We start from the raw sequence: 115,343 nt of genomic DNA on the forward strand, positions 1-115,343 counted from the left end.
AATCATTTATGAACCCATTTTTTTCCTTTAAATGTAAATATCGATCACTAATAATTATTTACGAACCCAATTTTCCCTTATAAATGTAATAGTAGATTCCTAAAAGTTTTCATAGCATTTTTTATTTGATTTTTTAATTATTTACCTGATTATATGTTAAAATACCTAGGTCGTATTATTATGGAAAGGATACGGAAATGATGAATAAACAAACAACTCAGACGAAGTTACTGAAAGAATACATTTTCATTATCGTTGGTTCGATTTTAGTTGGTTTATCTTATAATATCTTTCTACTGCCTGCGAGACTGGCAGCTGGTGGGGTTTCAGGAATTAGTACCATTCTTTTTGAACTATACCAGTTTAATCCCGCCTATGTTCAATGGCTGATTAACATTCCGCTATTTTTTGCCGGTCTTGTCCTCTTAGGGAGAGATTTTAGCTTAAAGACATTAGTAGGGACTTTTTTTGTTCCGTTTACGATTTGGCTAAGTGCCGACATTCCTTTTACCATTGATAATCCGCTGTTAGCAGCAATTTACGGCGGCATTCTTTTAGGAGTTGGGCTTGGAATTGTATATCGAGGAAAAGGATCTACAGGAGGGCTCGCAACAGTCGCGCAAATCGTTAAAAAATACACAGGGTTTTCCAGCGGCTATTCCCAGTTAATTGTTGATGGATTTGTCGTTGTCACCTCTGCATTGGTGTTTAATTTAGAACTGGCTTTATATGCGATGATGGCGATCTATGTTACAAGCAAAGTGATTGACTTTGTTCAGCTGCAAACATCTCCGTCAAAGCTTGTCCTCATTATTACTGAGCAGGAAGAACAAATTCAAACGATTATTAAAGATGAAATTGATCGCGGGCTGACAAAGATCCGCTCAATTGGCGGTTTCTCGAATAAGGAAAAAACACTGATCCTATGCGTAGTTGAGCAGGAGGAAGCGATTTATTTAAAAAAGGTGCTGCAGGAGCAAGAGCCTACCTCTTTTGTTGTCTTTCTTAACGCCTCTGAAATTCTTGGAAGAGGGTTTTCTTTATCTAAAAGTAATGGGTGAAAGTAAAAACCAGTTCAGTCTTTGAACTGGTTTTTATTTATTCAAAAGGATTCTATAATGATTACTCATTAGCAAATCGAATGGCTCTGCTCAGTACTGTCGGCACAACAGAGGCATGATTTTCTTCAGGAGCCACATATAAATCAGAGTCCACAAATAAGTGCTGAGTCTTCAGCTGTTCAAGCAATTTCTGCGCATCATCAACCATAAAGCCTTCCAGCTCACCAACTGCCATAAACAGCCGTCTTTTCTTGTCTTTTTTAGACTGATCGGAGAACCAGTCCTTAAATGTAAGCATTTCATGATTGTTCCACCAAATGGAGGGACTTATAGCAAGATACGTCTGAAAAGCTTTTGGCGCTGTGAACATTGTCCATAACGTAAATAGCCCGCTGAGCGAATGCCCGAATAAAGCTTGTTTTTCTTTATTAATTGAATACCGTCTTTCCAGTTCGGGCTTCAATTCCTCTTGTAAAAATTCTAAAAATCTCCCAGCACCACCATGGTCACCTAAATCTTTTCCCTTTAGCCGATCTGGATATATATAGGTTTCCGAGGGTGCAGTAAAATCAAGGAAGCGCCGTTTGGAGGCAGCTTTATCTTCTCCAGTATGTCCGATTCCAACGATAATAGCATCACTCACAAAGGTTTTCAGTGCATTCTTGGATTGCAAACGGATGACATCTCGAGCGAACTGAAAATAAGAATTGCCATCAAGAATATAGATAATCGGGTACCCATCCTCATGTAGAGAGGAGGGAGGCAAAGCAACTTTAATAGTATAGGAATAATCCGTCCTTTCGGAATGAAAGATCCATTCTTCTGTATTAGCTAAGATTACTTTATCCATATTTCCTCCTATTCACGCTCGGGAAGTGCATCATATCCATAACACACTGGGGATTGGTTTTCTGGATCGACCATAATGCGTGCATCAATGTTGAACACTTCCTTTAATACATCCTTTGCGATGATTTTTTCTGGCGTGCCGACAGTAATAATTTCACCGTTCTTCATAGCAATAAGCTCATCAGAAAAACGAGCGGCATGGTTAATATCATGAAGAACCATCACAATCGTACAGCTATGCTCCTTATTCAGCCGTTCTACAATTTGCAGAACCTCAAGCTGATGGGCTAAATCTAAATAAGTAGTTGGCTCATCTAATAGCAGAATACTTGTTTCCTGTGCGAGTGCCATCGCAAGCCATACCTTCTGGCGCTGCCCGCCTGAAAGCTGAGCAATTTCTCGGTTCCGAAAGGCACACGTTTTTGTAATGTCCATTGCCCATTCAATCACTTCCATATCCTTGCTGGACAGCGTTCCCACATTCTTGCGATGGGGGAAGCGGCCGTATGAGATAAGCTCTTCAACCCTTAATTGTAATGGCGCCTCAGGATTTTGCGATAGAAGGGCCAGCTGCTTAGCAATCGCTTTTGTTGAGATCCCTTTCATATCCTGTTCCTGTAAAAAAACGTCTCCGCTTTGCTGTTTCAATATCCGGCCAATCGTTTTCAATAAGGTCGATTTCCCGCAGCCATTCGGTCCAATAATCGTTGTAATTTTTCCTTTTTTAATTTCTGCGCTTAGGTTTGAAAAAACAGTAAACTTTTCATATTTAGTTGTTAGCTTTTCAGCACGAATAACCGTCGCACCCATCTTTTCATTCTCCTTCTATGCTTTTGTTTTGACTAATAAATAGAGGAAGTACGGGACGCCAAGGATGGCTACGATGATACCAACCGGAATTTCCGCAGGTGCAAAAATGGTTCTCGCAAGATAATCGGAAAAAATAACAAGAAACATTCCGATTGCTGCACTTGCCGGAAGTACATACCGATGATGAATCCCTGTAAGCTGCCGTGCAATATGGGGCGCAATGAGTCCAATAAATCCAATGCTCCCTGATACGGAAACACAAGCACTAATGACCCCTATGCTGCTTAATAGTAGAATCGCTTTTTCTTTTTCGACCTGAATTCCAAGACTCTTAATGGATGCTTCCTCCAGCTGGAAATAATCCAATAGATGGGCTTTCCGGTAAATGGCTGGGATAAGAATGATCAGCCAAGGGATCATGGCGATAATAAACATCCAGTTTGCATGATAAATACTGCCTGACATCCAAACCGTTGCCATTTCAAAATCACTTGAACGCATTTTCAATGAAACATATAAAGAAAGCGCACCAAACCCTGTGCTTATCGCAATCCCTGATAAAATTAATCGCTGTGTATCTAATTTTCCATTTGTCCAGGCAAAAATATAAATAAGGATAGCAGCGATTACTCCCCCGACAAAGCCAAAAATCGGCATGATTAAAATCGATAGCCAATTTGAGCTGCCAGATACAGCAAGCTCCATTTGAAAGAAAAACATGAAGATGACGATGGATGCACCCGCTCCAGCATTGATGCCTAATATGCCTGGATCAGCTAATCCGTTCCTTGTAATTCCCTGAACAACAGCGCCGGCGATTCCTAATCCTAGTCCAACAAGGGAAGCAATCACAATCCGCGGCAGACGGAATTGAAAGATAACTAAATCAAATTCATTCGTTGGGTTCATTCGCAGCAATGTCGTGATGATATCTTTTACCGACATATCAAAGGTACCGTTTGTAATATGGATATAGATAGCCAATAGAATAGCTCCAATTAGAAGCGTCATATTGATAAAAAAGCGGCTGCGATATTTATTATGCACGACGCTCGCCTCCTCTCGTCCGGATTAAATAGAGGAAGAAAGGAACACCGATTAGTGCAGTAACCACACCGACTGGCGTTTCAAATGGAAAATTAATAAAACGGCTCGCCACATCACAAAGAGCAAGAAAGATGCCGCCGATAATCGCAGAACATGGAATCACAAACCGGTAATCCATTCCAACAATGAAGCGAGTGATATGCGGGATAATTAATCCGACAAATGCAATTTTGCCAACAAGTGCCACAGCCGTTCCTGTTAAACAAACAACGATGAGAATACTGATAGCCTTTACCCATCTTGTCCGCTGACCAAGACTAACGGATATATCTTTCCCAAGCGACAAGATGGTGATGGATTTAGAATTGATCAGGGCAAGGATAAGTCCAATCAGGCCAATAGGGAGAGCCAGCATTAGTATATCCGGATCAACCTTGTGGATTTTCGCATTATACCAAAAGGCTAAGTCTTGAGAAACCTGGAAATGGGTAGCAAATACAGACGATAAGCTGCTTAAAAATGTGCCAATGACCGTTCCAATAATGGCTAATCTAACAGGTGAAAGGCCATTGCGCATAACCGAGCCAAAGCCAAAAACAATCCCGGCACCAAGTGCAGAACCAATCATGGAGAACATGATCATATTGATATTCGACATAGCTGGGAAAAAAATCATACAGATGGTAATCACAAAAGCCGAACCGTCCGTAACTCCCATAATAGAAGGGGAGGCTAGATAATTTCTTGTCATCCCCTGCATAATCGCTCCAGAAATGGCCAGGAAGGCACCAACAAGAAGTGCCGCTACTGCCCGTGGCAGCCTGGACTGCATGATAATGTTATGATCAACATTCGCAGAATCAAAATGTACAAGCGCTTGCCAAATGGTTGATGCATCAATTCCTTTGGTCCCATATAAAACGGATAAAGCAATCGTAAGGATGATAAGAAACGGTGATGCGCAAATAATTAGAAATGGCACAGAATGGGTTTTCCGCAATCGTTTCATCATAACATCCATTACTTAGATAAGTTTTCGACAGCAGCTCGTAAGAAGTTCACCTTGCTCCATGCAGTACCGCCTTGTGCCATAGGATCGACAGCATTTACAAATATTTGCTTATTTTTTGCTGCATCAATGCTTTGGAAGATCGGGTTCTTTAATAAATCATCTAAAGCTGCAGGGTTGTTACTGTTTTCGCTTTTCTCAAATTGAAGAAAAATAATATCCGGATTGACCTCTGCCAATGTTTCTAGACTAACCTCTTCTTGAGCAGCGGTTTTCTTAATTAATTCTGGGACTTGTAAACCTAAATCGCTATATATGACGGGATTTAAATAAACATCGGCTGGATAAACAAACATGCTTCCTTGACGGACTCTTATAACGAAAACCTCTTTATCTTGTAACCTAGCAGAAATAGCAGCTTTCGCTTTCTCAGCATCTGCCTTGTAATCAGCTATAATTTTGTCGGCTTCAGATGCCTTTCCTGATAGGGTCCCCATTAAGCGTAAATTATCTTCCCAATTAGTAGATATATGAGAAACAGGAATCATGGTGCCGATTTTATTTAACTGGTTGGCTACTTCTTCCTTGTACTTAGATGAACCTAAGATGACATCCGGCTTTAAGGAAAGAATTGTTTCATAGTTTGGTTCAGTTTTTTCCCCAATGGAAGTGGCGCCTTCTAAATCAGCAGCAAGATAGGCTGGCAACTCGCCAGCTGTTGTTACAGCTCCTAACGGCTTTACTCCAAGTATCGCAGCATCTTCCATCGATTCTAAACTGGCTGCAATGATATGATGTACTTCAGCTGGAAGTGTATAGGACTGACCTAAGTATGTAATCGTCTGTTCTGTTGGGGCAGCTTCTTTTTTCGCTACTTCTTCCGTTTTCTTTTCCTCTTTCGTTACCGTATCAGTAGACGCATCCTTACTGTTTCCGCAAGCGGCTAAAAAAGCCGCAGTTAACCCAATTAATACAAGACTTTTTCTCATTGTGATTTCTCCTTTTTATCCATCTTTTTTGGAAGTTAAGTAGGCCTAATTATATTTTTGTAATAAATGATAACGATTATCAATTTCAATTACAAACTCAATTTAATTCATCCAACAGGAAATGTCAACCACATTTTTAGAAAAATATGTATAATGAATTCATGAAAATTCATAAAGAATTTGGGCATTGATAAGAAAATATATGAAATGCTAGATAAAATCAGAAAGTTGCTAGATAAAAGAAAGAAGGCACTAGATAAATCAAAAAAGTTACTAGATAACTTCGCTGAAATGCCCGATAAGTTCCCAAAAGAATGAAGTCTAGATGTTCAAAGAGCCTCATGCAAGGTAAATAAACTCCTATTTGTTTTTCTTATGTTAACTTCTGGATATTTACTGTAAAATTAGGTATAAATCACATGAAAGTAGGGAGGCATAGTTGAATAAAATTGAATTGATAGAGGTAAATGAAGAGAAGCTAGGATGCTATTGTCTTCGCAGCAAGCCAAATTCAACCGGGTACATAAATAAAAATGAATGGCTAATGGACAGGCTCCATGAAGGGTTAAAGTATATAAAAATAATGGAGAATAATAAACCAGCAGGCTTTATTGAATATACCCCAACTGAATCTTCTTCAAGAGTCATTTACGGGGAAGGCTACCTGGTCATTCATTGCTTATGGGTACATATTACAGGAAAAGGGTATGCAACAAAGCTAATAGAAATATGTATGGAAGAAGCAAGAAAGCAAAATAAAGCTGGTGTAATAGTCATAACAAATCCAACTACTTCCTGGACTCCAAGTAGAGACATTTTCATAAAAAATAACTTCATAGAAGTAGACAAAGCACCCAATGGCTTTGAACTACTTGTATATAAGCTTAGAAATTCTCCTGATCCCTATTTTCCAAGTGATTGGGATGAACGACTTAAGCGTTTTGATCATTTAACGATCCTCCGTACGCAGCAATGCCCGTTTGTAGATATTGCAACCGAAAATATAGTTGAGGGAGCAAACAAATTGGGAATAGAAGCAGAAATTATTGATATGAAAAGCAGAGACGAATTATTGAGACTTTCACCAACCCCTTATGGCATCTATGGTGTCATCTATAAGAGTAAACTTGTTACATATCATAGACTTACTGTGCACTCGGCAATGAAACGATTAAAAGAGTTGATCTAATATCTTTCTAATAAAAAATATCCGCCCATTTTCTGGGCGGATACTCGCTTAGTTCATCATATCTTAAAAACTATAGAATTCTAATCCTTTTTTGTATGCTTCATGGGCTAATGGAATGACTGATATGGCTATATCTGCATACGTCACTTCCTGCTTAGGGCTGAATTTATTATTCGTTGCTGTTAATAATCCTAATGATTGGGCTAATGCCACATACCCGATATTTTCCGTTTTTACCTCTTTAGCATCCGCAAATTTCAGCTGATAAATCCCTTGATTTTTGGCTGCTTGTTCAAGACCTAATATACGAATATACCAAACCGCAAGCTCTTCTCTTGTCAGACGTTCATCAAGATTGAAGTTTGTTCCTTCTTTTTTAAGGATTCCAAGTGAAACCGCACGTTCAACGATTTGATATAATGGGTGGTCAGGTTTAATATTATCAAATGATTGACTTGTATTTGGTCTGTCTGGGTAATAGCCATCATAGAAATGAGTGAGAGATTTCATAATTACTTCAAGGGCAGCCCCTTTTGTCACTTTTGCATCAGCATTAAATGTTTTTATATCTTTAAAATTGATAATGCCTGATTGGATAAGATAGTTTAACTCTTTTTCTGCTCGTGGATGGGAGATAGTTGGCTTCTTGTTTTCAAATGTATTTTCCCACTCGCCTGTGCGCGCATTTAAATAGCTAAATGGATTTTTGTTAAATTCAGGCTGATATACAAGATGATAGTGATTATATTTTGGGCTATATCCTTCTCTTACATAGCTAAGATTTAGGCTTAAATTTTCAAAAAATTTCGTATGTGCCTTTTCCTTTGAAATGACTTTATCAATGGCTGGCCAATTTTGAATATCAGACTGAAAAACATTTAGACTAAGCAGTGAGCCATCAGCCGCAATTGAGACTGATATTTGATCCCCATTTACAAGAATTCCATTTACGACTCTTGGAAAGCTGAAAGAATAGGTTTCTCTATTTTCGTCATAAAAAGGGTCGTCAGTTGGCATTGCATAATTATGAAGATAAGATGGGGAATACTGTTTTAAGTATGTTACTGCTTGTTTAAGCGCCTCATCTTTAGATATCGCTTGACCATTTTTTTTGCTTAAGTTATTGTCATTTAGTATTTCATACCTGATGTCATGGTACTGAATAATTTCCCCTTGCTTATCTAGTTCCAGGTCAGTACCGGTTCCGCCATTTTTGTATTCATACATATATTGAACAGAAATCACTTCTTGACCATTATAATTCTTTCTTTCATCAAGCGATTGGATATTAAGTTTTACTCCTTCTGAATTAATTTTGAGTAGTTCTTCAGCAAAAGCTTTCGCATCTGCTAAGGAAAATTTTGTTTGCTTAGGTCCGAGCGGTTGAGTGACGATGTGTTCAATTTTCCTTTCCTTTGAAATTTCAGGAGAAAAACCATTTAGTTTTAGCCACTCACCGGAAAGTGCATGGATTCCGTTGATGTTAGTTGTCGGCAAATAAACAAGATTTACGTGTTTTTTACCTGTTTGGTAGTCTGCTTCGATACTGTACTGCAACTCGACTGGAAGATTGTCTTTCATTTTCTTCACTGCGTCATCTTTAGACATAACTTTTGTTACATCATCATATGTTAGTGAACCATTGCTGCTTGTGTTGCGGAAGAAGCTGCTAATCTCCCCGTTGCCAAGCACAGTAATTTGAATATTTTGATCGGAAATAGGTACTTTATTTTTTGTCTTTACGAAGGAGAATGTATAACGGATTGGTTCTGTAAGTAATTGATTTCTAGGAAAGTAGTCGATGAGGTCATTATCAAGCTGGTATTCACTGTCATTAGGGAACTTTTTTAGAAATGCTTGCGCCACTTCTTTTGCTTTTTCTTTCGTTATTTTTGCTGGATATAGGGCATCCTCTGCATCGGCGGGTTCATAATGAAAGCTTTCAATCTCAAATGTATCTCCTAAAAATTCTACGTTTCCATATAGACTTTTCCCGTTAACTTTTTTCTGAAAGCTTAGGCTGTGGCGAATCGTGTCGTCACCAGGGTATTGGAAGCCTGTCCCTAAATGAAAGTCACTATCCTTTAAATAAGTAAATTGCGGGAAAAACTCTTTGAATTTCTTGATTAGCTCACTTTTTGAAACAACCTTTTCAGTCTGTGCAATCTGAATTCGTGCAGTGTTAAGATTCTCATTTCCAAAGGATCCTGCACTTGCTCCTGGTGCTAGAATTCCAATCGACAATCCAGTAGAAAGTGTAATAATTCCGAGTTTTTTTAATTTTTTCAAAATAACCCTCCTAATATTTAGCATTCTAGTTAATTATATCCCATATTTTGGTGATTGTGGGAAAAATATAAATATTATTAAAAATGTTCAAACATTTATGTGATTTTATATTATTGATTTAGGAGATTGTATATATTTACAATAATTTAGTAAGAAAGTACAATATGATTGAAGCTTTATATGCATTTAAAATGCAGAGGAGATAAAAAATGCGAGTTTTGTTAATTGACGATGAAAAGCTTGCTTTAGATATGTTAGAAAGTTTATTGAACAAGATCGATGGAATCGAGGTAGCTGGCAGGTACCAAGATCCTGAAAGCGCGCTTCAGAATATGAAGGACTTGCATGTCGATATTATTTTTCTTGATATCAACATGGGAAGCACGCATGGCATAAAATTTGCCGAAAAAATCACAGCCGAGCTCGATGCAATTGAAATTATTTTTGTTACCGCTTATCCTCAGTTTGCACTGGATGCTTTTGAAGTAGATGCAATGGATTATTTATTGAAGCCTGTTAGCTTTAATCGATTAAACAAAGCGATTCTAAAAGCGAGAAAAAGAATAGAAAAGTATAAACTTAATCACGCTTCTACTGTTCAGCCGAGAGAATCTCTTCATGCCTATATGATGAGTAAATTTCGGCTAATCGATTTTCAGCACAATCTTGTTAAATGGCGGACGAAAAAAGTAAAAGAATTATTTGTCTATCTTTGGCATAACAAGGAGAATCCTGTCCATAAAGCAAAAATTATTGAGGAGCTCTGGCCAAATATGGATGCAAGCAAAGCGATGGTTTTGCTGCATACGACTATTTACCAATTAAGAAAAACACTTAAGGAAACCGGGATAGAAAATCCTGTTACACTTTTAAATGATCAATACGTTCTATCATTTCCTTTAACCAGTGATGTTCAAGAATTACAGGAAACCGTTCAATCAGGTGCAGTGAATTCGGAAAATGTTGAAAGGGTACTCAAGCTGTATACGGGTGATTATTTAGAGGAAGACGGGTACTCATGGGCCATTCAAAAACAATTGACTTTAAGGGAATCATTAATTTACTATCTAGATCACTTTATTTCAGAATCCATTCATCATCAGAAGAATAAACATTTAGTAGAGGCTAGTTTAGAAAAACTGCGTCAACTAGATACATATAATGAAACATATATATTCAAGTTAATAAACTATTATGGGGAACAGAATAATTTTCAAAAACTCCAAACCTTGTATGATGAAATGAAGAATAAATTTGAAGTTGATTTAGGAATAGAAGTGCCAAGTAAAATAGAGGATCTATTTAATAATTATTATGATAAGTTGAAACCACTTAACTCTTAGCTAAATGGAGATAAGTGGTTTTTTATTTTTTTGTAATGATTAGGTATTTACGGCAGAAGGTTCAGAATTTGTTCAGAATTGGCAATTTATAATCAAGTGGGCATTTCCCTCTTACTAGATTTGTAATTAGAGGGTGAAGATGCTAAAAAAAGAGATTATAGGTAAATATCAATAGAGAGAGAAAAAGAAAGGAGAAGATAAGTAAAGTAATAAAAAACAATGGGAAGGGGATTCACATTGCGATTGGTATGGAGCTTTGTATTCATATCTGCAGGTTTACTTTTACTCTTTTACCCTAAACTTGAAAAGGAAGCAGCAGATACGAAACAGGAGAAACTGATACAAACCTTCAAGCAGCTGGGTGATGCAAGTGAGTATGAAGAGCAGGAGCCTTCAATAGAAGTTCAAGAAGATCAAAAGCAATTAGAACTTTTAGAAGGGGCAAGAGGGATTATCCATATTCCAAAAATTGATCTGGAAATGCTGATATTTGAAGGCGCTGGGAAAGTCCCGCTGAAAAAAGGCACAGGGATGATTGAACCAGAAAAGGAATTTGGAATAAATAATGTTGGAATTGCCGGGCATCGTTCAACGACCTTTGGCAAGCAATTTAACCGGCTTGATGAGCTGTCACCTAACGATGAAATCATAATAGAAACGAAGACTGGTACATTTGAATATGTCATAGTCCAGAAATTTGTCGTCGATCGTTCAGAAGTTGAGGTTCTAAATGATCAGCAAGAGCCCATCCTTACTCTCGTTACTTGTACACCCATAGGCAAAAAAAATCCCACGGATCGCCTCATTGTACAGGCAAAGTTAAAAAATAAAAGCTGAAAGTAAGGAGGTTTCCATGAAGAAGTTTAGTCTCATTTCACTAATGATTCTATTGATTGTCAGCAGTTTCATCTCTCCGTTGGCAGCAAGTGCAAATACAGAAACGGAGCAGTCGTTTACGCTTTCTAACGCTGTGATTGAAGCTGATTCAGCGGATAAATCCAAGTTGAAAGTAAGGTTTGATTGGAATTTTGAAGCAAGCGAAGAAGGAAAGGGAGGAATCTATACTTTCCAAGTACCGTCTGATGTAACAATCGAATCGGAACAAACGGGTAGTTTACTTATTAATGGAGAAACCATCGGTTCGTACAAAGTATCAACAGATGGAACTATTACTGTAACCATTATTGAAGGGCAAAAGAGTAGTGGGTCTGGAAGTCTAGAGTTTGCAGCAAAAGGTGCTGTAAAAGAAGACAAGCAGGCTGACCAGAACCCGGCTCAGGACGTTGCTACTGAGAATGGGGAGCAGGCCGCAGAAGCGGGCACTTCGGATACAGATAAAGAAACAGATCTAGATAAAGATGCTGCTGAAGCAAAAGATGATAAGAAAGAAGGAAATAATCACGCAGTTTCACAAAGGGCAAGTTCGGTGATCACGGAGAATATTTTAACGAGTGCTAAACTAACTTATTATAAAAGTGAAACTAGTTCAGAGGAAGTTGGCAGCGTTGACCGTAATTCAGTTATCAAAGTCGATTATACGTGGAAGCTTGATGATGGGCATAGTTATAAGGATGGGGCAACATTTACATTCAATCTCCCATCTGAGCTGAAGGTATATGAAGCAATCAATAATGAACCGCTGAAATTTGGTACAGATACAATTGGGACATTCAATGTGAATATGAATGGGGAAGTGACAGTTGTTTTTAATAGCTTCATAGAAAGTCACTCAAATATTAATGGAACGATTGAAGTATTATCAAAAATAAGTGAAACAGTTACTGTCACAGAAGACAAAAAGGTAACTGTCACACCGATTGCTGGGAAGGAATCCGTTGATATTCCAATAACTTTCCATCCAACCGGTTCAACCATTAATAAAAAAGGAATTCCAAACAAGGCGTATAATACAGAAACAGTTGAATGGACAGTAGACTTTAATAAAAACCTAGATACTATTTCCAATGCAGTTCTCAGTGATCCGATTCAAGACGGACAGGAATTAGTAAAGGATTCGATTAAAGTTTATAAATTAATCACTCTCTTAAATGGTACGGTTACACAAGGGGAAGAGGTTACATCTGGACTTACAATTGGTAAAGTAGGAGAAAAAGACTTTTCTATCAGCCTTGGAAATATTTCAACCGCTTATCGAGTAGTCTATACATCAAAGATTATTGACCAAAATGCGGTGAAATTTGATAATGAGGCAACTCTCTCAGGAGATGGATTCAATCCTCAAAAAGCAACAGCATCCATTGGGGTGAAAAGAGGAGTTGCATTAGCAAAGAGTTCTACTGGTTACGATGGAGCAACTCAGACAATCACCTGGGAAATAAAATATAACTACAACGAGAAGCCGATTAAACAAGCAGATGCTCTATTAAAAGATTACTTTACTAACTCACAAGAATTAGTGGATGGATCTTTTACAGTGAAGAAAATAACGATTGATAGCATTGGAAATGAGTCAGGTGCGGAGGATTTTACTGGTTATACAGTCACTCCTAAATCTAAAGACGGCAAGAACGGCTTTGAGCTGCAATTCAATCAGGATATTCAGCATGCTTATAAAATAACCTACAAGACGAAAGCAACTGACCGTGTGTTCGATGGAACCGAGATTACAAACGAAGTTGAGGCTGGTATAGAAAAGGCCACTGGAAAGAGATCCATTTATCAGCAAATTATATACAAGAAGCATTATAAGAATCACCCTGAAACAGACTACGGTAAGAAAACCACAACGTGGAGCATCGATATCAATGTTGATAGTTACCTAATGAAAAATGTGAAAATAACGGATAGTTTTACGAATGGAGGGTTGAAATTACTTCCAGACACGCTCAAAATAACAAATGTTTCATCAAAAAGTGTGTTGAAAATCGGTGAGGATTATCGATTAGTAAAAGATGACCTTGAAGGGTTTGTAATTGAATTTTTAAAGGATATAGATAAACATCATCGAATTGATTTTCAGACTTCATTCGATTATGAAGCACGAAAGGACAATAGTAAAAATTCGTTAGACAATAAGGCAGTTGTTTCATGGATCGATACAGATGATAAGGAACAAACAAAAAGTTCGACTGCTACATTCGAGCCGGATTCTTATACTAAATCGAACGGCTTCAAAAATGGTTCATACAATGCTGTTACTAAAGAAATTACATGGAATGTTGGGATTAACTATAATCTTAAAACACTTGCAAATGCATCTGTTGAAGATGAAATTCTTGGGAACCAAGTAATTGATCAAGGGTCCTTAAAAGTATACAAAATGACCTTAACAGGTGGAGAAAATGGAACAAAAAGAGAAACAGCCATTGAAAATACTGATTATGAGGTTAAATGGAATCCAAATGGAAAACCTGGTTTCAAGGTTGAATTTCTGCATGAAATTGACTCTGCCTATTTAATCGAGTATAAAACAAGCTTGCAAAATCAGTTAATCGAAGGTAAGTACGATAATAAAGCAACTCTTTATAATGGTGCGGAAAAAGTAACTGATTTAATCGCAAGTGTTTCTGTGCCGAATGGCGGAGAGTATACAAAAAAATCAGGAACACAAAATGGGAAAATTATTGATTGGAAGGTTCATATTAATTTCGGTCAATCCAAAGTATCGAATGTAAAATTGATAGATTTACCGACCGAAAACCAAACACTTCTCGAGCAATCCTTCCATCTCTATGCAACTACTGTAGCTGAAAACGGTGCAGTAACAAAAGGGGCAGAGTTAGTTAAGGATGTGGATTATACACTTGAATTTATTAATGGCGGCTTTGAACTAGCTTTCAAAGAAGATATCGACAAACCTTATATATTAGAATATCAATCGCTTATTCTTGCAAAGGTTGGAGATAAGGTAAATAACGATATCGAGTTTACAGGTGCACAAATTACTACAGAAACGACAAAATCTAGTTCCTCAGTTGAAGTTAAAAGAACAACAGGCTTAGGTACTGGTACAGGGGAAGTAGGCAGTCTTGAAGTAGTCAAGGTAGATGCAAGCGATGAAACAAACGTTCTTCCAGGGGCAACTTTCTCCTTAATTGATGAAGTGAGCGGTGCAGTGATTAAAACACTGACAACGGATAAAACCGGAAAAGTTAAGTTTGATAAACTTCTTTACGGCGAATATCTCCTAAAAGAAGTTCATGCCCCTGAAGGGTATGTTGTTGGAATTAATGGCACACAGGTTGTTAAAATCGAAAAACCAGAATCAGTCCTGCCAATAAAAAACGCCAAAATCCATCAAGCCGTAGAACTGACAAAAGTAGATAAAGCGGACAAAACAACTACACTTCAAGGAGCAGAATTCGAACTCCAACGTAAGGACGGCTCAGACTTTGTTAAAGTTAGCACACATATTACCGATGAAAACGGCAAAATCATTGTCAACAATTTAGAGCCAGGCGAGTATCAATTCGTTGAAACAAAGGCGCCAGAGCATTACTTACTTGACAATACACCAGTAACCTTCACAATCGAGGAAAACCAAACTACAATTGTTGAGGTAACAAAAGAGAATGAAAGAGGCAAAGGCAGTCTCACCGTTCTTAAAGTGGATGGCTCAACAAATAAACCGCTAGAGGGTGCAGAGTTTGAGCTTTACAACAGTAAGAATGAATTAGTTGAAAAGAAATCAACGGATGCAGATGGTAAAGCAACGTTTGAAAACTTAGCCTTTGACAAGTATGTATTAAAAGAGGTGAAGGCACCTGCTGGGTATATAATTCAGAAATCATCTGAAAACATAGCAGTAAAGCTTGATGCTGAAAAGAAAGAAGTAACTGTTAAGAATTATAAGCCTAGTACAGGTGGACCAGGGGACCCAGGCGATCCAGGAGAGCCAGGTAAGCCGGGAGAACCAGGCAAGCCAGGAGAACCAGGCAAGCCAGGAGAACCAGGCGATCCAGGAGAACCAGGTAAGCCGGGAGAACCAGGCAAGCCAGGAGAACCAGGCGATCCAGGAGAGCCAGGCAAGCCAGGAGAACCAGGTAACCCAGGAGATCCGGGCAGCCCAGGAGATCCAGATAACCCAGGAGATCCAAATAACCCGGGTGATTCAGGCAACCCAGGCCATCCAAATAATCCAGGCGGCTCTGATAACCCAGGGGACCCGGACCATTCAAACAATCCAAATCAAGGAAACCAAATTGGCGGACCGAATCAGTCTCATCAAGGGAATGGAAAAGTACTCCCTCAAACAGGTGAAGAGGCCAATATAAGCCTGCCGTTGGCTGGTATAGTTTTAATTCTTATTGGATTAGGTATGGCATTTACTAGAAGAAAAATAGAATCATAAAAAAAGAGGACAATGACTAGGATGGCCATCCAATCATTGTCCTCTTTTCTTTGCTCATACTGCTATTTAATTTTTACAGAACCTTTAGTACCTGTTGCTTTATTCGTAAAAATTAATTGATCTTTTTCAAGATATAAATCAATTGAATGGATATTGTTGATTTTCTTCAATTGTGTTCCATCAAGCTTAGCCTGATAAAGATAGCCGCCATTTGAGTAATTGCTCAAATAAATATTGTTTTTTGTTAACACAAAGTAAGGCGTACTGACATTAAGCAATTTCTTCTTTTCGCTGCCATCCTTTTTCATTCTGTAAAGCTTTTGATTGTCTTTGTTATTAGAGAAATACATATAGGTACCTAATTCTTTGGCGGAAAAAATGTCCTGAAAATAGGCATACTTTGTACTTGTTGCAGCAGGGAATTGCTTTTCATCCCAGGAATGATCTTTCTTTAATGCTGCGGCTGGGGTAAGAAAATACTTATAGCTGATTTCACCAGCGCGGTTTGGCACAGGATCATCCCATGTGGCGTCAACATAGTAATATTCTCCGTCTACTTTCACTAAATTCCATGCATGTACCCCGCCGTTTGCCTTGCCTGTAACTAGGTGAGATTCAATTCCTGCTTCTTTTAATAACAGCTGCATGGTGTGGGCATAGCCTTCACAAACAGCCTGTCCATTCATCAATAACCCATAAGCGGTATAGGATGCATCAGGGACTTGTCCCTTTTGATAGTTTTCCCAATCATAGGCAGTATTTAAGACAATATAATCATGGATGGATTTTACCTTGTCAAATTCTGAGTCTGTTGATTTTATTGTTTGTTTTATTATGGTTTTGATCTTTGTATCCTGTTTGAGGACCATTTCTTTGATTTTTTTTACAGGATATTTATATTTAAGTTCGATTTTTCCGTTTGCATAGGCTGTTGTTCCTTTATGCTGAAAATAAAAGATTTCTGGATGATCGTTTAATACATCATTAATGATTGTGCCAACCTGTTTGTATGAGATGGATTGAGAAGGGAAGCTAGCCGTGTCTTTAAAGCTAGTAATGGCAGCTAATAGATTAGTATACGTTTCTTTATATGCTTTGGAATCAGCTGCAGACACGGTGATCGTATTTTTGCCGGCAATGCTGCCAGCATTCTGCTCTTGTGCAAAAGCAGGAGATGCTTGAATTAAGAGGATGGAAAAAATGAAAGCTAAAACGTAGTTAAACTTTTTCAACATATGAAACTCTCCTTTACGATTTAATTCTTTGCAGAATCAATACGGTAACCCAGCCGTCATAGCGATTGCCTTAGACCTGTGGCTTTGCGTCTCAATCTTTCAATTGATTTGCCGTTACTAGAATTATATACCAAAAATATTATTTATTGTTAAAAAAATTACTAGTTTATTTTTTTAGAAAAAATATGAAAACAAGCATGAGACGATAAGGAGCTGTATATAAATAAGTAATGCTAAAGTTTCATATTGGGTCACATGTTACTGATTCGATCAGGCATGGTGGTAAAAATAAAGGGAATCTCTCTCTTAATTACCCCATGCCTTTTTATGTTCCTAATAGTTGAAATATGGAGTTAATCCATATGCTACGAAAATATATCAATAAACATGAAGCCGCAAGGAGGTGATCTACGTCAGACGATTCGCTAATGACGATTTATTGATCAAAAAGTATGTAAGAATTGCCGTGGAAGAGGGTGAACTTTCCGAAAAATGAGGCTTTATTGCCCTGCATATTGAACGATTAAGGAATGGGAAAAAGACGATTTTTAAAAATAATGAATAGGGGTTGAGTCTGATATGAAAAAGTTTTTACAAAGGCTCGGACGCTCGCTTATGCTGCCGGTTGCGGTATTGCCAGCAGCCGCGATCCTGATGGGGATTGGGTATTGGATTGATCATGATGGCTGGGGCTCTGGAAATGCATTGGCTGCCTTTTTAATTAAAGCAGGGGGTTCAATCCTTGATCATATTCCGATTCTTTTTGCAGTTGGGGTTGCTCTTGGTATGTCTAAGGAAAAGGATGGATCTGCCGCATTAAGTGGGTTAATCGCATTCTTAGTTGTAACGACCATGCTTTCGACGGATACAGTTGCTTTATTGCAAGGGGTTGAACCTGAAAGTGTCAATGCAGCATTTGCAAAAATTGATAATGCATTTTTAGGGATTCTTTCCGGTCTTATTGCAGCATGGATGTACAATCGATTTAGCCATGTAAAACTGCCAGACTTTTTGGCGTTCTTTAGCGGAAAACGGCTTGTGCCGATCATGTCGGCCGTGTCGATGCTTGTTGTTTCTGCAGCCTTATTCTTTATTTGGCCAGTCGTCTACAGTGGATTAGTATCCTTTGGTGAGGCAATTAGCAGTTTAGGGGCTGCCGGCGCAGGAATTTATGGTTTCTTCAATCGCCTCTTAATACCAACTGGTTTGCATCATGCATTAAATGCAGTCTTTTGGTTTGATACGGTAGGCATCAATGATATTGGGAACTTCTGGTCTAGTACCGGGGAAAAGGGTGTTACAGGAATGTATCAAGCAGGTTTCTTCCCGATCATGATGTTCGGCTTGCCAGCTGCAGCTTTAGCGATGTATCATACCGCTAAAACGGAAAAAAAGAAAATGATTGCAGCCTTAATGCTAGCTGCAGGCTTTGCTTCATTTTTCACAGGTGTGACGGAGCCAATTGAATTTGTTTTCATGTTCTTAGCACCAGTTCTTTATGTTGTTCATGCAGCTTTAACAGGTCTTTCCTTATTTATTGCAGCTGTCTTCCAATGGACAGCAGGCTTCGGATTTAGTGCTGGATTTATTGATTTTGTTTTAAGCTTGCGCATCCCGATAGCCAACATGCCCTTAATGCTAGTTGTTCAGGGAATAGGCTTTGCTCTCGTTTATTATTTCTTATTCCGCTATTTAATAGTGAAATTCGATTTGAAAACGCCTGGCAGAGGTGATGATTTGGAAGAAGAATATGAAGGCAGCGTTGGAACTGCCTCAGCTAATAAATTTGCAGAAATGGCAGCAACGATTTATGAAGGTCTAGGCGGGCGTGATAACGTTGTCGCCGTTGAGTATTGCGCCACTCGTTTACGAGTAGAGGTAAAGACCGTCAACCAAGTCGATCAAAGGAAAATTAAATCGACGGGTGTCCCCGGAATCAATATTATCGGGCCGCAAAGCATTCAAGTAATCATTGGAACAAATGTCCAATTTGTTGCGGATGAAGTGGAAAGGATTCGTGAAAATTTATCGTAGTTAGTTGTAGATTTTTAGAAACTCGGTAGGGCAACAAGATCTACCGAGTTTCTATTGTTTTTTGAAGATGAGCAGGCAATCCAGCCCATTGGCAGCAGGCTGGATTTTGCATCATACGATACTAATTTTATGTTTGAATGCACTTAACCCTTGATGTCAAATCACTATATTCGACAAATTTCACAAAAGGTCTTGACCATCCTATAGAACAGGAGTATTATATAGTAGTTGATTGACGAAGGTTTTTTAATCATGATGCGGGTGTAGTTTAGTGGTAAAACCACAGCCTTCCAAGCTGTTGTCGAGGGTTCGATTCCCTTCACCCGCTCCATACATATCACAACGCAGTGTTTCGTTTCGAAAAGAACGAGGCGCTGCGTTTTTCCATTTTAATGGAAGGAAGGATGCTTGATTAGCATCCAATTAGTTCAAATTCCCCATCTCCGCCATGAACTTGAATAAACATATTCATTAATGAATCCACCATTTTTTCTGCTTCATCCTTGCTCATTGCTGGGCGAAGATATACAATTTGGACAGCATTCTTCGTTTTTTCCGTTACACATGTTCTTTCCGAATCAACAAAAGGACTGCCAAAAGGTCCTTTTTCATCTGCGCTCAAAAGCAAATTTTGCAGAGAGTTCACTCGTCCATTCAACCCTACGTATTCTTCGCCTTCAGCACCCTTTCTCATGTCAATTGTCCCGTGTATTTGATCTGCATCATAGATGCCTATTGGGATTTGGTATTGTAAGGAGAAGAAATTATTAATATCAGTTGAACTATTAACTGGCTTCAAATAATCCTGTTTCTTTACTCTTCGGTAAAGGGCTTCAGCAGAATGACGATAACGGTTTGGGTCCTTCCCGCAAGCTTTAAAAATCTGCCGCCATTCTTTAATTCCTTCTAAATCCGTTACATTCTTCTCTTCTAAATCGAAGAAAATCGATTCCTGAAATAATTGCAGACGCCCTTTGACCATTTGCGGGGAATCGCCTACTTGTATATTCTGATAACGAATCACACCAACTTTAAATGCTGGAAAAAGTGTGCAAAGCTCTGGTGAAATACGAATTTCCAACCTTTCCACCTCCAAAAATAGTTAAAAATAGTTTATCATAATAATCGATGCCTTTTAAAATACTTTCATTAATATATATGTAGAAAAGAGAGAAGCTTATGGACTTTTCGCAGCTAAAACAAGAGATCATTGAATATAGCAAGACAATAGGAATAGATAAAATCGGATTTACAACGGCAAGCACCTTTGATGAATTAAGAAATCGACTGATTCGCCAGCAGGAGCTTCAGTACCAATCAGGTTTTGAGGAAAAGGATATTGAAAAGCGGGTGAATCCTGCATTGCTGATGGACAGCCCGCGGTCAATTATTGCGATCGCCCTTGCCTACCCATCGAAAATGAATGAAAGAGTAACGAGTAAAAAAGGGGAGCGGAGAGGCATTTTCAGCCGTGCTTCTTGGGGCGAGGATTATCATCTCATTTTACGTGACCGCCTGAAAAAGCTAGAAGCCTATATTATGGAAAGAGTCCCTGAAGCCAAGTGCAAATCCATGGTGGATACAGGCGAACTAGTGGATCGAGCTGTTGCCGAGCGTGCCGGCATTGGCTGGAGCGGAAAAAATTGTTCCATTATCACCCCAGAGTTTGGTTCCTATGTTTATTTAGGAGAAATGATTACGACCATTCCCTTTGAGCCAGATCAGCCAATTGAGGACCAATGCGGAACATGCAATAAATGTCTAGAAGCATGTCCGACAGGTGCGCTTGTTCAAGGCGGCCAAATTAATGCGCAGAAATGTATTGCTTTTCTAACACAAACGAAGGGCTTTATTGAGGAGCAATATCGAGAAAAAATCGGCAATCGGGTATATGGCTGTGACTCCTGCCAAACAGCTTGCCCAGAAAATAAGGGGAAGAACTTTCATTTTCATGAAGAAATGGAACCGGATCCCGAAATCGTTAAGCCACTGTTAAAACCAATGCTGCAATTAAGCAATCGGGAATTTAAAGAGAAATTTGGATTGCTTGCAGGTTCATGGCGAGGGAAGAAGCCAATTCAGCGCAATGCGATCATAGCTCTAGCACACTTTAAAGACGAATCTGCAGTGGATGAATTAATTGAAGTCATGAAGAAGGACTCCCGTGAAGTGATTCGTGGAACAGCCGCATGGGCGCTAGGAAAAATCGGCGGGGAACTAGCCAAGTCGGCATTAGAGAAAGCGCGGGAAACGGAAAACGATGAAGACGTGCTAGTTGAAATAGAGAGAGGTTTAGCTTTTTTAAGGGAAATAATGGAATGCCCGCAATTAAAGAAAATCGAGAATAATGGGAATTAAACGAGGTTAAAGATGCCCGCTATTAACGAAAAATAAGAACTGCGGTAATCATAGTAATTTTCAAATCTAATACGATAACTTTAATAATATAAGGAATGTCCCATGGACTTCCTTATTTTTTATGAGGTGAAATCAACACTTCTTTCATATCTATAGTAATGAAAGGAGTGTTGGGCAGTGAGAGAACAGCTTCAAGCACATTTGGAGAAAAGGGTTCAACAATGTGTTTCGAATACAGGAAGCACGATCCATTCATGTCAAAAAATTGAGCAGAAAAAGGCAGGATTGGGGATTCGTTCAGGTGAAATTATTAAAGCTCATGCAATTGGAACGATAATGGCTATGGATGAAGAAAAAGAAGAAATTCGGTCAGTTAAATACAATGTTCATTTTAAATATTTGATTAAACAAAAAGGTCTTTTTCATATAGAAGAGGAAATAGAAACTCGGACAGCTGAGTTTTATAAAGGAGTATTAGTGGAAGACAAAGAAATCAATCCCTTTGAAAAATTAACCGTTGAGGATAACCCGTTAAATGAGGAGGAAGAGCCATTAGAAAGGATCTCCTACCAATACGATCGGTTAAAAGCCGTTCAATATGCAGAAAGATGGTGGAATAGCTATAATCCAGCTTATAAATCATTTGAAGTAGATTGTACAAATTATATTTCACAATGCCTTCATGCAGGAGAAGCACCAATGAGAGGATACCCGAACCGTTCGCAGGGCTGGTGGATGAGAAATAATAATTGGAGCTATAGCTGGACGGTCGCTAACTCTTTACGCTGGCATTTGCCAGGTTCTAGAGTGGGATTAAGGGCAAAGGAGGTCTATTCACCTGAAGAATTACTGTTAGGGGATGTGATTTGCTATGATTTTCAAGGGGATGGACGCTTCGATCACACAACAATCGTAACGGCAAAGGATGCGTTTGGCATGCCTCTTGTGAATGCCCATACGACGAATAGCCGAATGCGGTACTGGGCATATGAGGATTCTACAGCATATACACCGAATATAAAATATAAGTTTTTTTCGATAGTGGACGATGAATGATTCGGGAACAAAACAGTGTTATAATAGCATAGATAGCATGAATTTAGAGGTGAAAATCGTGGCATTGCATGTAGTTTTATATCAACCAGAAATTCCAGCGAATACTGGAAATATTGCTCGTACTTGTGCAGCAACAGATACAGTTTTACATTTAATTCGTCCGCTCGGCTTTTCAACTGATGACAAAATGTTAAAGCGGGCAGGCTTGGATTACTGGGAATTTGTAAATATTGTCTATTATGATTCACTTGATGAATTTTATGAGAAAAACGAGGGCGGAGAATTTTTCTATTTAACGAAATTTGGCCAACAGCCACATTCTACTTTTGATTACAGTAACAAGGAAAAAGATTATTATTTTATTTTTGGCAGAGAAACAACTGGATTGCCAAAAGATGTAATTGAAGCGAATAAAAATCGCGCCTTAAGAATACCAATGAATGGCAATGTTCGCTCATTAAATCTATCCAACACGGCAGCTATTCTTATATACGAAGCATTGCGCCAGCAGGATTATTTACATTTAAAATAAAATAAAAAGAAAGCTGCTGTCAGCCCAGCAGCTTTCTTTTTATTTTTCTACACCAGAACCTGGCTTGTCTTCGTACCCAGATGTAAAAATAGCTGTTAAGAATGCAACCATAACACCAAGAATGAGAATAAGCTTCATAACTATGTATCCCCCTTTATAATTGCCAAGCATAAATAACAAATTCATTATAGCCCATTTACACGAAACTGTGAATGAAATGTGTGGAGATTTTTTTACACTTCTTCATATACTTATCATTTCATGCATGTCTATTATTGACATATTCCTCTTTGATCATCCTTTTCATTTTTTAAATAAATAGAAGACCAGATTTTACCTATAAAAAGGACAACCGAAACAGGGCCCAGATTAGCATGTTCATTTGTCGAGCCGCATACAGTATATTAACGTCTTGCGATCATGCGACAGGGGGAGGTCCTTATGGATATTCTAAAAAAAATTGAGATGTTTCGCCATGAAGAGGAAAAGCTGAAATGGGAAGGGACTTTTGGAGAATATTTAGAAATTGTTAAAGAGAAGCCATGGGTTGCCCAGTCCGCACATTCCCGGGTTTATAATATGATTAAAGATGCCGGTGTAGAAGACGTAAAAGGGCAGAAACGATATAAATTCTTCAGCAATCAGCTTTTTGGTCTAGAGGAAGCTCTGGAAAGACTTGTAGAAGAATATTTTCATCCGGCTGCGAAAAGACTGGATGTCCGAAAACGAATTCTTTTATTAATGGGACCCGTCAGTGGCGGGAAATCGACTTTAGTCACTATGTTAAAAAGAGGTTTAGAAGCCTACTCACATCATGAAAAAGGCGCGGTTTATGCGATCAAAGGCTGCCCCATGCATGAAGATCCCCTTCATTTAATTCCGCATCATCTCCGCAAAGATTTCTATGATGAATATGGAATTCGCATTGAAGGGAATTTGTCGCCGCTAAATAGCATGCGGCTTGAACAGGAATATGGCGGCCGGATAGAAGACGTTCTAATTGAACGGATTATTTTCTCAGAGGATCGCAGGGTGGGCATTGGCACGTTCAGCCCGTCAGATCCGAAGTCACAGGATATTGCTGATCTAACTGGGAGCATCGATTTTTCAACGATTGCAGAATATGGATCAGAGTCCGATCCGCGCGCTTATCGCTTTGATGGGGAATTAAATAAGGCAAACCGCGGAATGATGGAGTTCCAGGAAATGCTGAAATGTGATGAGAAATTCCTCTGGCATTTATTATCCTTGACACAAGAAGGGAATTTCAAAGCAGGAAGATTTGCACTTATTTCTGCAGATGAATTAATTGTCGCGCACACGAATGAAACGGAATATCGTTCCTTTATATCGAACAAGAAAAATGAGGCATTGCATTCCCGGATTATTGTCATGCCTATTCCGTATAATTTAAAGGTCACACAGGAAGAAAAAATCTATGACAAAATGATTCGTGAAAGCGATGTAGCCGATGTCCATATTGCTCCTCATACGTTAAGAGTTGCCGCGATGTTTACGATATTAACTCGTTTGAAAGAGCCGAAAAAGGGTGATATCGATCTAGTTAAGAAAATGCGCCTATATGATGGGGAAAATGTGGAGGGGTATAATCGTGCAGATGTGGAGGAATTGAAGAAGGAATACGCAGATGAAGGAATGAGCGGAATTGACCCTCGTTATGTTATCAACCGGATTTCTTCGACGATCATCCGAAAGGAGATTTCATCGATTAATGCACTTGATGTTTTGCGGTCCTTGAAGGAAGGGCTGGATCAGCATCCTTCGATTACGCCAGAGCTGAAGGAACGTTATTTAAACTTTATATCATTGGCCCGTAAGGAATACGATGACATCGCGAAAAAAGAAGTTCAAAAGGCGTTTGTTTATTCCTATGAAGAATCAGCGAAGACGTTAATGGACAATTATCTTGATAATGTGGAAGCATATTGCAATAAGTCAAAGCTTCGCGACCCATTAACAGGTGAAGAAATAAATCCAGATGAAAAGCTGATGCGTTCAATAGAAGAGCAAATTGGCATCTCAGAAAATGCGAAAAAGGCATTCCGTGAAGAAATATTAATTCGCATCTCTGCTTATGCCCGCAAAGGAAAACGATTTGATTACAATTCCCATGATCGTCTTCGTGAGGCCATTCAAAAGAAACTATTTGCTGACTTGAAGGACGTTGTAAAAATCACGACATCAACGAAGACACCAGATGAACAGCAGCTGAAGAAAGTGAATGAAGTAGTTGCACGGCTAATTGATGAGCATGGCTATAATTCCACCTCAGCAAACGAATTGCTGCGCTATGTTGGAAGTTTGCTTAATCGATGAGTTGGTACGGTTTTTAAAAAATAGGAAAGGACAGTCTCATTCGACTGTCTTTTTTACTTTTTAAATCGAATGTTCTAAACGAATTAGAACCTTAATAAAAAAGCAGCTGTCTGGTAGTTAATAATACCACCTAAAAGTTATAGATAATGTGCTGAATCTTCAAATTCATATCAATTTGTTACTAATCTAGATAGTATAAACATAGAACACGAAACCTCAATGGAGTCAAAAGAAATAATAAAGGGTTTTAGAAAAAACTAATAATCTACAGGGCGGAGGGTGTAATGATAACTCTGACTTCTTTAAGAGTGTAGACGCTTTTGCCAGGGAGATTGCACCTGTGGAGAAGTAGTAAAATCAGTTTATATGGAACTTTAGTAAAGTGAAACAAAATAAATTACTTTTTGAAAAGGGGGGCTGTATTTTGAAAGATAATGAAAAAGAGTCTATTTCTTTGCTGAAGGCTGGTAATAAAGAGGAAATGTATGATATTAGCTAAGTATTCAATAATTAATAATAGAAATCTATCTCTATCAATAAAGTCAGGAATAGAGGATGCTGTAAATAAGGTTCGATCTTAAGGAGATTTAAAAGGAGAAAAGTCAAGTTATTTCTTGAATATCAATGTTATCCGCTGTGGATATACAATGAAAAAGGGGATCTAGTTGAGGCATAAGAAGTGGTGGGCTTTACATTTGTGCAAAATTTGATCCCAAAAATAGATGAAGTATCCTCTTTGGAATTGAATTTCTTATATCTTGATCCACTCGCCCAATAATTTACTGGGATCTATCCGTTTGAAAGAAGCATGTTAATGAATATATTCTTCTTTTTCTTACCGAAGCGAGCGAAGGCAAAGTTTGATACAAATGATGGCATAATCGATGCCTTTGTTGCATTAGCTTTCTATATCGCATTCAGTTTTAGGGTATGATCAACGTGCCATTTTTAGAGATTATTATACTTTGGCATTTAGATCGGTTTAAGGGACAGGGTTCCTGTCCCACTGTCCCAACTTGTCCACTTAATAAATATCAACGCCCCTTTATCGAAATAATGTGTAAATTATTTCTGGCTCTTGCATAGGATAGAGTAATAAACACTAAATGGACTAGAGTTGTCCAGGGTTTGTTAAAATCATTGAAAAGATTGAAGTCGGCAAACGGGGTTTTAGAGTTATGGATGATTGCAGATTGACACTCTCGATATTGTATGTTGATTAGTTCAATGTGTGCGTGAAAATTAAATAGAAGGAGGGCAATAAAATGACCGATGCTAATAATCATCAATTTGTAATTTCTCAAGAAGATTGGTCCCTCCATCGCAAAGGCCATGATGACCAGCAGCGCCATCAGGAAAAAGTACAGGAAGCAATTCGAAATAATTTACCCGATCTTATTACTGAAGAAAGTATAGTGATGTCGAATGGTCGAGAAGTAGTAAAAATCCCGATTCGTTCATTGGACGAATACAAAATTCGCTATAATTATGATAAAAACAAACATGTTGGCCAAGGAGATGGAGACAGTCAAATTGGTGATGTCGTGGCGCGTGATGGATCAGCAAGCCAAAAGGGACCTGGAAAAGGGCAAGGTGCAGGCGACCAGCCTGGAGAAGATTACTTTGAAGCAGAAGTTTCCTTAATGGAAATTGAAGAAGCGCTATTTAAGCAGTTAGAGCTGCCTAATCTTAAGCGAAAAGAGCAAGCTGAGAACCTTGTTGAAAACATTGAGTTTAATGATATTCGTAAAACAGGTCTAATGGGAAATATTGATAAAAAGCGAACGATGATGACAGCATTTAAGCGAAACGCAATGACGGGAAAGCCTAGTTTCCATCCGATATATCAGGAAGATTTAAAATTTAAAACGTGGAATGAAGTAATAAAGCCAGATTCAAAAGCAGTCGTGTTAGCGATGATGGATACGAGCGGCTCGATGGGAATCTGGGAAAAATATATGGCTCGAAGCTTCTTCTTCTGGATGACCCGATTTTTAAGAACAAAATATGAAACGGTTGAAATCGAATTTATCGCCCATCATACGGAAGCAAAAGTCGTATCAGAGGACGATTTCTTTTCAAAGGGAGAAAGCGGAGGAACGATCTGTTCATCTGCCTACCGTAAATCCCTCGAACTTATTGATGCAAAATACAACCCTCTGAAATATAATATCTACCCTTTCCATTTCTCAGACGGTGACAACTTAACCTCAGACAATGCACGCTGTGTAAAGCTTGTTGAAGATTTGATGAAGGTATCGAATATGTTTGGGTATGGGGAGGTAAATCAATACAACAGAGCATCATCTCTCCAGAATGCATTTAGAAATATTACTGATGAAAAATTTCGAAAGTATATTATTAAACAAAAGAGTGATATTTTCAATGCATTAAGAAGGTTTTTTAATAGTAACGAGAGAAAGAAGTAATTTAAATTTTACTTCTTTTTTTTTGTTACATTATCAAATTAAAAAATAGGTTAAAATATGAATTATAATAGTGTTTTTTAATTAATTAATAAACATTAGTTGGGAGGTATTATAAAAATGGTAAAAGTTATAAGAGGGGCTTCTGAGAAGTATGCTTCAGTAAAGAGCCTAATAGAATACTTCGAAGAAAGAGCAGAGATTGATGGCATACTCTACTTAGGATATCCTATAATTGGAAGTGTCGAAGGTGCAATTAATATTGATGCTATGTTAGTTTCAAAACAACATGGGGTTGTAATTTTTGATCTTTGTGAAGGAATTAAAGTTGAGAATCGATCTGATATTAGGGATGAGCTGTATAACAAAGTAAAATCAAAATTAACAGATTATAAGACATTACATAAAAGAAGAGATTTAATGGTTGAAATAGGTGTTGTAACATTTGCTTCTGGATGGAAAAATATGTCGGAAAAAGATAGGGAATTTGATGAGGCAACTAAATATGAACATTTAGATAAATTTTTAGATGACCAACAATGGAGTAATAAGGAATATTATGAGTATTTACTTCAAGCTATACAGGCTATTACTAAAATAAGAACATCACCTAAAAGAAAAAATGTAAAGAAGGAAAATTCTAGAGGGGCAAAGTTACAAAGATTGGAAGATTCGATTGCTAATCTTGATCATAATCAAAGTGCTGCAGTGATTGAAACAGTAGATGGTCCACAAAGAATTAGAGGACTTGCGGGTTCGGGAAAAACTATTGTGTTGGCACTAAAAGTTGCATATTTACATGCTAAAAATCCTGACTGGAATATTGCTGTTACATTTAATACAAGAGCATTAAAAAAGCAATTTGAAGATTTAATCACCAGGTTTACATATGAACATAAAAGAGACGAACCAAATTGGGAAAAAATAAAAATTATTCAAGCATGGGGGAGCCCTAATTCTGAAGGGATTTATTATAATCTTTGTAAAGTTCATGGGATTGAATATTATGACCTTGGTTCTGCAAAGAGTCTAACATTTAATAATGATTATTTTAAGGCCGTTTGTAAAAAGGCTCTAAAAGATATCGAAGAATTCATTCCAATGTATGATGTAATTCTGGTTGATGAAGCTCAAGATTTTTCAAAGGAATTTTTATTACTTTGCTATGAAATTTTGGAAAACCCTAAACGTTTAATTTTTGCTTATGATGAACTTCAGTCATTAAATAAAAATACAATGCCCTCACCTGAAGAAATATTTGGAGTAGGGAAAAATAATAAGCCAAGAGTGCAATTGAAAAATGAAAAAGAGAAACCAAAAGAAGATATTATTTTAGATGTTTGTTATAGAAATTCAAGACCTTTACTAGCTTCAGCTCATGCTCTAGGATTTGGAATTTATCGTGATAAAGGTATTGTCCAAATGTTTGGAAATGAAACATTGTGGAAGGAAGTTGGATATGATGTTATCGATGGTGAACTTAAGGAAGGTAAAAATGTTACTTTAGCTAGAAATCTTAATTCTAGTCCACCTTTCTTAGAAAATCATTCTCCTATTGATGATCTAATTATTTTTAAAAGTTTTAAAAGTGATGAAGAGCAGGCAGAGTGGATTGCTGATGAAATAAGAAAAAATATCACAGAAGATGAACTAAGATATCAAGATATTATGGTAATACATACTGATCCAATTACTACACAAGAAGCTGTAAAAAGTATTCGAGGAAAGTTATATAAAATGGGGATAGGGTCACATATAGCAGGTGCAGCTAATCCCGATATATTTGTTGAAAGTAATTCTATCACCTTTACGGGAATTTATAGAGCAAAGGGCAATGAAGCTGGAATGATATATGTGATAAACGGACAGAATTGTTTCGGTGGATTAGAACTTGCTAGAAAAAGAAATATTTTATTTACCGGGATAACTCGTAGCAAAGCTTGGGTAAGGGTTTCTGGTTACGGAGAAGCAATGAATAAACTTGTCGATGAATTTGAGACCATTAAAGAAAATGATTTTGAATTATCATTTAAATATCCTACAGAGGAGGAGAGGAAAAAGCTAAACATTGTTAATAGAGATATGACAAAGGATGTTCAGAAAAAGCTAGAAAATACAATTGGTAGCCTAACCGATGTAATTATTTCAATACAAAAAGGCGAAATTTATTTGGAGGACTTACCAGAAGATCTTAGAGAAGCGTTGAAAGGATTGTTAACTAATGAATCCTAAAGTAACAATCAAGGAGATAAGTGAAATAACAAATAAAGTTATAGCCCTTGGATTAAGTGTAAAAGAAAATTTTCCTCAGTTAAAGCAAAATAGAGATGGTTCAATAACAATTGATTGGGGAAATACTGATAATATCTCTATAGCATTAAAAAATATAAGCTATAGAGATATATATGATGAATTAGAAAAGAATGAATTATTTAATTTTAAGATGATTGATGGAGCATTAATCCAAATAATGTATACTTTTGATAAAGAAGGGCTGTATTCTCATAGATTAGCATTTTTCCCTTCTCATAATCTTGAGACTTATCAAAATGATCCTGAAATATATACAAAGGAGGATTTGTATGCTGATATACTTTCCAAAAGTATAGTTCCTGTTCCAATAAGGTTTGACTATTGTCGTGATGATAATATCCATATTGAAGTTGAGCATGCAAAATCACATGTAACTTTTGGTCAGTATAAAAATTGTAGAATTCCAGTTCTAAGTCCGTTATCTCCGCTAACTTTTGTTGATTTTATTGTTCGCAATTTTTATTCTACTATATATAAACGTTTTTCACTAAATCTAAACAGTACCACAAAATATGATAAAACAATTACGTTAAAAGAAGAAAAAGTATTACATTTTAATATAGTATAAAAAAATGCCACCTAAGTGGCATTTTTTTAATGATGTATTTAGCCTTAGCAGCCCTCTGGTTTTTATATTTAAGGTATTAATGGTAAATATATTAAAAACTTACAGATTTATCATTTTATTCCGAATTAACCTATCTAATTATATAATACTATTGTACTATTTTAGATGGGAGCACCTTGATTAATGAAACAAGGGAGGAAGTAACCTATTGAATTTTAAATATGTTCCAGTATTTCGATATAGAGCACAGGAAAGAAAGGCATTAAATTCTACCTTAATAAGTGAGAAGATACTTCCTTTAATAGAGGTTGTTACTGAAAAGCCCACTAGCAACAGTAAGTCAGATAGTATTCAACAACTAATAAATGATATTAATGAATCAAACACTAGGGTTATGTTGGATTTTCCAATGTATTTAAAATTAAGAAATGCAACTATTAAAACTGTACGTGACTTCTTAACTCCAATTTTGGCAGATCCACTTAAGAGGGTAAAGTTTCTATCAGATGCAAGATTAGTGAACAATAAAGATAAAATTATCCCTGTTATAACTTATAATCCAAACTCGCCTTTTGTAAATGGTTATATGAATTCTCAGGAGCAATATTTAAGACAATACTATGATCAAGTTTCCTTTAGGTTGTATCCTTTACATTTTAGACAGGCAATTACTGAAATAAAAAGTATCATCAAGAAAAATGATATTATTTTACTTGATATTGATGAGTCATCACATGAACTTCCAGATAATAGGAAGTTATATAATCAAGTTCAGGATCTTGCTAATTCGAAATTATGTAAGAGTGTATTAATTAGATCTGCTATACCAAGAACATTGACAAATGTAAATTTAAATCAAGGGAAAATTGTACAAGAGGCGGATAATAGTCTTTTGAAAGACTTTAATGATTTAGGATTTTCGGCTTTTGGGGATTACTGTGGCGTAAAAAAGGATGAATTGAAAAAAGGAGGGATGGTTAGCCCAGGGTATGTTATGTATTCGTGGAATGACAATTCATATTTTGGATTTAAAGGTGTAAGAGATCAAGCTGAAACTTTTGAAAAAATTGTTGTACCAAATGTTACTTCTTCAAATGTTTGGAATGAATTTAATAGAAATCACCGTACAAACTGTTTAGGTTGTAAGAACATAATAAATATTAGAAAAAAAATAAAAAAAGGTAATAGCCAACCGGAATGGAAAGGTTTTGCATGTGGTCATTACCTTCATACAATGGAAGAGTTTTTATAATACACCCAATAAGGGTCTGCTTGTGTTGAGAAAAATGACTGAACATCGATAGGCATTATTTGGACAAAATTTTCACAAAGGTGCTCCCATTTTTCATTGTACCTTTTCTTTAAAATCTTTTTAAAGAGGGTATTGATTTTATTTTGTGAGTATTTTGTTAATATATATTCTTCTAATAACATTCTATCTTCTGGAAAGGTAATTTCTCCTAATTGTTTTAATGCCCAATTAAGTTCTTTTTTTGTTAAGGTAATAATTTGTTCTTTAGGATCAATATAATTATTTTTTAAAGCTTTCTTTTTGAAATGAAATCTACAACTGTTTTTAGAAAGGTTATATGTAATTATTCCGCAGTAATTTGGTATCATTTCTATAGTTTTTTTATAATGGCATGGATGAATTATTATATAAATATACTCAAAAACTTTACTATAATCGTTTATTTGTTTTTCTAACTTATCTAGTGTATCTAATTCCGTTTTAATTTCGTATGCAATAGACTTACCATTAATACGTCCTATATCAAGTCTACTGGATCCAACATTTAATTCAAAGGTGGAAATTTCATTGATTCGATTTAGATATTTTTTAATAAAATTATATTTTATTGTTATTTCTCCTGGGAAATATTTTATTACTAATTCATTAATAATTGAATGTCCAACTAAAGTATTTCTAAAATGTTTTATTTTATTAAAAATTTCTTTAGGCAAGTTCTCTTCAATTATAGACCAAATTTTTATATCTAATAGAAAAGGGTCATACATTCCATAAAGGGTTCGGGAAATTTTACTGATTTCATCTTCCTTAAGACAATTTTCAATAATTTCTATACAATCCTTTAACAAGAGTTTTTTTCCCTCCTTTACAAAACCTTTCTTATTATAAAGCTTTTCCCACATTATTTCTATATTTTAATCAAATATCCTTCATCTAGGTATTTTTTCTTACAATGATATGCTTTTAGGTAATTCATCTAATATAACGGAAAGGACAGTGATTTTAATGTTTAAGCTAATTGGATCAGGAGTTAGATATTATATATTTGCTACTAAATGTGAAGTTTTTAACTTATGTCAGTACTAATAGTATTTCATTAAATACCACAGGAAGGGAAAACTAAGAAACAATTGCTAATGCTAGAAGGAAGGTACGTAATCCAGCACTACATAAATGAGATATACTTTTAAATTCTTGTATAAAGTTCTATTTCAAACTGATCACGCTTTGTCCATTCTTTCTTTCTTGTAAAAATCACCTTTTCAATAACTGTTTTTAATAATTTATTTTTCTTTTCAACATCACTTGTAGTGTGATATACATCCAGGACATTTTTTATTCTTGGGAGTAAGGTTACATTGGCTTCTTTTTGCTTGTATTCCCAGTCAATTTCCGATCTTAAATCAGTAATTTTAGCTTCAACCTGTTCAAGTTTTTCTTTAATTACCCTTTGCCTTTGTAAAAATGTTTCAATATTATATATTCCTTTTTCTAAGAGTTCATGGATATTCTCATTTTGTACTACAATTTCTTTTTTTTCTTTCTCTAGTCCAAAAAGTGCTTTTTCCTTTAGTTTAATTAAGGATTTCCCCTTTTTCTTTTCTTCCTTTGGTAATTCAAACTCTTCAATAAAATTCTCAAGAGTATGAATTATTTTTTCTTCAAGTAATGCAAAAGATACTCCTTTTTGAATTCCCTTACACTTGTGATTGCTACATCTAATCATATCATTTGGACGGTCTGGTCTTGGGAAGCGTATCATTGTTTTTCCGCAATTAGAACATATTACTATACCAGCTAATGGATTTGATAGTACGCAATTCCTTGCTAATGGAACTGGCCAGCGCTTCTTCAAATCATGGTTAATTTTAAAGAATAAGTCTTTATCAATAATAGCAAGGTGTGCATTTTCAGTGATCTGCCAGTTTTCTCTAGGTAACTTTTTCTTTTGATATTTACCGTCAATTTTAATATGGTTAACCCTTCCCCATATAATATTTCCAATATAGACCTCATTTCTAAGGATTCTTCCAACGGTGGTATGTTCCCACTGATCAGATTCAGGAGGTTTGATATTTAACTGATCTAATTCTTCTGCTATTGTTCTTTGGCCTACCCCATTGGCAGCCTTATTAAAAATTAACTCAACTACCCAACTAGTGACAGGATCCGGATATAGACGAAGATTTTCATCCCTTAAATAGCCGTATGGCGGCTTTCTTGTAATAGATTTTCCTTCCTTTGTAGATTGCCTACGTCCGCGCTGCATCCGTTTAACAATGGTTTTTAATTCTTCACGGGCAATAAGAGACTTTATGCTAAAGGTCAATTCCTGATTTTCGTCTTGCGGGTCAATGATTTCGGTAGGGGTTATTATGACAGTTTCTGAGTTTTTTAGTATGCGATAAATTGTTCCTTGATCTACCATGTCCCCACGACCTAATCTATCCAAATCCATGCAGAGAATGGCATCAACTGAACCCATTTCCACTTCTCGCAGCATTTTTTGCATTTCTGGACGTTCTGAAATAAACTCACCAGATACGACTTCTTCAAATATCTCTACAATACGAATATTTTTGAGTTTTGCGAGTTCTAATAGCTGGCTGCGGTGACGATCTAGTGTATTGTAATGTTGGCCAGCTTCCGCATGTTTTTTCTCTTCTTCAATATCTTTTCGGCTTTTTCTTAAATAAGCAAAAGCATCGAGGTTATTCATGTATAGATCCCCCCTCAACTTATTATATTAATGGCTTTTTAACTTCATGTTTCGCTGGATATGTTCTACTCGATATTCGCAAACCTCTTCTGATACTTTAAAAATTGAGGCCATTTCACTAATGATATTATGGCTTTTCCAATCAACTGCACCCAGCATATGAAAGGGGATAGCTGCATACCTTGTAAAGTGTTCAGCGTCCCATTCCTGTAATTCTCGCCATGTTAAAGGCATTTGCAACTGACTTCCAGCATGACGCAGTATATGACAAAGCTCGTGATAAAAGACTTCACGCTGTAGATCTTTATCTAAATTTTTATTTATGTTAATTAATTTAAAATTTCCATTCTCTATTGAATAACTTCGTCTATCCGAATATTTCAAGTGAATACTTAGCATTCTAGCAATTTTTCTTTCATCAATATCCTCTGGTGTGTTAATCCCCAATCTTTTTAAGAATTTTGATACCCAGCTGTCCAGGGGGAAGGGTATGTAGACATAGGACAAAAGAATCACCTCGTCTTTATTATAGGAACAAACGTTCCTGTATGCAAGAACCAAAAAAGACAAGTTTTTAACTTGTCTAGTTCATAAACTACGTATGGTTTCTGTATATTGTTTTGTCTTTAATATGATCTTCTATCCCAGAATACCATTTGACTTGATAATTCTTAATAGCTGCATAAGTTTATTGTGGCTAAAGTTTTTTGCTGTGATGCCAATAATTAGAGAGACAAAATAGATAATTAAACCTAAAAGTACAAATCCGACTAATAGACCTAGTAACCTAATTGCAGAATTTATAATGTCCCAACATGAAAGGGTAAACTTATTCCAGAAAAATCAACCACTGAAATCACCGTCCATACTTTTACCATGATGTTAATTTATATAGGAAAATAAAAACATCCCAAAATTAATTTTGGGATGTTATGAAATACTTTTTAATTTTTGTTTTTTCCAGTTAGACAGTTTGTCCTGCACGTGTAAACCATTCCACAATTCAACTTTACATTCCTTAGCATATTCTTTTGCTTTTTCTGTATAGTTGCTTGTTGTAATACATAACGAACCTTGGCAACCGTAAAATTTTTTACCACCATTTAATTTAATGATAGGTTCATTGCCAATATTCTTCTTGTGACGTTTGCATTGAACAGCAATTTTAAACCCATCTTTAGGGTCAATTATGACAAGGTCCACGCCGTGATCTCCCGTCCTAGGAGTACGCTCTGGTTTAAAGCCTTTGTCCTTGAAATATAAAAACATCAAGTTTTCGAAGTCTTCCCCAGAAAGAGAATCAACATTTGTCATTAATAGTTCTTTGTCGCTTAATGCATTATCTAAAACCATCTTTGATGTTTTTGATAAATCCTTTTTCTGTTTAGGTCGGTTTTGATGTTTTTCTTTTGAAGGCAAGATTTTAAATACAAATAAATTTATGAGTACTCCACTAATTAAAATGCTTCCAATCATTATGTAAATATTTTCTGTAGGAGGAATCATCGCTTTAATATTATCCTGAATTGTGATTAGCCAAAACATCCATATCAAGCTAACCGAACTAGCAAAACTTATTTTTTGATTCTTTGTCATTTGCTTCCTCGCTCCTGCTGTGCCTTCCATTTCACATATTCAATGTGACGTTTTATATCCTCAATTTCTTCGTCTGTTAGACCTTCCATATCGAAAAAGAATAAGTTTTCATTATTATTTTTCTCTTTTTCTTTTCCAGTGAGTAAGTGATCTAATGATACATCGTAGTATTGAGCAAGTTTGATCAAGGAGTCATAGTCAGGTTGCCTATTTCCAGATTCATAAGCAGTGTAAGCTGGTCGGGTAATACCTAAAATTTTAGCAATGTCTTCTTGTGTTTTTTTATGTTTTTTTCTTAATTTAACAAGTTGTTCTTTTAACAAAAGGCTTCACCTCTTTATTTATATACTTAATATTACAGTAACGATTAGTTACTTTTAATATATGTAACAAAAAGATACTTTATTCAATAAAAATCCTTGACTTAGTAACGAAGTGATACTATTATAAAGTTATAGAATGTTTCAAATCGTTACAATGGAAGGAGGATCCTTGTTTGAGAACGTGGCTTAAAGAAAAAAGAGAATTATTAGACCTCACTCATGAAGAGGTTGCAACACAATCTGGTATACAAAGGGCCTACTATACAATGATTGAAAATGGAACCCGTAACCCCAGTGTAGATGTAGCTAAGAAAATTGCCGGTGTAATTGGTTTTAAATGGACAATTTTTTTTGAGAATTAATGTAACGAATTGAAACATAAACGACTCTGAAAGGAGTAATTCAAATGTCAAATACCATTCCTGATGCATTAACCCAAGATCGCTACTGGGGAGCATTAATTTTTTTGTTTAAAAATCACCCAAAGCTTAATAGCTGCTTTAATACTCGTTTTTTCGATATGTCAGATGAAACGATAAAAATTCAGTCATTGAGAAGGTATGCTGCACCATGGTCATCTTCTGAAAAGGTGATGCTAAATTTAGCACTGCATCTATTCAATGAAAGAAATAAATTTAATCTTGCTGACCTTGATTCTCTTGATAGCAATAATATAAAACTGGCTTTTGAGGCCATGAAGATTCGGTTTAGAAACTAGGGCAGTCCAGTTAAAAGTACTACATATATTTAAATAAGGGAGGGATCTTCATTGGCTAAAGAATTCATCTTTGGAAATGCAAAAGTGATTGTTAATTCTCCATTGGCGGATATGACTAAGGAGGAACGAAAAGAATTTTTCCGTACTGAATGGGATAAAGGAAATCCGGTTTTACGTGAGATCGCCCAGGCAGCACATGATTGTCTGAGATCGCAAGTGACAGCAAAATTAGAAAAATATTCCTAACTATAAACATATCATTTTTAAGGGGTTGAATTGTTCAAATGGAAGCAAAAAATCTAGAAAATGATGGAGTTTTGAAGAAAAACGCTTTGAAGGCAGCAATTTACTTATATGATGCCATCCAAAGTGATGATTATGAATCTGCCAAACTTGAAATGGAAGAATTGAATTTTTTAATCAAGCGTTTGAAGAATAGGAAGACAAGAAGTGAGAGACTTCAAATGCTTACAGACGTAGTAATTGAAATGAAAGCACGAGGTATAAAGATAGATTTTGCTAAAAGTGCTTCTTTTTTGAAAAACGAAGAGAAAAATGCGGTTGAAAAATATCATAATACAGCATTATATCGCGAACTAGATAAAAAAAGGCAGCAAGCCTAAGAGCCTACTGCAAATATACAAATAAAAATTCAGTTAATGCTAGTTTAGCAGAAAAAAACTAGCGAATCAAATGGGAAAGGAATATGCCGATGCTTGCAGCACAAACTATAGAGGAATCAGTCGATTTAAATCGGCTGTTTCCATCCAGCCCAATTAAAGTTATTAAATTATTTGGTTATTCTGCTTTTAATAAAGAGAAGGATCATAGCAAAAGGTATAAAACTGCTAAACGCCCATTCCATAAAGGATGGCAGGAAATGGATCAGCCAGGACTTTCAAATAATGATTCCTTTTCCTGGCTTAAAGATGGTGGGTGGACAGGTCTTGTCATTCCTAAGGGTTATATCGTTGTTGATATAGATGATCCAGAGGAAGGGGAAATACTTTATAAAGCTTTGATAAAAGATCAGCTAGCTTTCCACGCAATTAGGACGGTAAGAGGGTATCAGTTCTTTTTCAAAGATAATGACAAGGTAAGTAAGCAGGGTTCAATGGTATTAATGGCATGTGGTTGTGTTGGTGATTACCGCCTTGCAGAGCGTGGACAGATCGTGCTTCCCTCGTTAAATACAAAGGGTCGTGAGTGGGTTCGACTGCATGATGGTGAGCTCTCTGAAATGCCTATTTACTTTGAGCGGTTGAAAATACTGAATAAAAATAGCCGTCCCTTTCCTGTACCAATGATTGAGGGCGGCCGCAACAATGCTATGTATGGACATGCTTGCCGCCTTGTCGAGTTCGGCTATGACCAGAACGAGATTCACGAGATTACTAGCTTCATGAATCGCTATTTCTTTCTTCCGCCACTTGATCATTCAGAATACGTAGCAACGTTGAAAAGTGCCTTACAGCGTCAACCAAGTGGAAAAGAGTATGGTTCAGCACCACCACCTACCACATCGCCACCTGTACAGCATGCTACAGAGAAAAAACAGCCCAAATTCAATCTAACTGAAATGGGTAATGCTGAAAGGCTTGTACATAGGAACGGACAGAATTTAAAGTATTGCATCGAGTTTGAAGAATGGCTGCTGTGGAATGGTAGCACATGGATAGAGGACAAAAAAAGGCAGATTGAACGAATCGCGATTAAGACCTTTCGTGAAATGTATGGGGAAGCGACCAGAGAAGAAGATATGGATCGCAGGAGTCAAATCGTGAAGTGGGCGCAGTCCAGTGAAAAGAGTTCAGTTTTCCTTAATAGTATTTCAAGGGCGCAGGCGATGCTGCCATTAAGCCAGGATGAATTAAATCAAAATGGGTATTTGCTTAACTGTAAAAATGGTGTTGTTGATTTAAAATCCGGGGAACTTCTACCGCATGATCGTTCACTCCTTATGACAAAGAATACTCATATTAGCTATGATGCAGCTGCATCATGCCCGACATGGATCTCATTCTTGCAAAGCATCATGAAAAATGAAAATGGTGAGGTGAAACAGGATCTAATCGATTTCTTACAAAAAGCTATTGGCTACACGCTTACTGGAGACACAAGTGAACAAGTCGCATTCTTTCTGTGGGGAACTGGAAGAAACGGGAAATCTACTTTCATCAATATTGTAAAAGAAATACTAGGTGATTATGGTAAGCAAACGAATAGTGACACATTCACATCCAAGATGAACGACAACGGGATTAATAATGACGTTGCTCGCTTACATGGAGCGCGCTTTGTGTCAGCAGTCGAATCAGAAGATGGACAAAAGCTTTCTGAATCGCTCATTAAGCAGTTAACAGGTGGGGAGCCAATTACTGCACGATTTCTAAGAAAAGAATTTTTTGAGTTTATTCCAGAGTTCAAGATCTTCTTTACCACGAATCATAAGCCGATTGTAAAGGGCGATGATGAAGGGATCTGGAGACGGATCCGTCTTATCCCATTTACTTACACTGTTCCAAAGGAAGAAGTGGACAAGCAGCTGCCAGAGAAATTGAGAGCAGAGCTTCCAGGCATTTTACGATGGGCAGTAGAAGGCTGCATGAAATGGCAGCAAGAGGGATTAGGCGAACCAGAAGAAGTAAAAGCTGCTACTGACGAGTATAAAGAGGAAATGGATCTTTTATCCAACTTCTTAGATGAATGCTGTGTAGTAATGCCAGAAGCGAAAGTAGCTGTGAATGATATTCATAAGGAATACATGAAATGGGCAGAGGAAAATGGAGAATATCCAATGAAACAGCGTGCATTTAGCAACAGGCTGCAAATGAAAGGATTCTCAAAACGAAAGTCCACAGGTAACAGAACCTTCTTTTTCGGTATCGGTTTGGTGAACGATTATAAGGACAAGTTACCTAATAGTTACCTAGTTACCCAAAGTGACTCATTTTCTAGTATCCCCCCCATAGAGAGAAAAAATGAAATGAACCTAGAAACAGGGTCACTAAGGGTAACTTTTGATTCAAAAAGTAACTCTAGGGTAATCGAGGAGGAGATTTAATGATTACTCAACTCCTTAACACAATGTATCACTTAAATATAGAAATAAAAGAAATAGACAATAAAACAAAGCTTGTCTATGCCCCTGACATATTAAATGCAGAATTGAAAGAACTTATTAAGCAGCATAAACCTTCATTACTTCAAAGATTGGATGAGAACCAAGCAGCCAGACGAATAGGGTTCCTTATTTATCATCATGGAATGCTCTATGAATACCGATACGGAAGGGGAGCATTCCTGTACATTGAGCGCCTTCCTAACGATAAAGCAACCTCCTGGAGGGCTAACTTTCTCCCAGACCAAACAAAGCCATACAAGACGAAAACAATCGTTCTTAACGTGCCTTTCCAAAGGGCATTTGATGAAGCAGCAGGTTTTATAAACTGGCTCAACAAAAAGAGGAAGGTGGGGTGAGGAAGTGAGGAACACCAGAAGAGAAAAGAAGAGTTTTAAAGATGAATTGATAGAAAAGTTCATATCATTAGGTTACACAAAAATACTAGATAGACGGAAGCTGTATGAGCTATCTACTTCGGAATTGAAGAATATTTTAATAGTGGAGTAGCAGATCGAGGAGGTGATTCAATATAAGGAAATATAACAATAGTAGCAATGTGTGCAGTATTTAAATATATAAATATATATTAGATTATGCACGCGCGGCTATTGCGAAAGGGTGCGGTTTTAATTAAGTTATGAGGAATTTATTGAATAGGTTGTTTCGCAATTGAGAGATTATGCAGACGATAAACAAACAGATTTCAATTTGTTAGTGAATCATATGAATATAATAGAAAAGAAATTTCAAATTCAGCAGAATTTATACATGAATTTAAAATTTGATTAACAAAATATACATTGAGTTTCCCAAGCAAGTTTCATGGTGCCAAATGTTGTGGGAGTCCCTTGCTTGAGATTTTTAGAAAATCTATTGATAAAAAATTACTCAGAAATATTTAGTTGTTTGTTTTTAGTATTTGTTTTTTCTTGGTTTTCAATTAATTTATTTATTTCTAATTCTATTTTTTCTAATTCGCCTTTTGAAATTTCACCTTGTTGTTTAAGTTCCGTGTAAATAATTAATTGATGATTTTCCAATTCATTAACGATTTCTGTTTTCATTTTTTCCTCATGCTTAATCAATTGGTCAGTATTTGAAGTCAACGTAGATGCAATGAAAAAACTCAATGAAATTGTAATTGAGGTAAGTGTATTTACAATAAATTCAGGTGTAACAAATTTAAATTTCTTTGTTGCAGTAACAGATTTACCAACAGTTATTGAAGCATTTAAATCAGCATGCCCGTTTTTATATTCAAATAAAGTAAACAAATTGTCGTAAATAGAAAGATCTAAATTTCCTGAACTTAGTGGGTCGTGAAAAAAAATTTTAATAAATCTTTTAGAATCTATGTTAGGAAAACGTTCATTTAATAGATTAATTAAATTTTCCTCGGAATTTTTATAATTTTTAATTGCTTCCGAGATTTGCGATACATCTTCAACCTCATTTCCTTTGATTACCAATTCTCTAAATGATTTTATTGACTCTAATTGTTCACTAGTAGGTTGCAATTTGAGATTGGGTAATTTTGAATCTATTTCCTTAACAATTTCTTGTAATTGTTTACTAATTAGTGAATTGCTAATAGTGATAGTAACTTGGTGTGGGGACATATATAACATCCTTTCAATACATTCTGATTTAAATTGTATAGTTATTAAACAATCAAAACAAGCACTAAAAGGTATAAATACACCATATTATGAAATTTTTCACAAGAAACATAATGATAGGAGTGTTAAGCCAATGGCCTATTTAACCCAGATACGAGCAGGAGGAAAGCAGTACATTTATTTAACGGAATATTGCGGAAATCAGCAATACTCAACAAAGAGTGAAAGGAATATCTTTTCCTTTGGATCTACTTCTATAGCAATTCTTAGAATGAGGAAATGGCTTTGGGATTTTGAAAAGGAGTTTCCACAAGAATTAAAGAAATTAGGTTTCACAAGGCAGGATTTGGCTGCCTGGTTAAAACAACTTGAGACTGGCAAGACACCAAACGGCAAAAGCTTTAGGGTCGTGAGGGAACCTGTGGAGTTCTACAATATATATAATATATATTAAATTTTGCACGGGCTTATCGTCTAGGAGATTGCAATTTTATAGACAAGATTATACCTTTCATAACGCGCAGGGAGAATTTTTTCTCCCTGCTTTTTCTATGTAACCCAAAATTTTTTTTGGGATATTATCCGGAAAGATTTGTCATGTATAGTCGAAACAAGAGGTGAAGCAAATGAATGAGGAAATACCAAATCCGATAACTGAGGATACTGCAACTGAATCCGACAGTACAGATCAATCAACAACAGAAAACACTGCTGATTCTGGGGTAACAACGCCTGGTGATACAGAAGGTACTAGTGAATCTGTCGTTCAGCCGCCAACAGCATCGGAAGGGTTAAACACTCTTCCTACTGACGTTGTGGTGACTTCTCCTATAGATAACAGGGAGCAGACGATATTCAGGACTGGAGACGGAGAAATTCATGTCATTCATGAAATCACGCTCGGTGATATAGTCTTATCAACTCTGATTATGGCCTTGCTAGTATTTATGGTCTTAGAAAAAGTGATATGGAGGTAGGCTGGATGTATACAGTGATGGCTTATTCACCAAAGGATATATTTGTCGCTTATTTAGTGGTCATTGCCAGCTGCGCTCTTCTTTATCCCATTGCTAGGATCATCTATACAGCCATTGAAAGAGGTGTTTCCAGATGGAGATAACAAGCATCCAAATTGGTGGCTTCGTTGCTCAAGCTTTTAAGGTGATCTTTGGAAACCCAGATGTAATGGTCATGCTGTTAACCTGGTCAATTATTGTCACGTTAGGACTAGTCACATTGAAAATCTATGAGGATCTATCAAGTTAAGGGAGTGAAGCCATTTGAGTGGTCTTTCAAACGTTTTTGATTGGGATTTTTTCTGGGGAACATTCGGCTTCATACTTAAAATTGTAGCTCCTTTTGTCATGCTGATTGTCGCTATCATCGCTGTTGGGATTCTATTGAAGAATGTCATAGCAGCAGTTAGGCAGAAAAACTAATGCCAGCATTCCAGTCGTTTCTAAGCGGTAATAATTTGGTCGCATTTTGGGATAACGTCAAATGGATCCTCTTCTTCGTAGCACCAGTCATCATGATCTTTTTTGGTGTAGATGCCATTAAATTACTTATAAAAGTAATTAAGGGATCCGTTGCAGGCGAGGGCAATAAAGATGATGACGATGATTATGATGTCTATCGGTATTAACTAGTTTTACTAGATAAATATTTTATTAAGAAAGGAGTAAGGACTCAATGGGAAGTAATGCAGTCGATTTTTCAGGAGTAACTTTGCCTTTTTCTCCAGCAGATCTATTAAGTTCAACAACTGGTCTTCTTGGAGTAGTTGGGGGATTTGTATTGCTAGGACTAGCAATCATCTTTGTTCCTAAAATTATCAATGTTATTCGTTCAGCAGCCGCGACTCGCGGTAAAAACTAATTCAAAATTTTTTAAAAAATAGGAGGGCTTTAATATGCCACAAGTATTAGGTGCAGCAGTCGATTTCTCAGGAGTGACTTTACCATTCACACCAGCAGATTTATTAACTTCAACAACAGGATTATTAGGAGTAGTCGGTGGCTTCGTTTTACTAGGATTAGCAATCATCTTTGTTCCAAAAATCATCAACGTTATTCGTGCAGCAGCCGCGACTCGAAGTAAGTAAAAATGAAAAAGGGGGAGCAATCCCTCTTTTTTGTTAGGTGAAAGCGTGGTGTATTTCAATTGATGAAGAGATTGACAGTAACTATGATTCTAGCTGTTTTTATATCGATGGTACCGATACAGGCATTTGCTGCATCTAGTCAATCAGGACAGTATTATCCGCCATCCGATTCTGAATATTTCAAGAAAAAGTTTTCTTGGCAGTTTTATATTGATCATCAAACTTATCAAATTAGGTTCACTTCGAGACCTCTTGATCCTAATAACCCATTATTTTTACAACAAACTTTTGATGTAAGACCTAATTCTTTTATATGGTTTGATTTTTCTTGTCAAGGAAGGGACGATATTGAATTTTTAGATGCTCAAGGAAACGTTTTAAGCTTTATGACACGTGGACAAACAACAACATATTTAGATGGTACAGGAGATGTGATGTGTGTTAGATTATCTGATTTTGATGAAAACGCAAAGGATTATGTGGATACAGGTAAGCAACCAGATGGATTAGGTGGTAACGGGGGAAACGGAACAGAAGGTAATCCCCCCAATGGAGGTAATGGTGGAGGTAATCAGCCACCAGATGGCGGATCGGGACCAGGAGGAGATGGAGGTTCAGGTGGTGATGGTAGTGACCCTGGAGGAGATGGGGGCGGTGGAACTGATCCAGGAGGGGGAGGAACAGATCCCGAAGAAAACCCACCACCTAAAGCATGTGATCCAGAATGTAGAATTTTTAGATGTCCACAATGGGATGATTACATGGGGAAAATTGATAACATAGCAAATAAAATTCCTCCACCTCCAAATTGGCCAGAGGTTGCTGATACTTTTAGAGATTCAATTGTTCCTAAGTTAGTAGATGATATTGGGGATTTACTTGGAACAGCCCCTAATCCGCCAGCACCAGCACCAGAGCTACCAGGATTAGATGACCGTGGAATAAAAGGGAAAGAACCAGAAATGAAAGATGTACCAGGTTTGGAAGATTCAGGCTTCGATGCTAACAAAATAAAAAATGAAGCCCCTAAAATACCTGAAAGGGAAGATCCGACAGGAGGATTTGATCTTTCGACAAATCCAGTGGATGCCCTGCCAGATGCGCCAGAAAATCCGAAACCCGGTGAAACAGATGCAGGAGAATGGGGAAAAAACAAACCAAAAGAAGAAGACAATCCATTTCCTTATCCTAAAGACAAAGGAGATCCAGATGTAGGATCCCAGCCTAAGCCAGGTGACAACGGAGCAACCCCTCCTAGTCCTGGTGGAGACCCTGGCAGCGCACCAAAGCCAGGAGGCGATTTAGGGAATGGGCCAAGTCCTGGAGGAAGTGGAGGGGATCCAAATATGTTAGATTACAAACCTAGTCCAGGTGCGCCGGATGGATCAGGGGGGGATCTTAAATGAAAAAGATATTAGTTTTATTTCTAGTGTTGCCTGTATTATTTGCAACACATAATAAAGTATTTGCTCAGGATGAAAACATTTTATCTGGTAAGCCATTTGATATTTACAATGATAGAGGGGTTCTCAAAGGAAAGACCTATGCACTAACCGACAATAATACAAAAACGTATGTTGATATTATCAATTCGATGTATTATACAACCGTATTAGATAAAACATACGATATGACAGGCTACCAGATGGTTACAAACAACAGGACTGCTCTAGGATATTTCAGAGTACATTTTTATTCAGATGTAAATTTAGAAAATCTTATTGGCTCAATTTGGCCATCTTCAAATATAACACCTATAGATATGAAAAACGTAAGAGCGATAAAAATTCAACCAACGACTAACTCAGGCGGATACTCATTACAAGAGGTGATGATATTTGCATCTCCAAGAATAATTAATCATCAAGAATTAGAAAATCTATCATTAAACGCTGAATACAATCAAGTGAAATTAACTTGGACTATTCCTATTGATAACTTGGATTTTGTGGCAACAAAAATTTATCGAAATGGTGTTTTGATAAAAACTGTAGACAGCCCTATCAAAGAATATATAGATAGCAGCATAAAGCCTAATGAGAATTACACCTATAAAATTTCTGCTCTCTACACTGATAGATTCGAAACAACAGGAATATCCCAATCTATAAAAACAAAGGCAATAGAAGAAATTCGAAGTTTAAATGCTGTCGCAGGTAAAGGGCGAGTAAATTTGTCTTGGAAGCTTCCAGAGCAGGAAAATTTAAGTCATGTAAATATTTATCGAGAAACACTAACAAAAAAAACAAGTAAAATAGAAAATTTCATTTTTGGTTCTTCTGTTTATGCAGCAGGCACAAAAATATTTGAAACGAATGGAACATATTTCAATGATTTAACCGTTAAACCATCTACAGCATACGAATATACTCTAACGGTGCAAACAAGTGATGATAAGGAGTCTAATGGAATTTCTGCTCGCGTAACTACCCCAGAAGATTTATTTCCAGAAATAGACGGTGGTGGTTATGAAAAGGACGAAAATGGCGATTTTCTTTTCACCTGGACAAGCCCAACAACAGGAAAAGTAAAAGTTTTAATTAATGGAAAGGAATATAAAATTGTTGATGCTTCACTCAAACAAATTCTCATTCCAAAAGAGGATATGAAATATGACATCTTTAACAATCCAAAGGTTACACTAGTCCCGATTTCAGAGGATGGAACAGAAGGATCTCCAACGAGGCCAGGTGAGAATGGTGGAATAGGGGGGATTGGCGGTGGGAAAATACCTTTTGGCCCTACAGACCTATTAAAAAGCATCATGGGCCTAATAGGTGTCATTGCTCCTATACTGCTATTATCACTTGCAATCATCTTCTTCCAACCAATTAAAAATGTCATAGTTAAGGCAGTTCAATACAACAGAGAAAGGAAAATGTACAGATGAATGGAGGGTTAACTCAAGAGGTATTAAACATTATCTTTTCTAAATATATGGTCTATCTATCTCCAATGATTTTTGTACTTATGGTTGCTTTGTTTTCAGAAAGGATTATTGATCTAATCTACCAGGCAATTGATAAAAAGAGAAGGTGGAGGTAATGCAGTTTATTACTCCATTTCTCTTTTTATCAGCAGGGATCCTCGGAGATGCATTCGGAAAACTATTTAAAGTGATTTGGGATGGCATCAAGTGGGTCGGAAATCTACTAAAAAAACTATTACAGGGTGTAGTCGATATAATCATAGGTTTCTTTGAAATTATCTACGCCTTGATAGATGGACTTTTGTATTTCTTATATAAGGTCGGTGTCCTGGCAGTAAAATTGTTTATGCTTCTGTTTGAAACAGCAAAACTACTTTGGGCATTGGTTGTAGGGTTTGCTAAAACTTTAGTAAGCCTGGTATACAGCCCAAGAGGTTCGTCTGATGCAGCTGGCTATTCAGAAATGCTAGGAAAGCTTTTTAAAAGTTTGTCTGTTTTACAGATTGATGTAATCGCTTATATATTGCTCTTTGTTATATGGATGTTTACAGCAGTAGGAGCAATCAAATTAATATCCTCTATAAGAGTAGGGGGCGAATGATGAAAGAGAAAATCAGGGAGTTTCTAGATAATATTTTCGGCCCAGTTATTTCATTTCTTGATCTTGGAATTGAAAAATTAAGGGCTGTACGGTTAGTAACTGCCCAGGGGTTAAATGTAGGAAAATATCTATCTGTTTTTGGAGATATGCCAGCTGCATGGCAGCTAGTAATCTCCTCTCTATTAATATCAACCGTGCTGTTGGGTTCACTGTTGCTGTATAGATCAGTTATGAGATTGTATTATTCAGCAAAAGAAGGAATTAAGTGGTGGTAAAGGGAGAGATAATGTATGGCTGAAGCATTTTTTTACATGTATGTTGTCGGTGCAGGAACGGCTGCTGGTGTCGCAACAATCGGATTAATTACATGGAAAATCGTAAAGAGATCAAATAATAAAACACCTAAACAGAAAAGAGGGATTGCTTAATGTTCGGACGTTCTAAAAAGCAAAAAGATGAATTCTTTCCTGAAACAAATGATATAGTGATTGTCTTTGACGATGATAATAAATCATCAGATATACAACGAATCGATGAAATTCGTGAAGGAGTTATCTATGTAACTGGAAAATACGCAATTCCAATAGATGATTGTCAAATAACAACAGGAGCAGAGGGAAGAAACTTTTTCTATAAAGCTCCTGCAGATTCGGTTTTTGAAACACAAAGACTAGCAGCATTAGAGCAGTCATTGGTTTTAACTCAAATCACAGCATATCGTCCACCGATGCCGCCAGCTGCAATGGATTGGACTAAGGGTCTTCTGTTTGGATTAGTATTTATTGCTTTCATCGTAATGGGGTTAAGTAGCTGCGGAGGTGGAGCTTAATGTTTGAGAAACGCTCTACAGCGCAATTAACGTTGTTTTCATGGGGAGTTGTTCACTAAATGCAAAATACAAACGCTGAAAAACTGCAATCTGCCATATCAGATGATCTTTTCCCACAGGTTAATCACATATCAGATGTAAAACAAGTCCTGGAAGAGATGAAAGGCAATGCCCAGGATCTAAGAGAGGTGCAGCTGAAAGGAATCGTCCTTTTGCAGCAAATGGGAGAAAACACATACTTGCATGGAGATACAAATCCATACAAGAAATTAATAGAATTCATCATGAAAGGGAAAGAGTACGTGGCGGATCCTGATTTCTATATTAAAACCATTGAAGCACTTATCCCGAAACCTCCAAAACCAATTGTTATGGCAGAAAAGGCTGAAAGGGGTAGGAAGTAATGGCACATCATTTTTTTATTCAAGGCCCACTAGGAGCAGGGAAAACATTCCTTGCTTCTACATTAGCCCATTGGTGGAAAATGAAAGCTGAAAGGAACGGAGCGAATATAAAGCTCTTTTCTAACTATGATCTGTACGATAGCCAGCCAATGACACACTTTACAGACTGGTACGAGGTCGCAAAGGCTCAAGGTAGTATTTGCGTATGGGATGAAGCTTACTTGGCCTTTAGTAACCGCAAATGGTCTAAATACGGGCAAAGTGTGATCACTGATGTAATGATGATGACAAGAAAAATGAAGTCTGTACAGATCTATTGTTCTCCTTCAATAAACTTTGTTGATTCAAGGGTAAGGCAGATTGTTGAGGTGCTTATTACTGCTAGAAAGATAGGAGATAAAGGCTTCCAGTATCATTTTGTAGACTATCAAACTGGTGAATTTATGCATAAGCAATTTCTTCCTATGTTCAAAGCAAAAAATATAATGAAATGTGATCTGTATGACACTGAAAATATGGTTCAATACTTCCCAATTCCTCAAACGGAAAGAGAAGGGGAGAAGTTTTTCGAGGAGCTTGAATTGATTCATAATCTTTCCAGAGGAAAGCAAAGGTTAGTTGTTTAGGAGTGATATTTTGGAACACTATTCGCTTGTACCTCAAGAATATAAGGATAAAGAGAAGGATCCGCGGCGCTTGCCCTGGCTTTATCCTAAATCATTAAACTTAGTCTACTATGCAAAAAAAATGCAAGAATTCTCATTTTATCAAGCTTTAGAGGTTGCTGAGGATTTAGCATTTAAGCAAGGATTTATCTTGCTGCCACATAGCTGCATTCACTGGCAGCGCGCGAAGAATTATGGCCATGATCGGAAAATCAAAATAGGCAGAAAATCATTCTTTTTAATGAAGCCAAATGAATTGACAAAGAGTGAAGAAATGAAGCTAGAAAAGTATCTGGATGAATTACATGAAAGGTCGTGAGGTTGTGATTTTATTATTTAATAGAGTTGAACTAGCAACGTTAGTGCTGCATATGAACATCATGAGACACAACATAAAAAAGGGCTTTAAATCGAACTATGGACGTTCAGAAGGAAAAGAAAAGCTAAATGTCTATGATGGTATTAAAGAACGCTTAGGGAGCGATTTAGAGGGGGAAGAAAAGGGTTTCTATGAATTCGAAATTGACGAAGTTGAAATGAATATGCTGCATTCCTTTTTAAATTGGTATGTGGAGGAAATCAAGCTTTCAGCAGAAGATCAAGGGGCAGACATAGAGAAAGATGAACAGATTAAGATTCTGGATCGATTGAGTGTGAAAATTAGTAACATTATAGAAATGGCTATAGAAAAGGCTTAATTTATCAAAAACGTTCGTTATTAATATGAAATGAGAAGGAAGGGAAACAGGCGAATAATACCTGTTTTTCTTTTTCAAAACTATTCTCAAAATCAAATTGTTATTTAAACAATAAAAACCCCTTTTTGATAAGGGAAGGAGGAATGAAAATGATCGTAGGCTATGCCAGAGTATCTACCCAGGATCAAAACTTGCAGCTGCAGATCGATGCACTTCAAAATGCTGGATGCTTTGAAATATTTGAAGAAAAGATCACTGGAACAAAAAAGGATCGACCAGCACAAAATGAAATGCTGAAAATGCTTCGTGCCGGTGATCGAGTTGTTGTCTATAAACTAGACCGGATAAGCCGCAGCACAAAGCATTTAATTGAGCTTGTAGAATTATTTGAGGAAAAAGGAGTAGAGTTTGTTTCAGTTCAAGATAATATTGATACATCTACAGCCATAGGACGCTTTTTCTTCCGTATCATGGCTAGTATTGCGGAGTTAGAAAGGGATATAATTAGTGAAAGAACTAAAGCAGACTTGAGTGCAGCAAGGAAACGAGGAAGATGTGGAGGAAGGCCTGCAGCTGATCAAAAGAAAGTACAGCTTGCATTGAAGATGTATCGATCAGAGGATTACAGTATCAACCAAATTGTACAAGCTACTGGAATCAGTCAGGCCACAATTTATCGCAGATTAAAATGACTTTTTAAATAGTATTTTATTTTGATTTATTTTTATTTTTATTTTTATTTTGTTTAAGGAATACCTCTAATTCATATTTTTTTAATTCACCATTAACCCACATAAAATAGTTGTAGGTACTATCAGCTCTGCTAAAAAAAATCATTTCAATGAATGACTTTACTATGATAAATAATAAATGAAGGATTACTGCCAATATAAATAGATTGAACAAGTATATAAATTTAAAATCATCAAAAATGTCCTTAATAAAGTAACTTACGATTGATGTATATATAACGCTATAAAATATTAAAATAATTGCCCAATTGAACTTTTCTGGTTTAACTTGATTAGCCCAATGTTCAACAATTCCTTGTAATTTCTTTATTTCTTCTGACTCTGTTATATCCATAAGGTTTAACAATTTCATTAATTCTTCACGTCTTTGAATTGATGTACTTTTAGGAATTGTATTTATGTGTGGGTTTTTCAAAATTATAAATAATAATAATATGAATATCCCACTTACAATCCCTACAATGAAAGTATTATCATATTTAAAAAAACTGGAATATAATAAAAATGCTAAATATAGAATCGCTATTGAAAAATAGGATATAAAAAGGCTTCTAAATTTTTTATTACTTTTAAGAATTGGTTTAATCTTTGCCTTTGTTTTTTTTATAGAAAAAATGTCATTGTATAGTTTTGAATCCATGTTACTCCTCCTTTGAAATTTGACTTTATTTTAATTATTACGAACTGTGAAGATATAAGTTCCAAAATAATTATTAACGTGTATATGATGTACAGTTAAACCAATACAACCGCCACTCCACCCTCATGACAGCATACAAAAACATCAAGCATGAAGATTTCCGCTACTATATTTTGAAGCAAAAGTCTGATATCTTCAATGCTCTCAAGACCTTTTTTAAAAAAGAAAAGGAAACGGCTAAACTATAAATAAATGAATGCATATGTAGCGATGGGTTTGTTTATAAGTTGAAAATGGTAATGTATATCATTTGGGGTTCAATTAAAATAACAATTGTGCCCCTTTTTTGTGCTTATAAAACAAATAGGCGGAAGTTCAGTACGGCGGTAAGGAATTACGGAAAACAAGACACTTTCCCAGTGGAGAAAATGGGCTGATTGTAAGGGCTCAGCAATAGTTAAAAATATGAAAGTAGTTATTACTCATTGGGAGATGATTGAAAAATCAGCATAAAGAACCTATTTTCTGATCTTGTTAATAGGTTCCTTATTATATAGCTAGATAAATATAAGAATTTTATTTTATAAATATTGGGTTATGGGAACTTGTAACAATTCTGTGTTTATAAAAAGAATTGGTCGGAAGACAACACGAAATTAGAATGAATCATTTTTTTACACCATAAAGAGGTTGGTGTACTTTGAGGCCCAATATGTAAATTAGAGCAGCGCAGGTAAAGATACTGCTCTAATATCTTTTTGGATTATATAGTCTTACATTAGAAGGATTGTTTATATCATACCCAGAAAAGTTACTCATCTTTTGGTTCGTTAATTCTTCTAATTTTTTAACGGATGTTTGAAATTCCCTTTCATTCATCTGCCCAGTAGCAAGAAGTGTGCATAATATAGCAAAACCTACAGCTGTGTTATCAATGTGTACTTCCAAATTCATATCAATATCTGAATTTCCGCTATTCCCTATAGAATTTATATTTTCATTATCATTATCATTTTTATTATCACTTTTAAGTTGTTCTCTTTCTTTAGTAAATCCATATGCCTTTAACCTGTCTTTATTCGCAGAAATATGATTATTCTTTTTCGCCATTTTTTTCTCCCTTTTTTCTAGAAGGGGCGGGATAAAAATATCCCACCACTCCTTAAAAGTCTACATCCACATCAGTATTCTGATCTTGATCATTTTCCTGATCTTGATCAGCCCTAACGCGTGCATTACTCCTGCTATTTAAACGAATATCCACACAGGAATTCCCAGAATTACTTACAATAGAACGAGATATATTAGTATTCCTGTCGACATTGCGAACATCTGCTTCAGCATCTGCATCGGCTCTGTTATCAATATCGTTTCTGAAATCGATATCGCTTTCCACATTCACATCTGTTCTACCATTGTTTCTTCTATTTCTAGAAGACCCCCTAAAGTAACTTTGGTTTCCATTATTGTCATATCCTCTTCTGCTCATTTAGATTCCTCCCTTCGCTTTCTTAATTACAATCTATTCATATATAGACACAGTGTATGGACATATTACCAAGTGTTATAGCCCCTTTTTATAGACTTTTCTGGACTGCTGTCATTTTTAATGGAAGGATTGTTGGTTGTTTTAACAAAATTTTATGCCGGCATTTGTGGATGGGATTCGTAAAAAATATAGAAAAATAAATCTTTTTCTGGCGGGAGGAGGACAAAAAAAGCCTCCAAGAGATAGGTTTCGTGAGGGGAAAAGTTAGCGACAGCCTATAATTGGTTATGCTGGTTACATTATTAGATTAAATCAATGGAGATATTTTTTCAGCAAGGAGATCAAGCGGCCTACAGATAAATAGGAAGAGGGGGCTACAAAACTCGTGGTATTTCATTATATATGAAGAAACAGCTCCAATCGTCATTTGTTTAGCTGTCTTAAAAGCTGTTGGAATTGAATGTAACTCTTGAATGATTCAGCTTACTGTTGAAAAATAAGAAGTTGATTGGATTTCCCAATCAACTCCTTATTTTTCATATTTACTTATTTCAAATCCGGCATTGAAAATTGAAATGACCATAATGAAGAAAAATAGGATTTGAATAAACGAGTTAGCAGACCAATATCCGATGAAGTTCATAAAAACAAGAATCGAGAACAACAGGGCTATAGCAACAGTAATAATCGATCGAAGTTTACGATTCATAAGATCCTCCTTGTAAATATGTAAACGATTAACACTATAAGGTTAACATATTTGACCGGAGATTTACACCTAAAATTTAACAAATATAGTTCGTGGAGTAATAAATATATTAATAGTAGTAAATATTATTTAGCTGCCCATGCTTCTATTTCGATTTTTAAATCAGCGTTTGCTAATCCAGATACGTATGCATATGTCGTAGCTGGTGGATTACCTTTATGGAATTCGTTCTATTTTTCTAGGAATATGTTTCGATCAATATCTTCTGTTAACCAAAAGTTAATTTTAAAAACATTACTTATACTTACATGTTCACTCTCAAGAATTGCTTTGATGTTTTCAAGCGCATTTACAAATTGACTTTCAATATCTTTAGGAAGACTACCATTTTTGTCATTGCCAATTTGACCTGATAAAACTACTATTTCAGCATCCCGTGGAATGACGGCAACGTGATGATATTGAGCGATTGGAGGTGATACGTTAGTAGGATTTGTTTTTTTAATTTCCATAAATGATCCCCTTTACAGATTTTTAATCATGATACACTTTAAAATTTTAAATATCAAGATAATTGAATATTCTTATGTGTAACTTGGTATTCAATTATTTCCTTGTAAAGAGGACGGTTGGTTTTATCATTATTAAATGGAAATTTGAACTTTTGATGTAACAAAAGAGTCATTCAGTTTTATTAAAAAGAAAAACGTTCAAAGATGAACGTTTGTGTTTTACTCAAACAAGGAGTTTATTGCAAGAAACCATATTGCTAGTATAACAAATATAAACCAATAGCCCATTAATTTTAGGAAAATTTTAATAATGGGACGATCAAAAAAATTATTTGAAAATGCGTTGACATTTTTCGGTTTCTTCAACAACTTATATGAACCCATACCGAAAATTAAAGTAATGACAATAGCTTTTAAAAACATAGTAAAAAGACAACTCCTTGATTAGTAGTCTATGAGGTATATAATCATTTTACCATATGGTAGAAATATTGGAATAAAATGATAATCTAATTTCAGTGGAATGAAAACTTAAGTTTTAAAAAATATAGAGGGAATGAGGATGCCGATAGTGGATGTTTAAAAAGGTAAGTAATTATTTGAAAAGTTAAAATTGCCTTCGTTAACAAAAAGGAAAAATATATTTTGACGAAAAGGTTGATGAATTTATGTGGTGAAAGCATTTTTTAGTGTGGAAGATACTCCACGTATGTTCTGCATCATTCCTAATTACAGCATAAGGACAAATGAAGTAGCTCTATATAGGCTTAACATTACTTTTTATTTCTAAAATAAATGACAGTAGTTTCTAAAGAGGAGTAAGAACCTATAGCTGCATACCCATAAAACCACCCCATAAAAACGCCTGCAACGAAATCATGGCGGTGGCTTATATAAATGGATATGGCCAAGCCGATTGTTAGAGCGATGGTGGGGATATATGGCTTTGGGACTTTAAATAGAATTTTTATTAATTGTGTAAGAACAATTATACTAGGGACAGCTATTACGGCATCCCAGAAGTTCGTATGTATAGTTGGAAAATCTATGCAATATCCCACCTTTTAATGCATAAAAAATTGATTTCATCATTCAAAATTCAATAACACCTCCAAGATGAGGTGCTATCGGAAAATGGATACTTATTTTTAATGCTTATCATTCATTTTATGGATCTCTCATAGAAAAGTGTGTCATTTGAGCTGAACAAGTATCAGTGTATCCTTTCCGATTTAGGGCAACAAGTACAAAATGAATTCTATTTATGTTTGAAATTGTTGATTTTCTAACACAATAATTTTATCTTCTGTTGGCGTAAGAGCAATTTGCTTGGTGTTTTCAACTAATTCATAAATGTTTTGCACACATTGCTTAGCACCTTTAATTAATAAAGGAACGCCTATGGAATCTATATTCAATCCTCGGGAGAAGAAACCACCAACCGACATAATTTTAGGTACTGTAGGCGAGGTGTTCGAAAAAATTATTCGCTCTTCAATTTTACAATGTTCAATAAGCATGGATCCTAGACTTTCTAGTGAAGGTACTACAAGATTTTGAGATTTTCTACCTATCGTATAAACAAGGTTTCCGTTTTGATCCTTGCCATGGAAAATAAGCTTTCCAAAATCTTGCTTAGTTAACTTATTGAAATAGGGAACGGCTAAAATCTCTTCCTTTGATAAAGGGAAGGAGGAAGGTTTAATAATTTGTAAGTGTAGAGCGGCTGCTAATGAAGTAGTATGTGTGCCCCCATAATCATTATAAATAAATATCATCTCATTCAGCCTTTCTAAAGTCGCTAATAATAGTTTGTCCAATTTAAAATGAATGAAACATGATTTAGGTAACATTTATGTATTCCTAGCAGATTTTCTGTATTAGATTTGGCGAATTGTTCTTAGGTGAATTTACAAGTGACGATACCTCGTAGGCTTCCATTACATCTTCCGAAAGAGGCACTAAAAGGTCATTTAAGAGCGAAGTATCACTAATCGAAGGATCTAACCAGACTTTCTCATCTTCGGGTTTCAGGATTACAGGCATGCGATCATGAATGTCTTTCACAATTTCATTTGGTTTAGTGGTGATCACTGTGCAGGAAAATATAGTTTTTCCATCTGATGATTTCCAGGATTCCCAAAGGCCAGCCATTGAAAATAAGTCTGAGGATTTAAGTTTAATGCGCATAGGAGTTTTTGAATTATCGGCTTGTCTTTTCCACTCGTAAAAGGAGTCAGCGATAATTAAGCAGCGTTTCTTTTTATACGGAATTCGGTAGCTAGTTTTTTCAGTTAATGTTTCAGCTCTAGCATTAATCATCTTGTAGCCGATTTTCAAGTCCTTCGACCAGGGAGGGATTAACCCCCATCGAAGGTAGCCTAATCGATTTTTTCTTCCATCATTAATAACAGCTAATACTGACTGTGATGGAGCTGCATTGAAAGTAGGGTTGTAAAATTCTTCTTGAATAGCTGCTTCGATATCAAAGCGATTAATGATCTCGGTAAATGTTGCAGTAAGTGTAAAACGGCCGCACATAGGGACACCTCACTCAAGATATTTAAAAACACCATCAAAATAAAGATCAAGTCCAATGATTGTCCACCAAATAATCATACCGAGTATGAGAAATATGTATTTTTTCATGATATTAGGTTTTAGCAATTATTTTCATTATATACATCTAAGATTAAGCTGCATGCATAAATGGAGTAATTTTTTTGCAATCAGAAACTTTAAACCTCCCTTATATTATAAAACATGCATTAAAAAGACCGACCCTAAAATTCTATAAATGAATGTTGAGTCGGTTTTTCTAAAATCTCAAGCCTTCCATAATTATTTTGAAAGGTTTAATATCGATGTCCCGGTATAACTGGGACTACAGTTGTTGGAACATGTATATGTCCAACAGGAGTAGGTGCAACATTTATTGCCCCTCCATGTCCTACATTAAACGGTGTATAAATGGCATTGTGGTGCTGATGGTATGGCGAGGTCTGATGGGAATAATGCACCTGGCCAGTAAAAGGAAAATAAGATGGATGTATAGGGTACCAAGGTCCATACATAGGGGTCGGGATACCATAGTATCCGTTATAGTAAGGACTATAAAAATCTTCAGTAATGATCGGCATTTTCTCTCCTCCTTCTCATAGCGATTTATTCCCAATGCGATTGGAGGGAGCCTGTGTAAAAAAATATGATTCTTTGCCTAAAGAAATCTAAAAATATTTTTTAGAAGGAGTACCGCACCTTTTTGTTGAACTGTACAATAGATGAAGTTCATGGGAAATGAGAGGATTCTAGATGAAAAAGAATAATAAAATGAATCGGATGATTAGGATATTATCCTTGTTCTTTGGCATTTTTGTACAGATTTACTGGTATAAGATTACCAAAAAGAAGGAGGATGATTGGGAAAAACTATGGGGGGAAATTGGAAAAAGAGTGCGGCGAACGCTTTTTGAACTAGAAGGATTGCTTATAAAAATTGGACAAATAATTAGTACCCGAGCTGACCTTTTGCCGCAGGCATTTATAAGTGAAATAGAAGATCTTACGGATAAAGTACCCCCATCTGAATGGAGTGATATTCAAGAGATTCTTGAAACAGAATGGGGCAGCAAGATTTCGGATAAGCTGTATTCGATTCAAAACGAAGCAATCGCATCAGCCTCTATTGGAGAAGTATATAAAGGCAAGCTGCTTAATGGCACAGAGGTAGCTATTAAAGTACAGCGGCCGCATATTCAATCGATTGTCCAAACGGATTTTCGGACATTAAGAATGGTTATTTGGTTTGCCAATTATTTTGTTCCGCTCCCAAAAGGCTTTATTAATTTTAAGGTATTATTTTCCGAGTTGAAGCATGTTATCGAACGAGAGCTTGATTTCTCAAAGGAAAAGGAAACCCTTCTTTATTTTAAAGAAAAATTTACAGGGAATGAGATTGTTCAAATCCCTTCTGCATATTCGGAGCTTTGCACCTCAAAGGTACTGGTAATGGAGTGGGTAGAAGGTGTGAGATTAACCGATCACAAGGCCATTGAACAAATAACTGTATCACGCAAGGAATTGGCTCAGCGGCTCATCAAGGTATTTCTTCCGCAATGGCTTGAACCAGGGATCTTTCATGCAGACCCGCATCAAGGAAACGTACTTGTATCGAAGGATGGGAAAATCATATTACTGGATTTCGGGATGGCTGGAGAAATTTCAAAGAATGATGCGGCTGCTTTTCAAGGTTTAATAGAATGTTTCCTGGCAAAAAATTATTCGAAGGCGGTTGATTGTCTTTCTCGTTTAGGATTTTTGCTACCTGAGGCGGATACAAGAACGATGGAAAAATTACTGGCTGAATGGATGTCCTTTCAGCCATCTCAGATGAAAGAAATAGATCTTTTCGCTTTAAAGATGGAATTGAACGATATGATTCAGGCACTTCCCATTCAGGTTCCAACCCGTTTTGTTTTTCTTGGCCGTTCTTTTATCACAATTGAAGGGCTTATCATTCATCTTACACCAGAGGAAGAGCTATTAGATTTAGGTAAGCCAGTATTTATAGAGTGGTTGAAAGGACAAGGGAATAAATGGTCGTTTATTTGGCAAGTGATCCAGTCGCAGCCAGTATTCAAAATCTTTCATTCTGTTAATGAGTTCTTAAAGGCACCGCAAAAACTGGAACAGTTAAAGGAAACGGAACAAAGAAGACAATTTCAATTTACAATCTATGAAAATCGGAAAAAGCAATCTTTTCAATTGCTGTTGCTAGGATTAATCGGCAGCGGGATGGGAACCTCTTTCTCAAATATCGTGCTTATAAAGTTTTCAATAGGCTTGATTGCCCTTGCAATGATCGGTTATTTAATAACGAGCTTGAAGCTTAAGAAATGGATGAAATATATGCACGAAAAGAGAAGATCATAGATTAATTGATAGCCAATTGCAAAAATAAATGTTCATTTGCAAGAAAAACAGGATTTATTGAAAAATTACCTTGATATTTCACAAAAAATAGAAAAGAAGAAAGGTGGCTCTGCCATGGATTTAGGCAAAGGTATATCAATCATTGATGCTATGGATTTAGATAAAGAAAAAAGGACTGGATGTTACGTCCTGCATGCAGAGGAATTAACACTTGTTGAGACTTGTGCAAGCCCATCCATTCCATATTTATTAGAAGGATTTAAAACATTAGGCATCGATCCAAAAAATATTAAAAATATCATTGTCACCCATGTCCACCTTGACCATGCCGGCGGGGTTGGCTTATTACTTGATAGCTGTCCGAATGCCAAGGTCATTGTTCATCCACGGGGAAGGCGTCATTTAGCTGATCCTTCAAAATTAATAATGGGAGCAAGAGCAGTATATGGTGAGAAATTTGATGAACTATTTGACCCGATTTTGCCTGTACCGGATAATCGATTAATTATTAAAGAAGATGGAGACACGCTGCAAATTGGGGAATATCGCATACTGACCTTTCTCAATACACCAGGCCATGCGAAGCATCATTTCTCCATCCACGACTCATGGAGCAATGGAATTTTTACAGGAGACACAATCGGCGTATTCTACCCGCAGCTGTTTGAGAAGGGACTTGAGTTATATTTGCCATCTACTTCTCCTAATCAGTTTGATCCTGACGCCATGATCGATTCACTTGAAAAAATAAAGGCACTAGATGTAGAGCGAATTTATTTTGGCCATTACGGAATGACAACCAATCCTTCTCATGTGTATGAGCAAATATACAAATGGCTTCCTCTATTTATGGAATCTGGAGAAAAGGTGTGGAAAGATAAACAGGGGGCTTCGATTGAAACAAAAAGTGAAGCATTATTCCAGGAATTATATGCAAAAGTCGAATCATATTTAGCTGAAAAAGAAATCAGTTTAGATCAAGAAATGTCAGAGATCATAAAACTTGACCTACGTGTGGGATCGATGGGGATCATCGATTACCTGGCAAAAAAAACAAAATAAATAAAAATGGCCAGACAAACCGGTTGTCTGGTCCATTTATTTCGTTTTTTGCCCTACCCGTATTATAATAGGACAAAAGTATTGATGAAATGGGGTGAGAAGTTGAATGCTCAAGAAATCATTCAAAAGCTTGAGAATAGGAAACCGGGTATTTTAGGAAGTGAAAAGTTCTCCAAATACTCCGTATTATTGCCTCTTATTCAAAGTAAAGGTGAATGGCGTGTTTTATTTGAAGTACGTTCCAGTAAGTTAAGAAGGCAGCCAGGAGAGATCTGTTTTCCTGGCGGGCGAATGGAGCCTTCTGATGAAAATGAGCAGCACACGGCAGTTCGTGAAACATCAGAAGAGCTTGGAATCAGTGAGAACGGCATTGTCAACATCTTTCCGCTTGACTATATGATTTCCCCTTTTGGAACCATCATTTACCCATTTGTCGGCTTTATTGAACATTCAGAGGAGATTAAACCGAATGCAAGTGAAGTGGACTCGATATTTACGGTTCCGCTTTCCTTTCTAAAGGAAAACAAGCCAGAGATTTTTCAAGTAGAATTCAAAGTAATGCCGGAAAAGAACTTTCCGTTGAATCAAATCCCTGGCGGGGAAAATTATAATTGGCAGACAAGAAAAATGGACGAGTGTTTTTACTTCTATGAAGATAAAGTCATCTGGGGACTAACTGCTCGAATTCTAAAGCATTTTATTGAGATTATTTAAAAGGTCTAAGCACCGTAGAATGAGGAAGTGTTTATTTTGAAAAGAAAAATTGGTTTTATCGGATGCGGCAAAATGGCACAGGCGATGATTGGTGGGATCCTTCAGTCAAATTCCGATCTTTCTAAGCAAATCGTTGCCAGTGCTCGATCACAGGAAACGCTTGATCTAGTAGCAAGTAAGTTTCAGATTCAAGTAACTACCAATAATATGCTCGTTGCTGAGCAAGCAGATATTTTATTTTTGGCGATAAAACCGAATCTACATGCTCAAATAATCGAAGAAATAAAGCATTCGATTAAGACTGATTCAATCATTATTACGGTTGCCGCAGGGATAAGCCTGCAATTTCTAGAGGATTCCTTTAATCAGCCAATAAAGGCGATCCGCTCCATGCCAAATACCCCTTCCTTAGTTGGAGAAGGGATGAGTGCCATATGTGCAAATGAATATGTAACGATGGAAGAAGCAGAGGATGTTATTCGTGTTTTTTCAAGCTTTGGAAAGGTTGAACAGATTGAGGAAAAATTGATGAATGCTATCCCTGCAATTAGCGGTTCCTCTCCAGCATATGTCTACATGTTTATCGAGGCATTAGCTGATGGGGGCGTAAAGAATGGATTAACAAGAGAACAATCTTATCATTTAGCAGCCCAGGCAGTTCTTGGAGCGGCAAAAATGGTCCTAGAGTCAGGAAAGCATCCTGGAGAACTTAAGGATGAAGTTTGTACACCAGGCGGTGCAACAATTGAAGCTGTTGCGAAGCTTGAGAAAACGGGATTCAGAGCTGCAGTTTTGGCAGCAATGGAAAGCTGTACAGAAAAAACAAACTTCCTCACAAAAACGAAGGATTAAACAAACAGGAGGAGCAGTGTTTACTGCTCCTCCTGTACTATTAACAATCAATTTGTTGTGCTATTTTTTATTAAAGAATGGTTCAGTCCAGCATATAAATCCTTTATATTTACAGTAACAATTTTAGCGCCTATTTGGACGTGTACCATGTTGTCAAAAACAGCAGTTACAAGGCCGTTTAATGAAACATTTGCACCAATGTTTAAGTCCTTTTTTGCGTTCTTGTCTTTTTTATTTTCTGCCATCTCAACACCATCCCATCCATCATTAGTAAAGGAATCCTATAAAGAATATATCCTTTTAATTGTAAAATAAACATGCGATGAAAAAAAGTCTAATCAAAGGTTTTTTATCGACAATTTTCTCTCTCTCTTTTATCATACTCAGATGGTCAGTAATGGTCAATTAATAAGTATTATCATAATTGGAATAAATTCTTCCAAATCCGCATATATCCTATAAACCTTAAAAATGAGGGAGGGACTGCGGCGAATTAATTCCTACTAGATTGATGCGGATACACAATTTAAACAACCTATTAAAATGGATTAAGGGAGGGTTTACGGTGACTACATGGTTCGTCCTTTTGAATATTGCGATCTTGATCTTTCTTCTTATCGGTTTATTTTACATGCAGAAGAAGCATATTTCTTTTTCTAAGCGTGTTTTTACTGGGTTAGGATTGGGGATCGTATTTGGATTTGGGCTGCAGTTTGCTTATGGATCCGCATCTGAAATCATAGCAGAATCAGCAGGATGGATTCATTTAGTTGGCGGGGGCTATGTAAAGTTTCTGCAGATGATTGTGATGCCGCTCGTTTTTATCTCCATTTTAGCTGCTTTTACAAAAATGAAATTAAGCAATAATGTTGGGAAGATTAGTTCGCTAATTATTGGACTTCTCGTTGGAACGACCGCGATAGCAGCTGCTGTAGGAATTGCTGCTGCAGTTGGATTCGATCTTGAAGCTGTCGAAATTACACAAGGTGAGGCAGAGTCAGCAAGGGGAGAGCAGCTGGAACAGAGCTTTCAAAGTATAGAAGGGAGAACCTTTCCGCAGCAAATTCTTGATTTAATTCCGGCTAATCCTTTTCTCGATTTTACCGGCCAGCGTCCAACATCTACGATAGCAGTCGTTATATTTGCTGCTTTCTTAGGAATTGCTTATCTCGGAATTAGAAGAAAGTCACCAGAGCAAGCTGAGCTATTCACGAAAATTGTGGACGCCATCTATACAGTAGTGATGCGAGTGGTCGTCCTTATTTTACGCTTAACCCCATATGGCGTATTGGCGATTATGACAAGAACGGTTGCGATGAGTGATGTGGATTCGATACTGAAGCTGGGGAAATTTGTGGTTGCTTCTTATGTTGCTTTAGCTGTCATGTTCTTAATCCATTTATTGCTGCTTACATTTGCTGGACTTAACCCAGTCACATACATGAAAAAATCATTTCCTGTCCTAACCTTTGCGTTTACCTCTCGTACAAGTGCTGGTGCACTTCCACTAAATATTAAGACGCAGAAGTCACTAGGGGTGCCTGAGGGGATTGCAAACTTTTCTGGTTCGTTTGGGTTATCAATCGGACAGAATGGCTGTGCAGGCATTTATCCGGCGATGCTGGCAGTGATGATTGCTCCAACAGTAGGGATTAACCCATTAACGCCATCCTTTATCATATCTGTCATTGCCATTGTCGCTGTCAGTTCATTTGGTGTAGCTGGTGTTGGGGGAGGAGCAACCTTTGCAGCATTATTAGTGCTATCCGCATTAAACTTGCCAGTTGCATTAGCAGGTTTACTCATTTCGATTGAGCCGCTGATTGACATGGGGCGTACGGCAGTGAATGTCAGTGGATCCATGACATCAGGGATTCTAACAAGCCGGATAACTGGAGAGATAGATAGCAGTGTTTATCATGATATGAATGAAAAGATTGAAGCAGAAGCATAATGAAAAAAATCGGCAGGTCCTTTGAGTCTGCCGATTTTTTTTTAGCGCAAGCGTCCGATGCCTAACAAACTCCAGGTCCCCTGCGGAACGATTGCATCAACATCGGTTCGCTTCCGCTTTGTCATTAATCCATCATTTGTACGAGTTTTCTTGAGAATGAAAGGAGAATCAAGCCTAAGACAATCGCCATTAGACCGATTAGTCCGAAAATTTCAAAGTAACCAAGGGTTTGTGTGAATGCAGCAAGCTGTCCAGCTAGGATATTTGCTACACCTGAACTTGCAAGCCATACACCCATTAGTAAAGAAGCAAGCTTCACAGGAGCAATTCTGCTTACGAGCGAAAGTCCTACAGGTGAAAGCATAAGTTCACCCATTGTATGCATGAGATACGTTAAGACGATAAACATGATATTAGCTTTTGCTTGAATGTTCGTTTCATCGCTTCCAGTCTTCATTACTGCAATGAGGAGAATCATATATCCAAGTCCTAGAAGGATCATCCCAATCCCCATTTTAGAAGGAACTTTAATGTCTCCGCGTTTAGAAGAGGCAAGTTTTACCCATAGCATTGAGAAAAGCGGAGCTAAAAGAACAATAAATACAGGATTTACGGATTGGAACCAAGCGGTTGGAATTTCCCAGCCGAAAATCTGTCTGTCAACAAAACGTTCTGTATAAAGAGTTAATGAGCTTCCAGCTTGTTCGAATCCAGCCCAGAAGAAAACAACGAAACAAGCCAAGATAACGATAACAGCAGTTCTTTGTTTTTCTTTCTTTGTAAGTGGTTTATTTTTAGCGTGGGCATCGACTGTTCTATCAGGTGCACCAGTCGGCTGTTTTCCGATATCTCCAAGATAGCGGTTGCCTAGTAAATTAAAGATGATTTGACCAATAATCATCCCAATTGCCGCTGCTAAAAATCCATATTTAAATCCATATTGGATAATTCCGTCAATTGTTGTTGTTTTAAAGAGATCATTGTATAAGAAACCGATGACAAGTGGTGAGAAAAATGCCCCAACGTTAATTCCCATATAGAAAATGGTAAATGCAGCATCTCTGCGTGGATCATTATTTTCATACAATTCTCCAACAATAGTTGAAATATTTGGTTTAAAGAAACCGTTACCAATAATTAGCAGGATCAAGCCTAAGTATAATGCTCCTGCACTTTGGTGTGCGAATAAAACGATGTTTCCGATAGCCATCGTAACACCACCAAGTGTAATTGCACGGCGCTGCCCTAAAAAGCGGTCTGATAAATATCCGCCCACCATTGGAGTGAAGTATACGGCACCAGTGAAGAATCCGTATAACATCATTGCATAACTGTCACTAAACCCAAGTCCGCCACTTACAAAAGAGGTAGTTAAGTAAAGGACGAGGATAGCCCTCATTCCATTATAACTAAAACGCTCCCACATTTCCGTTAAGAATAATAAGTACAAACCAGGGGGATGCTTTTTTCTGGCTTTATTGTCTACTGCTGCATCCATATTCGAAGCCTCCAATTTAAAAAAAATATAATCAACTTTATTATTGTAAAGTAATGATAATTCTGTGGCAATAGAATCAAAAAAAGTATTAAAACTCAATAAATTAACAATTAATCAAATATTAGTATAAATAAATTATAGGAAAGTATACCGAATAAATTTTCGTGATATAATTTTATGAGGAATGAGAATAGATGAAGAGGTTAAACAAAATAAATTTTGTTTAACCTCTTATAAAAGATAATAAAGTGTAACTTTGGAATTAGTAGAGAATTGTCCAGCGCCTATCGCCTAACAAACTTCAGGTCCCCTCCCTGCGATAAGTTAACATTGACGCGCTTTCGCTCGCCTCGTTTCCTTTATCTTAGTCGCGGCTCTTCTGCGTTTGTACGGCGATGATCAAGGCGCTTTTACTTTTCTAGTTAATGCGGTAAAAATGCTAGTTGATAGAAGAATAAAACAGCAAAAATATATACAAGCGGATGAACGTCCCGCCATTTTCCTTTAAATACTTTCATGATCGGATAAGAAATAAACCCTAGTGCTATTCCTGTAGCGATGCTTGATGTTAACGGCATGCTTAAGATAATGAGAAATGCTGGAAATGCTTCGTCAAGCTCTCCCCACTTAATTTGCGCAATACTGCCCATCATCAGGCTTCCTACAATAATTAGGGCAGGTGCAGTAATGGCTGAAAGACCTGAAACAGCACTCACTAGTGGGCCGAAAAAGGCAGAAACCATAAATAATACAGCAACAGTCAGAGAGGTTAACCCGGTTCGTCCGCCAGCAGCAACACCTGCTGTAGATTCAACGAAAGCCGATGTTGGACTTGTTCCAAACATGGCCCCAACAGTAGTGGCAATGGAATCAGAAAGCAATGCTTCTCTAGCCCTTGGCATCGTCTTTCCTTTCATTAAACCAGCCTGCTGTGCCACACCAACCATTGTTCCAGTTGTATCAAAAATGGTCACGAGCAAGAATGAAAATACAACAGCATAAAGGCTGTGCTGAATAACGTCACCTAATGCATGAAACGGATTAAGAATCATCAGACCCTCAGGGAGTGAAGGCAACGATATAAAGCCCTGATCAAAAGCAAGCTGGCCTGTAAAGAAAGCGATGCATCCAGTAACAATCATTCCGAAGAATAAAGCGCCATTAACACGTAAAGTCATTAATATTAATGTTACAGTAAGTCCGATCAAAGCTAAGATCGCAGATGGCTGGTGCAAATCACCAAGTGCGACAAGATTGGACGGGTGACTAGTAATAATGCCTGTTTGACGTAAACCAATAAAAGCAATAAATAAACCAATCCCTGAAGTAATCCCGTATTTTAAATTATCAGGAATGGCTTCAATCAGCTTGGAACGAAAAGGTGTTAGAGACAAGATGATGAAAATAATTCCGGCGATAAAAACAGCCGCAAAGGCAGTTTGATAATCTATATTTCCATGCGTGCCAACGACTGAATAAGCAAAATAGGCATTCAAACCCATTCCAGGAGCAATGGCAATTGGATAATTTGCGAAAATGGCCATCCAAAGTGTCCCGACAATTGCAGCAACGATTGTAGCTGTAAATACTTGTTCAAAGGGTACTCCTGCATCAGATAAAATAACCGGATTGACAACGACAATATAAACCATTGTTAAAAAGGTTGTTATCCCAGCAAGAACCTCTGTTTTGGCATTTGTTTGATTCTCTTTTAGTTTAAACATGATAGTTCCTCCAAATACGAACATTAAAAAGCACATTTAATATATTATTCGTTATTAGAATGGATTACAAGTCCTTATTTATTATTATCTATAGATTTTACGAAAATCATTCTAATGGAATCATCTAAACAAAAGCATTATTGAGAATCTGCTTTTACAACATAAAAAAAGATGGCCAAGTGACCATCACAGCTTAAAATATTGCGTTTAATAGTAGGTAAACAAGTCCAGCAATTGTAGCGGAAATTGGTAATGTAATAACCCATGTAATAAGCATTCTTTGGGCAGTTCCCCATTTTACACCCTTTAGGCGGTGAGCGGATCCTACACCAAGAATGGAAGAAGAAATAACATGAGTTGTACTAACTGGTAAGTGGATTAAAGTAGAGCCGAAGATAATCATTGCGCCAGTTAAATCTGCTGCAACCCCGTTTACAGGTCTAATTTTCATTATTTTCCCGCCGACAGTTTTAATAATTTTCCAGCCGCCAACAGATGTCCCTAGTCCCATTGCCAAGGCACAAGAGAATTGTACCCAAAATGGAATATCCGTACTCGTTACATAATTATTGGCGATTAAAGCCATTGTTATGATTCCCATTGCTTTTTGCGCGTCATTTGTTCCATGAGTATATGATTGCAGGGCAGCAGTGAAAATTTGGAAAATACGAAAATTACGATTCGTTTTTGTTAAATTATTATTTTTAAATACAACTTTAAAAATACTATAGACGATAAATCCAACTGCAAAGGCAATTAATGGAGAAAAAATAAGTGCTTGAATAATCTTCAGAAATCCTTTGTAGTTAAGGGAGGCAAAGCCAGCAGCGGCAATTGCAGCACCGGCAATTGAACCAATGAGTGCATGAGAAGAACTGCTTGGGATGCCATAATACCAAGTAAGTAAATTCCAGAAAACTGCTGATATAAGGGCAGCTAAAATTACGAGTGATCCATTCTCTAATGTAAATGGATCGACGATATCTTTAGTAATTGTTTTTGCAACGCCTGTAAATGTCATTGCACCAACAAAGTTCATAACTGCTGCTAAAATAATTGCATGTCTGGGCTTTAGTGCTTTTGTTGAGACAGATGTTGCAATAGCATTTGCAGTATCGTGAAAACCGTTGATAAAATCAAAAGCTAAGGCCATGACTACAATTAAAATTGTCAGTATTAAAAATCCATCCATTTGCTAAGACTCCTTACGCATTTTTCATAATTATGGTTTCTAAAGTATTTGCTACACTTTGACAGCTGTCAGCAATTTCTTCAAGATTTTCGTAAATTTCTTTAAATTGAATTATACGTACAGGATCTTTCTCAATGGAAAAGAGATGTTTTATTGATTGTCTCAGCACGCCGTCACATTTTGATTCATAATCCTTTATTTTGATTGCATGTTCGCGGATTTGCTGGAGCTTTTTATTTGATAGAAGTTCGACTGATTTTTCAATTTCATCCGCACAATGTTTAATTGCATCCACAAATTTAAGCATAAAGTCATCTGCCTGTGTGATTGAATACATTTCAAATAGTGCCGCACAATGCTCTATTCCATCAATGACATCATCCAGGCTCATTGCTAGTGCAAGGATGTCCTCGCGTTCAATAGGTGTAATAAATGCATTATTTAATTCTTTAATCACCTCATGAACATATGAATCTCCTTTAGATTCGTAATCCTTCATTGTTTCTGAAAAGATTTTAAGATCACTGACATTTTTTAGTTTATAGTCTGCAAAATAATTTGCGCCTTCTTTCACATTTAGTGCGATACTGCTGAGTAATGTGTTAAATTTGTCTTTCTTCTTAAAAGCCATTTTTTTACCCCCATGAAAAAATATCATCCAAACGAAATAATTTTATACGAAAAAAGTCGAATTAGATAGTTATATGCCTAAAAAAAATGAAAAAAATGATCAGTACCTTTTATTATGCGATTATTTTTTTCAAATATGTTTCCAATATACGAACTAAGTTAAACTTAATTTGTGATTAATGTCACAAACTTTTCGAAAATGATACGTAAATAAGAATAAGTTTAATTATATAATCACTTTAAAGATGAATGGAAGAAATGGTTATAAATCCCACTTCTTCTATTGAGTCTAAAAAATAAATAGGGGGAGCTATTTATGAGAAGAATGGGTTTAGGGATCTTGTTAATTTTTGTACTATCAATTCTTGGCGCATGCGGAGCCAAAGAGGATGCAGCAGCTCCTGCAGACAAAAATACGAGTGAGCCTGAGAAAGCAGCGGTCATTGACCAAGAGCTTGAAGAGGCAAAAGCTAAATTTGAACCATTAGGGGAAATTCCTGTTCCAGAAGATAATCCAATGACAGAGGAAAAAATTGAATTAGGTAAAACGTTATATTTTGATCCTCGCCTATCAGGCAATAATGTTCAAAGCTGTATGTCTTGTCATGCACCTGGAGCAGGGTATGGGGATGGAATGGCGAAGTTTATTGGCTTTGAAGGATTTAAAGGCCCGCGAAACAGTCCAACAATCATCAATTCTGGTTACTATCCGACGAACTTCTGGGATGGACGGGCAGGAAGCTTAGAAGAACAAGCATTAGGACCTATTCAGTCAGAAGTGGAAATGAATCAAAATTTAGATGAACTAGTTATTGAACTAAATGGAGTTCCCACATATGTAGAACGATTTAATACAGTCTTTAATGACAAAATATCTGCTGACAATATAGCAAAAGCAATAGCTGCGTTTGAACGGACAATTGTTATAGCTGATACAGCATTTGATCGCTATCTTCAGGGAGAAGAAGAGGCAATTAGTGCAGATGCAAAAGAGGGAATGAAGTTATTTGCTGGGAAAGCAGGCTGTATTTCTTGTCATGCAGGTCCACTTTTATCTGATTATAACTATCATAATTTAGGAATGAGTGGGGATGAAGGACGCTTTGCAGTAACCGGTAATGAGGATGATAAAGGGAAATTCCGTACACCTGGATTACGCGGAGTGTCCTACACAGCACCATATATGCATGATGGAAGTCTTGAATCATTGAAAGATGTAATTATGTACTATAATGAAGGCGGCGGGGAGCATCCGAATAAGAGCGTTCTGATGAAACCGCTTAATTTAACAGAAATAGAAATCAATTCACTTATTGCCTTCCTTGAAAGCATGAGCGGGGAATTGCCAGAGATAGAAACGCCGGAAATTCCAAGCAACTAATATTTCATAAGCCTAAGGAATCCATTAGTAGAGATCTAGAAGGGTTCCTTAGGTTTTTTTTATTTTATTGATTGTCGTGTGTTTAGGACAATTACGAATCGGGTACCTATTCGATAACAACCCAATTACAATTCTGGCAAATGGCCATTTATATAGATAATTGCGGTTGCTTGTAAAGCAATCGCATTTTTATCTTTCCATCTATATCTCTATATTCATTTCCATAATATTCCTCAGGAATTTTGTAATAAAAAGAGAAAATAAACGAAAACTACGATAAAACAGCAAGGAGTGATAAGATGTTTACCTTTTTGTGGTCATTAATTATAGGTGGAATTATTGGATGGATTGCAGGTATGGTTGTAGGGAGAGATATTCCAGGCGGCGTGTTTGGCAATATTATTGCTGGATTTGTTGGAGCATGGCTAGGCTCATTAATTTTAGGGAATTGGGGTCCAGTTGTCGCCGAGTTTGCTATTATCCCTGCACTAATAGGTGCAGTTGTGCTTGTATTCCTTCTAAGCCTAGTTATGAGAGCATTTAGAAAGTCGACGGATTAATAAAAAGAGGCTGTGACAAAAGGTTTTCAGTAAATGAAAAAACCGAACTATTATTTGAAACTCTCTTTTAGAGCTTCAGAGTAGTTCGGTTTTTGTTATTTTTCACGTGTTTAGTAAAGTATAAATTGGGATTTAGAAGTGGATAATTAAGTTTTGTCCCAGTCTCTTATTTATTAAGTAAATGCAGGAAAGGAATGGTCTTGAAATCTTCTACCACTATGTTTTCATCCGTAAATGGATGAGGAATGACAAGCTTTCCTGCATGAAGGGCTTGTCTTCTAAACAAGGGTTTGCCCCCGTATAATTGATCGCCGACTATCGGATGTCCTATCGAACTTAAATGAACACGAATTTGATGGGTTCTTCCAGTTTCAAGCTGACATTGAATGAGGGAAAGATTCTGCTTTAGACTGTATTCAAGCAGCTCATAGTTGGTTATAGCGGGCTGTCCTGATGGAGATACGCGCCTTTTCGTAGGATGATGCCGGTCGCGGCCAATAGGTTCCTGGATGGTTCCTTTTTTTCTTTTTATTCGTCCATGGACAAGTGCAAAATACGTTCGCTTAATCAACCGTTCCTCCAGCATCTTATCTAAAATAGATCCCGCCAGCGCGTGCTTAGCAAATAGGATAGCTCCGGTTGTATCACGGTCTAGGCGGTGAACATGCTTTATTTTTCGCTGCTCGCCTTTTGCCTGTAAATAAAAAGCTGCAGCATTTGCCAATGTGTTTGTCTGCTCTTGTGAATTAGGGTGTGTATCCATGTTTGCCGGTTTATTAAACACAATCATATGCTCATCCTCATAAAGAACGTCAACCTCATGATAGGCAGGGATGACGCCAAACGCTTCTTCCATAAAAAGCTTAATCTGAAGAAGCTCTCCGGCTTTTAAAGGCTGATTCCAGTCTATCAGTTCTCCATTTACTTTTACATGCTTTTCCATTCTGATTGTATGGATTTGTTTTTTTGGTGCTTTCCATACATTCCTAAATAAATCATCTATAGAATTTCCTTCCCATTTTGAAGGAATTGTTATTTCGAACCATTCACCAAAACATTTTGTCCGTATCATTGTGCTCTCCCTTTTTAGTCAATCCAATTTTTCACAGAATGTATTATCCCATGTCCTCCCTGTATTTTAACCAATCTATGGATTTAATTACCACCCTAAAAATAGAATTGGATATGATATTCTAATTGTATATTACAAATTAGTTACAAGGGATTATAAAGGTGGGTTATCGGTGAAGATTGTATTTGCATCAACTCCTGAACAAGAAGAGGAAATCAGGAAGCTTGTACACAATATGTACACTACTATTTTTCCAAATTACTTTCCAGACGAAGATATTAAAGATTTTGAACAACTGAATGTGTTACATACTTCAACTAGACACTTTGAATATTTTGGCACATTAAAAGAAGCCTATCAAGTGATTGTCAGCTTACAAATTATCACGGCTATTCTGGAAACAGAAAATCTTGAGGAAAGGTACGAACAAATCTTCAATAAAAATGTTGGCATATTACATGATTTTGGCTTAACATTTCCTTTTACCTTTAACAATTTTTATAATGGAAAAACGATGAAGAACGATATGCTAAGCATGTACGGAAAGGCAGCAAATGAATTATTAATTTGATTAAAAAAGAACGCCAGCAAAATGATGCAGGCGTTCTTTTTCATGTGGATTATTTTGAATTGTCTTCAAACCATTTTTCAAATACTTCTTTTTCTTGATACCCAGTCATGCGATTGACTTCTTTGCCCGCTTTGTATTGAACGATGGTTGGAGTTTCAGTAATGCCGTATTGATCCCAGCCATTATCAAATTCTTGCAGGTTAAATTGCACGAGATTGATATTCATATCCTTTGCGAGTGGTGCAACAATAGGAGTTGTTCTTTTACAATGAGAGCAAGTAGAGCTATAAAAGTAAACAGTTACATCTTCTTTCTTATCAAGTAAGTTTTCTAACTTATCAGGAAGAATTAAATTTTGATAATTCGGATCATCTAACTGTGCAATCGTTTCAGGATGGAGATTGCTTTTTCCATATGGATTCTCTTCTGTAACCTTTTCTTCATTTTGCATCTTCGTTAATAATGCTACAGCTCCGAATAATAGGATGATTATTGCTAGAAAAATGATGACTTTTTTCATTTATGCTGCCTCCTTAGACTTTTTCCATAGTAAATAACTGCAAATGAAAATAATGATAAATGCAATAAGCGCTAAAAATGGGATCGTAATAAATCCGAGCCAATTGATATATTGTCCAGTGCAAGGCACTCTTCCGCATGATGCCGCATGGTCTGCAAATAAGGAAATCTTCTGGATTGAGTAATGATATAAAGAGATGCAGCCACCTATAGCTGAGAGCCCCATTGTATACAAGCTAATTCGATAATCCTTCTTAACGATAGCGATGCCTAAAATGATAACCATTGGATACATCAAGATTCGCTGATACCAGCATAGTGTACAAGGCTCATATTGACGGACTTCCGAAAAATAGAGGCTTCCAAACATTGCAAGAACGGATGCAGCCCATGAAACAAATAACAATGTTTCCTTTTGATCTTTTCTTGTTTTCTCCATCTTGTACTCCTCCATTAGATAATTACGATAAAATTATGACCTACTGCTCTGCCTTTGTAAATCAACAATATCATAAAATCCTTGTTTGTTCTGAGTTTCGTCATATTTTTGACATTCATTATTCCAAATACTATCTTAAGGAATGGGTGAATACAATTTAAAATAGAAGGAAAGCAACAGTGGATAAAGAATTAAGGTATAAGCAGTAGATTTTTTATTAACAAAATGTTTTAATGTAAGGAGTTTTGGAGGGATGTATATGGATTGGAAAATAAAAGCTGACCGCTGGATTCAGCATGAACCATTGGATAATGAATTACTTTCAGAGCTTCAAAAGCTGAAGATAGACGAAAAAAAGCTAGAGGATGCTTTTTATAAAGATTTAGAATTTGGGACCGGCGGGATGCGTGGCGAAATCGGTGCCGGTACGAATCGAATGAATATATACACAGTTAGAAAAGCTTCAGCGGGGCTAGCTGCGTACATAGAAGAGGCTGGAACAGAGGCAAAGAAACGAGGCGTGGTCATTGCCTACGATTCACGTCATATGTCTTTTGAATTCGCAATGGAGGCTGCAAAAACGTTAGCAACAAGAAGGATTCAGACGTATGTATTTAATGAGCTTAGACCGACACCTGAGTTATCTTTTGCAGTGAGGCATTTGCAAGCTTTTTCGGGGATTGTTGTGACAGCAAGCCATAACCCGCCTGAATATAATGGCTATAAGGTGTATGGATCAGATGGTGCACAGCTGCCGCCATCCATTGCCGACATCGTTATTTCAAAAGTAAATGAAATTGAAAATGAGCTGCTGATTGATGTTCATGATGAAGCCGTGCTGAAAGAACAAGGATTAATAAAAATGATCGGAGAAGAAGTAGACAGCAAGTACATAGAGAAGCTTGTAACCATATCAGAAAATCCAACTCTTAGCACGGAGGTAGACCTGTCAATTGTCTTTACTCCATTGCACGGGACGGCAAATAAGCCTGTAAGGGCAGCGTTCCAGGCCTTAAATTATACTAATGTTCAAGTAGTTAAAGAGCAGGAGCTCCCGGACCCAGAGTTTTCAACCGTACAAAGTCCAAATCCAGAGGAGAAATCGGCCTTCGAACTTGCTATAAAGGCAGGGAAGGAATTCCATGCAGATTTGTTAATTGCGACAGATCCTGATGCAGACAGATTGGGGATTGCCGTAAAAGATCAATCTGGTGAATACGTTCTGCTTACTGGAAACCAAACAGGGGCGTTGCTGCTGCACTATCTTTTATCACAGAAAAAAGAAAAACAGGCTCTTCCGAAAAATGGGGTGATTCTAAAAACCATTGTTACCTCGGAATTAGGAAGAAAAATTGCTTCCTCCTATGGTATTGAAACTGTTGATGTGCTAACCGGTTTTAAATTTATTGCTGAGAAAATGAAAGAGTATGATGAAACAGGCGAATACACCTTTTTGTTTGGGTATGAAGAAAGCTATGGGTATTTAATTGGGGACTTTGCTAGGGATAAGGATGCTGTACAGGCTGCAATACTAACAGCAGAGGCAGCCGCTTTTTACAAGAAAAAGGGAATGTCCTTATATGATGCCCTATTAGCGATTTATAAACAATATGGATGCTATCTTGAAGGGCTCCGTTCTTTAACGCTAAAAGGCAAAGAAGGTGCCGAGCTGATCCAGCAAACATTAGCTTCGTTCCGGGAAAATCCCCTTGAAAAGCTAAGCAATCTGAAGGTTACCGCAGTTGAAGATTATTTAGCGGGTGTACGAACAGCAAGCAATGGAGAGAAAGAGATTATTGATTTACCAAAATCAAATGTCATTAAATATATTTTTGAGGATGGAACATGGATTTGTATGCGCCCATCTGGGACAGAGCCAAAGGTCAAATTTTATTTCGGCATTAACAGTCCATCATTAGGTGACAGCAGGAAAAAGCTAACGGCAGTAGAAAATGAATTCATGAATATAATTGATGAAAAAATAAAATCATTATCAATTAAATAAATTGAAACAATGGCACCGAAGAGGCATCTCTTCGGTGTTTTTAAAAGGCGCTTCCGCTCATTGTGTTTCCTATATCCTATATCTCAGTCACGGCCCTTCCAGTTTGTACGGCGATGATCAAGGCGCTTCCGCTTTTCTTACATCTTTAGTCGTAGGTGACCTCATTCTAATTGCTAACGAATGTTTATTTGAAAAGTATTATAATAATGAGAGGAAGTAGTTTTTGGAGGAGAAACAGTGGAAAAACATCATTCTGAAATCCGGATATTAAAGGAAATTGCTGAATTATTAAATGAAGGCACAGAGGTTAAAGGAATATTATCAGAAGTGCTGGCAAAATTGCTTCATGTAACGGGGTTAACTAGCGGGTGGATTTTTTTAATCGAGCCTGATGGCAAATATGTGCTGGCTGCAAAAGAAAATCTTCCTCCTGCCCTCTCTCGTAATGAGTGTAATCCGATGTGTACAGGGGATTGCTGGTGTATCGACCGCTATAATAATGGCAGGCTTTATAAAGCCATCAATATTATTGAATGTAAAAGAATTGAGGCAGCCTTGCTAGAGAAACGAAATGACACTAACGGTTTGACCCATCACGCAACTGTACCGCTGCGGGCAGGCGAGGAAAAATTTGGCATTCTTAATGTGGGTGCCCCAAATAAATCCCATTTTGAGCCAGAAGAGCTCGCCTTGCTGGAGTCGATTGCTTTTCAAATTGGTACTGCACTTAAACGGATTAAGCTGACTGAGCTTGAACAGGAAACTGCTCTCACGGCAGAAAGAAATCGGTTAGCGAGGGATCTACATGATTCGGTCAATCAGCTGCTTTTTTCTCTAAGCCTAACTGCCAGGGGAGGAGCTGAAATGGCAAAGGAATCCGATATGAAGGAAACCTTTATGTATATTCAAGATTTAGCGCAGGAGGCTTTAAGTGAAATGAGAGCCTTAATTTGGCAGTTACGACCGCGTGGATTAGAAAATGGGCTTACTAGTGCTTTAATCGGCTATGGAGAGATGCTCGGTCTCAAGCTGCAAACAGAAGTAAACGGTGTGATCGCTCTTCCTGGAAAAGTGGAGGAAGCCCTTTGGAGAATTGGCCAAGAAGCATTGGCAAATTGTAAAAAGCATTCTGGGCAGACACATGTTTATGTAAGTCTTTCAATAGAAAAACATAAGGTAATCATGGAGATCTCGGATTGTGGTTCTGGATTTTATTATGATGGGAAGCAAGGGCGAATTCCATCGCTCGGTTTAAAAAGTATGAAGGACCGCACGGAAAGTTTAAATGGCGAGTTTATTCTGCAAAGCTCCCCGCAAAAAGGAACAAAGATTCTGATTACCATGCCAATATAAGGGGGCATATGAATGACTATTCGTATTCTTATTGCTGATGATCATCATGTTGTAAGACGGGGGTTAGTATTTTTTCTCAAAACCCAGCCGGAAATTGAAATTATAGGCGAGGCAAGGGACGGGAAAGAAGCAGTAGAAATGGCAGTAAAGCTCCTGCCCGATATCGTATTAATGGATTTAGAAATGCCAATCATGAACGGAATAGATGCAACACGTGCAATAAAGCAAGAATGTCCAGATGTAAAAATCATGATGCTAACAAGCTTTTCAGATCAGGACCATGTGATTCCAGCCATTGAAGCTGGTGCTTCGGGATTTCAATTAAAGGATATTGAACCAGACGAGCTTGTACGTGCCATCATTCACTTAAAAAATGGTGAAAACCAATTGCATCCAAAGGCGACCTCCCATCTTCTTTCTCACTTAACAGCAAAAAACAGTGATGAAAGAAAACCGTTAGATGGGTTAACAAAAAGAGAATTAGAAGTTCTAAAGGAAATCGCAAAAGGAAAAAGCAATAAAGAAATTGCAGCAGATTTATTCATTACTGAAAAAACTGTAAAAACACATGTATCCAATGTTCTTTCCAAACTAGAATTAGCAGATCGTACGCAGGCTGCATTGTATGCAGTGAGAAATGGGTTAACAAAATGATTATTCTCCGTCAAAAGTCGTAGAAAAACTGATTATTCTTAAGACTAAATATATAGGGGATATCATCCTATGCGACGAAGTGAATGGAACAATCTCTCCTTATACTTAGAGTATGTATAAAAGGAGAGAAACAAAATGAAATTGACTGTGATCAATGACCTTTGCAAACAAAAAGCCGAATCGGGGGGATTCAAGTGAATAAATTGTATCGTGATCGACGCTTTTATTTCATCCTATTCGCTAATATTCTTTCATCGATTGGCTCTGGTATTACGATGATAGCCATTCCGTGGCTTCTTGTTACTGAAGTCGATGGGGGAACAACCTTCGGATACATTACTATTTTTATGACAGTTTTTAATTTTATTATAACGCCTTCAATTGGCCACCTTGTTGACCGTTATTCCAGAAAACGAATTTTAATGTTTGGTGAGGCATTTGGCTTCTTACTTGTTATAGCTTTTGTTTTTGTCGGCGCACTAGGTCTTGATTATCAGGTTTGGCATTATATTATTTTGTATGGTACTGGCAGCTTTTACTATAACCTTTTCTATCCAGCTATCTTTGCATTTAATCAAGAAATCTTTGATCAATCCGTATATAAGCAATTAAATGGGGCTATGGAAATACAGGGGCAAATATCAAGTGTAATTGCTGGTGCTTTTGCTGCCATGCTTATTTCTACCGTCCAATTACATTATTTGCTACTATTAGATGCGGTTACTTATCTTGGTGCTTTTTTGTTATTCAAAATGGTTCCTTATTCTCCAAAGGAGCGATCATTAACGAAGGGATCCTATTTGATTAAAATGACAGAAGGATATAAATATATGACAAATCAGCCTCTCATTTTCTGGTTTTTACTGGCTTCCTTTATGCCATTTATTGGGGTGATGGTAACGAATTATGTCTTTCCTGTCTATTTAGCAGATATTTTAAAGGCAGATGCATCTGTTTATGGAATGCAAAGCATGGTTTATGGAATTGGGGCAGCAACCGCCGGTGTGTTCATCCCTTTTCTCGCTGCTAAATGGGGAAATCGGCGCTCAATAGTAATCACTGTCTTTATCTATACGATAGGGATTTCGAGCATTCTACTTACGAAGAACATTCCCTTCTTTTTAGTATTAACTGTCCTTTTGGCCTTTGGAAATGCCGGTACAAGGGTGGCAAGAAATTCCTATATGATGGATACAGTTCCAAACGAAATTATAGGAAGGGTTGACAGCTTATTCAGGGCAGTGGGACTAGCTCTTAGAGTTGTATTATTAATGATGTTTACTGGATTAACAGCTTCCAGCCATATTTCCCTTAGCTTCCTAATCCTGACAGGGATAATGACATCGGCACTTTTAGTCGTATATATACTTGAAAAAATAATGAAGCGCAGAAAAGAAGTTGTTTTGTCAAGGACACAGCATGGTTAAATCAAATAAAACACGACCTTTTATCGGGTCGTGTTTTATTATTGGTGGAATCCATATTTTAACTCATTAAGGGCTGGTAAATAGTTTCTCGCAATTCATTCTCGGCAAATTCAATTGCATGATCGATGTACCTGAGTAAAGAATATAAATGTTTTTCAAGAACAGAGTAATCCTTTTCAAAATGATAAGCATGCAGGAAATGCTCAATTTTTTTTGAAAGAAATTGGTCCTCCGTTCTAACCATTAAAATCAACAAATTATCCCATTCTGATCGGTGTGTGTAGAATAGGGCTCGATCATAATCCAACTTATTCATTTGTCCTTTCCTCCTCTTGCAGGAGTTGATTATAGTTTGCGGTTCTTCATCGGGAAATTGCACAGTAAATGTTGGACATGTTGATTTGAATGGGTTTTCAACTTTTACCTTGAATAATGTTTACATGAATAAAATTAGAAAAGTCGCGAAAAATAGGGGTAATCACAAATGCTATTGGAGGGATAGAATGAAAAAGCTCTTGTTTGCTTTTATAATTATTAGTTTATTTATGAGTACATGGACCCTTTCTTCCGCTGAGAGTGAAAAACCAGATTATGAAAAATACGGCAGGATTGCAACGTCCGTTGTTAAAGAGGATTTTCCAGATGAAGAGGTGGTTGAATATCAATATACTGGCAGGCAAAAAGTATCTCCAACAGATGTAACAGATTCATTTACATTCCAAGTAAACGAGAACGGAAAACCAGTCACCTTAACAGTAAAAGTCACTCATAGTTTAGACAATAAACGAACGCTTAGTTTAACTGTAGAGGAGAAAAGAGGGTAAGAGAGGATGAAACCTCTCTTGCTTTTTTTGTGTGTAATTGTATGGTACATAATGAATTTCTCTATGATTTCTGCTACTCTTGTTTTAATATGATTGGACGTAAGAGGAGAGATCAGGTTGGCAAATGAGTCTATTTTAGTCGTAGAAGATGAAGAGAAAATTGCAAGACTATTGGAAATTGAATTGGAATATGAGGGATATAGGGTGACAAAGGCAATGGATGGATTAGATGCATTGGCATTATATCGGTCACAAACGTGGGATTTAATTCTATTAGATGTCATGCTTCCTGGATTAAGCGGAATTGAGCTGTTGAGGCGCATTCGTACTCATGATTTGCATACGCCGGTTCTCTTATTAACTGCAAAAAGCTCGGTTGAGGATAAGGTATCTGGCCTCGATCTTGGAGCAAATGATTATATTACAAAGCCATTCCAAATTGAGGAGCTGCTTGCTAGAGTTCGTGCTGCTCTAAGGTTTAAGGGGATAGAACAAATAGAAGAAGACACTGGTTGGCTGACAATAGCTGATTTAAAATTGAATGAAAAAACAAGAGAGGTTGTTCGCGGGGAAGACAACGTTGAGCTAACTCCAAGGGAATTTGATCTTCTCGTATATTTAATGCATAACAAACAGCAAGTGTTAAATCGTGATCAAATCATCGAAGCGGTATGGGGATATGACTTTTTAGGCGATACAAATGTGGTTGATGTGTACATTCGCTACATTAGAAAAAAGATAGATACCGCAAATAAACCAACTCTTATTCATACCATTCGCGGGGTTGGATACGTGTTAAGGGAAGCAAAATGAAGCTGCGGAATAAGATTAACCTATATACGGCTGTTCTCTTTTCAATTTTGCTGCTAATAATGAATCTTTCTATTTATATTTTATTCAGCAATTTAATTCTTCAAAGCGAAACGAAGACTGTTAAAGAAGAAACGGAAAAAATCGCAGCCGTCTTTAATCAATTAACAAATATGACTGAAGAAAGAGATTTTTTGCGTGCCTATGTCCCAATTGATGGCATGATAAGAATTGTGAATCCTGCTCTCAAATCGATTTCGGTTACCTCTCCAACAGAAAAGGAATTAAGTGAGAAGAAGGACCGTTATTTCTCAGGAGAAGTAAGCGAGAGGATGATCATAAATAATCGCACATACGCCTTTGCCTCTATGCCAATTATCCTACCTGGCGGGGATGTTGCCAATTTGCAAATCACAAAAAGCATTGAAACGGCCATTGGAAATTTAAAAATTCTTCGAATAGTCCTTATTACAGTTACGTTGCTAGCACTTATTCCTGTATTTATTTCAAGCCGTATACTAAGTAATTTATTGATTAAGCCTGTAACGTCAATGATAAAAACAATGATTGAAATTAAACAGAGCGGTCAGTTTAAAAGACTCTCTCTAGATAAGAAGTCTAAGGATGAGCTCCATGAAATGGGTGAAACGTTTAATCATATGATTGACCTGCTGGAAACAAACTTTGAAAAGCAAAAACAATTTGTTTCCAATGCCTCACATGAGCTGAAAACACCGCTAACGGTGATTGAAAGTTATGCAAGTTTGTTAAAACGGAGAGGACTGCAGGAGCCTGAGCTTTTTGCGGAATCGATTGAGGCGATTCACTCAGAGGCCATTCGGATGAGAGAATTGACAGAGCAGCTGCTATTGCTGGCAAAACATAATGAGCAATGGAATCTGCATATATCCAAGGTGAATCTTAACGAATTCATTAAGCAAACCCTTCATGCCTTTCAAAGTGCTTATAACCGGAAAATTACTTATAACACTGAAATAAAAGGGGCATTTGAGCTTAAAACAGATGAACAGAAGCTGAAACAGCTCATATATATTTTCCTTGATAATGCGCGGAAATATAGTGATAAGGAAATCACAGTTCTAACTAGGATAAAGGATAATCAAGCTGTCATTCAAATCATTGACCAAGGCATCGGCATTCATAAAGATGAATTGCCAAAGGTGTTTGACCGTTTTTATCGAGTGGATAAGGCAAGAAACAGGAAGAGCGGTGGATCAGGCTTAGGGCTTTCACTAGCTAAAGAACTTGCTGAGGTGCTAGGTGTTAAGGTTGCTCTTGATAGCAAAGAGGGCATTGGAACGACAGTCAAACTTTATTTGAAATATTAGGCGATTTCTCAGCATTTTCTCATGATTATATTAGAAAATAGAGAAAAAGTGAGGTGAAATGATGAGGAAAAAACTAGGTATATGGGCGATCGGGGGAGCGGTCCTTCTCGCCGTTCTGTTTATAGGGTTTCAGCAATGGGGGAGAGTAACCACATCGGCTGAATCTTTGTCTCAAAAAGAAGCAAAGGAACTTGTTGAAAATAGGTACAAAGGTGAAATAACAAAGATTGAGCAAAATGATGACAACTATGTGATTGAAATGGACAGAAATCAGATAATCTATGAAATAAGATTAAATGCTTCAAATGGGGAAGTGCTTTCCTTCTCAAAAGTTGGAAGCAGAAAGAATGAAGAGGAGAAGGAACCGATTGAGCCGGATCATTTCGATCAGGAGAATCAGCAAGAATTAGGTGAAACGGAATCCAAAACAAAGGTAATATTAACGGAAGCGGCTGCAAAGGAAATTGCTTTAAAGGAAGTAGCTGGAATAGTTGATGATATTGATTTAGAAACATCAGGTGATCTTATGTACTATCTAGTGGAAATAGATACAGCTGATGACAGGGAAGCTGTCGTTGAAATTCATGCTAGCACTGGAAAGGTAATTTCTGTGACTTGGGATGATTAAGTGTTTCTCATCAAATTCTAATCTTTCTTTCCTTTTCCTCTAATATTTGCGAGTTATATTGTAGATGTAGCTAACAAAGAGGAAAATGAAGGAGGAAACGAAAGATGAAAAACAAGCTATTAATTAGTGGAGTGGCAGCAGCATTGATTCTAGGAGGAGCCGTTGCAGCAAATGCTGCAAAAAAAGATATACCTACAGAAACAATCGTTAATGAGGGACAAATGATAACGGCTCAAGAAGCAGAAAAAATGGCATTAACGAAAGTGGAAGGACATGTAGAAAGTGTAGAGTTTAAAAATTATCATCGGTTCGGTAAGCCTTATTTTGAAGTAGACATTGAAAAGGGACAATTGGAATATCATATTCATATTGATGCATATAGTGGGAAGATTCTCAAAATGAAAAAACAGTGGGATAGGGAAGATGATTGGGATAATAATTTCTCAGAAGAAGTAATTTCCAATAAACAAAAGATAATTTCTTCTAAAAAGGCTATTGAGATTGCAGAAAAGGCCGTGAACGGTAAAGTGATTGAAATGGATAAAGATGAAGATGACGGCAGACTCATTTATGAGTTTGAACTAAAAACGAACAAAGGAAAAGTCGATCTAGATCTTGATGCAGTGACTGGAAATGTTTTAAATGTGGAATATGATGATTAATAATAGATGAAGCAGGAGACAGGAGCGCTCCTGCTTTTTCTATTTTTGTTATAATATAGAATGGTTAAATACTATAAAAAAGTAGGGATCATATGCTTGAGAAACTAAAAAGGTATTTTCAAACATCCTTAACGGAACAATTTAATTCAAATGATCGAAAAAGATATTGGTTTCAAACGGATGATGGCCAAACATTTGGAATAAGTAAAACAGCTCTGTCTGATGAGGAATTAAACCTATTAAACCATTTATTTACCCCCATTGATTGCCAAGCTGATAGTAAATACAGCTCTCGCATAAAACAAGAATGGCATGAATTTTTATATAAACATTCGAATACCCTTCCCCAGTCAAGTGGTGTTGAGACTGTACGATTTTTTTATTTTTTTCTAAGAACCCCGCTTGAGGATCCAAATAGCTTTGAAGAAGCTATTATTGGAGGCTTTGGTCAGCCACTATTATTTTGGCAGAGCCGTACGCACGGATTCATTATCGATCAACAGCCTCAAGATGCTTTCACTAAAATGGAATTTAATCAATTAATTGATACGTTAATAAGTGACTTTTTTGTTGATATTCACGGTTATATTGGTCAATTGAACAAATTTGATCTTTCATTAAAAGAAAAATTCTCTTACGAATGTCAATGTATCGAGGTCATTCATCACGGTGCTAATCAAGAAAGAGTAACTACATTTTACGAAGGTTTTCCACACGTGCTTATTGAATCACCTTCATTAGTAGATCAACATATTTTTTCGGATTATTTGGTTGAAAGTATCCAGGAACAAGAAATGCTTCAAACCCTTCAAGTATTTTTCCAAAATAATTTAAATGCTTCTTTAACAGCAAAAAAGCTGTATATTCACCGAAATAGTCTTCAGTATAGATTAGATAAGTTTATTGAAAAAACAGGGATTGATATTCGTTCTTTTTCTAATGCCACCTTTGTAACACTGGCAATCTTATTGCTAAAAAAGAATAATACTTTGATTGTACACGGTGCCTAATTATAATTCTGAATATTTCGTGCAGTTTGCATATTTACATACCTTGACCATGATCATTAAACTAAAAATAATAGTAGTAAATAACATATAAAGAGGGGGAGAAAAATGGCTGAATTAAACCTGCAGCATATTTATAAAAAGTATGATAATAAGGTAACAGCAGTAAAAGACTTTAATCTTGATATTGAGGATAAGGAATTTATTGTTTTTGTTGGGCCCTCAGGATGCGGTAAATCAACAACTTTACGTATGATTGCAGGACTAGAGGAAATTTCCGAAGGCGACCTTTTCATTAATGGGGTGCGTATGAATGATGTTCCGCCAAAGGATCGGGATATCGCGATGGTTTTTCAAAACTATGCTCTTTACCCTCATATGACGGTTTATGATAATATGGCATTTGGATTAAAGCTGCGTAAATTTCCTAAGGCTGAAATCAAAAGTCGTGTAACTGAAGCTGCACGTATACTCGGTCTTGAAGAGTATTTAAACCGTAAACCAAAAGCACTATCTGGCGGTCAGCGTCAGCGGGTTGCATTAGGACGTGCTATTGTCCGTGATGCAAAGGTCTTTTTAATGGATGAACCATTATCCAATTTAGATGCGAAACTGCGAGTACAGATGCGTGCTGAGATTACAAAGCTTCATCATCGTTTACAAACTACAACTATATATGTTACTCATGACCAAACAGAGGCTATGACAATGGCATCAAGGCTTGTTGTTATGAAAGATGGTATTATTCAACAGGTGGGGACTCCTAAAGAAGTTTACGAGACACCTGAAAATGCCTTTGTAGGCGGCTTTATTGGTTCACCTGCGATGAACTTTTTTAAAGGAACTCTTTCAAATGGGAAAATTAGTTTTGGGAACGTTTCAATCGCTATACCAGAAGGGAAAATGCAATATTTACGTGACCAAGGGTATGTAAACAAAGAAATATTGATGGGGATTCGTCCAGAGGACATTCATGATGAGCCGATTTTCATTGATTCTTCTCAAGGTTCAAAAATGAATGTGAAAATAGAAGTGGCTGAATTAATGGGGGCAGAAACGATGCTATATTCTCAGGTGGAGGATCAGCCATTTATTGCGCGTATTGATTCTCGCACGGAAGTAAAAACAGGACAAATGATTACTCTAGCATTAGACATGAACAAGGCTCACTTCTTTGATATTGAAACTGACAAACGTATTCGCCCGTAGAATTCAGTTAAGAAGATTCCCATTCTTATATAAACAGCTGAGGAGAGATAGACTTGATTCTTGTTGTTGGCGGGGCTGGCTATATAGGCAGTCATCTTGTTAAGGAACTGGTAGAAAACGAAGAGGTCATTGTTCTTGATAATCTATCAACAGGGCACCGAGAGGCATTGGATTCCCGTGCTATATTTGTTGAAGGGGATCTTGGAGACGAAGAAGTGCTACGAATGATATTCAAAAGCTACCCTATCAAGGCTGTTATGCACTTTGCAGCTTATAGTCTAGTTGGAGAATCAGTGATTGATCCGCTCAAGTACTATGAAAATAATGTGGCTTCTACGTTAAAACTATTAAAAGCAATGTTGAATAATCACGTGAAAAACTTTATTTTCTCATCAACAGCAGCAGTTTATGGAATTCCGTCTGTTGAAGTGATTGACGAGAAAACAGCGACATCACCGATTAATCCGTATGGACATTCTAAATTAGTAATTGAACAGATTCTAGCAGATTTTAAAGATGCATATGGATTAAATTATATCGTTTTGCGGTATTTTAATGCAGCAGGTGCGCACGAATCTGCTCAGATTGGCGAGAGCCATAATCCTGAGACACACTTAATTCCAATCATCCTTCAGCATTTATTAGGCCAAAGAGATAAAGTTTCCATATTCGGTTCTGATTATGAAACACCAGATGGCACGTGCATTCGTGATTATATTCATGTAAATGATTTAGCTAGTGCCCATATTCTTGCACTTAAAGCACTGTTATCAAACGAAAAAGCAGCAGAAGTATATAATCTCGGCAATGGGCATGGGTTTTCTGTGAAAGAAGTGCTTGAGACATGTGAAAAGGTAACAGGGCTAAAAGCAACAGCCGAAATGGCTGAACGCCGTGCGGGAGATCCAGCAAGACTTGTCGCCTCTTCACAAAAAATCTTTTCAGAGCTTGGATGGAAGGCAGAACGGAATTTAGAACAAATCATTTCCGATGCTTGGAGATGGCATCAAAATCAATTATATTGATGCTAATCGGATTAACTGGTCTTTTAGCACTGCTATATGATTACAATCGATAATCTATTTAAAGAGAGTAAAACTTATTGAGGTGTTCTTCTCGCTTCAATTAAGTTTTACTTTTTAAATGGGATCAGAATTTATAAATTAGGGGTTAGAGCAGTGACTGGCTTCGGTGTTAAGGCGGTGACCAAGGCGCTTGTGCTTTTCGTGATGTCTAGCTGCAACGCCTATCGCCTATCAAACTTCAGGTCCCCTCCCTGCGATAAGTCAACATCGGTTCGCATTCGCTCCCCGTGTTTCCTTTATCTCAGTCGCGGCCCTTCCAGTTTGTACGGCGATGACCGAGGCGCCTCCGCATTTCGTGATGTCTAGCTGCAGCGCCTATCACCTATCAAACTTCAGGTCCCCTCCCTGCGATAAGTCAACATCGGTTTGCATTCGCTCCCCGTGTTTCCTTTATCTCAGTCGGGGCCCTTCCAGTTTGTACGGTGATGACCGAGGCGCCTCCGCATTTCGTGATGTCTAGCTGCAGCGCCTATCGCCTATCAAACTTCAGGTCCCCTCCCTGCGATAAGTCAACATCGGTTCGCATTCGCTCCCCGTGTTTCCTTTATCTCAGTCGCGGCCCTTCCAGTTTGTACGGCGATGACCGAGGCGCCTCCGCATTTCTTTTACTTGTTGGGTTGACACGATAAGCGTCAATGATATAATTTGTTTGAAGAATGGTTGGAAGGTAGGCATATGATAATGGAACCATTGCAATATGATAGTGTCATTCCGCTTTATCACCAATTAATGGAGAGACTTAAGGGTGCGATTCAGAAGGGACATTGGACACATGGGGATAAAATCCCCTCAGAGAATCAGCTGATGGATCAATTTAATGTAAGCCGGAATACGGCAAAGAAAGCGATTGAAGAGCTAGTGCAGGAAGGCATCCTTTATCGAATTCAAGGAAAAGGAACCTTTGTGGCAAAGCCAAAATTGCAGCAGTCCTTAATGGGATTTTATAGTTTTAGCAAAGTTTTAAAAGAAAAAGGGATGAACCCAAAGGATATCATTCTAAAAATAGAGGAAACGAAACCAACGGCAAAAATAAGAGAAGCGCTGAGGCTTGAAAAAAACGATAACGTGATAGAAATGAAACGTCTTCGCTGCGCAAATAATGAGCCGTATATTTTGGAATCATCTTTCATTCCGAAAAGCGTGGTTTCTACGATTGACCAACTGAAAAATGTTGGTGAAATCTCCTTATATGATTTATTTGCCCAGCAATTTAATATCGTAGTAACGAAAGCAAAAGAGGCATTTGAACCTGTTCTGATACGTCCAGAAGAAAGTGAGTATCTTCAGACGGATGTGGGCCGCCCAGCCCTATTGCTTGAACGAACTGCCTATGATATGAATGGAATGCCTGTTGAATTTTGTATATCCATTGTACGAGGCGACCGCTGCCGCTTTTACACAGAATTAACATAAAGGAATACTCATAGCGTCTTAGCTATGAGTATTTTTTATGCTTGAAAAATGTTCAGGTAAATAGGGGTTAGTGCAAAGGTAAGAAAATAATCTGTTTAATTTTTTTACTTGTTGGGTTGACAGGTTAAGATTGATAAGTTTATATTTATATTACTTATAATTTTCTGTTAACATCATGGTGTTTCATCTTAGAAAATAGTAAATGTAAGAGTATTTTTTTGCTGATGTTGTACCTACAACCCAACCTCTATAGGGGCAATAGAATCATATGATGCATGGAAATAGAACAGCTCTTAATATTTACAATATTCAAAAGACCTTTTATATTAGGGATGAAAATTTGGTATCCTAGTAAGGAAGGATCATTAGTACATAATTTAAGAGGTGTTTTATAAGTGACAAGATTAAAGGATATAGCGGAACATGTAGGTGTTTCGATCTCTACTGTTTCGAGAGTCATTCAAAATGATCAGACTCGAAATGTTAATCAGGAAACAAAAGCAAAAATTTGGGAAGCTGTTAAGGAGCTAGGATATGTACCAAATAAGCATGCGAGAAATTTAGTTGCTAACAAGAAAGAGAAAACCAGCATAAGAACAATGAAAATAGGCTGGGTTGCCAACCCAATACAGGCAGAAATGAACCCTTATTTTGCAACGATTTATACAGGTATACGTGATGCCCTAGCCAAAAATGATTACAGCTTGGTTAGTATTACTAAGGACGAGCTTGAAAATGAGGCACTGCTTCTAAAGACCATTCATGAGCTGGGGATTGAAGGACTGCTTCTTATCGATCAGATTGATTGCAGTATTATCGATTATATTCAACAAACGATTCCTCTGGTAGGATTGGACTTTTTTTACACAGATAAAAATATAGCAACCGTAGATTATGATCGTGAAGCAGCCGTCAAAATGGTAGTACAGTACTTAGTTGAGCAAGGTCACGAAGAAATTGGCTTTATTGGCGGAGGCATGAATGAAACGCTTGAAGGCCTATATGCTGAACACCGTTTCAAAGGTTTTCAGCAAGGCATGGAAGAGGCAGGCCTTGCCATACGGCCAGAATGGATCATACATACAAAGTGGAAAATGGAAAATAGCTATGAGAAAATGGGAACTTTGATTAAAGAACAGCCACAGCATTTGCCAACAGCTATGGTATGTGCAAGTGACTTAATGGCGATCGCTGCGATGCGGGCAGCTAGAGAGAATGAACTTAGAATTCCAGATGATATCGCTTTCTTCGGAGTTGATAATATTGAAATAAGCAACTATTCATCCCCACAGCTGTCAACGGTTGAAATCCCAAAATATGAAATGGGAAGAATGGCAGCGAAAACAATTATGGAAATGGTGGAAGGGAAAATTACTCTTCCTATTAAAATGATATTGCCTTTTGAATTAGTCCTTAGGGAGTCATCTAACATAAAACGAACCTAAATGGTTCTTTTTTTAAAAGCTGCTGGAAAACGTTTGGCTAAAAGAAGGAAAACATCAGGAAAATGAAGGTGAGGAGATCTTAACATGAAACCATTAACAGCAATTATCATCGGGGCTGGTGATAGAGGCGTAAGAGCCTATGCGCCATACGCGCTGAACTATCCAAATGAACTAAAGATCATTGGGGTTGCAGAGCCGAATATGGAGAGAAGAACTAAATTACAGCAAACACATAATATTTCCAAAGAATTTTGTTTTGAATCTTGGGAAGAAGTATTCAATCGAGAAAAAAAAGTTGCAGATATTGCGATTATTTGTACACTTGACCGCAATCATTTTAAGCCAACCATGAAAGCGCTTGAACAGGGCTATCATGTGCTGCTGGAAAAGCCAATGTCTCCAGACCCTATAGAGTGCATAGCGATGGAACAGGCAGCAAAAAAGTATAATCGCAAGCTTACCATATGCCACGTATTGAGGTACACAGAATTTTGGGCAACGATTAAAAAAGTGATTTCATCAGGTGAAATCGGGGAGGTAGTATCCCTTCAGCTTAATGAAAATGTAGAAGTGATGCATATGTCTCATAGCTTTGTACGAGGCAATTGGAATAATAAAGAACATTCAAGTCCGATGATTTTGCAAAAGTCCTGTCATGATATGGATATTATTTCTTTTGTCATTGGCAAGGAATGCAAGCGTGTAAGTTCTTATGGCTCCCTTATGCATTTTAGGCAAGAGAATGCACCAATTGGAGCACCGAAGAGATGCTTAGATGGCTGTCCAGTTGAACATGAATGTCCATATCATGCTGGCAGGTATTATCTAGGAGAAGGCAGAGGCTGGGCAAAGAAATTTACAGAGGATTATACGAATGAAGGAATTATTAAAGCATTAAATGAAACACCGTACGGAAAATGTGTGTACCGCTCAGATAATAATGTGGTTGATCATCAAGTTGTCAACATGGAATTCGAAGGTGGAACAACAGCTACATTCAGCATGTGCGGATTCACAAGAGAGCAAACGCGGATTGTTCAAATCATGGGAACAAAAGGAGAAATACGCGGGAAGATGGATGAAAATCAAATTTCCATTTTTGATTTCCTAACTAAACATGAAACGATTATTAAATTAGACAGTCCAATTGGCGGACATGGAGGTGGTGATAACGGCATCATGAGAACATTTTTACGAGAAGTTCGAAATGGAAGCAAGGAAGGCGATGTATCATCAGCTTCCGCTTCAGTAAGAAGCCATTTAATGGCATTTGCAGCTGAAGAGTCAAGATTAAAACAAGGACAGTCTATTAATATTGACGATTATTATGCTAGTTTAGCAGCTGATTCCATAAATCCTGTCAATTGAGCTCCTGTTATAATGCGTAAATGTTTTGAAAAACTCGATTTACGAATCTATTAAACTACAAATGAAAGAAGGGGAAAGAAATGAAAAAGTGGCTATTGATGTTTTTAACTGTAATTATAGGAATCATCGTAGTAGCTGGATGCAGCAAGGATGATGCTGCATCTGGTGATGGGAAGGTTGAAATTACGTATGGATTTTGGGATAAAAATCAAGTCTCAGCTGTAGAAGAAATTATTAAGCTATTTAATGAAACATATCCGAACATTAAAGTAAAAACTGAATTAACTCCATATGGACAATATTTCCAAAAGTTAGAAACAGCAGCCACTGGGGGCGCTTTGCCAGATGTTATGTGGATGAATGGTGCTCATGTGAATCAATATGCGGAAGGAAAAGTAATCCTTCCAATAAGTGACCTTGCAAAAGAAGATAACTTTAGCCTTGATAATTATCCGAAATCACTAATAGATCTTTACACAGTTGAAGGCAAAGTTTATGGAATTCCCAAAGACTACGATACAATCGGATTTTGGTATAACAAAAAGATCTTTGATGAAGCAGGAATCCCATATCCGGATGAAACTTGGGACTGGACTAAGTTGAAGGAAGTTGCTGAAAAACTGACAAATAAGGAAAAAGGGATTTGGGGCTTTGCCTCAACAATTGCTAATCAGGAAGGGTATTATAATTTCATTTGGCAAAATGAAGGGGAAATTATTTCTGAGGGTGGCAAGTCAGCTGGATTCAATCAGCCAGAAACAATTGAGGCACTAGAATATTATACTAGTTTCATAAAAGAGGGACTGTCACCAACACAGGCACAGATGACAGAAACGGCTGCTTCTGAACTTTTCTCATCAGGCAAAATTGGAATGATGCTTGATGGTCCTTGGATGGTCCCGGAATATAAGAAAAATCCTGATTTAAATGTAACAGTTCTTCCAAAAGGAAAAACACGCGCGGTAGCGATCCACGGATTATCCAATGTGATTGCAGCCAATACAAAACATAAAGATGCTGCATGGAAGTTTGTCCAGTTCTTAGGCTCTAAAGAAGCTGCAGAGGTATATGCGAAAACTGGAACCGTCATTCCAGCATATAACGGTACACAAGATGCCTGGATGAAATCTGCGCCAGATCTCAACCTTCAAGTATTTATTGATGCTGCCGAATACTCTATTCCTCTACCTAATGTAAAAAGCACAGGAGAGATCTGGCAATATGAAATTGATATCCTTAAAAAAGCATGGAGTGGAGATATAAGTGTTGAAGAAGCAGCAGATGAATTAACAGAAAAGGTTAATGAAGTGCTATCAAAAGAATAAAAAAGTGAAGAGAAGAAATGATTTCTTCTCTTCACTTTCCTTAAAAGGAGGGAATAGAGTGAAGGAAATTTCACAGCAGGATGAAGTGAAAACGAATACAAAAGTGAAGGTTTCTAACTTGGCAAATACGAGAAAAAGATCAGATTACTTTTGGGCATATTTAATGATCGCACCTACTATGCTTGGCTTATTGATCTTCTATTTATGGCCGATTCTCCAAACCTTTTATTATAGCTTTACTGAATGGGGCGCATTTGGTCAATTTGAGTGGACAGGCTTAGATAACTACAAGCGGATATTTGAAGATGCAAATCTCTTACAATCTTTTAAGAATACGGGGATCTATATCATATTTACAGTCCCAATTGGAATTTTCTTATCTATTCTAGTAGCAGTCCTTCTGAATCAGAAGATTAAGGGGAAATCTATTTATCGCACCATCTATTTCTTACCTGTTATTACAATGCCTGCAGCTATCGCTATGGTCTGGAAATGGCTTTATAATTCGGATTATGGGCTATTAAACTATCTTTTATCGTTAATTGGCATTGATGGACCACAATGGGTAACTGATCCAAAAATTGCGCTTTATTCACTTATAGCTGTAGCAATCTGGAGCGGAATTGGATATAATATGGTTATTTTTCTTTCTGGATTACAAGGAATTCCGAAAACATATTATGAGGCAGCGGAAATGGATGGAGCTGGCCCGATTCGGGTGTTTTTCAAAATTACATTGCCTCTTCTCTCCCCAGTCATTTTCTTTGTAAGTATCATGTCATTAATTGGTGCTTTTCAAGTATTTGATTTGATTTTTATGATGATTGGAAAAAGCAGTACAGCTTTGGAAAATACACAATCGATTGTCTACTTATTCTATCAGCATGCGTTTGTGTTAAACGATAAGGGCTATGCAGCTGCCATTGCTGTTCTATTATTAGTCGTTATTCTGATTATCACTGCTATACAATTTGTTTTACAGAAAAAATGGGTTCATTATGATTGAGGGAGGGAGAACCATTGGAAAGAGCGAGACAGCTTGTAACGAGTAAGACATTTTTAATTCATTTCATCCTGATATTAGGATCTATAGCAATGGTTGTACCCTTTTTATGGATGATCTTAACCTCATTAAAGACGTACGCAGAATCTATTCATGTTCCTCCTGTTATTTTTCCGGAGAAATTCCAATGGGGGAATTATAAAGAGATTTTTGAATTGCTGCCGTTTTTCAAGTTTATGTTAAACACGCTTATTATTACGATCGTACGGACGGTAGGACAAGTATTCTTATGCTCGCTAGCTGCCTATGCCTTCGCTCGGATTGAATTTCCGGGCAGAAACTTTTTATTCATACTAGCGCTAGCAGTATTAATGGTGCCAGGACAAGTATTTTTACTGCCTCAATATATGATCATGGTCAAGCTTGGTTGGCTGAATACATTGCAAGCAGTGATCGTTCCTGGTTTGTTTAGTGCATTTGGTACATTCCTGCTAAGACAATTCTTTATGGGACTTCCAAAAGAACTGGAAGAGGCTGCAAGACTTGATGGCTGCAACCATTTCCAGATTTATTGGAAGATCATGCTTCCACTAGCTAAGCCAGGTTTGGTTGCTTTAGGGATATTCACTACTCTTTGGAGCTGGAATGAATTGATGTGGCCAATGATTGTGAATAGTTCACCAGAATCGATGACTCTTTCTGTCGGATTATCATCGCTTCAGGGACAGTATTTAACCAACTATCCGATCCTTATGGCAGGTTCCTTTTTAGCGATACTTCCAATGCTTATCTTATTTATCATCTTGCAAAAACAATTTATTGAAGGGATTGCTGTCACGGGAGGAAAGTGAGCAGAAAAACATTTTATTTTGTCGGGTTGACCCAATAAGTAGTAGTATTATAAAATTACATTGTAATATTTTTGAAGTCTGACTTTCTTTTAGTGGTTTCATAGTGAAAGACATTAAAAAAGACTCATAGTACATTGGCTATGAGTTTTTATTAAGTATAACTTGTACCAACAACCCAACTTTAAATGTCGAAAAAAAAGAAAAAATTTAAGTTGGGATTCGGTGTAATAGGTGTTCCCAATGTATAAGACGTCTTAGTTTTTAGAGGTGAAAAGATGAAAAGGGCTCTCGGTATTGATATAGGAGGGACAAAGATTGCTACAGGAATCGTTTCAGAATCAGGAGAACTGCTGAACCGTGTAGAGGTGGAAAGTGATCCTACTGATCGTGAAAACATGTTTAAACAAGTAGTTATAGCTGCAGAACAAGCGCTTGAAGGGATATCTTTTTCTGACTTTGCAGGCATCGGCGTCGGGGTACCTGGAAAAGTGGAACGTGAGAACGGCATTGCCATTTATCAAAATAATCTGCCTTGGCAGCAGTTTCCGCTTGCCGCAAGGCTTCAGGAACATTTTGGCATAAAGTCAATTACCTTGGATAACGATGTTTATATGGCTGCTTTTGCTGAATGGAAAACCGGCCAAGGAGGAACAAATGAAACGTTCGTTTATGTAACAATCAGTACAGGTATTGCCTGTTCGATTATTCATCATGGGGACTTTATTAGAGGAGCTGGCTTTGCCGGGGAACTGGGGCTCATTCCAGTTCTTTCGGGGATGGGGAATGAACGGCTGGAAACAATCTCTGCTGGCCCTGGCATTCAGAAAATTGCGGGCATTCCAACAAAGGAAGTGTTTAGTGGATATATTAATGGATCAGAGGAATGTCAATCAATCATTAGGGAAATGGCTAATCACTTGGCTCAAGGACTTTACTCTATTTCTAGTTTACTAGATCCGCATCGAATGGTCTTTGGCGGCAGCGTAATTGTAAATAATCCCTTTTTGCTTGATTTAATTAAAGAGAAATTGAAAATCTATCAGCTTCCCGAACAGCAGCATCTTTTAGACCAGATGAGCATTAGTACGTTAGCACATAATAATGGCGTTATCGGTGCGGGATTGCGTGTATTCGAAGATATATAAAGAGGAGTGTCGGAAATGTTTACACTTAGTAAAGAAAAATTAATATCCTTAGGTGCGTTTATTACAACTGAGGAAATCAAGCAGCAGCCTGAATTATGGGATGAAACAGTTGCATTATATGAGCAAAAGAGGGAAGAAGTTCAAGCATTCTTGAAGAACATATCAGATAAACATGAAAGAATTCGTGTCATTTTCACCGGTGCTGGGACTTCTGCGTATGTTGGTGATACAGTTGCACCTTACTTAAAAGGAAAAGTGGATGAGCATCAATGGGAATTATTGAGTATTCCGACTACTTCTATAGTGTCCAATCCATATGAATTCTTTAAAGAAGATGTTCCGACCTTGCTCGTTTCATTTGCACGAAGCGGGAATAGCCCTGAAAGTGTAGCAACGGTGGAATTAGCTGAACAGCTTGTAACCAATCTTTATCAATTAACAATTACTTGTGCAAGTGGCGGAGAGTTGGCTCTTAGAGCAAAAGGAGATAAAAATAATCTTTTATTGCTTATGCCTGAAAGAGCGAATGACCAAGGGTTTGCCATGACTGGAAGCTACTCATGCATGACATTAACAGCACTGCTTGTCTTTGATTCGTTAGCATGGGAAGAAAAAACCGAGATTGTTCAAGCCATTCGTCAAATGGGTGAAAGTGTCATTCATAGGGAGCAAGACATTCAGCATATGATTGATCGTGATTTTGATCGGATAATTTACCTTGGCTCTGGCAGCTTAGAAGGTTTGGCAAAAGAAGCACAATTAAAAATTCTGGAACTAACAGCTGGAAAAGTTGTTACTGCATATGATTCGCCGCTAGGATTCCGTCATGGCCCTAAGTCTTTTGTCAATGAAAAAGCAGCAGCCTTTGTTTTCGTTTCAAATCATCCATATACACGTCAATATGACTTAGATATGTTAAATGAATTAAAGCATGATGATATTGCCGATTATATCTGCGCCATCGAAGTCAAGGGTATAAAGAATTATGATGGGCACACTTTCACATTTGATGGGGATGGACAATCCATTCCAGATGCATACTTGGCATTGCCATATGTGATGGTGGGGCAAACGATTTCACTTTTGGCTTCTATTAAAGTAGGAAATACCCCAGACACCCCTTCACCAACTGGAACGGTTAACCGTGTAGTGAAAGGCGTTACTATTCATAGATATGAACAATAGATTTGGCAGTCTAGAACTTTTTAATAGTTAGGGGAAATAATTATGTCTGCATTTATTTGTGCCGATCAGTTTTTTCTTGATGATCAGGTGGCAGGCCCAGGCTTCTTAGAAATTGAAAATGGGAAGTTTGGTGCTTTCACAGAAAAGAGACCGGATGCAGCTGCTGAAATCATCGATTATCGTGGGCATTGGATTGCACCTGGTTTAGTAGATACACATATTCATGGGTTTAAAAATCACGATATCATGGATTATACCTTTGATGGATTGAACCAGATTTCAGAAGGTTTGTTATCCTGTGGTGTCACTTCCTTTTTGCCTACTACTTTAACATCCTCTCATGAACTATTAAATCATGTGGTTGATATGATTGGAGCCAATTATGCAAAAGTGAAAGGGGCAAAAATTAAAGGAATCTTTTTGGAAGGGCCTTTCTTTACAGAAAAGCATAAGGGTGCCCAGAATACAAAATACTTCCGTGACCCTTCAATTGCTGAACTGGAGATCTGGCAGGAACGATCGAATCAATTGATAAAAAAAATCGCGATTGCTCCCGAAAGAAAAGGGGCCGCAGAATTTATAGAATATGCAGTGAAAGAAAAGATTGCTGTGGCCCTAGCCCATAGTGATGCTACATATGAAGAAGCGAAGCATGCGGTCGATAGAGGGGCGTCCATTTTTGTACATACCTTTAATGGGATGAGTGGTCTGCACCATCGCGAGCCTGGAATGGTTGGTGCCGCAATGAGTCTTCAAGATGTTTTTGCCGAAATTATTTGTGATGGACACCATGTTCATCCAGTCGCTGCCAACATTTTAATGAATGCCCGTGGCAGAGATTCAATGGTTATGGTAACGGATTGTATGATGGCAGGCGGGATGCCTGAGGGAATGTATCAGCTAGGAGAATTTCCTGTTAAGGTTAATGCTGGCGCTGCCCGTTTGGAAGGCGGGAGCTTGGCAGGCAGTATTCTGCAACTAAAGGATGCGGTCAAAAACGTTGTCCAGTGGGGGATTGCCACACCAGCAGAGGCCGTTTATATGGCAAGTACGATCCCGGCTAAAAGCGTTCATATTGATAGTGAATGCGGAAAGATAGCCAAAGGGTACGATGCCGACTTTATCGTTTTGAATCCTTCAATGGATTTAATAGCAACTTATTTGGATGGTATCTGTCGTTATCGGGCTTAGCCTAATCAACGAGAAAGAGTGAGTGCAATGATTTTAGCTGTAACAATGAATCCTTCGGTTGATATTTCCTATCAGGTTGACCCATTCAAGCTTGATGATGTCAACCGTGTGGAACATGTCAGCAAAACAGCAGGCGGCAAAGGCTTAAATGTTGCCAGAGTAATTGTACAAATGGGTGAAGACGTGTTAGCAACCGGTGTGCTGGGAGGCAGAATTGGTGAATATATCATTCAAGAATTAAACAAAAGTTCCATTCCCAATACCTTTTTAAAAATTGAAAAGGAATCAAGAAATTGTATCGCGATTCTTCATGAAGGCAAGCAAACAGAAATAGTAGAATCAGGTCCAGCATTATCTGAAGATGAAGGGAAAGCATGCTTGGACATCTATGAAGAATTGCTTTCTGCCGTATCGCTTGTGACCATTTCAGGCAGTTTGCCAAAAGGCTTACCAGCTGATTTTTACTGCAAAATGGTTGAGATCAGCAACAAAAGAGGTATACGAGTGATTCTGGATACTTCTGGGGAAGCATTGAAACAAGTGCTGCTGCATGGGGAGAAGCCATTTGCTATTAAACCGAATACAGAAGAATTATCACAATTGCTTGGTATGGATGTGAATAATGATACAAACAGTATTCTGCAAGCCTTGGAACAGGATATGTTCCAAGGAGTTGAATGGATTATTGTTTCCATGGGCAGTGAGGGTGCCATCGTCAGACATCATGCGGACTATTACCGGATTACGATCCCAAAAATAGATGTCATCAATCCTGTAGGATCTGGTGATGCAACCGTTGCAGGATTTGCGGTAGCCCTGAAACGGGATAATTCTGCAGAAACTCTGCTGAAAACAGCGATGACGACTGGAATGTTAAATGCGGTGGAAACTGGAACTGGTTCTATTAATATGGAAAAGTTTGACCATTACTTTGATTTAATTAAGGTAGAAAAAATAGATTGATAAAGGAGAATGATGATGGTGGAACTTACCACAAACAAATTAGATGCACTAAAACGTATATCAGATGAAAATGGTGTAATCGGTGCATTAGCGATCGATCAGCGCGGATCTTTGAAAAAAATGATCGCTGCTCATTCGAATGAAATCGGTGATGCAGGAGTGATTAACTTTAAAAAAATAATTTCTGAAGAATTAACTCCCTATTCCACATCTATTTTACTAGATCCTGAATATGGTTTACCTGCCGCAAAGCTACGTGATAAAAATGCCGGCTTATTAGTGGCTTATGAAAAAACGGGCTATGATGCGGAAGACGAGGGACGTTTGCCAGATTTATTATCTGAATGGTCAGTAAAACGTCTGAAAGAAGCTGGCGCTGACGCGATCAAGTTCCTGCTATATTATGATGTGGATCAGTCGGAGGAAATTAACGACTTTAAACATGTTTATATGGAGCGAGTGGGGTCAGAGTGTGCTGCAGAAGACATTCCCTTTTTCTTAGAAATTGTTACATATGATGCGGAAATTGCTGATGCGAAGAGCAAAGAGTATGCAAAAGTGAAGCCACATAAGGTAATTGAAGCAATGAAGGAATTCTCTAAGCCGCAGTATCAAGTGGATGTGCTGAAAGTTGAGGTTCCTGTAGATATGAACTTTGTAGAAGGATTTGCAAAAGACGAGGCTGTATATAGCCAAGAAGAAGCCGCATCCTATTTCAAAGAGCAAAGTCAGGCAACTGGACTTCCATTTATCTTCCTAAGTGCTGGTGTCAGTGCAAAGCTATTCCAAGAAACACTAACATTTGCTAAAAATTCAGGCTCTACATTTAATGGGGTATTATGTGGACGTGCAACCTGGAAGGATGGCGTGGCCATATTTGCTGCAGATGGGGAAAAGGCAGGACGTGAATGGCTGCAGAATACAGGAAAAAGGAATATTGAGGAACTAAATGCAGTTTTAAGGAAGACGGCTAGTTCTTGGTTTGACAAAGTAAAGTGACTTTATGTTACTAGTCAAGTATGCTTCAAATTCCGCGTTTTATAGAGCCTGTCAGAATGACATGTTATAGTGTATGAACATTTACAGCATGCATATTTCTTTAAGATTATTTTTTTATTTCATAGGATGATGCTTAAAGCATCCCCCTAAGGGATTTTTTGTGTAATCCTTGGAAGATTGACCATATAATACATGATTCCCGCCTTTTTCTCATAGATTGTGATAAGACGAAAAAGGGGGAGTAGGAATGCGTGAAGAAGATCGGAATGCACTAAATTATGCGATTCACGAAATTACCGAAATTGCGACCGGCTTCGGTTTAGATTTTTATCCTATGCGTTATGAAATTTGTCCTGCAGATATCATCTACACATTCGGTGCATATGGCATGCCAACGCGCTTTTCTCATTGGAGCTTTGGCAAGCAGTTTCACAAAATGAAGCTCCACTATGACCTTGGGCTATCAAAAATTTATGAGCTTGTCATTAATTCAAATCCTTGCTATGCCTTTCTACTTGATTCAAATTCGCTTATTCAGAATAAATTAATCGTTGCACATGTCTTGGCCCATTGTGATTTCTTTAAAAATAACGTCCGTTTTCAAAACACGAAGCGTGATATGGTAGAAAGCATGGCTGCCACAGCGGAACGCATTAGGCAATATGAAATCGAGCATGGAAAAAAAGAAGTGGAAACATTTCTTGATGCTGTCTTGGCGATTGAGGAGCATATCGATCCTTCCCTCATGAGGCCGAAGCTAGCGTGGAATTTACATGATGATGAATATGAGGAGGAAGAAGCAGTCTCCTCCTCTCCATATGATGATTTATGGAATCTGGATGACAGAAACAAACCGAAGCCAGTCAGAAAAAAGAAGAAGAAGTTCCCTCCACAGCCAGAAAAGGATCTCCTCTTATTCATAGAAAGCTATAGCAGGGAATTATCGGATTGGCAGCGAGATATTTTAACGATGATGAGAGAGGAAATGCTTTATTTTTGGCCGCAGCTAGAAACAAAAATCATGAACGAAGGCTGGGCATCGTACTGGCACCAGCGAATTTTGCGTGAAATGGATTTAACAAGCGGTGAGGCACTTGAATTTGCGAAGTTAAATGCCGGGGTTGTTCAGCCATCTAGAACGAATATCAATCCATATTATTTAGGCTTGAAGATCTTCGAGGATATTGAAGAAAGATATGATAACCCGTCAGAAAAAATGAAAAAACGCGGGGTGCAGCCAGGTTCAGGGCGTGAAAAAATGTTTGAGGTTCGTGAAATTGAATCTGACATCTCCTTTTTGCGAAATTATTTAACAAAAGATCTTGTTATGCGTGAGGATATGTATTTATTTCAAAAACAAGGCAAGGACTATAAAGTAGTTGATAAGCAATGGGAAAATGTTCGAGATCAATTAGTAAGTATGCGTGTCAATGGCGGTTTTCCTTATTTAACTGTAACTGATGGCGATTATCTGAAAAATGGAGAGCTTTACTTAAAGCACTGGTTCGAAGGCATCGAGCTAGATTTAAAATACTTGGAAAAGGTCCTGCCGTATGTACAGCAGCTTTGGGGCAGAAGCGTCCATATCGAAACAATCGTCGAAGGGAAAAATATGCTGTTTACGTATGATGGGAAAGCGATTCATCGCAAGTATTTATAAATTTAAAAAACAACGGCAAATGAATTGTCGTTGTTTTTTAAATTTTATCTTTTTATGCTATAAAAATCAACGATATAAACCGGCATTTAAAATCGAAATATGTGTTTTTAATGATAGGGAAATTGCTTCATTTGGAACGAAATTAAATTGAAGGAAAAGTTAGTATGATATTGTATTATTAATGATATCCGAACTGAAGGATATTACTTATCTATATTGAATTCTTTTGATGAGATAGATATTTCTTTCGAAAGAAATGCAAACCTTAAAGTATAGAAAAATGCTTGAAGAAGGTAGTAGAAAGTAGGGAAAAAGAATGAAATGGGGTCTTTTCAAAAAAAAGCAAACGAATGATCCTGCTAATCAATACGCTAAGGAGTATATAAATGAGATATTAGAAGCTCTTAAAGACGAGAACGAAATAACTAAAATACCGATTTCTTTTTCGTTTTTATTAACAAGCTCAGAAAGATTAAAGATTAAAACTGCAAAGGTACTTCAAAAGAGCATTTCAACATTAAACAATAGTCAGTTATACAAGCTTGATAAAATTTTCCGTGAAAGAACTTCATTGGAGTGGACGTATGATTGGAAAGATGAGTCCCCAAGGAACTTGCTGTTACCAAGTATGTCAGAAAATGAGAAGATAAGCATTTTAGGTCTATGTTCATTTCACCCTAATGGATACTTTCGAGAAAAAGCATTACATGAATTAAATTCCTTCTCATCTGGGGTGGAACTAGCGTATTTAATTCTTAGATGTAACGACTGGGTTAGAGAAGTTAGGGTAACGGCAAAAAAATATGTTGAAAATCGATTAACTATAAAATATGTCGATCATCTTGTACAGAACTTACCACTTATCTTTCAACTTAGAAATGCAGAAAGAGATGACCATAGTGAACTTTTTGAAAAAGTGGTTAGGCTCTTATCGCAAAAGGAATCCTTTCCGTCGATAGACCAAGGGACAAAATCTGAAATAAGTAAAATACGATACTTTTGCTATAAAGTTATTATTTACTCAAATACGTTTAATAAAAAAATGCTGGTAAATTATCTAAAGGCAGAAAGAGAGCCACATTCACGACTTTTCCTTTTTAATGAAATAATTAATGATATTAGTCAGGATGAGTTTAATGAGTATTACTCTATCTTGAAAAAAGACAATTTCCCAATGATTAGAGCAAAAGTATTAGAGAGATACTGCTCTTTTTATCCTGATCAAAGCATAGGTGAATTAGAAAATGCTCTTGTAGATAAAAGTGGAGCAATAAGGTCTTTAGCCCGATATCTGTTAAAGAAACAGCAGATCACAAACGTTGCTTCTTACTATGAAACATTCATAAAGCAAAATTCTATTCTCAATCTTCGAGGAGCTATTCTAGGATTAGGTGAAGTAGGGAATATAGAACATCTAGAGTTGCTTTTTCCATTCTTAAAAGATAATCGTATTGCTATTGTTAAAGCAACTATCCGTGCAATTATGATGATAGATGCGGATAAATTTATTGATAACTTGATAGAAATGCTAAATCATGAACATAAAGGTGTATCTAAAGAGGCGATGAGGTGTTTATTAACTACTTCTTTTATTAACAAGAAAGACATCCTATATCGTATGTATAATCAGTCAAATTACGAGCATACGAAATATAATGCAGCCCTTCTCCTGTGTTCGCTTCCAAAATGGGAATCCATTCAGTATATTATCGAGTTCTATGTCAACAAAACGGATAGCAACATACATCATTTAGGTGGATCTCGGTTTACTAATTGGTTAGCTAATTTCAATAGAACTTTCGATGCTCCAACCAGAACACAAGTTGAATCGCTCAAAAAGATTTTAGCGCCATCTGGTTGTGATTTAGAAAAAAGTGAAAAAATGCAAATTGAATTCTGTATAAAAGGATTTTAAAAAACAGGAGTTTATATTTTTATTGGGTGATTATGGGAATGAAGCAATGGAGGGTTTTGCTCCATTGCTTTTTACTTGTCGGAACCAGCATCAACTGGATCAAGCCAAGTCTGTGACCATTTTTCAATATCCTTCATAAGCGGCTTTAATGATAATCCTTTATCTGTTAATGAGTATTCAATCCGCACTGGGGTTTCAGGAAATACTTCTCGTTTAACAATTCCCTCTTGCTCTAAATCCTTTAGCCGTTCAGAAAGCACTCTTCCGCTTATCCCAATTGCCGCTTCAATTGTGCTGAAACGCTGTGGCCCATGTAACAGCTGATAAATAACCAAACCGGTCCATCTTTGGCTAATAATGCTCATTGCCTTTTCAAATCTTGGACATATAAGAGATTTATTCATCTTTCATCACTCCTTCTTACATTATAACCTCCATTACAGCAAATAATAAAGTTACTTGACATATATAATTTATAAAAATATAATTACTTACAATAAGTAACTAACTTACATTATTTTAAGGAGGGACACGACTATGAATTTTCATCGTGAGCCTAATGTTTTTGTTGGTCATGTTCATTTGAAGGTTGCTGACTTACAGCGATCCATCCTTTTTTATCAACAAGTTATTGGATTTCAATTATTAGAGCAAATAGATAACAAAGCAAGTTTATCTGCAGATGGAAAGACGCCGCTAGTAACGATTGAACAGCCAGAAAATATTCGTCCAAAACAGCCACGTACGACAGGGCTCTATCATTATGCACTTTTGCTTCCTTCTCGATCAGATTTAGCAAGAGTGATTGAACACTTTATTAAAATTGGCTATCCGCTACAGGGGGCATCAGATCATCTTGTTAGTGAAGCACTATATTTAGCTGATCCAGATGGAAATGGAATAGAAATTTATGCGGACCGCCCATCTTCAATTTGGAAATGGAATCATAACGAAGTAGTCATGTCTACTGAACGGTTAGATGTTGAAAGCATTCTTGCTGAGGGGGATGGAAAGCCGTGGGCTGGACTTCCTTCTAGTACGATCATGGGACATATTCATTTACATGTTTCCGAATTGCACAAAACAGAGGAGTTTTATTGCAAGGGACTTGGATTTGATATTGTAACGAGATATGGCGGACAGGCCTTATTCATTTCTACTGGCCGCTATCATCACCATATTGGTTTGAATACATGGAATGGAGTAGGGGCTCCTGCTCCATCTGAGGACAGTGTTGGCTTGACAAATTTTACGCTCGTTTTCCCTAATGAGGAAGCTAGAATGAGTGCTGTTGCTAGTTTAAATAAAATAGGTGCAGTTTTTACTCAAGAAAACGGTCAATATATGACGGCAGATCCTTCAGGGAATCAAATCCTGCTCAGCCTGTAAAAGTGAAAATCGTTCATTTTACACAAACTCCTTCACATGTTATTTTATCATTTAGGGGGTAAATTTAATGAACATTACTGACGAAGCCCGGGACTTGCTAAAGCAAGTATTGCGGGATCAGAATGCTAAAGGGATACGAATATACTTTGCAGGCTTTGGCTGAGGAGGACCCCAGATGGGAATGGCTCTGGATGAGCCTGAAGCAGAGGACAAAGTAATAATTATGAATGATATACAAGTTGCTATTGATCCACAATTGGAAGAGGATGTGAAGGAACTTGTTATTGAGTATGATCGTGGAAGAAATGCGATTGTCCTTAGCGGGAACGAAGGTGAATGCGGCTAATTTAATGAACACATTGAATAGCAATCAAAAACAGTCCAATTTCGTATGAAATGGACTGTTTATTTTTTATGTTAAATAAGTAAGAAAAATGTCCTCTATGGGACAAAACTTAATGATGGTGCTTTAATATTATATTGACATTCTGTATACATTTGTATACATTTTAATCGAGTATACAAATGTATACAAAAAGAGGAGGTCAATAATGAGAAGTGATAAATTGAAAGAACATAAGAGAGAAGGGCACCGCCGTGGTGAGCGTCCCAGAGGAAAAGAGCATGGGCCTAAAACGTTCCGCCGAGGGCGAGCGATTGCTTTTTTAGAGATACTGAACCTTAAACGTTCAACCATTAAGGAACAGCTAGAAAAACCTGAGTTTCAATCGATTAATCAAATTTTAGTAGGTGAATTAAAAGCCATTGATATGGTTATTAACGAATTCATACAGTTGTTTGAACTGTACGAAAGCGAAGCAGCAGAACTGGATAGAAAACGGTCAATAGAACATGAGGAGAAAGGAATAGATGTAAATGAAACAAATTAATATGTATATCGATTCATTGTTTCATAATCAAGATCCTATTTTGGAGGAAGTTCTTTCATCTATACAAGAAAATGGAATGCGCAATATTTCAGTGTCCCCCGCATCAGGAAAACTCTTAACCATGCTTGTTGCTATATCAGGTGCTAAAAATGTGTTGGAAATAGGAGCGCTAGGCGGCTATAGCGGAATTTGCCTTGCCAAAGGATTTGGAGGGGAGGGGAAGCTAACGTCCCTTGAATTGGAAGAAAGATATGCAAAACTGGCATATAGCAATCTAGCAAAAGCTGGCTTTGGCGATCAAGTTACTTATTTGACGGGACCAGCTTTGCAAAGTTTAGAAAAACTAATTGAAGATCATATGTGCTATGATTTTTTCTTTATTGATGCTGACAAAGAAAACTATGAAAATTACTTAGAGTATTGCATTACACTAGCGGAATCAGGTGCACTAATTGTTATGGATAACGTACTTGCAGGCGGCAGTGTTGCAGACGAAGATGCCCCTCCTAAACGTCATACTGAATTTATGAAGAAATTCAATAAAACGGTGGCTAAGCATCCGCAATTAGAATCCATTCTTATCCCAATTGGTGATGGGATGACAGTGGCAAAAGTAAAGAAATAGGATGTAGCCCGTTAAAAAGAAAATGCTCAGAGCACAAACTCTAAGCATCTTTTTTATTTTTAGTGTATAGCTGATTTAAACTTACTTCCATGTGCTTCTTGCGTATCCATGATTGTAGTAAAGGCATTTGTATCAATCTCGCTAATGATTGTTTTAAGTTTAGAAATTTCTAATCGAGTAACGACTACATAGATTACTTCTTTCTCGTTATCTTTAAATCCGCCTTTTCCCTTTAGTTTCGTTACAGTTCGCCCTAATCGATCAATTATGGCATCGGAAATTTCCTCATAATGGTCAGATACGATGATAACTGCTTTCGTATCGCCTTCTAATCCTTGGACAACAGAATCAATCATTTTTGAGGCAATGTAATAGGTAATGATCGAATACATCGCTTGTTCCCAGCCTAAAACAAAGCCTGCCCAGCCAAATACAAAAACATTAAAGAACATGACAAATTCCCCAATTGAAAATGGCAGCTTCTTTGTCAATAGAATTCCTAGTATTTCTGTTCCGTCCAAAGCGCCGCCATGACGGATGACCATTCCAACCCCAGTTCCTAATAATAATCCTCCGAAAACGGTTGCTAATAAAGGTTCGGTTGTAAAAGGAGAAATATGATGTAATTGAGGTTCGATAATGGCTAATGCAACAATACCGAAAAGGGAGGAAAAAGCAAAGTTCTTTCCGATATTTTTATACCCTGAGTAGATAAAAGGGATATTAAAAATGAACACGAGGATTCCAAAGCTAATATCTGTTAAATGATTAATAAGCAGGGAGATCCCGATAATTCCGCCATCAATAATTGAATTTGGTATTAAAAAAAGTTCAATTGCTAATGCTGCAAGTGTTGCGCCAATGAGTAGCATAATGTAACGATAAATAAGATGCAGCTTACTTTCCGATCGATGTTTCTTTTCCATCTTTCACCATCCTAATTTTTGACTCGAAAAAAATAATACCGTGTTGAACACATTTTTTCAAATAATATCCCCTAGATCGTATATAGTTTCCCAATATTTCTAGTGAAAATAACAGGAACATTTGAATATTTTTTTTGGTTACTGGAAAAATACAATCCGAGGTGATTCTTTGAAGAAAATGAAGTGTTTATTAATTTTGTTCATTCTTTTACTACCTAATGGCACGAGTTCTGTCTTTGCACAAGAGGAAAATAAACAAACGATCGATTGTGAAAGAAAGAAGGATATCGATAATAAGAAATTTAATGAACAAGTCATGGACGATATTTTTACAAGCTTTGGTCATAAATATGACCAAATTATTGATCAGAGCATGTATTTAAATATGATTGATTTAATGAAATATACCGTTCTAACTGGAAAACAGGATAGGCAGATTGAAAGTTTAAAGGATCATGTAAGCGGAGAGTCGATTGGAGAGAAGAGGATCTATTTTTTTCACGGCGATCCGAATACGGCATATATTTTCTATAAAGACAAGAGATATAAAAATACAGCCATCCATTTAAAACGTAATGATAATGAATGGGTTATTCACGATAAACAAGTCAAAAAGGGGAAGAAGATTCAGTTTACTAGAGAAAAATGTGAAGATGATTACTTTATGAAGAGAATGTTTCAAAATTTATATCCAGAGTAAGAAAAAAGTGCCGCGGTGTATCGGCACTTTTTTCTATCTGCAAATATTAATGAATCGATTTTTTCTTAAATCTTCCTCCCCTAACTTCAGAAATATTTGCTACAGCTAGAAAGGCATTCGGGTCCAGTTCTTCGACAATTGACTTTAACTTTGCTTCTTCCAATCGGGTAATGACACAAAATATAACCTTTTTATCATCTCCGGTATATGCGCCTTCTCCATTTAAATAGGTCACACCTCGGCCAAGCCTTGCAAGAATCGCATCACCAATTATTTTATGCTCTTCACTTATAATCCAGGCAGACTTTGATTCATCAAGCCCCTGAATAACCACATCTATCGTCTTGAAAGCTATAAAATAAGCAAGTACAGAATACATGGCCCGATTCCAGCCAAAGACAAAGCCAGCGGAAGCGAAAATAAAAATATTAAAAAACATAATGATTTCTCCTACCGAAAAGGGTAGCTTTTTATTTACTATGATTGCAAGGATTTCTGTGCCATCAAGGGAGCCGCCGTAGCGGATAACGATCCCAACGCCAGTCCCTAAAATAATTCCGCCAAATACAGTTGCTAAAAGGGGATCATTCGTAAATACGGGAACATCGTGAAGAAGAATGGTAGAAACAGAAAGGACGGCAATCCCTAATAGGGTGGACAGGGCAAAGGTTTTCCCGATCTGTTTGTAGCCAATATAGAAGAAGGGGATGTTTAATATGAAGATAAATAAGCCAAGTTTTACATGTGTTAAGTGAGACAAAATGATAGAAATGCCTACAATTCCACCATCTAAAATTTTGTTTGGAACTAAGAATTCTTCGATTCCAACGCCCATTAAAATAGAGCCAAGAATAATAAAGAAGATGCTTTTAACAAGCTTAGTTTTTGTTAAGCCTTTATGAACGGTTTTGATGACTGCCTGTTCTGTTGTTGGTTCAATCATATAGTTTCCCCCAATTACTTACTTTTGTATGACAAGGAATACTTTTGTCAATTTTGTACGCATTTATTCCTTCTATTATAACATTTTTTTAACTATTTCTTATAAAAGGAAACATAGAAAATGTCAAAAATGTCACAAAACGAATAGGAAAAAGGAAATATATTTTGGTTTAGAGAAGGAGTTTTGTGCAAATTTATAGAACTTTTAACCTATATAATCAAAAAATAGGAGTGATGAAAGATGCAAAAGCAATTGAATGTATTAATTTGTGATGACTCTGCACTGATTAGAAAAAAGCTTAAGAATATATTAGAAGTTTGTAAATGTAACTCGATAGAGGAAGCGGAAGATGGACATGCAGCAATCCAAAAAGCAAAGGAAACGAAGCCAGATTTGATTTTCATGGATATTGTCATGCCAGGAAAAGATGGAATGGAAGCTTTAGAAGAGATCATGAAGGAAAACCCAGCAATGAAGGTTGTCATGGCGTCATCTGCTGGAACAAATTCCTATTTGAAACAAGCACTTGATCTAGGCGCATATGATTTTATCCAGAAGCCAATTACCTTAGAAGCAATCACGGCAATTATTGAGAAGGTTATCAAAGGAGAGAGTGCACATGTTTAGTCAATATTTTGGGCATTATTTATTAAACAATGGCTTAATTACTGCCCAGCAGCTCAAAACTGCGCTTGACCTTCAAAAGACAACACATGTGAAATTCGGTGTCATAGCTGTAGATGAAGGCTTACTAACCTCTAAACAAGTGGAAGAAATCCATGAAAAGCAAAAACAGCTGGATAAACGATTCGGGGAAATTGCAGTGGAACTTGGGTATTTATCGAATGAACAAGTGGAGATCATGCTATCATCACAAAAGAAAAATCATTTATTGCTTGCACAGGCAGTAGTTGACCAAAATTATATGACAATTGAAGAATTCACGAAAGCTCTTAATGAGTACAAAAGAGTACATAGCCTATCAGATGAAAAATTTGAAGCTATTAAGAGCGGTGATATTGATGCGATCGTTGGTAGCCTTGTTCAAATGAATCATACCGAAAAAGAGGGATACGCCGAATATGTATCTTTATTTGTTAAAAATATCGTACGGTTCATCGACGATGAGGTATATGTAGAAGCAAGTGAGGCAAATAATGTAGAGGCTGAGTGGCTTGTTTCTCAGGAAATAACTGGGGAAGAACCATTATGGACTGCTATTGCAGCAGATGAAAAAGTATTTTTAGAAATTGCTTCCGCATTTGCTGAGGAAGAATTAACGGATGCAGATGAACTAGCCCAAGCATCAGTTAGTGAGTTTTTAAATTTACATAATGGCATCTTCCTAGTGAATATGTCTAACAAAGGAACCGAATTAGAGATGAAACCGCAAAAGGTAGATCATGCTTCTGCTGTTTCTGTTTCAAAGGAAAACGCCTTATGTGTTTCCGTTCAAACATCAAAAGGATCATTTCAGCTACTACTTTCTTACCTGCCAGAAAGTGTGGTTGTATTTGAAAAACCAAAAGAAAATCAAACGGTGTAGAACATAACGGTGTAGAACATAAGAAAGCTGCTCATCATTTGGGCAGCCGTTTCTCCGCAAGAAAAATTGTCAGTCTGATTAAATGAACAAGCTGGCATGTGGTCGTGCATTTACGAAAATTCAAACAAACGGAATACATAGTAAAATTGACTGTTGATCTCCCCTTTGCTAAAATGGTGAACATTATATTAAACTCATAATTACCTGTATATGTTCAGTAATATGGACTGGACGTTTCTACCGAGCTGCCGTAAATAGCTTGACTACATGGGAAAAAGGTTTTGTTTATCTATTAAACTAGAAAGCAATTCATTCTCTTATGTAAAATTTGGCAGCTTCGCTTAAGGCGAAGCTTTTTTTATTTATAGTGCTTTGGTGAATACTAGTATGAGGCAGCATTTTTTAAGTAAGGGGATACTTCAATGTCACAATTTTTTCAGTTCCAGCAAAGAGGGACAACGTATAAACAAGAGACGATCGCGGGATTTACAACTTTTTTATCTATGGCCTATATATTAATCGTTAATCCAATTATTTTAAGCCAGGCAGGGATGAATAAAGGCTCAGTTTTTACAGCGACCGCCTTGTCCATTATTATCGGTTCATTATTGATTGGTTTATTAGCTAATTACCCGATTGGGATTGGTCCAAGCATGGGCTTGAACTCATTCTTTACCTTTTCCGTCTGCATCGGTATGGGGATTCCATGGCAAACGGCATTAACAGGGGTTTTTGTATCAGGTATTCTCTTTGTCGTCTTAAGCTTGCTTAAAATCCGCGAAAAAATTATCAATGTGATTCCAAAGGATTTAAAGCATGCCATTGGGGCGGGGATTGGGTTTTTTATTGCATTTATTGGACTAAAAAATGCGGGCATCGTTGTCGGAAGTGAAGCGACATTTGTATCGCTAGGGAATTTAAAGGCACCCGCAACAATGCTTGCTATCTTTTGCTTTATCCTCACTATTATATTAATGGTGAGAAATGTAAAAGGGGCTATTTTCTTAGGGATGGCTATTTCCTCAATAATCGGAATGATCGTAGGTATTATTGATACACCAGATAAAATGGTCGGTGCAATTCCGAGCATGGCGCCAACATTTGGTGAGGTCTTTTCACATCTTGATCAAATATTTACCCCTGAAATGATTGCGGTTATTTTTACCTTTTTATTTGTTGCTTTTTTTGATACAGCTGGTGCATTGATTGCAATAGCAAGCCAAGCAGGCTTGATGAAGGATAATGAGATTCCGAATGCAGGGAAGGCGCTGCTGGCAGATTCGAGTGCGACTGTTGTTGGAGCTGTATTTGGAACTTCAACAACAGCGGCTATGATTGAATCAAATGCAGGGATTGCAGCGGGAGGGAGAACCGGATTTACTTCTATCATTATCTCTGCTTGTTTTGCGGTGGCTCTATTCTTTTCCCCATTACTAGGTGTTGTTACTGCTGAAGTCACTTCTCCTGCTCTCATTATTGTTGGGGCTTTAATGGCAATGGAAGTAAAGCAAATTGACTGGAGCAAGCTTGAAATTGCCGTTCCTGCATTTGTAACGATCTTAATGATGCCTTTAACGTACAGTGTAGCTACAGGTATTGCTCTAGGCTTTATTCTATATCCTGTTACCATGCTTGCATTAGGAAAAGCAAAGGCAATTCACCCGATTATGTATGGGTTATGCATTGCATTTATCGCGTATTTTATCTATCTTTCATGATTGAAAATGGCTGTCAGATTACTCTGGCAGCCATTTGATGATTTCCTGAAAATACTTAATCCTTTATATCCTCTTTTATTTTCCCCATTAAAACTTTCATTTCTTCATAGATTTTTCCTTTATCAAGACCGAGGCTTTTCTTAATATCATGGTAATCTTGGCCCCTCTTTTTCATTTGGATAAGCTCCTTTAAGTCTTTATTGCTTGCCTTTGCCATCGTTGCCCCGCTAACAATAAACCTTAATGGAATTCCTTCATCAATCCAAGCTTGAATTTGGGCTTCTGTTTTCCCTGTGTATTCTGCCACATTTTCTATGACATCCTCTTTATGCTTTTCAAGGAACCTTTCCTTCTGCTCACGGCATTTTTCCTTTAGCTTATCCATATCTAAGCCATAATGCGCAGCTGTTTTATCCCAGGAAGAATGATTTTCTTTATATATTTTCAGCACGTCATCAACCTTTTTATCAGCAAACTTTGCGATGTGTGCTGCTTTAAGGATCTCCTTTTTCGTATAGCCCAGATCCTTAAGACGCTTGAAATCAGCATCTTTTAAAAAAGGGTGGTGGGGGCTATGGAGGCGTTCCTGGTTGTTTCCTTCCTCTGCATTTGCTAAATTAGGTGCGAGGCAAAAGCCTGAACCTACTAGAAAGAAACTTAAAGCACATGCGATTATTGAAAGTTTCTTCATAATATACACTCCTTTTTTATTGTATTCTTGTCCCGGTTATTAGCATATCCAAAAACAATGAACACATGAGGGAAAAATTGGATTTGTTGAAAGAGAAAGTATATAATTTTCGACATCGAGAATTGTCTAGCGCAAGCAGCTTACGCATTTCGTGTCAAAAAGTTATTTTAATTGAAAATTAGTTGGCAGTTCGATTAAATAGAATAAATAGTAGTTTTTAATTAGGATGGTGTAAGATGAAAATTCTTGTCGTTGAAGATAATGAAAGTGTTTGCTCTATGTTAGAAATGTTTTTTATGAAGGAAGGGTACGAAGGCGAATTTGTGCATAATGGTCAGGATGGATTTGACCGTTTTAATAAAGGGAAGTGGGACTTAATCATCGTTGACTGGATGCTGCCGATTATGGACGGGGTTACACTTTGTCGGAAAATTAGAGATTTAAGTCAGGTACCGATTATTATGCTGACAGCAAAGGATAGTGAATCTGACCAAGTGCTTGGACTTGAAATGGGGGCAGATGATTATGTGACAAAGCCATTTAGTCCATTGACTTTAATGGCAAGAATAAAGGCAGTCACACGCCGTTATCATATGGAAGCTGCGGAGAAGGAAGACGGGAATATGATTTCCAGTCAATATTTTCAGATTAGCAAGGATTCAAGGGAGGTTACCTTTAAAGGACAAATTCTTTCTAATTTAACACCGAAGGAATTTGATTTGCTTTATTATTTCGTGAAAAATCCGAAGCAGGTGTTTTCTAGAGAGCAATTATTAGACCGTGTGTGGGGATATGAATTTTATGGAGATGAGCGGACTGTTGATGTGCATATTAAAAGGTTAAGAAGAAAAATAGGCACACCAGAGCAGCCATTTATCCAAACGGTCTGGGGAATAGGCTATAAATTTGATGAAACGGTAGCTAAGAATGAAAATTAAGTTTTTTTATCAGATTCTTATCAGTCATATTAGCATTCTTATTTTAGCTTTTCTTATTTTGAGCTTTTCTTTTTCTAAATTTGTTGAAAACTATATTTTTCAAAATAAAGTAGAAGAATTAGATGATTATGGGGAACAAATTTTAACTGATTTAACGGTTAGACTTGAAGGAACGGAAAGTTTTTTAGAAGAATATAGCCAGATCCTGAAAACGAGGCATATTCAATATATTCTTTTTAACTATGAAGGGAAAGTCATTTATCCACAATTACAAAGCGCGCCCCTTATTCAGTTAACTGAGTCTGAGTGGAAGACCATTTCAAAAGGCAACCGGGTATCAGTCAAGCATGATATTAAACGGTTTGGCCAGGAAGTAACATATGTTGCATTGCCATTCATGCAAGGGGATCGTTTAGCTGGAGGGGTTCTGCTCCTGTCCCCGATTACAGGGGCGATGGATATGGTACGGCAATTAAACCGGTTCTTATTATATACGATTGTCATTTCATTATCGGCATCCATTTTGATTAGCCTTATTTTATCCAAAAGCATCATTAGGAGAATTAAAAATTTCCGCAATGCCACATCAATGATTACAGCAGGAAATTATGATGTGCATGTCAGAGATACATATCCTGATGAAATAGGTCAGCTTGCAACAGACTTCAATGAAATGGCGGCAAAGCTGAAAGAGTCCAATGAAGAAATTGAGCGGCTGGAGAATAGACGGAGAAAGTTTATTGCGGATGTTTCTCATGAAATGAGAACGCCGTTAACAACCATTAGCGGACTGGCAGAAGGGATTAAAGATCAGCTGATTCCTGAAGGGGATATTGAAAAAGGAATGATCCTCATTGATCGAGAAGCGAAGAGACTAATCCGCCTGGTCAATGAAAATCTTGATTATGAAAAAATACGATCCAATCAATTAAAATTAAACAAAATAGAAATGCAATTAACCGAAATTTTTGAAGTAGTGGAAGAACAGCTCGTTATACAGGCTGCTGAAAAAAATAATAAGATCGTGATTGATTGTGATGAGGAGATTACGGTTTTTGCAGACTATGACCGGCTGATTCAAATTATTGTGAATATCGTTAAGAATGCGATTCAATTTACTGACGATGGGGTCATTGCTTTAAGAGGCGAAGCTGCAGGGAAAGAGACGATTATTGAAATAGAAGATACGGGCGAAGGGATCGACCCAAAGGAGATTGAATCAATTTGGCTTCGATTTTATAAGGCAGATCTATCTAGAACGAACCAGGCATATGGGGAATTTGGGATTGGGCTTTCAATTGTTAAACAGCTCGTCCAGCTGCATGATGGAGAAATTGACGTTAGCAGTGAAAAGGGAAAAGGAACGAAATTTACTATTCGTCTCCCGAAAAATGAAAATGAATAAAGAAACACCCCAGCCTCACAGGCTGGGGTGTATTTCATCCGAGAATATAACCTAAACAACTTGTGTTTCCGTTATCGGAAGTGTTTGCGGCTTCTGCTCATCTTCTTCTACACGCGTAACTTCGATGTATCGAATATGGTGATCTTCCATATCGATAATTTTAAATGCATAGGAGTCAAAGTAAATCGTATCTCCTTGCTTTGCTTCGTAATTTTCTGTTAAAATCCAGCCGCCAATGGTATCAACATCCTCATCATCGATATCAATCCCAAGGAGATCACTTACTTCACTAACAAGTATTTTCGAATCGAGGATATAGTGTCCTTCTTTAATTTTTCGAACCTCTGGGACTTCATCCATATCAAATTCGTCACGTATTTCTCCAACAATCTCCTCAAGAATGTCTTCAACCGTCACGAGTCCAGATGTACCGCCATATTCATCCATCAAAATAGCCATATGAATTCTTTCCTTTTGCATTTTTAGGAGAAGGTCATGGACTGGGATCGTATCAATGACACGGATAATCGGACGTGTGTATGAATCTAAGGTATTGG

At 37.2% G+C, this 115,343-nt stretch carries 122 protein-coding genes, 1 tRNA gene, 1 pseudogene and 2 riboswitches (1 of these 126 running past the window's edge); of the genes and pseudogenes, 87 read left to right on the plus strand and 37 right to left on the minus strand.

Annotated elements, in window-relative coordinates; translation table 11 throughout:
- Positions 1-200 precede the first annotated feature (200 nt).
- On the plus strand, positions 201-1,061 hold the full coding sequence (locus RUH74_RS04385; RefSeq protein WP_313799210.1) for a YitT family protein: 861 nt from the start codon (positions 201-203) through the stop codon (positions 1,059-1,061).
- 61 nt (positions 1,062-1,122) lie between these two features.
- On the opposite strand, the gene RUH74_RS04390 is transcribed toward RUH74_RS04385, so the two are convergent.
- Genes RUH74_RS04390 through RUH74_RS04410 form a run of 5 tightly spaced genes read right to left on the minus strand, consistent with a single transcriptional unit; the run spans position 1,123 to position 5,765 of the window.
- A complete protein-coding gene (locus RUH74_RS04390) occupies positions 1,123-1,911 on the minus strand; it encodes an alpha/beta hydrolase (protein ID WP_313799043.1) in 789 nt (262 codons plus the stop codon).
- 8 nt (positions 1,912-1,919) lie between these two features.
- Entirely contained in the window at positions 1,920-2,720 is an 801-nt protein-coding gene (locus RUH74_RS04395) for an ABC transporter ATP-binding protein (RefSeq protein WP_313799044.1), read from the minus strand.
- 15 nt (positions 2,721-2,735) lie between these two features.
- The gene (locus RUH74_RS04400) at positions 2,736-3,731 is read right to left on the minus strand and encodes a FecCD family ABC transporter permease (protein ID WP_313799211.1); all 996 of its coding nucleotides are present in this window, start codon (positions 3,729-3,731) and stop codon (positions 2,736-2,738) included.
- Between the two features lie 28 nt (positions 3,732-3,759).
- The gene (locus tag RUH74_RS04405) at positions 3,760-4,767 is read right to left on the minus strand and encodes a FecCD family ABC transporter permease (protein ID WP_313799213.1); all 1,008 of its coding nucleotides are present in this window, start codon (positions 4,765-4,767) and stop codon (positions 3,760-3,762) included.
- Between the two features lie 20 nt (positions 4,768-4,787).
- Positions 4,788-5,765 (minus strand): ABC transporter substrate-binding protein, encoded by a 978-nt coding sequence (locus tag RUH74_RS04410; RefSeq protein ID WP_313799045.1) that lies wholly within the window; start codon positions 5,763-5,765, stop codon positions 4,788-4,790.
- Between the two features lie 439 nt (positions 5,766-6,204).
- Here RUH74_RS04410 and RUH74_RS04415 point away from each other — a divergent pair, with 439 nt between their 5' ends.
- The gene (locus RUH74_RS04415) at positions 6,205-6,954 is read left to right on the plus strand and encodes a GNAT family N-acetyltransferase (protein ID WP_313799046.1); all 750 of its coding nucleotides are present in this window, start codon (positions 6,205-6,207) and stop codon (positions 6,952-6,954) included.
- 63 nt (positions 6,955-7,017) lie between these two features.
- Here RUH74_RS04415 and RUH74_RS04420 read toward each other — a convergent pair whose 3' ends face one another.
- Entirely contained in the window at positions 7,018-9,243 is a 2,226-nt protein-coding gene (locus RUH74_RS04420) for a YcdB/YcdC domain-containing protein (RefSeq protein WP_313799047.1), read from the minus strand.
- 209 nt (positions 9,244-9,452) lie between these two features.
- Between RUH74_RS04420 and RUH74_RS04425 the strand changes: the two genes are divergently transcribed.
- The 3 genes from RUH74_RS04425 to RUH74_RS04435 all read left to right on the plus strand — a co-directional run bounded on the left by RUH74_RS04425 (position 9,453) and on the right by RUH74_RS04435 (position 15,897).
- A complete protein-coding gene (locus RUH74_RS04425; RefSeq protein ID WP_313799048.1) occupies positions 9,453-10,586 on the plus strand; it encodes a response regulator in 1,134 nt (377 codons plus the stop codon).
- Between the two features lie 237 nt (positions 10,587-10,823).
- Entirely contained in the window at positions 10,824-11,423 is a 600-nt protein-coding gene (locus RUH74_RS04430; RefSeq protein WP_313799049.1) for a class D sortase, read from the plus strand.
- Positions 11,424-11,439: 16 nt separating this feature from the next.
- Complete coding sequence (locus RUH74_RS04435; RefSeq protein ID WP_313799050.1) at positions 11,440-15,897, plus strand: collagen binding domain-containing protein; 4,458 nt, start codon at positions 11,440-11,442, stop codon at positions 15,895-15,897.
- 62 nt (positions 15,898-15,959) lie between these two features.
- On the opposite strand, the gene RUH74_RS04440 is transcribed toward RUH74_RS04435, so the two are convergent.
- The gene (locus RUH74_RS04440; RefSeq protein WP_313799051.1) at positions 15,960-17,132 is read right to left on the minus strand and encodes a DUF5050 domain-containing protein; all 1,173 of its coding nucleotides are present in this window, start codon (positions 17,130-17,132) and stop codon (positions 15,960-15,962) included.
- A gap of 40 nt (positions 17,133-17,172) precedes the next feature.
- A riboswitch (cyclic di-GMP riboswitch) is annotated at positions 17,173-17,255 on the minus strand.
- A gap of 456 nt (positions 17,256-17,711) precedes the next feature.
- On the opposite strand from RUH74_RS04440, the gene nagE reads away from it, so the two are divergent.
- A complete protein-coding gene (gene nagE, locus RUH74_RS04445) occupies positions 17,712-19,166 on the plus strand; it encodes an N-acetylglucosamine-specific PTS transporter subunit IIBC (RefSeq protein WP_313799052.1) in 1,455 nt (484 codons plus the stop codon).
- A 257-nt stretch (positions 19,167-19,423) separates the two neighbouring features.
- Positions 19,424-19,497: transfer RNA gene (locus tag RUH74_RS04450), tRNA-Gly, on the plus strand.
- An 81-nt stretch (positions 19,498-19,578) separates the two neighbouring features.
- On the opposite strand, the gene RUH74_RS04455 is transcribed toward RUH74_RS04450, so the two are convergent.
- Complete coding sequence (locus tag RUH74_RS04455) at positions 19,579-20,247, minus strand: B3/B4 domain-containing protein (protein ID WP_313799053.1); 669 nt, start codon at positions 20,245-20,247, stop codon at positions 19,579-19,581.
- 98 nt (positions 20,248-20,345) lie between these two features.
- Here RUH74_RS04455 and queG point away from each other — a divergent pair, with 98 nt between their 5' ends.
- From queG to RUH74_RS04495, 8 genes are all read left to right on the plus strand, one after another.
- Positions 20,346-21,524 (plus strand): tRNA epoxyqueuosine(34) reductase QueG, encoded by a 1,179-nt coding sequence (gene queG / locus RUH74_RS04460; RefSeq protein WP_313799054.1) that lies wholly within the window; start codon positions 20,346-20,348, stop codon positions 21,522-21,524.
- A gap of 177 nt (positions 21,525-21,701) precedes the next feature.
- A complete protein-coding gene (locus tag RUH74_RS04465; RefSeq protein WP_313799055.1) occupies positions 21,702-22,580 on the plus strand; it encodes an amidase domain-containing protein in 879 nt (292 codons plus the stop codon).
- A 58-nt stretch (positions 22,581-22,638) separates the two neighbouring features.
- A complete protein-coding gene (gene trmL, locus RUH74_RS04470; protein WP_313799056.1) occupies positions 22,639-23,112 on the plus strand; it encodes a tRNA (uridine(34)/cytosine(34)/5-carboxymethylaminomethyluridine(34)-2'-O)-methyltransferase TrmL in 474 nt (157 codons plus the stop codon).
- 441 nt (positions 23,113-23,553) lie between these two features.
- A complete protein-coding gene (locus RUH74_RS04475) occupies positions 23,554-25,449 on the plus strand; it encodes a PrkA family serine protein kinase (RefSeq protein WP_313799057.1) in 1,896 nt (631 codons plus the stop codon).
- A 1,265-nt stretch (positions 25,450-26,714) separates the two neighbouring features.
- Positions 26,715-27,878, plus strand: a complete 1,164-nt coding sequence (gene yhbH, locus RUH74_RS04480; protein ID WP_313799058.1) for a sporulation protein YhbH — start codon at positions 26,715-26,717, stop codon at positions 27,876-27,878.
- A 117-nt stretch (positions 27,879-27,995) separates the two neighbouring features.
- Entirely contained in the window at positions 27,996-30,107 is a 2,112-nt protein-coding gene (locus tag RUH74_RS04485; RefSeq protein WP_313799059.1) for a DEAD/DEAH box helicase, read from the plus strand.
- Positions 30,097-30,756, plus strand: coding sequence for a DUF2290 domain-containing protein (locus RUH74_RS04490; RefSeq protein ID WP_313799060.1), 660 nt, complete (start codon positions 30,097-30,099; stop codon positions 30,754-30,756). The genes RUH74_RS04485 and RUH74_RS04490 overlap by 11 nt, the downstream gene beginning before the upstream one ends.
- A 208-nt stretch (positions 30,757-30,964) precedes the next feature.
- A complete protein-coding gene (locus tag RUH74_RS04495) occupies positions 30,965-32,008 on the plus strand; it encodes a beta family protein (RefSeq protein ID WP_313799061.1) in 1,044 nt (347 codons plus the stop codon).
- Here RUH74_RS04495 and RUH74_RS04500 read toward each other — a convergent pair.
- The 5 genes from RUH74_RS04500 to RUH74_RS04520 all read right to left on the minus strand — a co-directional run bounded on the left by RUH74_RS04500 (position 31,984) and on the right by RUH74_RS04520 (position 36,646).
- Positions 31,984-32,856: a sce7726 family protein gene (locus RUH74_RS04500; protein WP_313799062.1), complete on the minus strand. Its 873-nt coding sequence runs from the start codon at positions 32,854-32,856 to the stop codon at positions 31,984-31,986. The genes RUH74_RS04495 and RUH74_RS04500 overlap by 25 nt on opposite strands.
- Positions 32,857-33,194: 338 nt before the next feature.
- Positions 33,195-34,727, minus strand: coding sequence for a recombinase family protein (locus RUH74_RS04505; RefSeq protein ID WP_313799063.1), 1,533 nt, complete (start codon positions 34,725-34,727; stop codon positions 33,195-33,197).
- A 27-nt stretch (positions 34,728-34,754) separates the two neighbouring features.
- On the minus strand, positions 34,755-35,234 hold the full coding sequence (locus RUH74_RS04510) for an ImmA/IrrE family metallo-endopeptidase (protein WP_313799064.1): 480 nt from the start codon (positions 35,232-35,234) through the stop codon (positions 34,755-34,757).
- 423 nt (positions 35,235-35,657) lie between these two features.
- Complete coding sequence (locus tag RUH74_RS04515) at positions 35,658-36,323, minus strand: restriction endonuclease (protein WP_313799066.1); 666 nt, start codon at positions 36,321-36,323, stop codon at positions 35,658-35,660.
- Positions 36,320-36,646, minus strand: coding sequence for a helix-turn-helix domain-containing protein (locus tag RUH74_RS04520; RefSeq protein ID WP_313799067.1), 327 nt, complete (start codon positions 36,644-36,646; stop codon positions 36,320-36,322). The genes RUH74_RS04515 and RUH74_RS04520 overlap by 4 nt, the downstream gene beginning before the upstream one ends.
- A gap of 173 nt (positions 36,647-36,819) precedes the next feature.
- Between RUH74_RS04520 and RUH74_RS04525 the strand changes: the two genes are divergently transcribed.
- From RUH74_RS04525 to fbpA, 7 genes are all read left to right on the plus strand, one after another.
- Positions 36,820-37,008, plus strand: coding sequence for a helix-turn-helix domain-containing protein (locus tag RUH74_RS04525; RefSeq protein ID WP_313799068.1), 189 nt, complete (start codon positions 36,820-36,822; stop codon positions 37,006-37,008).
- Positions 37,009-37,052: 44 nt separating this feature from the next.
- Positions 37,053-37,364 (plus strand): hypothetical protein, encoded by a 312-nt coding sequence (locus tag RUH74_RS04530; protein WP_313799069.1) that lies wholly within the window; start codon positions 37,053-37,055, stop codon positions 37,362-37,364.
- Between the two features lie 51 nt (positions 37,365-37,415).
- The gene (locus RUH74_RS04535) at positions 37,416-37,610 is read left to right on the plus strand and encodes a hypothetical protein (protein ID WP_313799070.1); all 195 of its coding nucleotides are present in this window, start codon (positions 37,416-37,418) and stop codon (positions 37,608-37,610) included.
- 38 nt (positions 37,611-37,648) lie between these two features.
- Positions 37,649-37,987 carry a hypothetical protein gene (locus RUH74_RS04540; protein WP_313799071.1) on the plus strand — a complete coding sequence of 113 codons (339 nt, stop codon included), beginning with the start codon at positions 37,649-37,651 and terminating at the stop codon, positions 37,985-37,987.
- A gap of 83 nt (positions 37,988-38,070) precedes the next feature.
- The gene (locus RUH74_RS04545) at positions 38,071-40,428 is read left to right on the plus strand and encodes a phage/plasmid primase, P4 family (RefSeq protein ID WP_313799072.1); all 2,358 of its coding nucleotides are present in this window, start codon (positions 38,071-38,073) and stop codon (positions 40,426-40,428) included.
- Positions 40,428-40,844: a hypothetical protein gene (locus RUH74_RS04550; RefSeq protein WP_313799073.1), complete on the plus strand. Its 417-nt coding sequence runs from the start codon at positions 40,428-40,430 to the stop codon at positions 40,842-40,844. The genes RUH74_RS04545 and RUH74_RS04550 overlap by 1 nt, the downstream gene beginning before the upstream one ends.
- Before the next feature lie 4 nt (positions 40,845-40,848).
- Positions 40,849-40,995 (plus strand): Fur-regulated basic protein FbpA, encoded by a 147-nt coding sequence (gene fbpA / locus RUH74_RS24135; protein WP_396229857.1) that lies wholly within the window; start codon positions 40,849-40,851, stop codon positions 40,993-40,995.
- Positions 40,996-41,372: 377 nt separating this feature from the next.
- Here fbpA and RUH74_RS04555 read toward each other — a convergent pair whose 3' ends face one another.
- Positions 41,373-42,107, minus strand: coding sequence for a hypothetical protein (locus RUH74_RS04555; RefSeq protein WP_313799074.1), 735 nt, complete (start codon positions 42,105-42,107; stop codon positions 41,373-41,375).
- A 133-nt stretch (positions 42,108-42,240) separates the two neighbouring features.
- Between RUH74_RS04555 and RUH74_RS04560 the strand changes: the two genes are divergently transcribed.
- From RUH74_RS04560 to RUH74_RS04655, 20 genes are all read left to right on the plus strand, one after another.
- A complete protein-coding gene (locus tag RUH74_RS04560; protein WP_313799075.1) occupies positions 42,241-42,561 on the plus strand; it encodes a hypothetical protein in 321 nt (106 codons plus the stop codon).
- Between the two features lie 172 nt (positions 42,562-42,733).
- On the plus strand, positions 42,734-43,084 hold the full coding sequence (locus RUH74_RS04565; protein WP_313799076.1) for a hypothetical protein: 351 nt from the start codon (positions 42,734-42,736) through the stop codon (positions 43,082-43,084).
- A gap of 5 nt (positions 43,085-43,089) precedes the next feature.
- On the plus strand, positions 43,090-43,227 hold the full coding sequence (locus RUH74_RS04570; protein WP_313799077.1) for a hypothetical protein: 138 nt from the start codon (positions 43,090-43,092) through the stop codon (positions 43,225-43,227).
- Complete coding sequence (locus RUH74_RS04575) at positions 43,218-43,373, plus strand: hypothetical protein (protein ID WP_313799078.1); 156 nt, start codon at positions 43,218-43,220, stop codon at positions 43,371-43,373. The genes RUH74_RS04570 and RUH74_RS04575 overlap by 10 nt, the downstream gene beginning before the upstream one ends.
- A 14-nt stretch (positions 43,374-43,387) precedes the next feature.
- Positions 43,388-43,546 carry a PTS ascorbate transporter subunit IIC gene (locus tag RUH74_RS04580; RefSeq protein WP_212933930.1) on the plus strand — a complete coding sequence of 53 codons (159 nt, stop codon included), beginning with the start codon at positions 43,388-43,390 and terminating at the stop codon, positions 43,544-43,546.
- A complete protein-coding gene (locus RUH74_RS04585) occupies positions 43,546-43,752 on the plus strand; it encodes a hypothetical protein (RefSeq protein ID WP_313799079.1) in 207 nt (68 codons plus the stop codon). Before RUH74_RS04580 ends, RUH74_RS04585 begins: the two co-directional genes overlap by 1 nt.
- 47 nt (positions 43,753-43,799) lie before the next feature.
- Entirely contained in the window at positions 43,800-43,985 is a 186-nt protein-coding gene (locus tag RUH74_RS04590) for a hypothetical protein (RefSeq protein ID WP_313799080.1), read from the plus strand.
- Positions 43,986-44,019: 34 nt separating this feature from the next.
- The gene (locus tag RUH74_RS04595; protein WP_313799081.1) at positions 44,020-44,211 is read left to right on the plus strand and encodes a hypothetical protein; all 192 of its coding nucleotides are present in this window, start codon (positions 44,020-44,022) and stop codon (positions 44,209-44,211) included.
- A 59-nt stretch (positions 44,212-44,270) separates the two neighbouring features.
- Positions 44,271-45,617, plus strand: coding sequence for a hypothetical protein (locus tag RUH74_RS04600; RefSeq protein WP_313799082.1), 1,347 nt, complete (start codon positions 44,271-44,273; stop codon positions 45,615-45,617).
- Positions 45,614-47,101: a fibronectin type III domain-containing protein gene (locus tag RUH74_RS04605; protein ID WP_313799083.1), complete on the plus strand. Its 1,488-nt coding sequence runs from the start codon at positions 45,614-45,616 to the stop codon at positions 47,099-47,101. The genes RUH74_RS04600 and RUH74_RS04605 overlap by 4 nt, the downstream gene beginning before the upstream one ends.
- A complete protein-coding gene (locus tag RUH74_RS04610; RefSeq protein ID WP_313799084.1) occupies positions 47,098-47,256 on the plus strand; it encodes a hypothetical protein in 159 nt (52 codons plus the stop codon). The genes RUH74_RS04605 and RUH74_RS04610 overlap by 4 nt, the downstream gene beginning before the upstream one ends.
- Entirely contained in the window at positions 47,256-47,741 is a 486-nt protein-coding gene (locus RUH74_RS04615) for a hypothetical protein (RefSeq protein ID WP_313799085.1), read from the plus strand. Before RUH74_RS04610 ends, RUH74_RS04615 begins: the two co-directional genes overlap by 1 nt.
- Positions 47,741-48,016, plus strand: coding sequence for a hypothetical protein (locus RUH74_RS04620; protein WP_396229859.1), 276 nt, complete (start codon positions 47,741-47,743; stop codon positions 48,014-48,016). The genes RUH74_RS04615 and RUH74_RS04620 overlap by 1 nt, the downstream gene beginning before the upstream one ends.
- Positions 48,017-48,031: 15 nt before the next feature.
- Entirely contained in the window at positions 48,032-48,169 is a 138-nt protein-coding gene (locus RUH74_RS04625; RefSeq protein ID WP_313799087.1) for a hypothetical protein, read from the plus strand.
- On the plus strand, positions 48,169-48,570 hold the full coding sequence (locus RUH74_RS04630; RefSeq protein WP_313799089.1) for a hypothetical protein: 402 nt from the start codon (positions 48,169-48,171) through the stop codon (positions 48,568-48,570). Before RUH74_RS04625 ends, RUH74_RS04630 begins: the two co-directional genes overlap by 1 nt.
- A 59-nt stretch (positions 48,571-48,629) precedes the next feature.
- A complete protein-coding gene (locus RUH74_RS04635; protein ID WP_313799090.1) occupies positions 48,630-48,974 on the plus strand; it encodes a hypothetical protein in 345 nt (114 codons plus the stop codon).
- Positions 48,974-49,600, plus strand: a complete 627-nt coding sequence (locus tag RUH74_RS04640; protein WP_313799091.1) for a zonular occludens toxin domain-containing protein — start codon at positions 48,974-48,976, stop codon at positions 49,598-49,600. The genes RUH74_RS04635 and RUH74_RS04640 overlap by 1 nt, the downstream gene beginning before the upstream one ends.
- A gap of 10 nt (positions 49,601-49,610) precedes the next feature.
- Positions 49,611-49,958, plus strand: coding sequence for a hypothetical protein (locus RUH74_RS04645; RefSeq protein ID WP_313799092.1), 348 nt, complete (start codon positions 49,611-49,613; stop codon positions 49,956-49,958).
- The gene (locus RUH74_RS04650) at positions 49,945-50,337 is read left to right on the plus strand and encodes a hypothetical protein (protein WP_313799093.1); all 393 of its coding nucleotides are present in this window, start codon (positions 49,945-49,947) and stop codon (positions 50,335-50,337) included. Before RUH74_RS04645 ends, RUH74_RS04650 begins: the two co-directional genes overlap by 14 nt.
- A 149-nt stretch (positions 50,338-50,486) precedes the next feature.
- Positions 50,487-51,029: a recombinase family protein gene (locus RUH74_RS04655; RefSeq protein ID WP_313799094.1), complete on the plus strand. Its 543-nt coding sequence runs from the start codon at positions 50,487-50,489 to the stop codon at positions 51,027-51,029.
- 16 nt (positions 51,030-51,045) lie between these two features.
- On the opposite strand, the gene RUH74_RS04660 is transcribed toward RUH74_RS04655, so the two are convergent.
- Complete coding sequence (locus tag RUH74_RS04660) at positions 51,046-51,729, minus strand: hypothetical protein (RefSeq protein ID WP_313799095.1); 684 nt, start codon at positions 51,727-51,729, stop codon at positions 51,046-51,048.
- A gap of 92 nt (positions 51,730-51,821) precedes the next feature.
- On the opposite strand from RUH74_RS04660, the pseudogene RUH74_RS04665 reads away from it, so the two are divergent.
- Positions 51,822-51,977, plus strand: a pseudogene (locus RUH74_RS04665) (sporulation protein YhbH); the annotation flags it as partial.
- A 499-nt stretch (positions 51,978-52,476) separates the two neighbouring features.
- Here the strand turns inward: RUH74_RS04665 and RUH74_RS04670 are convergent.
- The 8 genes from RUH74_RS04670 to RUH74_RS04705 all read right to left on the minus strand — a co-directional run bounded on the left by RUH74_RS04670 (position 52,477) and on the right by RUH74_RS04705 (position 57,579).
- Positions 52,477-52,839 carry a hypothetical protein gene (locus RUH74_RS04670; protein WP_313799096.1) on the minus strand — a complete coding sequence of 121 codons (363 nt, stop codon included), beginning with the start codon at positions 52,837-52,839 and terminating at the stop codon, positions 52,477-52,479.
- A 52-nt stretch (positions 52,840-52,891) separates the two neighbouring features.
- Positions 52,892-53,218 carry a hypothetical protein gene (locus RUH74_RS04675; protein ID WP_313799097.1) on the minus strand — a complete coding sequence of 109 codons (327 nt, stop codon included), beginning with the start codon at positions 53,216-53,218 and terminating at the stop codon, positions 52,892-52,894.
- 529 nt (positions 53,219-53,747) lie between these two features.
- Positions 53,748-53,927, minus strand: a complete 180-nt coding sequence (locus RUH74_RS04680; protein WP_313799098.1) for a hypothetical protein — start codon at positions 53,925-53,927, stop codon at positions 53,748-53,750.
- 230 nt (positions 53,928-54,157) lie between these two features.
- A complete protein-coding gene (locus RUH74_RS04685) occupies positions 54,158-54,439 on the minus strand; it encodes a RidA family protein (RefSeq protein WP_313799099.1) in 282 nt (93 codons plus the stop codon).
- Positions 54,440-55,212: 773 nt separating this feature from the next.
- Positions 55,213-55,488: a hypothetical protein gene (locus tag RUH74_RS04690; protein WP_313799214.1), complete on the minus strand. Its 276-nt coding sequence runs from the start codon at positions 55,486-55,488 to the stop codon at positions 55,213-55,215.
- Positions 55,489-55,701: 213 nt separating this feature from the next.
- A complete protein-coding gene (locus tag RUH74_RS04695; protein ID WP_313799100.1) occupies positions 55,702-56,217 on the minus strand; it encodes a DUF3189 family protein in 516 nt (171 codons plus the stop codon).
- Between the two features lie 85 nt (positions 56,218-56,302).
- A complete protein-coding gene (locus RUH74_RS04700; RefSeq protein WP_313799101.1) occupies positions 56,303-56,980 on the minus strand; it encodes an SOS response-associated peptidase in 678 nt (225 codons plus the stop codon).
- 314 nt (positions 56,981-57,294) lie between these two features.
- Positions 57,295-57,579: a hypothetical protein gene (locus tag RUH74_RS04705; protein ID WP_313799102.1), complete on the minus strand. Its 285-nt coding sequence runs from the start codon at positions 57,577-57,579 to the stop codon at positions 57,295-57,297.
- Between the two features lie 172 nt (positions 57,580-57,751).
- On the opposite strand from RUH74_RS04705, the gene RUH74_RS04710 reads away from it, so the two are divergent.
- The 4 genes from RUH74_RS04710 (at position 57,752) to proC (ending at position 61,999) form a co-directional block, all read left to right on the plus strand.
- Positions 57,752-59,371: an ABC1 kinase family protein gene (locus RUH74_RS04710; RefSeq protein ID WP_313799103.1), complete on the plus strand. Its 1,620-nt coding sequence runs from the start codon at positions 57,752-57,754 to the stop codon at positions 59,369-59,371.
- A gap of 114 nt (positions 59,372-59,485) precedes the next feature.
- On the plus strand, positions 59,486-60,433 hold the full coding sequence (locus tag RUH74_RS04715; protein ID WP_313799104.1) for an MBL fold metallo-hydrolase: 948 nt from the start codon (positions 59,486-59,488) through the stop codon (positions 60,431-60,433).
- Positions 60,434-60,535: 102 nt separating this feature from the next.
- Positions 60,536-61,147 carry an NUDIX hydrolase gene (locus tag RUH74_RS04720; protein ID WP_313799105.1) on the plus strand — a complete coding sequence of 204 codons (612 nt, stop codon included), beginning with the start codon at positions 60,536-60,538 and terminating at the stop codon, positions 61,145-61,147.
- A gap of 36 nt (positions 61,148-61,183) precedes the next feature.
- Positions 61,184-61,999: a pyrroline-5-carboxylate reductase gene (proC, locus tag RUH74_RS04725; RefSeq protein WP_313799106.1), complete on the plus strand. Its 816-nt coding sequence runs from the start codon at positions 61,184-61,186 to the stop codon at positions 61,997-61,999.
- 47 nt (positions 62,000-62,046) lie between these two features.
- Here proC and RUH74_RS04730 read toward each other — a convergent pair whose 3' ends face one another.
- A complete protein-coding gene (locus RUH74_RS04730; protein ID WP_313799107.1) occupies positions 62,047-62,244 on the minus strand; it encodes a hypothetical protein in 198 nt (65 codons plus the stop codon).
- A 320-nt stretch (positions 62,245-62,564) separates the two neighbouring features.
- Between RUH74_RS04730 and RUH74_RS04735 the strand changes: the two genes are divergently transcribed.
- The gene (locus tag RUH74_RS04735) at positions 62,565-63,953 is read left to right on the plus strand and encodes an L-cystine transporter (protein ID WP_313799108.1); all 1,389 of its coding nucleotides are present in this window, start codon (positions 62,565-62,567) and stop codon (positions 63,951-63,953) included.
- Positions 63,954-64,077: 124 nt separating this feature from the next.
- Here RUH74_RS04735 and RUH74_RS04740 read toward each other — a convergent pair whose 3' ends face one another.
- The 4 genes from RUH74_RS04740 to RUH74_RS04755 form a co-directional block, all read right to left on the minus strand.
- On the minus strand, positions 64,078-65,451 hold the full coding sequence (locus RUH74_RS04740; protein WP_313799109.1) for a peptide MFS transporter: 1,374 nt from the start codon (positions 65,449-65,451) through the stop codon (positions 64,078-64,080).
- A 422-nt stretch (positions 65,452-65,873) separates the two neighbouring features.
- On the minus strand, positions 65,874-67,175 hold the full coding sequence (locus RUH74_RS04745; RefSeq protein WP_313799110.1) for an NCS2 family permease: 1,302 nt from the start codon (positions 67,173-67,175) through the stop codon (positions 65,874-65,876).
- A 193-nt stretch (positions 67,176-67,368) separates the two neighbouring features.
- A complete protein-coding gene (locus tag RUH74_RS04750) occupies positions 67,369-68,367 on the minus strand; it encodes an inorganic phosphate transporter (protein WP_313799111.1) in 999 nt (332 codons plus the stop codon).
- A gap of 13 nt (positions 68,368-68,380) precedes the next feature.
- A complete protein-coding gene (locus RUH74_RS04755; protein ID WP_313799112.1) occupies positions 68,381-68,998 on the minus strand; it encodes a DUF47 domain-containing protein in 618 nt (205 codons plus the stop codon).
- 315 nt (positions 68,999-69,313) lie between these two features.
- Between RUH74_RS04755 and RUH74_RS04760 the strand changes: the two genes are divergently transcribed.
- Both RUH74_RS04760 and RUH74_RS04765 read left to right on the plus strand, forming a co-directional pair.
- Complete coding sequence (locus RUH74_RS04760; protein ID WP_313799113.1) at positions 69,314-70,378, plus strand: cytochrome-c peroxidase; 1,065 nt, start codon at positions 69,314-69,316, stop codon at positions 70,376-70,378.
- A 299-nt stretch (positions 70,379-70,677) separates the two neighbouring features.
- Positions 70,678-70,938, plus strand: a complete 261-nt coding sequence (locus tag RUH74_RS04765) for a GlsB/YeaQ/YmgE family stress response membrane protein (protein WP_313799114.1) — start codon at positions 70,678-70,680, stop codon at positions 70,936-70,938.
- Between the two features lie 166 nt (positions 70,939-71,104).
- Here the strand turns inward: RUH74_RS04765 and RUH74_RS04770 are convergent, their stop codons facing one another.
- On the minus strand, positions 71,105-72,010 hold the full coding sequence (locus RUH74_RS04770; protein ID WP_313799115.1) for an RluA family pseudouridine synthase: 906 nt from the start codon (positions 72,008-72,010) through the stop codon (positions 71,105-71,107).
- 172 nt (positions 72,011-72,182) lie between these two features.
- Between RUH74_RS04770 and RUH74_RS04775 the strand changes: the two genes are divergently transcribed.
- Positions 72,183-72,581 (plus strand): YhcU family protein, encoded by a 399-nt coding sequence (locus tag RUH74_RS04775; protein WP_313799116.1) that lies wholly within the window; start codon positions 72,183-72,185, stop codon positions 72,579-72,581.
- Positions 72,582-72,630: 49 nt separating this feature from the next.
- Here the strand turns inward: RUH74_RS04775 and RUH74_RS04780 are convergent, their stop codons facing one another.
- Both RUH74_RS04780 and RUH74_RS04785 read right to left on the minus strand, forming a co-directional pair.
- Positions 72,631-73,101: a thioredoxin family protein gene (locus RUH74_RS04780; protein WP_313799117.1), complete on the minus strand. Its 471-nt coding sequence runs from the start codon at positions 73,099-73,101 to the stop codon at positions 72,631-72,633.
- Positions 73,102-73,539: a disulfide oxidoreductase gene (locus tag RUH74_RS04785; protein WP_313799118.1), complete on the minus strand. Its 438-nt coding sequence runs from the start codon at positions 73,537-73,539 to the stop codon at positions 73,102-73,104. It lies immediately after the preceding gene.
- A 259-nt stretch (positions 73,540-73,798) separates the two neighbouring features.
- Between RUH74_RS04785 and RUH74_RS04790 the strand changes: the two genes are divergently transcribed.
- The 4 genes from RUH74_RS04790 to RUH74_RS04805 all read left to right on the plus strand — a co-directional run bounded on the left by RUH74_RS04790 (position 73,799) and on the right by RUH74_RS04805 (position 78,978).
- Positions 73,799-75,544, plus strand: a complete 1,746-nt coding sequence (locus RUH74_RS04790) for a phospho-sugar mutase (protein ID WP_313799119.1) — start codon at positions 73,799-73,801, stop codon at positions 75,542-75,544.
- A gap of 237 nt (positions 75,545-75,781) precedes the next feature.
- On the plus strand, positions 75,782-76,897 hold the full coding sequence (locus tag RUH74_RS04795) for a GAF domain-containing sensor histidine kinase (protein WP_313799120.1): 1,116 nt from the start codon (positions 75,782-75,784) through the stop codon (positions 76,895-76,897).
- A gap of 12 nt (positions 76,898-76,909) precedes the next feature.
- A complete protein-coding gene (locus RUH74_RS04800; protein WP_313799121.1) occupies positions 76,910-77,551 on the plus strand; it encodes a response regulator transcription factor in 642 nt (213 codons plus the stop codon).
- A 194-nt stretch (positions 77,552-77,745) separates the two neighbouring features.
- On the plus strand, positions 77,746-78,978 hold the full coding sequence (locus RUH74_RS04805) for an MFS transporter (protein WP_313799122.1): 1,233 nt from the start codon (positions 77,746-77,748) through the stop codon (positions 78,976-78,978).
- A gap of 58 nt (positions 78,979-79,036) precedes the next feature.
- Here RUH74_RS04805 and RUH74_RS04810 read toward each other — a convergent pair whose 3' ends face one another.
- Positions 79,037-79,294, minus strand: a complete 258-nt coding sequence (locus RUH74_RS04810; protein ID WP_313799123.1) for a YhdB family protein — start codon at positions 79,292-79,294, stop codon at positions 79,037-79,039.
- A gap of 187 nt (positions 79,295-79,481) precedes the next feature.
- Here RUH74_RS04810 and RUH74_RS04815 point away from each other — a divergent pair, with 187 nt between their 5' ends.
- The 22 genes from RUH74_RS04815 to RUH74_RS04915 all read left to right on the plus strand — a co-directional run bounded on the left by RUH74_RS04815 (position 79,482) and on the right by RUH74_RS04915 (position 103,015).
- The gene (locus tag RUH74_RS04815) at positions 79,482-79,802 is read left to right on the plus strand and encodes a DUF3889 domain-containing protein (protein WP_313799124.1); all 321 of its coding nucleotides are present in this window, start codon (positions 79,482-79,484) and stop codon (positions 79,800-79,802) included.
- A gap of 117 nt (positions 79,803-79,919) precedes the next feature.
- A complete protein-coding gene (locus RUH74_RS04820; protein ID WP_313799125.1) occupies positions 79,920-80,615 on the plus strand; it encodes a response regulator transcription factor in 696 nt (231 codons plus the stop codon).
- Positions 80,612-81,961 carry a sensor histidine kinase gene (locus tag RUH74_RS04825; protein ID WP_313799126.1) on the plus strand — a complete coding sequence of 450 codons (1,350 nt, stop codon included), beginning with the start codon at positions 80,612-80,614 and terminating at the stop codon, positions 81,959-81,961. Before RUH74_RS04820 ends, RUH74_RS04825 begins: the two co-directional genes overlap by 4 nt.
- A 58-nt stretch (positions 81,962-82,019) precedes the next feature.
- Complete coding sequence (locus tag RUH74_RS04830; protein ID WP_313799127.1) at positions 82,020-82,589, plus strand: PepSY domain-containing protein; 570 nt, start codon at positions 82,020-82,022, stop codon at positions 82,587-82,589.
- A 104-nt stretch (positions 82,590-82,693) separates the two neighbouring features.
- A complete protein-coding gene (locus RUH74_RS04835; protein WP_313799128.1) occupies positions 82,694-83,251 on the plus strand; it encodes a PepSY domain-containing protein in 558 nt (185 codons plus the stop codon).
- Between the two features lie 92 nt (positions 83,252-83,343).
- On the plus strand, positions 83,344-84,261 hold the full coding sequence (locus tag RUH74_RS04840; RefSeq protein ID WP_313799129.1) for a PucR family transcriptional regulator: 918 nt from the start codon (positions 83,344-83,346) through the stop codon (positions 84,259-84,261).
- A 105-nt stretch (positions 84,262-84,366) separates the two neighbouring features.
- Positions 84,367-85,467 carry an ABC transporter ATP-binding protein gene (locus tag RUH74_RS04845; protein WP_313799130.1) on the plus strand — a complete coding sequence of 367 codons (1,101 nt, stop codon included), beginning with the start codon at positions 84,367-84,369 and terminating at the stop codon, positions 85,465-85,467.
- A 53-nt stretch (positions 85,468-85,520) separates the two neighbouring features.
- Positions 85,521-86,492 (plus strand): UDP-glucose 4-epimerase GalE, encoded by a 972-nt coding sequence (gene galE / locus RUH74_RS04850; protein WP_313799131.1) that lies wholly within the window; start codon positions 85,521-85,523, stop codon positions 86,490-86,492.
- Complete coding sequence (locus RUH74_RS24140; RefSeq protein ID WP_396229878.1) at positions 86,492-86,545, plus strand: DUF6903 family protein; 54 nt, start codon at positions 86,492-86,494, stop codon at positions 86,543-86,545. The genes galE and RUH74_RS24140 overlap by 1 nt, the downstream gene beginning before the upstream one ends.
- Positions 86,546-87,227: 682 nt before the next feature.
- On the plus strand, positions 87,228-87,965 hold the full coding sequence (locus RUH74_RS04855) for a GntR family transcriptional regulator (protein WP_313799132.1): 738 nt from the start codon (positions 87,228-87,230) through the stop codon (positions 87,963-87,965).
- 395 nt (positions 87,966-88,360) lie between these two features.
- Positions 88,361-89,410 carry a LacI family DNA-binding transcriptional regulator gene (locus RUH74_RS04860; protein ID WP_313799133.1) on the plus strand — a complete coding sequence of 350 codons (1,050 nt, stop codon included), beginning with the start codon at positions 88,361-88,363 and terminating at the stop codon, positions 89,408-89,410.
- An 84-nt stretch (positions 89,411-89,494) separates the two neighbouring features.
- Positions 89,495-90,778, plus strand: a complete 1,284-nt coding sequence (locus RUH74_RS04865) for a Gfo/Idh/MocA family protein (protein WP_313799134.1) — start codon at positions 89,495-89,497, stop codon at positions 90,776-90,778.
- Between the two features lie 80 nt (positions 90,779-90,858).
- Positions 90,859-92,103 carry an ABC transporter substrate-binding protein gene (locus RUH74_RS04870; RefSeq protein ID WP_313799135.1) on the plus strand — a complete coding sequence of 415 codons (1,245 nt, stop codon included), beginning with the start codon at positions 90,859-90,861 and terminating at the stop codon, positions 92,101-92,103.
- A gap of 85 nt (positions 92,104-92,188) precedes the next feature.
- Positions 92,189-93,109, plus strand: coding sequence for a carbohydrate ABC transporter permease (locus tag RUH74_RS04875; RefSeq protein ID WP_313799215.1), 921 nt, complete (start codon positions 92,189-92,191; stop codon positions 93,107-93,109).
- 89 nt (positions 93,110-93,198) lie between these two features.
- Positions 93,199-93,957, plus strand: coding sequence for a carbohydrate ABC transporter permease (locus RUH74_RS04880; RefSeq protein ID WP_313799216.1), 759 nt, complete (start codon positions 93,199-93,201; stop codon positions 93,955-93,957).
- A 275-nt stretch (positions 93,958-94,232) separates the two neighbouring features.
- Positions 94,233-95,102 carry an ROK family protein gene (locus RUH74_RS04885; RefSeq protein WP_313799136.1) on the plus strand — a complete coding sequence of 290 codons (870 nt, stop codon included), beginning with the start codon at positions 94,233-94,235 and terminating at the stop codon, positions 95,100-95,102.
- Positions 95,103-95,117: 15 nt separating this feature from the next.
- Positions 95,118-96,287, plus strand: a complete 1,170-nt coding sequence (locus RUH74_RS04890) for an AgaS family sugar isomerase (RefSeq protein WP_313799137.1) — start codon at positions 95,118-95,120, stop codon at positions 96,285-96,287.
- Between the two features lie 42 nt (positions 96,288-96,329).
- The gene (nagA, locus tag RUH74_RS04895) at positions 96,330-97,478 is read left to right on the plus strand and encodes an N-acetylglucosamine-6-phosphate deacetylase (RefSeq protein ID WP_313799138.1); all 1,149 of its coding nucleotides are present in this window, start codon (positions 96,330-96,332) and stop codon (positions 97,476-97,478) included.
- 27 nt (positions 97,479-97,505) lie between these two features.
- Positions 97,506-98,441: a tagatose-6-phosphate kinase gene (gene lacC, locus RUH74_RS04900; RefSeq protein ID WP_313799139.1), complete on the plus strand. Its 936-nt coding sequence runs from the start codon at positions 97,506-97,508 to the stop codon at positions 98,439-98,441.
- Between the two features lie 15 nt (positions 98,442-98,456).
- Entirely contained in the window at positions 98,457-99,440 is a 984-nt protein-coding gene (gene lacD / locus RUH74_RS04905) for a tagatose-bisphosphate aldolase (protein ID WP_313799140.1), read from the plus strand.
- Between the two features lie 247 nt (positions 99,441-99,687).
- The gene (locus RUH74_RS04910; protein WP_313799141.1) at positions 99,688-101,100 is read left to right on the plus strand and encodes a SpoVR family protein; all 1,413 of its coding nucleotides are present in this window, start codon (positions 99,688-99,690) and stop codon (positions 101,098-101,100) included.
- A gap of 316 nt (positions 101,101-101,416) precedes the next feature.
- Positions 101,417-103,015, plus strand: a complete 1,599-nt coding sequence (locus RUH74_RS04915; RefSeq protein WP_313799142.1) for a HEAT repeat domain-containing protein — start codon at positions 101,417-101,419, stop codon at positions 103,013-103,015.
- Positions 103,016-103,086: 71 nt separating this feature from the next.
- Here RUH74_RS04915 and RUH74_RS04920 read toward each other — a convergent pair whose 3' ends face one another.
- A complete protein-coding gene (locus RUH74_RS04920; RefSeq protein ID WP_313799143.1) occupies positions 103,087-103,419 on the minus strand; it encodes a winged helix-turn-helix transcriptional regulator in 333 nt (110 codons plus the stop codon).
- 133 nt (positions 103,420-103,552) lie between these two features.
- Between RUH74_RS04920 and RUH74_RS04925 the strand changes: the two genes are divergently transcribed.
- The 4 genes from RUH74_RS04925 (at position 103,553) to RUH74_RS04940 (ending at position 105,919) form a co-directional block, all read left to right on the plus strand.
- A complete protein-coding gene (locus tag RUH74_RS04925) occupies positions 103,553-104,404 on the plus strand; it encodes a VOC family protein (protein ID WP_313799144.1) in 852 nt (283 codons plus the stop codon).
- A 175-nt stretch (positions 104,405-104,579) separates the two neighbouring features.
- The gene (locus RUH74_RS04930) at positions 104,580-104,750 is read left to right on the plus strand and encodes a hypothetical protein (RefSeq protein WP_313799145.1); all 171 of its coding nucleotides are present in this window, start codon (positions 104,580-104,582) and stop codon (positions 104,748-104,750) included.
- 205 nt (positions 104,751-104,955) lie between these two features.
- Positions 104,956-105,294 (plus strand): hypothetical protein, encoded by a 339-nt coding sequence (locus RUH74_RS04935; protein WP_313799146.1) that lies wholly within the window; start codon positions 104,956-104,958, stop codon positions 105,292-105,294.
- Positions 105,281-105,919 carry an O-methyltransferase gene (locus RUH74_RS04940; RefSeq protein ID WP_313799147.1) on the plus strand — a complete coding sequence of 213 codons (639 nt, stop codon included), beginning with the start codon at positions 105,281-105,283 and terminating at the stop codon, positions 105,917-105,919. Before RUH74_RS04935 ends, RUH74_RS04940 begins: the two co-directional genes overlap by 14 nt.
- A gap of 59 nt (positions 105,920-105,978) precedes the next feature.
- Here RUH74_RS04940 and RUH74_RS04945 read toward each other — a convergent pair whose 3' ends face one another.
- The gene (locus RUH74_RS04945) at positions 105,979-106,845 is read right to left on the minus strand and encodes a YitT family protein (protein WP_313799148.1); all 867 of its coding nucleotides are present in this window, start codon (positions 106,843-106,845) and stop codon (positions 105,979-105,981) included.
- A gap of 169 nt (positions 106,846-107,014) precedes the next feature.
- On the opposite strand from RUH74_RS04945, the gene RUH74_RS04950 reads away from it, so the two are divergent.
- Complete coding sequence (locus RUH74_RS04950) at positions 107,015-107,545, plus strand: hypothetical protein (RefSeq protein WP_313799149.1); 531 nt, start codon at positions 107,015-107,017, stop codon at positions 107,543-107,545.
- A gap of 46 nt (positions 107,546-107,591) precedes the next feature.
- Here RUH74_RS04950 and RUH74_RS04955 read toward each other — a convergent pair whose 3' ends face one another.
- Positions 107,592-108,488 (minus strand): YitT family protein, encoded by an 897-nt coding sequence (locus RUH74_RS04955; RefSeq protein ID WP_313799150.1) that lies wholly within the window; start codon positions 108,486-108,488, stop codon positions 107,592-107,594.
- Positions 108,489-108,728: 240 nt separating this feature from the next.
- On the opposite strand from RUH74_RS04955, the gene RUH74_RS04960 reads away from it, so the two are divergent.
- The 3 genes from RUH74_RS04960 to RUH74_RS04970 all read left to right on the plus strand — a co-directional run bounded on the left by RUH74_RS04960 (position 108,729) and on the right by RUH74_RS04970 (position 111,752).
- Positions 108,729-109,115 carry a response regulator transcription factor gene (locus RUH74_RS04960; protein ID WP_313799151.1) on the plus strand — a complete coding sequence of 129 codons (387 nt, stop codon included), beginning with the start codon at positions 108,729-108,731 and terminating at the stop codon, positions 109,113-109,115.
- Positions 109,108-110,034, plus strand: a complete 927-nt coding sequence (locus RUH74_RS04965) for a cyclic di-GMP-binding domain-containing protein, MshE-related (RefSeq protein ID WP_313799152.1) — start codon at positions 109,108-109,110, stop codon at positions 110,032-110,034. Before RUH74_RS04960 ends, RUH74_RS04965 begins: the two co-directional genes overlap by 8 nt.
- Positions 110,035-110,218: 184 nt before the next feature.
- Positions 110,219-110,320, plus strand: a riboswitch (purine riboswitch).
- Between the two features lie 136 nt (positions 110,321-110,456).
- Positions 110,457-111,752: an NCS2 family permease gene (locus tag RUH74_RS04970; protein WP_313799153.1), complete on the plus strand. Its 1,296-nt coding sequence runs from the start codon at positions 110,457-110,459 to the stop codon at positions 111,750-111,752.
- A gap of 55 nt (positions 111,753-111,807) precedes the next feature.
- On the opposite strand, the gene RUH74_RS04975 is transcribed toward RUH74_RS04970, so the two are convergent.
- Positions 111,808-112,443 (minus strand): hypothetical protein, encoded by a 636-nt coding sequence (locus tag RUH74_RS04975; protein WP_313799154.1) that lies wholly within the window; start codon positions 112,441-112,443, stop codon positions 111,808-111,810.
- A 236-nt stretch (positions 112,444-112,679) separates the two neighbouring features.
- Between RUH74_RS04975 and RUH74_RS04980 the strand changes: the two genes are divergently transcribed.
- Positions 112,680-113,381: a winged helix-turn-helix domain-containing protein gene (locus tag RUH74_RS04980; protein ID WP_313799155.1), complete on the plus strand. Its 702-nt coding sequence runs from the start codon at positions 112,680-112,682 to the stop codon at positions 113,379-113,381.
- On the plus strand, positions 113,371-114,786 hold the full coding sequence (locus RUH74_RS04985; RefSeq protein WP_313799156.1) for an ATP-binding protein: 1,416 nt from the start codon (positions 113,371-113,373) through the stop codon (positions 114,784-114,786). Before RUH74_RS04980 ends, RUH74_RS04985 begins: the two co-directional genes overlap by 11 nt.
- Positions 114,787-114,837: 51 nt before the next feature.
- Here RUH74_RS04985 and RUH74_RS04990 read toward each other — a convergent pair whose 3' ends face one another.
- Positions 114,838-115,343 carry the 3' portion of a hemolysin family protein gene (locus tag RUH74_RS04990; protein WP_313799157.1) on the minus strand. The gene runs 841 nt beyond the window's last position, so only the last 506 of its 1,347 coding nucleotides appear in the window; its start codon lies beyond the right edge, outside the window; the stop codon is at positions 114,838-114,840.

Source organism: Cytobacillus sp. (assembly GCF_032154635.1).
Lineage (GTDB): Bacteria > Bacillota > Bacilli > Bacillales > Cytobacillaceae > Cytobacillus.

Excerpts from the sequence above, each read along its gene's own strand:
- RUH74_RS04615 (WP_313799085.1), top strand. The coding sequence starts at position 47,256 with ATGCAGTTTATTACTCCATTTCTCTTTTTATCAGCAGGGATCCTCGGA.
- RUH74_RS04530 (WP_313799069.1), top strand. The coding sequence starts at position 37,053 with ATGTCAAATACCATTCCTGATGCATTAACCCAAGATCGCTACTGGGGA.
- RUH74_RS04845 (WP_313799130.1), top strand. The coding sequence starts at position 84,367 with ATGGCTGAATTAAACCTGCAGCATATTTATAAAAAGTATGATAATAAG.
- nagA (WP_313799138.1), top strand. The coding sequence starts at position 96,330 with ATGTCTGCATTTATTTGTGCCGATCAGTTTTTTCTTGATGATCAGGTG.
- RUH74_RS04750 (WP_313799111.1), bottom strand. The coding sequence starts at position 68,367 with ATGGATGGATTTTTAATACTGACAATTTTAATTGTAGTCATGGCCTTA.
- RUH74_RS04675 (WP_313799097.1), bottom strand. The coding sequence starts at position 53,218 with ATGAGCAGAAGAGGATATGACAATAATGGAAACCAAAGTTACTTTAGG.
- RUH74_RS04410 (WP_313799045.1), bottom strand. The coding sequence starts at position 5,765 with ATGAGAAAAAGTCTTGTATTAATTGGGTTAACTGCGGCTTTTTTAGCC.
- RUH74_RS04625 (WP_313799087.1), top strand. The coding sequence starts at position 48,032 with ATGGCTGAAGCATTTTTTTACATGTATGTTGTCGGTGCAGGAACGGCT.
- RUH74_RS04840 (WP_313799129.1), top strand. The coding sequence starts at position 83,344 with ATGCTTGAGAAACTAAAAAGGTATTTTCAAACATCCTTAACGGAACAA.
- RUH74_RS04630 (WP_313799089.1), top strand. The coding sequence starts at position 48,169 with ATGTTCGGACGTTCTAAAAAGCAAAAAGATGAATTCTTTCCTGAAACA.
- RUH74_RS04780 (WP_313799117.1), bottom strand. The coding sequence starts at position 73,101 with ATGAAAAAAGTCATCATTTTTCTAGCAATAATCATCCTATTATTCGGA.
- RUH74_RS04975 (WP_313799154.1), bottom strand. The coding sequence starts at position 112,443 with ATGAAGAAACTTTCAATAATCGCATGTGCTTTAAGTTTCTTTCTAGTA.
- RUH74_RS04570 (WP_313799077.1), top strand. The coding sequence starts at position 43,090 with ATGTATACAGTGATGGCTTATTCACCAAAGGATATATTTGTCGCTTAT.
- yhbH (WP_313799058.1), top strand. The coding sequence starts at position 26,715 with ATGACCGATGCTAATAATCATCAATTTGTAATTTCTCAAGAAGATTGG.
- RUH74_RS04755 (WP_313799112.1), bottom strand. The coding sequence starts at position 68,998 with ATGGCTTTTAAGAAGAAAGACAAATTTAACACATTACTCAGCAGTATC.
- RUH74_RS04425 (WP_313799048.1), top strand. The coding sequence starts at position 9,453 with ATGCGAGTTTTGTTAATTGACGATGAAAAGCTTGCTTTAGATATGTTA.
- RUH74_RS04435 (WP_313799050.1), top strand. The coding sequence starts at position 11,440 with ATGAAGAAGTTTAGTCTCATTTCACTAATGATTCTATTGATTGTCAGC.
- RUH74_RS04980 (WP_313799155.1), top strand. The coding sequence starts at position 112,680 with ATGAAAATTCTTGTCGTTGAAGATAATGAAAGTGTTTGCTCTATGTTA.
- RUH74_RS04400 (WP_313799211.1), bottom strand. The coding sequence starts at position 3,731 with ATGACGCTTCTAATTGGAGCTATTCTATTGGCTATCTATATCCATATT.
- RUH74_RS04505 (WP_313799063.1), bottom strand. The coding sequence starts at position 34,727 with ATGAATAACCTCGATGCTTTTGCTTATTTAAGAAAAAGCCGAAAAGAT.
- RUH74_RS04550 (WP_313799073.1), top strand. The coding sequence starts at position 40,428 with ATGATTACTCAACTCCTTAACACAATGTATCACTTAAATATAGAAATA.
- RUH74_RS04935 (WP_313799146.1), top strand. The coding sequence starts at position 104,956 with ATGAGAAGTGATAAATTGAAAGAACATAAGAGAGAAGGGCACCGCCGT.
- RUH74_RS04545 (WP_313799072.1), top strand. The coding sequence starts at position 38,071 with ATGCCGATGCTTGCAGCACAAACTATAGAGGAATCAGTCGATTTAAAT.
- RUH74_RS04770 (WP_313799115.1), bottom strand. The coding sequence starts at position 72,010 with ATGATACGGACAAAATGTTTTGGTGAATGGTTCGAAATAACAATTCCT.
- RUH74_RS04705 (WP_313799102.1), bottom strand. The coding sequence starts at position 57,579 with ATGCCGATCATTACTGAAGATTTTTATAGTCCTTACTATAACGGATAC.
- RUH74_RS04925 (WP_313799144.1), top strand. The coding sequence starts at position 103,553 with ATGAATTTTCATCGTGAGCCTAATGTTTTTGTTGGTCATGTTCATTTG.
- RUH74_RS04655 (WP_313799094.1), top strand. The coding sequence starts at position 50,487 with ATGATCGTAGGCTATGCCAGAGTATCTACCCAGGATCAAAACTTGCAG.
- RUH74_RS04985 (WP_313799156.1), top strand. The coding sequence starts at position 113,371 with ATGAAAATTAAGTTTTTTTATCAGATTCTTATCAGTCATATTAGCATT.
- RUH74_RS04490 (WP_313799060.1), top strand. The coding sequence starts at position 30,097 with ATGAATCCTAAAGTAACAATCAAGGAGATAAGTGAAATAACAAATAAA.
- RUH74_RS04710 (WP_313799103.1), top strand. The coding sequence starts at position 57,752 with ATGAAAAAGAATAATAAAATGAATCGGATGATTAGGATATTATCCTTG.
- RUH74_RS04785 (WP_313799118.1), bottom strand. The coding sequence starts at position 73,539 with ATGGAGAAAACAAGAAAAGATCAAAAGGAAACATTGTTATTTGTTTCA.
- RUH74_RS04440 (WP_313799051.1), bottom strand. The coding sequence starts at position 17,132 with ATGTTGAAAAAGTTTAACTACGTTTTAGCTTTCATTTTTTCCATCCTC.
- RUH74_RS04945 (WP_313799148.1), bottom strand. The coding sequence starts at position 106,845 with ATGGAAAAGAAACATCGATCGGAAAGTAAGCTGCATCTTATTTATCGT.
- RUH74_RS04745 (WP_313799110.1), bottom strand. The coding sequence starts at position 67,175 with ATGTTTAAACTAAAAGAGAATCAAACAAATGCCAAAACAGAGGTTCTT.
- RUH74_RS04565 (WP_313799076.1), top strand. The coding sequence starts at position 42,734 with ATGAATGAGGAAATACCAAATCCGATAACTGAGGATACTGCAACTGAA.
- RUH74_RS04390 (WP_313799043.1), bottom strand. The coding sequence starts at position 1,911 with ATGGATAAAGTAATCTTAGCTAATACAGAAGAATGGATCTTTCATTCC.
- RUH74_RS04920 (WP_313799143.1), bottom strand. The coding sequence starts at position 103,419 with ATGAATAAATCTCTTATATGTCCAAGATTTGAAAAGGCAATGAGCATT.
- RUH74_RS04695 (WP_313799100.1), bottom strand. The coding sequence starts at position 56,217 with ATGATATTTATTTATAATGATTATGGGGGCACACATACTACTTCATTA.
- RUH74_RS04650 (WP_313799093.1), top strand. The coding sequence starts at position 49,945 with ATGAAAGGTCGTGAGGTTGTGATTTTATTATTTAATAGAGTTGAACTA.
- RUH74_RS04970 (WP_313799153.1), top strand. The coding sequence starts at position 110,457 with ATGTCACAATTTTTTCAGTTCCAGCAAAGAGGGACAACGTATAAACAA.
- RUH74_RS04885 (WP_313799136.1), top strand. The coding sequence starts at position 94,233 with ATGAAAAGGGCTCTCGGTATTGATATAGGAGGGACAAAGATTGCTACA.
- RUH74_RS04790 (WP_313799119.1), top strand. The coding sequence starts at position 73,799 with ATGGATTGGAAAATAAAAGCTGACCGCTGGATTCAGCATGAACCATTG.
- RUH74_RS04800 (WP_313799121.1), top strand. The coding sequence starts at position 76,910 with ATGACTATTCGTATTCTTATTGCTGATGATCATCATGTTGTAAGACGG.
- RUH74_RS04660 (WP_313799095.1), bottom strand. The coding sequence starts at position 51,729 with ATGGATTCAAAACTATACAATGACATTTTTTCTATAAAAAAAACAAAG.
- RUH74_RS04915 (WP_313799142.1), top strand. The coding sequence starts at position 101,417 with ATGAAATGGGGTCTTTTCAAAAAAAAGCAAACGAATGATCCTGCTAAT.
- RUH74_RS04595 (WP_313799081.1), top strand. The coding sequence starts at position 44,020 with ATGCCACAAGTATTAGGTGCAGCAGTCGATTTCTCAGGAGTGACTTTA.
- RUH74_RS04855 (WP_313799132.1), top strand. The coding sequence starts at position 87,228 with ATGATAATGGAACCATTGCAATATGATAGTGTCATTCCGCTTTATCAC.
- RUH74_RS04740 (WP_313799109.1), bottom strand. The coding sequence starts at position 65,451 with ATGGATGCAGCAGTAGACAATAAAGCCAGAAAAAAGCATCCCCCTGGT.
- RUH74_RS04605 (WP_313799083.1), top strand. The coding sequence starts at position 45,614 with ATGAAAAAGATATTAGTTTTATTTCTAGTGTTGCCTGTATTATTTGCA.
- RUH74_RS04590 (WP_313799080.1), top strand. The coding sequence starts at position 43,800 with ATGGGAAGTAATGCAGTCGATTTTTCAGGAGTAACTTTGCCTTTTTCT.
- RUH74_RS04620 (WP_396229859.1), top strand. The coding sequence starts at position 47,741 with ATGAAAGAGAAAATCAGGGAGTTTCTAGATAATATTTTCGGCCCAGTT.
- RUH74_RS04555 (WP_313799074.1), bottom strand. The coding sequence starts at position 42,107 with ATGTCCCCACACCAAGTTACTATCACTATTAGCAATTCACTAATTAGT.
- RUH74_RS04680 (WP_313799098.1), bottom strand. The coding sequence starts at position 53,927 with ATGAATCGTAAACTTCGATCGATTATTACTGTTGCTATAGCCCTGTTG.
- RUH74_RS04955 (WP_313799150.1), bottom strand. The coding sequence starts at position 108,488 with ATGATTGAACCAACAACAGAACAGGCAGTCATCAAAACCGTTCATAAA.
- lacD (WP_313799140.1), top strand. The coding sequence starts at position 98,457 with ATGGTGGAACTTACCACAAACAAATTAGATGCACTAAAACGTATATCA.
- RUH74_RS04610 (WP_313799084.1), top strand. The coding sequence starts at position 47,098 with ATGAATGGAGGGTTAACTCAAGAGGTATTAAACATTATCTTTTCTAAA.
- RUH74_RS04585 (WP_313799079.1), top strand. The coding sequence starts at position 43,546 with ATGCCAGCATTCCAGTCGTTTCTAAGCGGTAATAATTTGGTCGCATTT.
- RUH74_RS04910 (WP_313799141.1), top strand. The coding sequence starts at position 99,688 with ATGCGTGAAGAAGATCGGAATGCACTAAATTATGCGATTCACGAAATT.
- RUH74_RS04685 (WP_313799099.1), bottom strand. The coding sequence starts at position 54,439 with ATGGAAATTAAAAAAACAAATCCTACTAACGTATCACCTCCAATCGCT.
- RUH74_RS04880 (WP_313799216.1), top strand. The coding sequence starts at position 93,199 with ATGGTTGTACCCTTTTTATGGATGATCTTAACCTCATTAAAGACGTAC.
- RUH74_RS04670 (WP_313799096.1), bottom strand. The coding sequence starts at position 52,839 with ATGGCGAAAAAGAATAATCATATTTCTGCGAATAAAGACAGGTTAAAG.
- RUH74_RS04715 (WP_313799104.1), top strand. The coding sequence starts at position 59,486 with ATGGATTTAGGCAAAGGTATATCAATCATTGATGCTATGGATTTAGAT.
- RUH74_RS04830 (WP_313799127.1), top strand. The coding sequence starts at position 82,020 with ATGATGAGGAAAAAACTAGGTATATGGGCGATCGGGGGAGCGGTCCTT.
- RUH74_RS04730 (WP_313799107.1), bottom strand. The coding sequence starts at position 62,244 with ATGGCAGAAAATAAAAAAGACAAGAACGCAAAAAAGGACTTAAACATT.
- RUH74_RS04540 (WP_313799071.1), top strand. The coding sequence starts at position 37,649 with ATGGAAGCAAAAAATCTAGAAAATGATGGAGTTTTGAAGAAAAACGCT.
- RUH74_RS04765 (WP_313799114.1), top strand. The coding sequence starts at position 70,678 with ATGTTTACCTTTTTGTGGTCATTAATTATAGGTGGAATTATTGGATGG.
- RUH74_RS04865 (WP_313799134.1), top strand. The coding sequence starts at position 89,495 with ATGAAACCATTAACAGCAATTATCATCGGGGCTGGTGATAGAGGCGTA.
- RUH74_RS04635 (WP_313799090.1), top strand. The coding sequence starts at position 48,630 with ATGCAAAATACAAACGCTGAAAAACTGCAATCTGCCATATCAGATGAT.
- RUH74_RS04810 (WP_313799123.1), bottom strand. The coding sequence starts at position 79,294 with ATGAATAAGTTGGATTATGATCGAGCCCTATTCTACACACACCGATCA.
- RUH74_RS04385 (WP_313799210.1), top strand. The coding sequence starts at position 201 with ATGAATAAACAAACAACTCAGACGAAGTTACTGAAAGAATACATTTTC.
- RUH74_RS04395 (WP_313799044.1), bottom strand. The coding sequence starts at position 2,720 with ATGGGTGCGACGGTTATTCGTGCTGAAAAGCTAACAACTAAATATGAA.
- RUH74_RS04575 (WP_313799078.1), top strand. The coding sequence starts at position 43,218 with ATGGAGATAACAAGCATCCAAATTGGTGGCTTCGTTGCTCAAGCTTTT.
- RUH74_RS04700 (WP_313799101.1), bottom strand. The coding sequence starts at position 56,980 with ATGTGCGGCCGTTTTACACTTACTGCAACATTTACCGAGATCATTAAT.
- RUH74_RS04960 (WP_313799151.1), top strand. The coding sequence starts at position 108,729 with ATGCAAAAGCAATTGAATGTATTAATTTGTGATGACTCTGCACTGATT.
- RUH74_RS04965 (WP_313799152.1), top strand. The coding sequence starts at position 109,108 with ATGTTTAGTCAATATTTTGGGCATTATTTATTAAACAATGGCTTAATT.
- RUH74_RS04640 (WP_313799091.1), top strand. The coding sequence starts at position 48,974 with ATGGCACATCATTTTTTTATTCAAGGCCCACTAGGAGCAGGGAAAACA.
- RUH74_RS04560 (WP_313799075.1), top strand. The coding sequence starts at position 42,241 with ATGGCCTATTTAACCCAGATACGAGCAGGAGGAAAGCAGTACATTTAT.
- RUH74_RS04815 (WP_313799124.1), top strand. The coding sequence starts at position 79,482 with ATGAAAAAGCTCTTGTTTGCTTTTATAATTATTAGTTTATTTATGAGT.
- RUH74_RS04515 (WP_313799066.1), bottom strand. The coding sequence starts at position 36,323 with ATGACAAAGAATCAAAAAATAAGTTTTGCTAGTTCGGTTAGCTTGATA.
- RUH74_RS04760 (WP_313799113.1), top strand. The coding sequence starts at position 69,314 with ATGAGAAGAATGGGTTTAGGGATCTTGTTAATTTTTGTACTATCAATT.
- RUH74_RS04835 (WP_313799128.1), top strand. The coding sequence starts at position 82,694 with ATGAAAAACAAGCTATTAATTAGTGGAGTGGCAGCAGCATTGATTCTA.
- RUH74_RS04930 (WP_313799145.1), top strand. The coding sequence starts at position 104,580 with ATGGGAATGGCTCTGGATGAGCCTGAAGCAGAGGACAAAGTAATAATT.
- queG (WP_313799054.1), top strand. The coding sequence starts at position 20,346 with ATGGACTTTTCGCAGCTAAAACAAGAGATCATTGAATATAGCAAGACA.
- RUH74_RS04485 (WP_313799059.1), top strand. The coding sequence starts at position 27,996 with ATGGTAAAAGTTATAAGAGGGGCTTCTGAGAAGTATGCTTCAGTAAAG.
- RUH74_RS04825 (WP_313799126.1), top strand. The coding sequence starts at position 80,612 with ATGAAGCTGCGGAATAAGATTAACCTATATACGGCTGTTCTCTTTTCA.
- RUH74_RS04940 (WP_313799147.1), top strand. The coding sequence starts at position 105,281 with ATGAAACAAATTAATATGTATATCGATTCATTGTTTCATAATCAAGAT.
- RUH74_RS04870 (WP_313799135.1), top strand. The coding sequence starts at position 90,859 with ATGAAAAAGTGGCTATTGATGTTTTTAACTGTAATTATAGGAATCATC.
- RUH74_RS04475 (WP_313799057.1), top strand. The coding sequence starts at position 23,554 with ATGGATATTCTAAAAAAAATTGAGATGTTTCGCCATGAAGAGGAAAAG.
- RUH74_RS04890 (WP_313799137.1), top strand. The coding sequence starts at position 95,118 with ATGTTTACACTTAGTAAAGAAAAATTAATATCCTTAGGTGCGTTTATT.
- nagE (WP_313799052.1), top strand. The coding sequence starts at position 17,712 with ATGAAAAAGTTTTTACAAAGGCTCGGACGCTCGCTTATGCTGCCGGTT.
- lacC (WP_313799139.1), top strand. The coding sequence starts at position 97,506 with ATGATTTTAGCTGTAACAATGAATCCTTCGGTTGATATTTCCTATCAG.